We start from the raw sequence: 115,067 nt of genomic DNA on the forward strand, positions 1-115,067 counted from the left end.
GGGAGCCGCCACGCCGGCGTTGAGCGCACCGTGCAGGTGCGAGTGCAACTGGCGGTCCTGGCCCGCCGCCGCGCACGCCGCCACGATGCAGACCTCGCGGCGCGCGAGATCGAGGCCGGGACGACTGAGCACCTTGCCGTACCCCTCGACGATCATCCATTCGTCCAGCGCGGGATGCAGTTGCCGGATGTTCTCGCGCAGCCGGGCGTAGAACCCGCCATAGACCACCGCGCACGTTTCCTCTCCCGCCACGCGCCATGCCGCCGGGTCGCCATCGGCCGGCGGCGCCGCCGGCTCGGCGTGCACCCGGCGCCATTCGCGCATCGCATTGAGCGTGCGCGGGAACCCCGCGAAGAGATAGGACTGCAGCAGAAGTTCCTCCACCCAGAGCGCGGGCACGTCGTCGAGCACCGCGGCGATCCCGGCACGTTGTTCGGACTCGGTGCCCGCGGTGACCACGGCCGACAGCCGGACGAGGCGCGCGGTGGCGTCGTCCAGCGCCTGGAGCGTAACCGGAGGGCGGGCGGCGGGCGTCATGATTGCGATGCCTGGCGGATCAATCGGGCGCCGATCACGCGATGAGGCGCACGTCGCCCACGATCTCGCCGCGCGTGTTCCGGATGGGACGGCGGGCGATCTCCTCGAGCCGCGGCGGTAGCGTGGCCGGCAGCACGTCGAGCAACTGCAACGCGCGAAGCAGCGCCGGATACTGGGCGCGTGCCGCGCCGTCCTCCACCTTGATCGCCACCCCGATCCCGCGGTCCAGGCTGAGCGCCGAGTGCACGCCCTCGGCGCCGACCTTGGACACCACGCGGCCCGCCGTCTCCTCGATGAGAATGGTGTCGAAGCGGTCGGTGCCGCCGATCAGGAAGGGTCGCGTCTGCATCGCGTGCAGGATGCGCGCCGCCGCCGGGTGTCCGTCGAGCGACGCCCTCGCTAGGCGCGCGTACGCCGTGGCCATGTGCGTGAGCGGGAGCGCGAACTCCACCACGCCGCAGCCGTCCACGGCGCGCCCGATGGCCTCCGGCGCGAGCGCCGACCAGTGGCTCACCGAGGCCAGACACCCCTGCTGCACCGCGTGATCCGGGCGCTCGTACCCCAGGGTGGGCCAGCCCGCCGTCTTGGCACGGGCCAGCATCGCCGCGTGCTTGCCCGAGCAATTGTTGTGGAGCCGCGTGGGGCGCTGCCCTGCGTCGCGGAGCAGCTTCGCGCCGCGCGCCGTGAGCGGCTCGTGCGGGCCGCAGGCGAGGTCGCCCGCCTCGAGCCCGAGGTCGTCGAGCATGCGCTGCACGATCGCCACGTGCTCGGGCTCTCCGCCGTGCGACGCGCAGGCGAGCGCCAGCTGGTCGTCGCCCCAGCCCAGGGCGTCGAATCCGCCGGACTCGAGCAGCGGCATGACCTGGAAGGGCTTGCCGCACGAGCGCCAGTGCGTGGTCAACGTCGCATCGCGGGCATGCGCGAGCAACGCGCATGCCGGATCGACCACGGCCGCGTGCACGTGATGCAGCGATTCCACGCTGTCGCCACGCGTGACGACGACATCCAGTTGCAACTCGGTCATGCGGGGGTCCGGAGGTGGGCTGGCGCCGGGCGCCAACCATTGAAACATAACGAGGCGCGAGGCGCGCTCGGCGGCCTATCGCGCCGCTCGGCTGGCCCGGGCGATCCCGTACAGGACCAGCGCCCCGCCCGCCACCGTCCCCCAGTTGGGCAACTCGCGGATGCCGGGCAGCAGGGCCGCAAGGATCGTGGCGCCGATTGGCTCGCAGAGCAGCGCCAGATTGACCACGTACGCCGGCACGTAGCGGAGCGCGTAGTTGAACCCCGTGTGCCCAAGCAGCATCGGCCCCAGCGCCAGCGCCGCGAAGATCGCCAATTCATGCGGCGGCTGCGGAAGCAGCGCCACGTGGGTGGCTTGCGCGGCCAGCACCAGCACCGCGAAGCAGGCGCCGTACACGACGGCGACATACGGCCACAGGTCGAGCGTGGCCCGCAGCTTGCGCCCGGCCACGAAGTAGCAGGCGCCGGCGATGGCGCCCGTGAACGCCAGCCCGTCGCCGAGCAACGCGCGGCTGCCCTGCCCCGCCCCTTCGCGCAGCAGGTCCGGCAGCGCCACCACCACCGCCCCGGCCATGGCGATCATGATCCCGCCCCACTGGCGGCGGGTCGGGTTCTCGTGCAGCCACACCACCGACAGCAATCCCACCACCGCCGGCTGCATGTCCACCAGCACCACCGAGGCGGACACCGTGGTGAGGCTCAGCGACGCGTTCCATGACCAGAAATGGATGGCGAGCATGGCGCCGGCGCCGAGCGCCACCATGAGGTCGCGCGCCTTCAGCACGCGGAGTTGCCGCCAACTGCCCGTGGCAACGAGCGCGACGGCCACCACGATCAGCGAAAACCCCAGCCGCCCCGCCGCCACCGTGAGCGCCGGCGCCCCCGACAGCCTGGTGAGTGGGCCACCCAGCGAGATGCCGAGGATGGCGAACGCGATGGCGACGGTGGGCGACATTCGCCAAAGGCTGCCATCGGCGGGGCGCCCTGTCCAGGGGGCCCGCGCACATCGCGACCGCGGCGGCGGGTGGATCGCGCGCGCGGATCGTTGACCGCGCATCCCGCTTGCGGGTAGCTTCCCTGCCCATGCCCCTGTCCATCAGCCGCACCCGTCTCACCGCGCTGCTCGACGCCGCCGCCCAGCAGCAGGTGGCCGTGGTCGGCGACGCGATGCTCGATGTGTATCTGATCGGCGACGTCGAGCGCATCTCGCCCGAAGCGCCGGTGCCGGTGGTGCGGGTGCGCGAGCGCCGCTACGCGCTGGGCGGCGCCGCGAACGTGGCCCAGAACGTGTGCGCGATGGGCGCCCGCTGCCGGCTGGTGGGCGCGGTGGGGACCGACGCCGGCGGATCCACGCTGCGCACGATGCTGGAGCAGATGTCGGTCTACGCCGATCACCTGGTGGAGGTGGAGCGACCCACCACCACCAAGACGCGAGTGGTGGCGCGGGCCCAGCAGATGGTCCGGGTGGACGAGGAGGACGACTCCGACCTCGCGCCGAGCGAGATCGCGCGCCTGCTCGACGCGGTGCAATCCGCCATCGAATCGTCGGACGCGCTGGTGCTCGAGGACTACAACAAGGGCGTCCTCGTGCCGGAGGTGATCGCCCGCGCCATTGCCTGGGCGCAAGCGCGCCGGATCCCGATCGTCGTCGACCCCAAGTACCGCAACTTCTTCGCGTATCGCGGCGCGACGGTGTTCAAGCCCAACCGGCGCGAGCTCGAAGCCGCGCTCGGGGCGGCAATCAATCTCGACGACCCGCACGCGCTCCCCGAGACCTTCGCCCGCCTCGGCGTGGACCATCTGCTGCTCACCCTCGGCGAGCGCGGCATGGCCCTGCTCTCCCCGGATGGCGCCGTGCTCCGGATCCCGACCATGGCGCGCGAGGTGTACGACGTGGTGGGCGCCGGCGACACGGTCACCGCGTATCTCGGGGCGATGCTGGCCGCCGGCGCCACGGCCGCCGAAGCGGCGGTGATCGCGAACTATGCCGCCGGCGTGGAGGTGGGCAAGCTGGGCGCCGCCACCGTGACGCCGGCCGAGGTGCTGGCGTCGTACGACGGATTCATGGAGCGGCAGGAGCAACAAGCGCGGACGTCCTGACCGTGCCGGGCGTCGCTTGCGTGGCGCCGGGACCTCCGATAACTAGAAGGCGCGGGACGCGGGGCCTTAGCTCAGCTGGTTAGAGCAGTGGACTCATAATCCAACGGTCGCAGGTTCGATCCCTGCAGGCCCCATGCGAACGCCGGACGCGCGAAGGACTACCATCGCCGTTCCCGGCTCGTTAGGTTTTTCGGACTGCATGCGCCGTGCGCGGCGCGTGGCTTGGTCGCGTAGCTCAGCTGGTTAGAGCGCTGGTCTCACATACCAGAGGTCCGGGGTTCGAGTCCCTGCGCGACCATTGAACAGGGGGGCCCGATCGGGCCCCCCTGTTCGTTCGTCCCCGCGGCGCCGAGGTCTCAGACCGGTTCGACGGTCGCGCCGGCACGCCGCAGCCGGCCCGCCAGCGCCTCATCCACGCGGGCCCGCACGACCAGACGGTCGCCGTCCGCCCGCTGATCGAGCACCTCGCCGTGGCGGTGGATGTCCGACAGCAGCTTCCCGTCGGCCGGCGACATGCGGATTTCCGAGAGCGGCCGGCGCGCGCGCACCGCGGCCAGCAACGCCCGGCGCAGCGGCTCCAACCCACCCTCGGCGACCGCGGACACGAAGATCGCGCCCGGCGACGCCGTGGACATCCGCGCCTGCAGCGCCAGCAGCGCGTCGTCGGACAGCGCGTCGATCTTGTTGAACACGAGCAGCGTGGCCTGGTCCTGCAACCCCAACTCCTCGAGCACCTGCTCCACCACCTGGCGCTGGTCCTCCCACGCCGGATGGCTGGCGTCGATCACATGGAGCAGCAGATCGGAATCGCGCGTCTCCTCGAGCGTGGCGCGGAACGACGCCACCAGGTGGTGCGGCAGCTTGCGGATGAAGCCGACCGTGTCGGTGACCAGGGCGCGCGAATTCTCGCCCAGCTCCACGTCGCGCGTGAGCGGGTCGAGGGTGGCGAACAGGCGGTCCTCCACGAACACGTCGGGCGCGGAGGCGAGCCCACGGAGGATCGAGGACTTGCCGGCATTGGTGTAGCCCACGAGCGACGCCCTGAAACTGCCCTGCCGCGACTGGCGCTGGACCGCGCGCGACTTGATCACGTCCTGCAGCCGCTCCCGGAGCAGCTTGATGCGGTGGTTAATCAGCCGCCGGTCGGTTTCCAGCTGCGTTTCTCCGGGGCCGCGCACGCCGATGCCGCCGCGGAACTTCTCCAGGTGCGTCCACATCCGGGTGAGCCTCGGCAGCATGTATTCCAGCTGGGCGAGTTCCACCTGCATCTTGGCTTCGCTGCTCCGCGCCCGCGTGGCGAAGATGTCGAGGATCAATTCGGCGCGGTCCACCACGCGCTGCCCGATCGCATCCTCGATGTTCTTGCCCTGCGACGGCGACAGCTCGTCGTCGAAGATCACCAGCGTGGCCCCGGTCTCAAGCACCTTGAGCCGCAGCTCGTCGAGCTTGCCCGAGCCCAGATACGTGCCGGCATGCGGCCGGTCGATCTGCTGCGTGAGTTCGCCCACCACGTGGGCGCCGGCGGTGTCGGCCAGGCGCTGGAGCTCGCGCAGATGCTCGTCCATCGCTTGCCGGGCGCCGGCGCGCTTGCGCGGGGCGCCCACCAGGAGGGCCCGATCAACGGGCGGCGTGACGGTGATCAATTCGCGTGCGATACGAGCCTCCGCTCAGCGCAATTTTGAATTCAGGGTGGAGAACCGGCCCCTGGACGTGAACGGGAACGTCCGCGTGCCGATCGGCGAGCCCACGGTCACGTCGCCGACGATCTGATAGTCCACGGCGCCCGTCTGCATGAGCTCGCGCCCGGCCGCGTTCACCCCGTTGTACGAGAACTGCACCGGGATGTGCACGATCGTAGAGTCGCCGCTCCGGAACGCCTGGCGATCGGTGAGCGTGCCGTCGGCCACGGCTACGGTATCGACGAACAGCTGGTAGCGCAGCTGCGTGGCGTCGAGCTGGTAGTCGTTGGGATTGTACACGCTGACCACCACGTCGAGGTTACCGCCGAACACGCCGAGCCCCACGAGTCGAACGTCCCGCAGCGTGACCACGGGCTGCTTGAACAGCTGGCGCCCGAGGAACGAACAGCCGCCGATCGCCACCAGAGCCACAACGCCGATCAGGAATCGCTTCATGCGCATTCTCCGCTCCTCATTCGGCCGCGCTTGATTCGCCGGCCTTGCGTTTGAGATCCGCCCACCAGGCCAGGCGCTTGGCGATTTCCTTCTCGAAGCCGAACGGGCCCGGTGTGAAGAACGCGGTGCCGAGCAGGCGTTCCGGCAAGTACTCCTGCGGAATGTACGCCTCCGGCACCGCGTGTGCGTACTGATACCCTTCCCCGTAGCCCAGTTCCTTCATCAGGCCGGTGGGCGCATTGCGAATGTGGAGGGGCACCGGCTCGGCCGGCGTGTCGCGCGCCGCGGCCAGCGCCGCATCGAGGGCGCGCTTGGTGCTGTTGGACTTTGGCGCCGTCGCGAGGTACACGGTCATCTCGGCCAGCGGCAGGTAGCCTTCGGGCGCGCCGAGCATGTGGAAGGCATCGCGCGCCGCCACGGCCAGCTTCAACGCGTCGGGATCGGCGAGCCCGATGTCCTCGGCCGCCATCGCGATCGCGCGCCGGAACAGGACCATGGGATCGGCGCCGCCCTCGATCATGCGTGCCATCCAGTAGAGCGCGCCCTGCGGATCGCTGCCGCGCAGGCTCTTGTGGTAGGCGCTGAGCATGTTGTACGCCTCCTCGCCGCCCTTGTCGAAGCGCGCGAACCGTAGCTGCAGCGCCTCGCGCACCTGGGCCGCGTCCAGGTGGCCGGCCTTGCCCACGTGCCCCGCCGCCGCCTCGAGCACCGTGAGGGCGCGCCGGGCGTCACCGTCAGCCTCCGTGGCCAGCAGCGCGATCGCCGCATCGTCCACGGTCAGGGTCCATGTGCCCAGCCCACGCTCGGCGTCCGACAGGGCACGCCGCAACACGATCGCCAGGTCCTCCGCCGCCAGCGGACGCAGCACGAACACGCGCAGCCGCGACAGCAGGGCCCCGTTGATCTCGAACGAGGGATTCTCGGTGGTGGCGCCGATGAGCGTGATCGTCCCCGATTCCACGTGCGGCAGGAACGCATCCTGCTGGGCCTTGTTGAACCGGTGGATCTCGTCGGCGAACAGAATCGTGCCCCGCCCCATGGCGCGGCGCGACTCCGCCTCGGCCACGATCTCCCGCACGCGCGGCACGCCTTCGGTGACCGCCGAGAACGACACGAACTCGCGCTCGGTGTGCCGCGCGATGAGGCGCGCGAGCGTCGTCTTGCCGGTGCCGGGAGGCCCCCAGAATACCATCGACCCCACCGTCCCCGATTCGATGGCCGTGCGCAACGGCTTGCCCGGCGCGAGCAGGTGCTCCTGGCCCACGAACTCCTCGAGCGTGCGCGGGCGCATGCGCGCCGCCAGCGGCGCGTCGTCGGGGCGCGCCCAGAGCGAGTCGCCGCCGGGCGCGCGGCCGCGTCCGCGGTCCCGGCCGGCCGGCGTCACGGGGCTCCCGGGCCCGACCGCAGCTCCGCCGCGCGCGCGAGCAGCGCCGTCGGGGTGTTGCGCCGGGGATCGTCCAGCACCCAGTCGAGGAGCGCCTGGAGCAGTTGGCCCATGCCGGGCCCCACGGGCATCCCGGCGCGCCGCAGATCGTCGCCGTCCACCGCGAGATCGCGCAGGTCCACGGGATCGCGGAAGGCCGCGCGCAGCACGCGGCGGTACAACCCGTGGATCCGATCGGCTGCGGGCGCGACGGCGCCGCGGTCGCGCTGCGCCGCCCAACGAGCGCTGGCCATGCGGAAGAACCCCGGAAGGTGCAGGCGCCCGATCGCGGCCACCCAGCGCCTGACCTGCGCGTCGGAGATCTCGTCGCCCGCCGCGACGCCCTGGCCGATCGGCGGGCCGAGCGTCTGCCAACGCTCGACCAGCGCCTGGATCCAGTTCATCTCGAGCTTGGAGCAGCGCAACGCGGTGAGCGCGGCGCCGATCCTGGCCGCCGGCACGTCGCTGAACAACGTCGCCAGCCGATGCAGGCGTCGATTGGGCCGCCGCGCCGGGCCCGGCACGGCCAGGCAATCGAGCGCGCGGAACGTCTCCTCCGCGGTGTCGGCCAGCGCGGGCACGAGCACCGGCAGCGCGCCGGCCTCGCGCCACAAGCGCAGCGCCGCACTCGGCTGCGCCACCTGCTGCATGGTCTTTTCCAGTTCCTGCTTCACCCGCTCCGGCGACAGGCGCGACAGGTGTGGCGCGCTCGCGACCATCGCCTCCCAGGTGGCCGGATCGATGGTGAATCCGAACCGCGCCGCGAACCGGATGGCGCGCAGGGCGCGCAGGCGGTCCTCGCGCATCCGCGCGTCGGCGTCCCCGACGGCGCGCACGACGCGCCGCGCGAGGTCGGCGCGCCCCGCGAACGGGTCGTGGAGCCGCTCGTGGCGCGGCGAATAGGCGATGGCATTGATCGTGAAGTCGCGGCGCGCCAGATCGTCGTCCAGCGATACGCCGAATTCCACTTCGGCGTGTCGGCCGTCGGTGCGCACGTCGCGCCGGAAGGTCGTGACCTCGTGCATCGTCTTCTCGTGGTCAAGCACGCCCACGGTGCCGAACTCGATGCCCACCGGAATCGTGCGCCGGTGCCCGAACAGCCCGCGCACCTGTTCCGGCGTGGCGGCCGTGGCGAGATCCCAGTCGAGATGCGCATGGCCCAGCAGCGCGTCGCGCACCGCGCCGCCCACGCACCAGGTTTCGAAGCCGGCGCGCTCGAGCCGGTCGGCGATGTCCAGCACCGCCGGCGGCGGGCGAAGTTTGAGCAGTTCGTCGCGCTCAGCCATCGAACACGCGGCGCACGTCCACCCCGGCGCCCAGCGCGAGCATGAGATCGATACGGGCCTGCTGCGGACGCCGGCTGCCCGCGAACAGGGCGCCGGCCTCGAACAGCCGCCGCCCGCCGCCCACGTAGCCGTACGTATGGCCCACGCGCCCGCGCAGGGCGCGCGACGCGATGACCACCGGCTTGCCGTCGGCGATCCAGCGGTCGATGCCCTCGGCCATCGGCGGCGGGACGTTGCCGCGCCCCATCGCCGCCACCACCACCCCGAGCGCTTCGACGCGCGAGGCATCGAGCAGCCGCGCATCGGCGCCCTGCCAGGCGTACACGATGTCCACCGGCTGCGCGGGCGCGTCGGGCATGAGCGGCGGCAGCCCGAACGGCGCCGTGCGCCGAACGATCACCCGGCCATCGTCCACCACGCCGAGCGGGCCGAGTCCCGGACTCTCGAAGGCGTCGGGCATGTGGGTGTGGACCTTGGTCACGTCGAGGGCGCTGAAGATGCGGTCGCCCATCACGACGAGCACGCCGAGTCCCACCGCCACGGCGCTGGCCGCGGTGGCCACCGCGGCCCCGAGATTGGCGGGGCCGTCCCAGCCCAGGTCGCTGGACGTGCGCATGGCGCCGGTGAACACCACGGGCTTCTCGGAGTCGAGCGACCGCGCCATCAGGTACGCGGATTCCTCCAGCGAGTCGGTGCCGTGCGTGACCACCACCCCCTGGACGTCGGGGCGCGCCAGGTGCCGCGCGATGCGCGCGCGCAATGCCCACACGCGGTCCACGGTCATGTGCGGCCCGGGGAAGGCGCCGAAGTCGTCCACCTCGAGATCGGCGATGCGGTCGATGCCCGGGGCGAGCGCCAGGATGTCGCGTCCTGCGAGGGCCGGCACGGCGCCCCCCGCCACGGGATCGTGGCGCATGGAGATCGTGCCGCCCGTGAAGAGGAGGACGATCATCCGCAGAGCACGCTGCCGCCGTTGACGTTCATGATCTCTCCGGTGATGTGCCGCGCGAGCGACGAGCAGAGGAAGACGATGGGGCCGGCAATGTCGCGCGCATCGGCCACGCGTCCCAGCGGAATGGTGGCGGCGATGCGTTCCTTGCCGCCGTCGGCGTACGGGATGTCGCACATCTCCGTGTCCACCCACCCCGGGGCCACGCTGTTCACGGTGATGTCGCGGCCGGCCAGCTCCGGCGCCAGCGACTTCACGAACGCGATCATCGCGCCCTTCGACGCCCCGTAATCGGAATGGTACGCCTCGCCGCGCTGCCCCGCCGTGCTGGCCACGAGGACGATGCGCCCGTGGTCACGCAGCACGCGAGCCGCGGCGCGCGTGGTGTAGAACATCGAATCCACGTTCTGGGCCATCGTGCGCCGCCACCGGGCGTCGGAGATGGCGGTCACGTCCTCCACGTCCACGGGCCAGATGCCGGCGTTGCCCACGAACAGGTCGAGGGCGCCGAGTTCTCGCACCGCCGCGGCGACGAGCCCGTCGGCGCCTTCGGAAGTCGCGATGTCCGACGCCACGGCGGCCGATCGCACGCCCCACCGCCGCGCTTCAGCGGCCACGCGCTCGGCGTCATCGCGCCGCGAGTGGTAGCCCAGCACCACGTCGGCGCCGCTCTCGGCGAGCAACCGCACCGTGGCCGCGCCGATCCCGCGCGAGCCCCCCGTCACCAGCGCGCACTTGCCTCTGAGATCGATCACAGGTCTCGCTCCACGAGGTCACAGATGATGTGTTCGATGCACAGGTGCAGCTCCTGCGCGCGATCGGTGCGGTCGGTGGGTACGATCACGCAGTGATCGGCCACCGTGCGGAGGGCGCCCCCGTCGCGCGCCGAGAACGCCAGCACCTTCACGCTCCGCGCGCGGGCCGCTTCCGCCGCCCGCAGCACGTTGGGGGAATTCCCGCTCGTCGAATGGATGATCAGCAGATCGCCGGGCCGGGCGAGAGCCTCGACCTGCCGCGCGAACACCTGGTCGAACCCCAGGTCGTTGCCCGCCGCGGTGAGCAGCGACGTGTCGGTGGTGAGCGCGATGGCCGGGTAGGCCCGTCGATTGCGCATGTACCGCACCACGTATTCGGTGGCCATGTGTTGCGCGTCGGCGGCGCTCCCGCCGTTGCCGCAGAAGAACAGCGTGCCGCCCGCGGCCACCGTCTCCCGCACGAGGCGCAGCGCCTCGTCGAGCGCCGGTCCCATCGTCTCGGCCACGCGCGTGGCCGTCGCCGCCAACTCGCGTAACGCGTCCTCGAACCGCCCCGCCGATTGCTGGGTCACCGTGTGAGTCTCCGCGCCGTCTCTCAGTTGTGCGCCGCGCCGCCGGGCCGCGACCGCCCCAGCACGAGCTCGCGCAGATGGGCCAGCATCCCGCGCCGCATCACCAGCGGCGGGACCTCCTGCATCGGTTCGTTGGCCAGCAGCCGCCGCGCATTGTCGCGCGTCAGCAGATCGGCGTGCTCGGGCGACCCCCACTCGAGCAACCACGCGCGGACCGCCACGAGCGACCGCGCGTCGCCATGCGTATCGCTGGCCGCCACGTCGGCGCAGCCGTGCGCCAGGAGGTCCTGGGCCAGGCGGGCCATGTGCCCGGTGCCGAGCAGCGCCGCGCCGTCCATCTGGATGGCCGTTCCCACCTTTCGCCACTCCATCACCTGCGCCACCGTGCACCCCGCGTACCGCTCCGGGTGTGCGAGCACGGGGATGACGCCGCTCATCCGCAGGCGGAACAGCTCGTCCGCGGCATTGGGGGGAATCGTCATCCGCGGAAATTCCACGAGCACGGCCTTGGATCCGCCCAGCGCCAGCTGCGGATGGCGCAGATCGGCGCCCGGCACGTCGAGCATGATCTCCCACCCGAGCTTGAGCTCCGGCACGGCGGGCGCCGCCGCGCGCAGCGCGGCCAGAATCTGCGCGTGATGATTGTACGGCGCGCTCGCCGCGCGCGAGGCCATCAGGTGCGGCGTGCACACCACCACCTCCACCCCGCCGGCGGCGAACCGCTCCAGCACCGGCACCGACACCTCGATCGACGGCGACCCGTCGTCGACGCCGGGCAGCAGATGCGTATGGAGGTCGATCATCGCCCGCGCCGCCCGTGGGACATCACGCGACCTCCGCGGCCGCGTGGCCCCGCGTGCCGATGTCCGCGATGCGCTGCATCGCCCGCGCGGCACGCACGTCGAGCGTCTCGCCCTGCTCCGCCGCATGCTCGAACGCGTACGTGACGAGCGCATCCACCGCCAGCAGATCGAGCGCCGACTCCCGCCCCGTTTCCCGCCGGGCCAGCAGCGCCGCGAGCATCTCCTCCGCGGCGGCTTCGCACGCGGCGTGCGTCTCGGCGGCATCGCGCGCCAGCCGGTCCCCGAGGGCCAGCCGGACGCGGGCCGCCAGCGCGTCGGGCGCCCGCGGCGTGCGCCCGTCCAGCCATGCGCCAACCGTCATGCGCCACGCTCGATCAGCGCCTGCGCCAGCGCCGGCGCCTGCGCCAGCGCATGGTCGAGCTGCGACGCGTCGGGGATCCCGGCCTGCGCCATGTGCGGCTTGCCGCCGCCGCGTCCGCCAGCCAGCGCCGCCAGCTCCTTGACCAACGCACCCGCGCTCACGCCCCGCTTGACCAGATCGTCGGTGGCCACCACGAGCAGCGTCGTCTTGCCGTCGCCGAACGTGGCGGCGAGTACGCCGACGCCCGAGCGCAGCTGCTCGCGCAACGCGTCGCCGAGCCCCTGGAGCTCCTTGAGGTCCGCGGCCTGCACCACCCGACCGACGAACCGCGCGCCCGTCCCGTCGAGCTCCCGCGCGCCGGCCAACCACTGCTGCAACTGGTCGCCGCCGCCGCGCACCGCTTCGTCCACCCGCTTCTCGAGCGCGCGCCTCTCGTCGAGCAGCCCCTGGATGCGCTTCTCCACGCCGTCCACCGACACCTTGAGCAACTCGGCGGCGCGCCCCAGCGACTGCGCGCGATCGTGGAGGAGCGCGTAGGCGCCCGGTCCGGTCATCGCTTCGATGCGCCGCACGCCCGATGCCACCCCGGTCTCGTGCACGATCTGGAACAGGCCGATCTCCGCCGTGTTCCGCACGTGCGTTCCGCCGCACAGTTCCATCGAGAAGCCGGGGACGGTCACCACGCGCACCACGTCACCGTACTTCTCGCCGAACAGCGCCATCGCGCCCGCCGCGCGGGCCTCGGGATACGCCATCTCCCGCGTCTCCACCGGCATCGCCTGCCAGACGCGCTCGTTGACGATCTGCTGGATCTCCTCTAGGCGGGCGGCGCTCACCGGGCCGTGATGCGTGAAATCGAACCGCAGCCGGTCGGGCGCGACCAGCGAGCCCGCCTGGTGCACGGCATCGCCCAGCACCTGGCGCAGGGCCGCATGCAGCAGGTGCGTGGCGGTGTGATTCCGTTCGGTGTCCTTGCGCCGCAGCGTCGGCACGCGCGCCGTCACCCGCCCGAACGCGAACTCCCCGCTCAACCGCCCCACCGCCGCCGGCCGCCCGTCCACCTTGCGCACGTCCTCCACGTCCACCCGCCAGCCGTCGCCCACGATCTCCCCATGGTCCGAGATCTGACCGCCCGACTCGGCGTAGAACGGAGACTCGCGGAGCAGCACCGCGGCCCGGCCCTCGCCCAGATGGCGCACCGCCGTCACCTGCGTCTCGATCGCCACGCGGTCGTAGCCCACGAACGACACGTCGGCCACGCGCGCGCCCGGCGCCAGCACCCACTCCACGCCGTCGCCCAGCGCGCCCGACTGCACGCTCAGGCGTCGCGACTTGCGCTCCTCCTTGGAGCGGTTCCGCTGCTCCTCGAGCGCCGCCCCGAACCCGGCGATGTCCACCGTATAGCCGCGTTCGCGCGCCATCAATTCCGTGAGATCGATCGGGAACCCGAACGTGTCGTACAGCCGGAACGCGTCGTCCCCGCTGATCGTGCCGCGAATCACGTCGCCCAGCCGAGGGCCGCTCTCCGGCGCCAGCTGCTCGAACCGCGCCAGCCCGCCCTCGATGGTGGCCAGGAACGCCTCCTCCTCCACCCGCGTCGTCTTGAGCAGATGGGCCGCTCGGGTGTGCAGCTCGGGATAGACGTCGCCCATGGTGTGGATCACCGCCTGCACCACATGGACGAGCGTGGGCTCCGTGCGCCCCAGCAGCCAGGCGTGGCGCACGGCGCGGCGGAGGATGCGGCGCAGCACGTAGCCCCGCCCGTCGTTGGACGGGAAGACCCCATCGGCGAGCAGGAACGCCACCGCCCGCGCGTGGTCGGCAATCACCCGGAACGACGCCGGGTCCACCAGCACGCTGCGGCCACGCACGGCCATCGCGCTCGGCGCCCGGTCCGCGCGGCCGCGATACGGCAGCCCGACGGCCTCCTCCACGGCGCCGATCATCGGCGCGAACAGATCGGTGTGATAGTTGTTCGTCACCCGCTGCAGGACGGCCGCGATGCGCTCCAATCCGGCGCCGGTGTCCACCGACGGACGCGGCAGCGGCACCAGCGTGCCGTCGGCCTGCCGGTCGAACTGCATGAATACGAGATTCCAGATCTCGAGGAACCTCCCCGCCTCGGCGCCCTCGACGAACGCCTCGGTGGAGAAGTCCACGCGATCGCGCTCGGTCCACTCGCCCGACGCGCCGTCGGGGAACCGCCAGTCGTCGGTGAGGTGCGCCAGATCGACGTAGAGCTCCGAGCAAGGCCCGCACGGTCCCGTGTCGGCCATCTGCCAGAAATTGTCCTTCTCGCTCAGGCCGTAGATGCGTGACTCGGGCAGCCCGGCCACGTCGCGCCACAGCGTCCGCGCCTCGTCGTCATCGCGGAACACCGACACGCGCACGTGGGCCGGATCGATCCCCAGATTCCCGTCCTCCCGGCGTCCGGTCACGAACTCCCACCCGAACCGGATGGCGTCGCGCTTGAAATAGTCGCCGAACGAGAAGTTCCCGAGCATCTCGAAGAACGTGTGGTGCCGCGCCGTGTGCCCCACCTGCTCCAGATCGTTGTGCTTGCCGCCGGCCCGCACGCACTTCTGCGCCGTCGTCGCCCGGCGTTTGCCGTCCGGCGGATCGTCCATGCCCAGAAACACCTTCTTGAACTGGACCATCCCGGCGTTCGTGAACAGCAGCGTGGGGTCGTCCTCGGGGACGAGCGACGAGCTGGCACGGCGAACGTGACCCTGGCGCTCGAAGTAGCGCAGGAATCGTTCGCGGATTTCGGCGGCGGAAAGCGGCGGAGGGGCGCGGTCGGGCATACGCGCGGAATATACCAAATCGCGACGCACTATGCCCTTCAGTCCGTGGGCTCGACGCCGTCCTCGCCGAGGTCGCGCAACACCCGGCTGATATCGTCGTGCTCGAACCCGCGGCGCGCCAGGAACGCGTACAATCGCCGGCGGCGCGTGGGCGCATCGAGACGGATCAGGCTCCGGAGCTTCTTGCGCGCCAACCGCGCCACGGCTTCGCCCTCCCCCACCCCCTCGTCCGCGAATACGTCGGCCAGCGCGGCTTCGGCCAGTTCGCGTGAGATGCCGCGCTTGGCCAGCTCCTGCTGCACACGGCGCCGCGACATGCCCCGCCCCAAGGCCTTGCTGCGGGCAAACTGCCGCGCATAATCGGCGTCGTCCAGATATCCGGCGCGTTCCAGACGGTCGAGCGCGGCGTCCACAGGGCCCGCGGCCTCGCCCTTGAGCAGGAGCTGCCGGCGCAATTCCGCGCGCGACCGCGCGCGGGCGGCCAGCAGCCTCGTGGCGCGATCCCACGTGGCAACGAGCGCCAGCTCGGCGGCAAACGCGGGCCGCACCGGGTCGAACGCCACGCCGACGCCGAGCCGCAACCGCTCGATGGCCTCCACGGACACCGCGCCCTCCGGCTGTCCGTCCACGAAGACCTCGAACCGTCCCGGTTTCTTGACGTGCGCCGTGATGGCCGTGATCACGGGCATGGCCGCTCCGACGGCAAAGTGCCGGGGATCCGTACCCTGTAGCGTTGGGAGTTTCCGGGTCCCGTCGCGTTCAGGCTACGTCTCCCCGGCACGTTGACGTGTCCGGTGGTCTGGTGGTGCGCGTTACTCCTCGACGGCATCCTCGGACGGGCCGGCGATCACGGGGGCCACGCCCAGGATGGCCTTCACCTTCTCCTCGATCTCGGCGAGCATCGCCGGATTGTCCTTGAGGTAGAGCTTGGCGTTCTCACGACCCTGCCCGATCTTCTGCCCCTTGTAGCTGTACCAGGCGCCCGACTTCTCGATGATGTTGGCCTCGGCACCGATGTCCACGAGCAGCGACGTGTGACTGATGCCCTCGGCGTACATGATGTCGAATTCGGCCTGGCGGAACGGAGCCGCCACCTTGTTCTTGACCACCTTCACGCGGACGTGCGAGCCCACCACGTCCTCCTTCTCCTTCACCGCCCCGATGCGGCGGATGTCCAGCCGCAGCGACGCGTAGAACTTGAGCGCCTTGCCGCCGGTGGTGGTCTCCGGATTGCCGAACATCACGCCGATCTTCTCGCGCAACTGGTTGATGAAGATCACCGACGTCCGCGAGCGCGCGATCGCGCCGGTGAGCTTGCGCAGCGCCTGGCTCATGAGCCGCGCCTGGAGGCCGACGTGCGAGTCGCCCATGTCGCCCTCGATTTCGGCCTTGGGCACCAGCGCCGCCACCGAGTCGATGACGATCACGTCCACGGCGCCCGAGCGCACGAGAATCTCGCAGATCTCCAGCGCCTGCTCGCCCGTATCCGGCTGAGAGATGAGCAGCGCGTCGATGTCCACGCCGAGCTTGCGCGCGTAATCCACGTCGAGCGCGTGCTCGGCGTCGATGAACGCCGCCACGCCGCCCGTGCGCTGCGCATTGGCCACCACGTGCAGACAGAGCGTGGTCTTGCCGCTCGACTCCGGTCCGTAGATCTCGGTGACGCGGCCGCGCGGAATGCCGCCCACGCCGATCGCCGCATCGAGATTGATGGCGCCGGTGGGGATCGCCTCCACACGAATCCGATTGTCCGCGCCGAGGCGCATGATCGAACCCTTGCCGCAGTTCTTCTCGATCTGCGCGATGGCCAGGTTCAATGCCTTCTTCTTGTCGTCCTGCATCGTGGAGACGGCCATGGTTGGCATTCCCTTTGTTGAGCGTGATCCCCTGGCCACGCAGGCTAATCGTAACCCGGCGGGCGTTCCTATCGTTACCCCGAAGAAAATACGAAGCTCCTCCGAGGAATCAAGGGACAGAACGCACTTCGAACGCATTCTCCACGTGCCGCACCCGCACCCGCCGCCCCTGGACCAGGATCCCCACGACGTCGAACCGGTACGACTCGTCGGAACGGCCGTGGCGGGTGATCCAGGTCCTGGCGGAACGCTCTAACTCTTTGCGCTTACGCCAGTTAACTGCTTCCACCGGATCTCCGAACCGATCGCCGGACCGAGCTTTCACCTCGACGAACGCGACCGTTCCGTCGCGCTCCACTACGAGGTCGATGTCCCGATGCCCCGACCGGTACCGGCGGTGCACCACCCGCCAGCCACGCTGAGCCAACCACCGTTCCGCGATGCGCTCTCCGAGCTCCCCGAACGCCTGCGTTGCCGCTGACATGGGGCCAACCTACGGCTCCCGGCCCACCGAGCATCACCCGATCGCGCGCGTCCGGATCGGAACGCCGCAGCCTACCGCCGGGACACGAGCCGCTCGACCAGGACCGAGTTGGGCATGCCCGGGATGTCCTGCCGGGTCTGGACCACGACGGGGTCGGATTCGGCCACCCACATTCGCCGGACCCCCAGGGCGGTGTTGAGCGTCACCACCCAACAGTGCGTGCGCCCCAGCCCCGTGGTCACGTCCTGCTCGCCATCCACGGAGAGGGTGGCCGGGAGGATCCGGCTGGAGCCCAGATCGATCACCAGCACCGACACCGAATCGACGCGCCCCACGCTCAGCGGCATCTGCTGCAGCGCCAGCTCGGTCATCGGCGCCCCGGCGAGCAGGTCGCCGCGGTTGGCCATCATGATCGTGTGGTCGCCGCTCGGTCCGCTCGTACCGCCATAGATGGAATCCGGCGTGAACTCGAGCGCCAGGCGGCTCAGCCCCTGCGTGGACGACCAGTGCAGCGGCCGCAGGTCGGTGTACGACGCGTAGAGCGTGTCCACCGACGCCACGGCGCCGCTCCGCGTCTCGACGATGCGCCACGCCGGGAACGCCCCGTACGTGCTCAACTGCGCATCCACGTCGCGCATGCCCACCACGTGGGTGCTGTCGGGAGACACCACCGTCATCTCGTAGCGCTCGTGCTGGGCCCGCAGCAGCAGCCCGTTCACGGGCAGCGAGGGACGCGCCGTGGAGTCGGTGTCGGCGGCGGCCGGAGGGGCGACCTGCTTCCGCGTCGTATCCTGGGCCCGTGCCCTGGGCGTCGCGCTCAGCGACACCGCGACGAGCGCCGCGGCAGCGCACGCCAGCCGCCGCATCAGACGCGCGGCCCGCAGATGCGGTCCAGGTCCTCGAGCCCGGCGAGCACGTCGCGCGGCTTGCTCGAGCCGGGTTCGGCGCGACCGAGGACCCCGGCCAACTCCAACTGGTCGATGATGCGGGCCGCCCGCCCGTAGCCGATCTTGAGCCGGCGCTGCAGCAGCGACGTGGATCCGCCCTGGTTCTGGATCACCGCCTCGGCGGCTTCGCGGAACAGCTTGTCGCGATCGCCCGCCTCGGCGTCCGGCTCCTCGGGCTTCGCCGACTCGGCGGCTTCGCGGGCCCGCACCGCCTCGAGAATGTCTTCCTCGGTGGCCTCGTCGAGCCCCAGTCCCTGAGCCAGCCGCGCCTTGCGCCGGGCCTCGTTGCGGCCCTCGTACCAGTGCATGAGCCGCTCGGTGTCCTCGCTCGAGATGAACGCGCCCTGCAGCCGCGCCGGTTCCGACTTGCCCGGCGGAATGAACAGCATGTCGCCGTTGCCGAGCAGCGCCTCGGCGCCGGCGCCGTCGATGATCGTGCGGCTGTCCACCTGCGACGCCACGCGGAATGCGATGCGGCTGGGAAAGTTGGCCTTGATCAACCCGGTGATCACGTTGACGCTCGGGCGCTGCGTGGCCAGCAGCAGGTGAATGCCGATGGCACGCGCCTTCTGCGCCAGCATCGCGATCGGCGTCTCCACCTCGCTCTGCACGGTCATCATGAGATCCGCCATCTCGTCGATCACGATCACGATATACGGCAGTACATCGCCGGTGTACGTGAGTTCCTCGAACGCGGCGTCCGGCTGCTTGGGGTGCTTGAGGGGCGCGCCGTCCTGCACGCGCTTGTTGAACTCCTGGATGTTCCGGCAGCCGTTGGCGGCGAGGAGCTTGTAGCGGTCCTCCATCTCGTGCTTGGCCCAGTGCAGCACCGACGCCGCGTCGCGGTTGTCGGTGACCACCTTGTGCCGCAGGTGCGGCAGCGTGTTGTACACCGACAGCTCGACCATCTTGGGGTCGACCATCAACAATCGCAGCGTGCGCGGCGTGTGGCGGTAGATGAGGCTGGTGATGATCGTGTTCACGCACACCGACTTGCCCGACCCGGTGGCGCCGGCGATCAGCAGGTGCGGCATCTTGGCGAGGTCGGCGATCACGGGCCGTCCCTCGAGGTCCTTGCCGAGCGCGATCGGGAGCGCGGCGCGCGCATTCTGGAAGTCCCGCGTCTCGATGAGTTCGCGGAACGCCACGATCTCGGACTGCGGATTGGGCACTTCCACGCCCACCGCGCCGCGCCCGGGGATCGGCGCCACGATGCGGATGCTCTGGGCCCGCATGGCGAGCGCCAGGTCGTTGGCCAGGTTCGCGAACTGCCGCACCTTCACGCCGGGCGCCGGCTCGATCTCGAACTGCGTGACCACGGGGCCGGTGGTCCGGCCCACGAGGTCGCCGTCCACCTTGAAGGTGCGCAGCGCGGCGATGAGCTTCTCCCCCATCAGGTCGAGGTCGCGCTTGCCCCCATCGCCCACGCGCGGCGGCGGCGGGGTGAGCAGTTCGGGGCCCGGGAGTTCGTCGGCCAGCGCCTCGCCCAGCGGCGCCGACGCATTGATCTCCGCCGCGATCTCCTCGTCGCGCTCCGCCGCCGCCTCGGCCTTGGTGCGCTTGCGGGAGCGCTTCTTTGGCGGCTCCGCCTCGTCGGCGTCGGCACCCGCCGCCTCCAGCGCGAGTTCGATGCCCGGCATCTCCTCGGGCGGCGGTTCGAGCGCCAGGGCGCGATCGCTTCCGCGCCGGACGGCGCTGCCGGCGTCGCCCAACGCCGCGTGACGCGCGCCGATGATCGCGCGAATCGGATTCCAGGCGAGGGTGGCGGCCATCAGCGCCGACAGCGCCAGCGCCACCACCACCCAGGCCCCGAGCCCGCCGAACCAGGCGCGCCAGTATTCGCCCACGAGCGCCCCCCAGAGGCCCGACGCGGCCGCGGCGTCGTCTCCCAGGCGCAGTCCGCCGGCCAGCGCGAGCGCCACCGGCAGCAGCACCACCAGCCCCGCCACGAAGATGATCCACGACCGATCGGTGTCCGACTCGAGACGGCCGAACAGACGCAGCGCGTGCACCGCGGGCACGAGCGGCGTGAGGATGGCCCCCGGCCAGCCGAGCAGCGCCACCAGCGGACGGGCGAGGTACGCGCCCACCCATCCGACGTTGGCGCGCACGTCCACGCCGCCGCTCAGTTGCGCCATCCCGAGCACGACGAATGAGCCGGCAAGGAAGATCGCGAACAGCAGGAGTGCGATGGCCGCGAGTTCGCGCTTGAGGGCGTCGCGCATCGTCAGGCCTCCGCGGGCGCGGCGAGCCGGACGATCTGCCGGTCCTGGTACACGGGCACGACCAGGTGCGCGTCGAGCGTCGCGCAGGCCACGAGGTCGGCGGCGAACCCTGCGTTGGCCAGGGCTTGCCCGTGATTCGCCGTCTCGAACAGGCGCCACAGGTCGTCGCCGAACTTGCGGTCCAGCTGCACGGCAGCGAGCGCCGCGTCGTTGAGCGTGGCGCCGGCCACCCGGCGCGTGGCGTGTCGCACGAAGCGCCCCACGCACGCCGCGTCCTCGAGCGCGAACTGTCCCTCATGACCGGCGCAGATGAACGCGAGGTCGGCGCCGCGCCGGGCCGCGGCGCGCAGCACGGCGGCCACGGGCGAGAAGTTCACGTACGCGCCCACGAGCACTTCCTTCGCCCCCTGCGTCGCCGCGATCGCGCCCGTGCCGTTGGTGGTCGTCATCAGCACGGTGTGTCCCTCCACCGCGTCGCGCGTGAACTCGAGGGGCGAATTGCCGAGGTCGAACCCGTCGATCATCCGCATCCGCCGCTCGCCGGCCAGCCGCACCTCGCGCCGATCGAAGGCCTTGGACAGGGCCACGATCGCCTCCGAACTCTCCCCGGGGACCACGGCGCGGGCGCCGTGGGCCAGAGCCGTCGCGATCGACGACGAGGCCCGCAGGACGTCCACCACCGCCACCACCCGCCCGGCGACGTCTCCCGGCCCGACCTCGCGCGCCGTGAAGAAGACGTCCACGCGCACCTAGGTGGGCTCCTTCATCAGATCCGGTTCACGCTCGAGGAACTTGGTATCCACCTCGCCGGCCTGGAATCGCGGGTTCTGCATCACGCGGGCAAGGAACGGGATGGTCGTCGTCACGCCTTCGATGACGAATCCCTCCAGCGCCACCCGCACGCGCACGATCGCCTCGGCACGGTCGCGGCCCTGGCAGACGAGCTTGCCGAGCAGCGAGTCGTAGTACGGCGGCACCGCATAGCCCGCGTATACGTGCGAGTCCAGGCGCACCCCGGGGCCGCCCGGTGGATGGAAGGTCGTGATCGTGCCCGGCGACGGCTGGAAGTTGCGCGCCGGATCCTCGGCGTTCACGCGGACTTCGATCACGTGCCCGCGCAACGGGGGCATTTCGGTGATCGAGAGCGGCTCGCCGGCCGCCACGCGGATCTGCTCCTTCACGAGGTCCACGCCGGTGAGCATCTCGGTGACCGGATGCTCCACCTGGATGCGCGTGTTCATCTCCATGAAGTAGAACGACCCGTCGGTGTCGAGCAGCATCTCGATCGTGCCCGCGCCCACGTAGTTGATGGCCTTGGCGCCGGCCACGGCCGCGGCCCCCATGCGCGCGCGAAGCTCCGGCGTGACGGCGGGGCTCGGCGCCTCCTCGATCAGCTTCTGATGGCGGCGCTGCACGGAACAGTCGCGCTCGCCCAGATGGATCACGTGGCCGTGCCGGTCGCCGAGGATCTGGAACTCGATGTGCCGCGGCCGGGCCAGGTACTTCTCGACGTACACGTCCCCGTTGCCGAACGCGCTCAGCGCCTCGGAGCGGGCGAGCTGGAACGACCGCGCGAAGTCGTCGGCGTCCTTGGCCACGCGCATGCCCTTGCCCCCGCCGCCGGCCGCCGCCTTGATGATCACCGGAAAGCCGATCTGCCGGGCGAACCCGAGCGCCTCGTCCACGTCCTCCACCGGGCCCGGGGTGCCGGGAATGATCGGCACCCCCACCTCGGTCATCGCCTTGCGAGCCGCCGCCTTGTCGCCCATCACGCGGATCTGCTCGGCGGTGGGCCCGATGAACGCGATGTTGGACGCGACGCAGGTCTCCGCGAACTCGGCGTTCTCGGCCAGGAACCCGTAGCCGGGGTGGATGGCGTCGGCCCCGGTGATCTCGGCGGCCGCGATCAGGCGCGGGATGCGCAGGTAGGAGTCGCGCGCCGGCGGCGGTCCGATGCACACGTCGTCGTCGGCGAATCGCACGTGGAGCGACTCGCGATCGGCTTCGGAGTACACGGCGACCGTCTCGACGCCCAGCTCCTTGCAGGCGCGGATGACGCGGAGCGCGATCTCCCCGCGATTGGCGATGAGTACCTTCTTAAACACCGGATTCTCGAGTCGAGGCCCGTCGGCTGCTGGGGGCGTCCGTGATCATGCGACGCGCGGCGGTCAGCTCGCCGTCTCGCCCTCGAAGGGCGACCAGCTGGTATCGCTCGTTCCCGCCACACCCTGCACCCGCAGCGCGAATTCGCTCGGACTCGTGGCGTAGAACAGCGCGCTCTCGTAGGACACGATGCCGCGCGTGTAGTGCTGCATCAGCGACTGGTCGAAGGTCTGCATGCCGTACTGGACGGTGCCGTCCTTGATCAGCTCGGGGATGTTGAGAAGCTTGGTCATGTCGCGGATCTGATCGCGCACCGTGCCCGTGTTGATCAGCACCTCCGCCGCCGGGATGCGGCCCGGCTTGTCGGCCCGGGGGACCAGCCGCAGCGACACCACGGCCTGCAGCGCGCTGGCCAGCGAGAACCGCACCTCGGCCTGCTGGTGCGGCGGATAGAACGACAGCACGCGGCTGATCGTCTGGGTCGCGTCGGTGGTGTGCAGCGTGGAGAACACCAGATGCCCCGTGTCGGCCGCCTGGAGCGCCGTGTCGAGCGTGTCGAGATCGCGGATCTCGCCGATCAGGATCACGTCCGGATCCTGCCGCAACACGCGCCGCAACGCTTGCGAGAACGTGGTCGTGTCGGTGCCCACTTCCCGCTGATTGATGTGGCAGTTGATGTCGCGATGCAGGAACTCGATCGGGTCCTCGATCGTGATGATGTTCGCCTTGCGATTCTCATTGACGTGCTGGAGCATCGCCGCCAGCGCCGTCGACTTCCCCGACCCCGTGATGCCCGTGACGAGCACGAGCCCGCGCGGCTTGAGCGCGATCTCCTTGAGCACCATCGGCAGGTTCAACTCCTCGATCGTGCGCGCCTGGTACGGAATGGCGCGCATCGCGAAGCACAGCGAACCGCGCTGCTGATACACGTTCACGCGGAACCGCCCGATGCCCGGCACGCCCACCGCGAAGTCGCACTCCTTCTCTTCTGCGAACTGCTTCACCTGGCGCACGGTCATCAACTGCTCGGCCAGGGCCTTGAGGTCCTCGGGCCGCATCGGGGAGAGCTCGAGCGGCTCGAGATCGCCGTTCACGCGCAGCGTGGGCGGCCGCCCCACCTTGAGGTGCAGGTCGGAGGCCCCGCGCCGGACCAGCTGCTCGAGGACGCCCTTGAAGTTGAACGTCGACGGCGCCGCCGCGCCCGCGCCCGGATTGACGGACGACGCGGCGCTATCCATTGGGGTCGATACGGAAGAGCACCTGGCCGTACTCCACCGGCTGGGCATCCTGCATCAGCACTTCCTTCACGACCCCCGCATACTCGGACTCGATCTCGTTCATGATCTTCATCGCCTCGATGATGCAGAGAATCTGCCCCTTGGCCACCCGCGAGCCCACCGAGACGTAGGGTTTCGCCCCCGGCTCCGGCGCGTGGTAGAAGGTGCCCACCATCGGCGACTTCACCTCGAGGCCGGCCGGCGCGGGCGCGGTCTTGGGCGCGCCTTCCCCCTCGCCCAGCATCGCCGCGAACCCCTGCGACGGGGTCGTCCGGCCTTCGACGGCCGGACCCTGGATCATCGGCGGCATCTGCACCGGGGCCGTCATCTGCACGGTCCCGCGCTGCGATGGGGTCTTCGAAATCCGGATCTTCAGTCCCTTGTCGGACGAGATCTCGATCGAATCCACCGTCGAGCCATCTATGATGTCGATGAGTTTCTTTACGTAGCGAAGGTCGATCATAAGGGTCGTTGAAATGGCGCGGACTGCCGCGTCACACCAGCTCGACTAACTCCCGGGGAATATCCGTCAGGACGCGCGGTCCGTGCGCACCCAGCCAAACGTCATCTTCGATTCTCACCCCGCCCCACCCGGGCCGGTACACGCCCGGCTCGATGGTCACCACTGCTCCCTGCGGGAGCACCTGCTCGGCCGTCCGGGCCAGGCGGGGCGCTTCGTGCACCTCCAGCCCGATCCCGTGCCCCAGGCTGTGCCCGAACAGCTCCCCCAGCCCGTGCCGCTCAATGTAGCTCCGCGCGACCGCGTCGGCATCCCGCCCGGTCATCCCGGCGTGCACCGCCGCCGAGGCCAACCGGTTCGCCTCGCGGACGACTTCGTACACCTCCCGCTGCTCCGCGCTGGCGCGCCCCACCACCACGGTCCGCGTGACGTCGGAAACATACCCGTCCACCGAGGCCCCGAAGTCGAACAGCAGGAAGTCCCCCACCGCCACCCGGTGCCCCGTGGGCTGCGCGTGCGGCAGCGCCGAACGTGCCCCCGCCGCAACGATCGACGGGAACGCGAACCCCTCGCTCCCCTCGTCCCGTAGCGCGTGCTCCAGCAGCCCGGCCACGGCCAGCTCGGTCATCCCGGCACGCACTGCGGGCAACGTGCGCGCGAGTGCCCGGCCCGCCACGTCCACGGCCCGCTGGATGCACGCCACCTCGCCCTCGTCCTTCCGCTCCCGCAGGCGCTCCACCAGGTCCGACGTCGCCCGCCACTGCCAGCGGCTGCCCGCCTCGAGGAGCCGCTGGAAATCCCGATGCACGATGTGCGGCGACTCGAAACCCACCACCTTCACGCCGCCCATCGCCCCCAGGTGCTCCCACAGGCCGCTCCAGAGGCTCACCGGCTCGATCACGACGCGCGCCAGCGCGCCCACCTCGTCCACCACCTGCGTCTGGTAGCGGAAATCGGTGATCAGTAGCGTGTCGCGCGGCGTGACCACCACCAACGCGCTCGACCCGGAGAATCCGGTCAGATACCGGATGTTCGCCAGGCCCGTCACCAGCAGCGCGTCCAACTGCGCCGCCGTGACGGCATCGGACAGCGCGGCCAGTCGCCGCGGACGTGCGTCAGCCACGGGGCGCCAGGTGGGCCGCCAGCCCGCGCAGAGCCAGTTCGTAGCCGAACACGCCCAGTCCATACACGACGCCGATCGCGGCCGGCGCGAGCATCGACCGCTGGCGCTCCGGCTCGCGGGCGTAGACGTTGGTGATGTGCACCTCGACGAACGGAATCGCGACCGCCGAAAGCGCATCGCGGATCGCCAGACTGGTGTGGCTGTACGCCCCGGCGTTGACCACCGCGCCGTGCACCCGCGACCGCCATTCCTGGATGACGTCCACCAGGGCGCCCTCTCCGTTCCGCTGCGCGAATTCGATCTCGAAGTTCAGCGCGCGCGCCACGTCGCCCAGCTTCCGCTCCACGTCGGCCAGCGAGTCGTGCCCATACAGCGCCGGCTCGCGTGTGCCGAGGAGATTCAGGTTTGGGCCGTTCAGGACGGCGATTCTCACCGCTTCTTCAACCCGTCGAGCCACGAATTGAACTGCTCGATGTCCTCGGCCGCCGATTCCGACGGCTGCCCCTGCGCCGGAGTCTCGTTCACCGCCGCCCCCCGCGCAGGCGTTCCGCCCGCGAAGAACCGGTCGAACGAGAATCCGGCCGGTGCCGGCGACGGCGGCGGCAACGGCTCGCGAAACACCGAGTCGAGCGAGAGTTCGGTGGTCGCGCGCCGAGCCGGCGCGCCGGACATCGGCGGCGTCGGCGTGGCCGAATCGTCCACCACGACGCCGAACGCGCCCGCCAGCGTGGCCGCCGCACCCTGATCCTCGGCGGTCCCGCCCCCCCCACCGAACAGCGCGTCGATCGTCCCACCGCGCTCCGCGGGTACCGTCGGGCCCGCGTCCGGCGCGCCGGCAGCGAACACCTCCACGCTTTCCTCGGTGAACGTCACCGACTGCTCCTCCACCACCACCGCCTCGGCGATCGGGTCGGTCTCCGTCACGGCGGCACCGGACCGCGGCACCCATCGCGCCAGCCCGCCCAGGAATTCGCGGATGGACGGTCCGGCGTCCGCCATCGGCTCCGGCGGCACTTCCACCGGCGCCTCAGGCGCCTCAGGCACCACGGCCGCATCCGCCACCGGGGCCACGGGGGCCTCCGGCGCAGGAATGGCCGCCATCGGAATGGCCGGCGTCGGCGCCGTCATTGCCTCCACCCGATCGATCTTGGCCTGCAACCCCGGGTCTCCAGGCCGCGCGTCCAGTATCTGCCTGTACACACGCAGCGCGTCGCCATAGTGGCCCTGCGACAAGTACAACTCGGCCATCGTCTCGGTGGCGAACGGGTCGCTTGGCTTCTCGGCCTCGGCGACCACCGGGGCCCCGGGGGCGTCGGGAGCCTCGAATGCCAGGTTCGGCAACTCGTCCACGGCCGGTGTCGGTGCTGCCGAGGCGAGTGGGGGTTCTGGGGACGCCGCCGGCTCCATGTCGCCCGGAATCTCCATCTCAGCGTCGATGCCCTCGATCGCGGCAATCGCCTCGGCCGAACCGGCGGCCGGCTCGTCCCCCCGGTCATCCACCGTCTCGATGCGTTCTGGCTCGGTGGTGAACATCTCGTCGTCGGCCCGTTCGAATTCCATGCCGAGGGACTGCAGCGACGCACGGGGTGTGCTCACGCGTGGCACCACGGCCGTCTCGGCCACGATCCGCAGGTCGTCCAGATCCAGCAGCTCCTCGGCCGGCGGCGCAGCGCCCCGCGGCGGCTCCGGTGGAGCCTCGGCCACACGCTCCGAGGTCGCAGGCTCCGGTTCCGCCGCGACGGGCTCCGGCTCCGGCGCGGGCATGGCCGGCTCGATCTCGAGCGCGGCAGACTCGACGACCGGCGGCTCCGCGGCGGCCGTGGCCTCCCCGGCCGCGGGGGGCTGGACCGGCTCCAGCCCCGGCAGGGAGATCTCCCCGATGATGAGCATGCCGGACGGCCCGGGCTCGGCCGCCTGGGCGCCCTCTGGTGCCGCGTCCGGAGGAGCCGCCGGTGCCGGCGCGGCCTCGGCCAGCGACGTGAGGACGGCGGCGATCTCGTCGTTCCGCGGATCGGCGTCGAGCACGCGCTGGTACCACGCCCGCGCGGAGTCGACGTCGCCCAGCCCTCGAGAGATGTCCCCCAGGTAGCGGAGCGCGATCAGATTCTCGGGGTCGAGGCTGAGCGCCATGTCGAACACCGACTTCGCCTCTTCGAACTGCTGGGCGTCGAACAGCGCCTGCCCGTACACGATGTGTCCACTCATGTGTCCGGGCTGCTGCGGCAAGAACTCCCGGCAGATGGCGATCGCCTGGTCGGGATCGCCTGCCTTGCGGTACTCATTCGCCAATGGGGCGAAATAGCGCCGGGGGTTCTCGTCGAATTTCTTTTTCAGTTCATCGATGCGAGCTGAACTCGCCATGGGGGGCCTCGATCAGGCGGCAGGCGGTGGGAGTCGGAACAATACTTATTGCAGACAGTCCAAGTCAATCAGAAGTCACACTCCGACTTGATTTTAGGCCCGTCCACCGGATACCTTTTTCTGCTCTGCTTTTCGGTCGCAACCATCGTTCGCATCAGGAGTAACGCCGCGTGCTGCACACCATGCGGAGTTGGGCCAGGTACATCTGGGTCTTCGTCATCGCGGGCCCATTCGTCATCGGCTTCCTTCTCTACCAGACATCCGGCCTAGGCACCACGGCCGCCGTGACCCCGAGTACAGCCGTGGCCAAGGTGGACGGCCATGAAATCCTGTACACGGCGTACGAGCAGACCGTGCAGAACCAGGTGCAGTCCGAGCAGCAGTCGGCCGGCCGCACGCTGACCCAGGACGAAGAGCAGCAGATCGAGAATTCCGTCTTCGATCAGATGGTCACGCAGATCCTGCTCGATCAAGAATACAAGCGGCGCGGCATCTCGGTGACCGCCGACGAGATTCGCGAATACGCCAAGTACGCGCCCCCGTCCTGGATCCAGCAGAGCCCCGATCTCCAGACGGACGGCAAGTTCGACATGGCCAAGTACCAGCGCCTGCTGCAGAGTCCGGCGGCGCGCGAGAGCGGGCTGCTCGTGCAACTCGAGACCTACTACCGCACCGAGATCCCGAAGCAGAAGCTGTTCGAGCAGATCACGAGCGGCGTGTACGTGACCGACGCCGAGCTCTGGCGCGCCTGGCAGGACGCGCACGACAGTGCCTCGGTGAGCTACGTCGCGTGGAGCAACGTGCCCGACTCGTCCGACCTGAAGTCGGCGACCGACGCCGAGATGCACGCGTATTACGATGCGCACCATGACGAATTCACCCGGCCAGGCGTGGCCGTGCTCTCCGTGGTCGAGATTCCGCGCGTCACCACGGCCGCCGATAGCGCCGCCGTGCGCAACCACCTGCTGGCGCTCCGGGCCGAGATCACCTCCGGCAAGTCCACGTTCGCCGACGTCGCCAAGCGCGAGTCCACGGACACGGCGTCGGCCCCCAACGGCGGCGAGCTGGGCAAGGCCGTGAAGGGGAAGTTCGTGCCGGCGTTCGACAGCGTGGCGTGGAAGCTCAAGCCGGGAGAGATCTCGGGTCCGGTGCTCACGCCCTTCGGCTACCATCTCATCGAGGTGGATTCGCGCAAGGGCGACACGATCTCGGTGCGGCACATCCTGCTCCCGATCCAGCCCAGCGACTCGAGCACCGCGCGCACCGACCGCGAGGCCGACGATCTGGCCAAGATCGCCGCGAATTCCGAAGACCCCACCAAGCTCGACAGCGCCGCGGCCCAGCTCAAGCTGACCATCTACAAGATCACGGCGTCCGAAGGCCAGCCGGCCACGCTCAACGGCGTCCAGGTGCCGAGCGTGAGCGCGTGGGCGTTCACGGGCACCAAGAAGGGCGAGGTGAGCGATCTCTACGACAGCGACAACGGCTACTTCCTGGCGCGGCTCGACACGCTCACGCCGGGTGGCCTGCGGAGTTTCGACGCCGTGCAGGACGAACTCCGTTCCGCGGTCGCGGCGCAACACCACCTTGATCGGATGATGGCGCCGGCCACGGCATTCGCCACCGCCGCCGCGTCGTCAACCCTCGAAGCCGCGGCGCAGAAGATGAACCTCCACGTCCAGAAGACGGCGGTGATGTTCACGCGCACGGCGTTCGTGCCGGGTCTCGGGGGCCAGTACACGCGCGCCATCGGCGCCGCGTTCGGGCTTCCCCTGGGCGCGGTCAGCCAACCGGTGCGCGGCGAAACACAGATCACGGTCCTTCGCGTGGATCGCCGCGTGAGTGCCGACAGCGCCGCGTGGGCCAAGCAGAAGGACGTGCAGCGTCAGCAGCGGCTCAACCAGCTGCAGCAGGCGCGCCTGCAGATGTTCCTCCAGGACCTGCACGACTCGGCCAAGATCGACGACCGTCGCAAGCAGATCGACGCGGCCACGCGGCACGCCGCGAGCTGAGTCCGGCCCCGAATGCTCAAACGGCGCCCCGGCCAGAAGCCGGGGCGCCGTTTTGTCTGCGCGAGCCGCGCGTTGGTTCAGATCAACCGCTTGGGTTCGCGCACCGGCTCGTCCGCGGCATTGGCCCGCGCCACCGGCTCGCCCGGCGCCATCCGGTCGATGCGGCGCTCCTCTTCGGGCTCCGTCACCTGCCGCTGCACGTCGTTGATGCTGCGCTTGAATTCGCGAATGCCCTTGCCCAGCGAGGCCCCGATCTCGGGCACGCGCTTGGCGCCGAACAGCACGAGCACGATCGCCAGGACAACGAGCCACTCCATGACGCCGAAGTTACCGAAATTCATATCGTCTCCTAGAAGAGCGATCGTGCGATGAGGTAGGCAACGAGCACCCCGACCAGACTGAGCAGCGAGACGTCGAGGGCCACCGGGCCTACACTGAACTTGATGATGATGAGGTCGATGGGCAACGGCCCGATCGATGGCGTGACCCCCGTGGTCAGGAATTCCTTCACCGCGCCGGCCGGCAGCCAGAGCCTCGCGATCTGCGTGAACGCGCCGCCGACGATGAACCCGATGGCGAGCACCAGCGCGTGGAAGCCTGGGCGATGTCTGGACGATCCGCGCGGCGGCATCACCAGCGCCGGTCGGTGACGTACGCGATCGCGTCGACGAGGGCGGCGCGCGCGGGAGACGGCGGCACCGCGGCCAGCGCATCTTCGGCCTCGATCGCGAACTGCTCGCCGCGGCGCCGCGCGGCGTCGATCCCGCCGGCCTCGGCCACGATGCCCATCACGTCCTGGATCGCCTCGTCCGACGGTTGGTCGTCGGAGAACAGCTGGTCCACGCGGCGGCGCGCCGCCGCCGACAACGCCGGCAGCACCGCGATGAGGGGCAGCGTGACCTTGTGTTCCCGCAGATCGTTGCCCGACGGCTTGCCGGTGACCGACTCGTCCTCGGTATAATCGAGGATGTCGTCGATGATCTGGAACGCCATGCCCAGCCGGTCGCCGTAGCGGGCCAGCGCGTCGCGGAACCGCGGCGCGCCGCACAGCGCGCCGCTCTCGCACGCCGCCGAGAGCAGCGACGCCGTCTTGGCGCGGATGAGCAGAAAGTACTCGTCCTCGCCGAAGCTCAGCGCATCGATGGCCGCCAATTGCCGCATCTCGCCCATGCTCAGCTCGCTCGACACGTCGGTGATCACGCGCAGGACGTCGAAGTCACGCACCGTGACCAGCGCCCGCAGGGCCCGGGAATAGAGGAAGTCCCCCATGATCACCGACACCTGATGACTGAACATCGAGTTGACGGTGGGCAGGCCGCGGCGCGTGGCCGAGTGATCCACCGAGTCGTCGTGCACGAGGGTGGCCAGATGCATGAGCTCGATGACCGCGGCGAGCGTGACGGCGCGCGGCTCGGGCTTGCCTTCGAGGTCGCTGGCCAGCAGCAGGAGCGTGGGCCGGAACATCTTGCCGCGCATGCCCAGGAGGTGGGCGCTCACCTGCTCCACCATCGCGAGGTCGGAGGTGATCATGCGATGCATCTCTTCGACCACGCGCTCGAGCCGGTCCATGACCGGGGCCTGGATGCCGCGGAGCGCGTCGGTCATCGGCGACCGCGGGCGGGCGATGACGCCGCTCACCGGCCGGCCTTCTCGAGGGCGTTCATCCGCTCCCCGACGTCACGGAACTGGATGTCGACGACGAAGATGCGCTGATAGTAGGTGATGGCGTCGGCGGGCCTGCCCAGTTCTTCGCAGGCGCGGCCCAGCAGGTACAGCACGCCGACGAGTTGATCGTCGCTCATGCCCTTCTCGAGGAGCGCGCGGCCCAGCAGCGTGGCCGCCATCTGGTACTGCGCCTTTTCCATGAAGCACTGGCCGATGGACTCGTACGTGCGCACGCGCTTGTCGGCGCCACGCAGGGCCTTCTGGAATTCGGAGATCGCCTCGTCGAGCAGTCCCATCTCCTTGTACGCGATGCCCAGGTCGTAGTGGCTCTGGTAGTCCTCTTCCTCGACGTTCTCGGCCACGCCCTGCTTGAACTTCTTGAGCATGTCCGCGAAGTCGGCCTCCTCGTCGCCGGTCGGCTCTTCCTCGGCCACGACCATGCGCGTGTCCTTGGCCGGCTCCTCCTCCCGCATGAGATCGCCCAGATTGACGAACGATCCGCCATCGCGCGGCGTCTCCACGGGACGCGACTTGCGCTCGCCCGCGGGCGCGCCGTGCCCCTGCGCCGCGTCGGCCGCCGGGACTTCGGGCAACGCGCTGAGGGCCGCCTGGGCCCGCAGGTCGTTGGGCGAGAGATCCAGCACACGCCGGTAGATCACGCGCGCCTTGTCGGCCTGGTCGCCGCGGAACAGCGCGTCGGCCAACTCCAGATACGCGTCGACCAGGCGCCGCTTGTCGTTGGACCGGAACGCGTATTCCACGCGCTTCTGGTAGTGCTTCACGGAACCCGGATCGGCGCGCACGATCTCGTCGGCCATCGAGGCGGCGGCGTCGAGATTGCCGTCGCGCTCGTAGCCGCGCATGGCCGTCTCGAACGCGTGGAGACCACCCTCGCGGTCGCCCGCCTCGAGCATCGCTTCGCCCAACTCGCGGTGCGCATCCCAGTCCTCCGGCGCGCCCTCCACCACGGCGTGCAGCATCTCCACCGAATGCGCCGCGAGCAGGGTCGAGGCCCGGCCGACGTCCGAGATCCGGCCCGCGGTCATGCCCTCGCTCGGCGTCGCCTCCATCTCGGCGGCCCGCACTTCGCCGGAGGGGCGCCCGGGCTCCTCGAAGTCCATGAGGGGCAGCCCGGCCGTGGGGGACGCGGATGCCGGCGTGGCGCTCGACCGCGGCGTCGGCATCGGCAGGGTGGGCGCCGCATCATCCGGCAGGATCAACTCGAGCGCCGGGCCCTCGATGTCCGCGTCCACCTCGGTTTCGGCTTCGACGGCGGCTTCGGCTTCCGCGGGCAGCTCCGGCTCGGGCTCGAACAGCGAAGTCGGCTCCAGGTCGACCAGCGACGCGGGGAAGGCGCCCGTGGCGCGGGCGTCGAAAGACGTCGCCTCCAGTCCGGCGAGGGGCGCCGCGTCCTGCGCCGCGCCGGCATCGGTGCCGGCCGCGAGGTCGGTCGCTCGCGTCACCCCATCGAGCGCCGCTGCGTCGGCCTCATGGGCGGTGACCGCACCGGCCACGTGCGTGGGCTCCACGATCGATGGGGCCACGGGCGGCGTCGCGCGCGGGGCCGCCGGAGGAGGCGGCGCGGCAGGCGACGGTGCGCCCATCTGCGTGCTCATGCGCGCCGGACGCGGCGCTTCGTTCAGATCCAGGAAGACCAGATCCTGCGCCTTGGTCTCGAGCGGCGTGTCGCCGGCGCGCACTTCGGCGTCGGGATCGATGGAGCGAATGCGCTCGGCCGTGGCTTCCGCTTCGGACTTGCGATCCTCCGCCATGTAGCGCTGGTAGAGGAGCTGCAACTGCTGCACCGCCTCGGGCGCCTTGCCCACCTTCTGCAGCTGGTCGGCGAGCATCAGGCGGATGTCGTCCTGATCCGGGCAGAGATCGGCGAACTCCTTGAGCGCGCGGAAGGCCTCGTCGAGCTTGCCGGCCTTCTGCATGCGATCGGCGAATTCGAGGAAGTTCCGCTTGGCGTCGGCCGTGAACCCCTTCTGGGCGCTGATCTTGCCGAGCTTGTAGTAGACGCTCGTGCGCCCCGGAGACTGGCGGAGGATCTTGTTGCAGAGCGCGATGGCGTTGTTGAAGAAGCCACCCTCGCTGTAGTGGTCGACGGCCTTTTCGTAGTAGTCGACCGCGTCGGCCACATTCCCCTGTTTGAGGAGCAGGTCGCCCACCCGATTGAACAGGGCGACGTCCATCTCCTCGGGGCTGGCCTCGTACTCCGTCAGCAGCTCGATATACGCGGAGAGCGCCTTGTCCGGCTGCCGCTTGAGCTCGAATTCGGCCGCCTTCTTTTTGAGCTTGGCGATGTTCGACATCAGCGCCCGGAAGGCTTCAGGAGAAGGGCCGACGGTGATCCTCGTCGGGGGGAGACGAACGTAATAACCTACCGCTAAGTGCTACCAGTCACAAGGTTTGCCCCGCACCCAGGACCGCCGGTACAGCTGCGCGCCAAACCAGTATGGGAGTTCACGATAGTCCTCGGCGTCGAACAGCGCGAGGTCGGCCGAGAATCCTGGGGCAATCTGCCCCACCGACCCGGCCAGGCCGAGCGCGGCCGCGCCGTTCACGGTGGCCGCCACCAGGGCCTCGGCGGCGCTCAACCGCAGTTGGCTCACGGCCAGCGTGAGCACGGTGGGAAAGTGGAGAGTGGGCGACGTGCCAGGATTGAAATCGGTGGCGAGGGCCACGGGGACGCCGGCCTCGATCAACCGGCGCGCCGGCGCCTGGGCCGGCCGGCCGAGGAAGGTCATCGTGGCCGGCAGGAGGGTGGCCACGGTGTGGGCGCCGGCCAGGGCGGCGATCCCGGCATCCGATATCGCGGCCAGGTGGTCGGCCGACGTGGCATCGAGGGCCGCCGCGAGCTCGGCGCCGCCGGAGGGACTCAGTTCGTCGGCGTGCAGCTTGAGTTCGAGTCCGGCACCGCGCGCCGCCTCGAGGATCTCGCGCGATTCGGCCGCCGTGTACACGTGGGTCTCGCAGAACACGTCCGCGAACACGGCCAGGCGCTCGGCGGCGACCCGCGGAATGAGTTCGTGGATGAGCAGATCGATATAGGCGCGGCGCGACCGGGGCGACCCACGGTGCTCGAGCGGCACCTCATGGGCGCCGAGGAACGTGGGCACGATCCGGAGCGGCAGGTCGGCGGCGAGCCGGCGAATGACGCGCAGCATCTTGAGCTCGTCGTCCACGGTGAGCCCGTACCCCGACTTCACCTCGACCGTCGTCACGCCGCTCCGGGCGAGTTGGCGCAGGCGGGCCGCGGCCAGCGTGTAGAGGTCGGTCTCGTCGCGCGCGCGGAGATCGCGCACCGAGGCGTGAATCCCGCCGCCGCGGCGCGCGATCTCCATGTAGTCCAGGCCGGCGGCGCGCATCTCGTGCTCGGCGTACCGTCCGCGGCCGAAGATCGCGTGGGTGTGCGAATCGACGAATCCCGGGGTGAGGAGGCCGCGCTCGCAGTCGATGAGTTCGGCATCGGGATAGGCGCGGCGCACGGCATCCTCCGGGCCCACGGCGTCGACGAGGCCGTTGCGCACCGCCACCGCGTGGCCGCTGCGCGGCGCGGCATCGGCCATCGCCGCACCACGGCGCGCCTCGGCGGGACCGGCGCACGTGAGCACCTGTGTCGCGTTGACGAGCAGGAATTCCGTCATACCGCCCCTCCGGCGCGCGTCGAGCCCATCACATCCTGCACCCGCGACCATTCCAGCGGGGCCTGCGCCTCGCCCCGGCACGCATAATAGCAGGCATTGCACTTGATGGGTTGATAGCGTCGGAAGTCACGCCAGTGGAAATCGGTGGGAAAATCGGGGCACCGCTTGACGTGTCCCACCGGATCCACGTGGATGGTGCGAATGCCCGACCGGCAGGGCTCGCGCAGCGCGCCGCGCACGTAGCGTGGGATCTGCCGCAGGTAGTAGTCGGAACTGGTGATCACGCCGCGATGCCGGCGCTTGAACGCGAGCAGCGCGGCGACCAGTTCGTCGAGCTCGCGGCCGTGCGCGTCGCCCAGCCGGTAGGCGTCGTTGCCGTTCTTGGCGTCGGTGTACACGCTGAGATTGACGCCGGCGCCGATCTCCCACGCCCGCTCCACGATCGGGAGGATCTGGTCGAGGTTGTCGTTCTTGATCACCGTATTGAACCGGATGTTGTCGACCCCCAGGGCCAGCATGCCGGGCACGGCGGCGAAGATCCGGTCGGTGAGCCCGGGAATGCCGCGGGCCGAGTCGTGACGCCCGTCCAGATAATCGAGCGAGATGTTGAACTGGTGCACGCCGGCATCCCAGAGCGAGCGGGCGCGCGCCGGCGTGAGCATGGCGCCGTGGGTGATGAGGGCCACGTACTTGAGGCGCACGGCGGCCGACACCGCGCTCACGATGGACTCCAGATCGCGCCGCATGAGCGGTTCGCCGCCGGTGAACGTGACCATCATCGGATTGAAGAACCGGGCCGCGTCGGCGAAGCTCGCCAGCTCCTGGTCGCGGGCGCTGGGATGGGTCTTCCAGTAGTCGCAGAAGCCGCAGCGCGCATTGCAGCGCAGCGTGACTTCGAAGTGCACGAGGACCGGCATCCGGCGCATCGTGAGCCAGGCGTACTTGCCGATGAACAGCGGAACGTGCCAGGGCCTGAAGCGCGAAGAGAGCATGGACTCGGATGAATGCGGGGGATGGCGCAACGGGCGGGCGGCGGCGTGCGATTCGGGGCCCCGCGCCGACGGCCCGCTGCCGACTGCCTGCTGCGGCGGCTATCCGATCATCGGCAGCGTGATCCCCTCGCGCCGGGCCGTGACCACCGCCTCTTCGTACCCCGCGTCGGCGTGGCGCGCCACGCCGATGCCGGGGTCGTTGGTGAGCACGCGCTCCAGCCGTACCCGCATCTCCGGCGTGCCGTCGGCCACGATCACCTGGCCGGCGTGCAGGGAGTTGCCGATGCCCACGCCGCCGCCGTGATGGAACGACACCCACGACGCGCCGCTGGCCACGTTGAGCATCGCGTTCAGGATCGGCCAGTCGGCCACGGCGTCGCTGCCGTCCAGCATCTTCTCGGTCTCGCGGAACGGCGACGCCACGCTCCCGGTGTCGAGGTGGTCGCGTCCGATGACGATCGGCGCCGAGAGCTCGCCGCGGGCCACGAGGTCGTTGAGCGCGATGCCGAACCGGGCGCGTTCTCCCTGCCCCAGCCAGCAGATCCGTGCCGGGAGCCCCTGGAACTGCACGCGCTCCTGGGCCAGCGTGATCCACCGCCGCAGCTGTTCGTCGTGCGGGAACAGTTCGAGGATCAGCGCGTCGGTGCGACGCAGGTCCTCGGGGTCGCCGGACAACGCCACCCAGCGGAACGGCCCCTTCCCTTCGCAGAACAGCGGCCGCACGTACTCGGGAATGAACCCCGGGATGTCGAACGCGCGGGCCACGCCGCGATCGAACGCCACGGTCCGGATGTTGTTCCCGTAGTCGAACGCCACGGCGCCGCGCGCCTGCAGGGCGAGCATCGCGCGCACGTGCGCGGCGATGGACTGCTCGGCCAGTTCCACGTAGCGCGCCGGATCGGCGCGCCGCAGTTCCGCGGCTTCGGCGAGCGTGTGGCCGGCGGGCACGTAGCCGTTGAGCGTATCGTGGGCGCTGGTCTGGTCGGTGACCGCGTCGGGCACCACGCCACGGGCGACGAGCTCGGGCAGCAGTTCCGCCGCGTTGCCCACGAGGCCCACCGAGAGCGCGCGCTTGGCCGCCCGCGCGTCGTCGATGAGGGCCAGGGCGGCGTCGAGCGTGTGCGCCTTGCGGTCGCAGTAGCCCGTGGCGATCCGCTTGTCGATGCGGGCCTCGTCGACTTCGACGCCGAGGATCGCCGCGCCGTGCATCGTCGCCGCGAGCGGCTGGGCGCCCCCCATGCCGCCCAGCCCGGCGGTGAGCACGAACCGTCCCGCCAGGGTGCCGCCGAAGTGCCGGCGCGCCATGGCGCCGAACGTCTCGTAGGTGCCCTGGAGAATGCCCTGCGACCCGATGTAGATCCACGACCCGGCGGTCATCTGGCCGAACATCGTCAGCCCGGCGCGCTCGAGTTCGCGGAAGTGCTCCCAGGTGGCCCAACGCCCCACGAGATTGGCGTTGGCGATGAGCACGCGGGGCGCCCCGGCGTGGGTGCGGAATACCGCCACCGGCTTGCCGCTCTGCACGAGCAGCGTCTCGTCGTGCTCGAGCGCGCGCAGCGACCGCACGATCGCGTCGAACGCCTCCCAGCTCCGCGCCGCGCGCCCCGTGCCGCCATAGACCACGAGATCGTCGGGGCGTTCGGCCACCTCGGGATCGAGGTTGTTCATCAGCATGCGGAGCGCGGCCTCCTGCTGCCAGCCCTTGCACGAGATCGTGCTGCCGCGCGGCGCGCGCACCGGCCGGGCGCCGGCGCGGGGTACGAGGGCGTCCGTCATCGTCCGCTCGGCGCGGGGGCGAAATGATCGCCGGCGATCGCGTCGGCGAGCCGCGTGATATCGCCGGAGAGCACGCGATCATCCTCGAGCGTGGCGACTATCGCGCGCACGGCGCGATGCGCCCGGGCGACGCCGCGTCCCGGCGCCAGCGGCGCCCGGTAGTCCAGGCCCTGCGCGGCGCACATGAGCTCGATGGCCAGCACATAACGCACGTTCTGGACGACGCGCCGGAGCTTCCACGCCGCGGCCATCGCCATCGGCACCACGTCTTCCTTGTTCCCGTCGGTGGGGATGGTGTCCACGCTCGCCGGATGCGCGAGCACCTTGCACTCGCTGGCGATGGACGCCGCCGTCACCTGCGCCATCATGAAGCCGGAGTTCACGCCGGCGTCGCGGGCCAGGAAGGGCGGCAGCCCCTGATTGAGATCGGGGTGCACCAGGCGATCGATCCGGCGTTCCGACATCGTGGCCAGATTGGTGAGCGCGATCGCCAGCACGTCGAGCGCCAGCGCCACGGCCTGGCCGTGGAAGTTGCCGCCGCTGAGGAGCGTGCCGTCTTCAAACACGAGCGGATTGTCGGTGGCCGCATTGAGCTCGCGCGACACGAGACCCGTGGCGAACTCCATCGCGTCGAGCACCGGACCGTGCACCTGCGGCATGCACCGCAACGAGTAGGCGTCCTGCACCCGCGGATCGCCCACCCGGTGCGACTCGCGAATCTCGCTGCCCTCGAGCAGGTCGCGCAGCAGCGCCGCCGACGTGATCTGCCCCGCCTGGCCGCGCACCGCTTGGATGCGGGCATCGAACGCCACCGGCGTCCCGAGCAGCGCTTCCAGCGTCATCGCGCCCGCCACGTGCGCCACATGCCAGAGCTGCCGGGCGTCCGTCAGGGCCAGGGCGGCGATGCCGGTGTGGGCCTGCGTGCCGTTGATCAGCGTGAGCCCCTCCTTGGGGCCCAGGACGACCGGCGCCAGCGCGGCCGCGCGCAACATCTCGGTGGCGGGGCCCCGCGCGTCGCCGCGGAACAGATCCCCCTCGCCGATCATCGACAGGGCGAGATGAGCCAGGGGGGCGAGGTCTCCGCTCGCCCCCACGCTCCCCTGCTCCGGCACCGGCGGGTAGAGACCCGCGTTCAGCATGCCGATCAACAGCTCGGGGAGTTCCGGCCGCGCGCCCGAATGGCCTTTGCTGATCACGTTGGCGCGCAGCAACATCATCGCCCGCACCTCGCGCTCGGGGAGCAGCGCCCCCACGCCCGCCGAGTGGCTGCGCACGAGGCTCACCTGCAGTTCGGCCAGCCGGTGGTGCGGAATGGCGACGTCGGACAGCTTGCCGAAGCCGGTGGTCACGCCGTACACGACGGCGTTGCGCTCCACCAGCTGCGCGACCACGGCCTGGGTGCGCCGGATGCGCTCCCGCGCCGCGGGGGCGAGGGTCACCGGCGCGCGGTCCGCGGCCACCGCCGCCACGTCCTCGATGGCGAGCGAATTGCCGTCCAATACCACGGGCCGTGTCATGGGCCGGAATGTCTCCGTCGACGCGCGACAATTCAAGGGAGGCGCGCAGCCGGCGCGCTACGGCAACGCCTGCGTGCGGTACGTGCCCCGGTTGTAGTCGAACTTGAGGTCGGGCTCCGCCTTGAGCGCGATCTGGAACGAGAAGGCGAAGTTGCCGTTGGGCGACTGGGTGAACGAGAAGATGGCCCGCCAGTCGTGGAGGTCGCGCACCAGTTGCACATCCTGGCTGGCGAATTGGTGCTGGACGAAGTTGTACGTGGTTCGCCACGCCGCCGACCACTTTTCCGTGAGCGGGAACTCGATGCTGCTGCCCACCGACGACGTGGGCGGATTGACGTAGGTGGGCCCGCCGGCCGACGTATTGCTGATCGGCTGATCGAGCGTGGGCGCCGTGCTCTGCTGTTGGACACAGAGGTCGTACGCCGCCGGATTGTACGACGAACTCGCGGGATCCCGGAACGGTTGACAGTAGATCGTGGGATCGGTGTTGATCACCGTGCCGCCCACCGGCGGGCGCTGGCGCGCCGCACTGAAGTTGAACGAGGCCGACCACGACCGCGAGACCGGGGCCAGATAGAGCGTGTTCCGCGAGCCCATTCCCGCCACCGGCTGGGCCGCCACCTGCTGCGCGAACTGCTGATCGGGGCCCATCCCGGGGGCGGCCGCGCCCGCCGGCGCGGCCGTCGAGTCGTGCGAGATGCCCAGCATCCGGAAGATGAACCCGAACGGATTCTGCTCCTTGCTGATGCTGAAGCTGGCGGACACCGAATTCCGGAACGGCTTGAACTGCGCCGTATCGCTGAGCGGATTGCCCTGGAACAGCGAGTACCCGACATTGAGCGACAGCCCGGGTACGAGGTCCGAGTTCACGCTGTACGAGAAGGCGTCCGAGGAGATGCCGGACAGGGCGCGGTGCGTGGCGGCGGCGCGTTCGAAGTCATAGGTCAGCGACGAGAAGTTGATCGACAGCAGCTTGAGCTTCTTCTCCTCGGCCGGCTGTCCGCCGGTGGTCGTGTCCTGCTTGGCCTTCAGCTTCCCCTCGAAGTTCTGCGTGAGCCGCAACGTCACGGCCTTCTGCGCCAGCGAGCCCAGGTATCCCACGCGCGTGCGGCCCGTGGCCGCGAGGTACGCGTCGCTCACCCCGGCCGCCGGCGCATAACTGAAACTGATCTCGGGGCTGATCGTGTGCCGGAATCGTGAGAACGGTCCGATTCCGGGGATCAGCCCGTAGATCGTGGGCGCGATCCCCAGCCCGAAGGTGGGGCGCTTGGACTGATGCACGAACTGGCCGCCCGTGCGCTCGGTGCGCACCCAGTACGCCCCCGGATCCACGTTCTGGAATCCGAGGCTGGGCGCCATGTGCAGGATGTTGCCCTGCCCCATGGCCGGCAGCGAGAACGTCGGCGTCCAATCGACGTCGGTGCGGAACGTGCTCGCGAACACGCGCTGCTGGTGCACCGACGTGTCGTTCGGGTTCGGGTACACCAGATACTGCTGCGGAAAGATGTTCTGCTGGTCGTTGACCGTGAACGCGTTCTTCAGGTTGAAACCGAAGATCTGGATCGGCGTGTCGAACGAGATCGATCGCTGGTAGCTGCTGCGCTTGACGGTGGTCGAGTCGAGCGCCCCCGACGCGTTGACGCTGTATCGCTGGCTGAACAACCCCGGCTGATCGATGTGCAGGCTCTGGTTGTCGGAGAAGTTGAATCCCGGCGTCCAACTGAGCCACGAGGCCAGGCTGATCGGGCTCGAGGCGACGCTGATCGTCGGGAAGTTCATGTCCACCTGCTGACGGCCCGGATATTGCTTGCGCGTGCCGCCGATGCTGATGTTGGCCGGCCCCACCTTCTGCTGATAGTTGATGGACGACGAGATCGTGGCCAGCGCCGCGTACGGATTGAAGGTATTCTGGCGCTGCAGCGTGGTGCTCGTGACGTAGTTCATGTTCGCCGTGAGCCGGCTGTTGCGCGAGAACTGCTGGCTGTGCGTCCAGCTCAACGCCAGGTTGGTCTGTCCGTCGCGCTGCGCCGTGTACGACGAGGCGATCTGGCCGGTGAGGAACCGGTCGCGCCAGCCGTACCGCCACTGGCCGTTGAACCGGGCCCAGCCGGGATCGCCCAGCGCCGAGCCGCCGGTGCTGCTCCGCCAGTCGAGCCAGAGCGACGCATCCATGTAGTTATTGAGCGCCCAATACCACCCGATGTTCTCGATGTCGCGGCGGTAGCTGGGGCTGTTGCGGATGATGTCGGCGACGCCGAATCGCGGCGTCAGCATGCCGCTCTTGCGCCCGGTGCGCGTGTCCTGGAAGAAGAACGGAAGCCACATCACGGGCACGTCGGCGATGTACAGCACCGCCGGTCGCCCCACCATCATGTTCTTGGAGCGTTTGATCTCGCCGATCTCAAAGTGGTAGTCGGGCGCCAGGCTGTCGTCGCACGACGTGAGGCTGGCCGAGGCGCCGTACAGCCGCGGGGCGATGCCCTTGGTGGAGTCCCCCGCCTCGATCTTGACCACCTCCGGCGCCACGTACCAGGTCTGCCCGCCGTTCTCCACGGCCACCCGGGCGTCGTTGATGCGCCCCGAGCGCTCGCTCAGGTTGTACGTGGCCGTCGTGCGGCCGGCAATGGGCGCCTGCCCGCCGCCGGGCACGATGACGTACCCGGCGCCCGCCGTATCACGGCTGGTCACCGTGATGCCGCGCGTGTCGCTGTTGTAGCGGATGGTCGAATCGGTGATCACGGTCTGGTCGCCACGCTGCACCACCGCCTGCCGGGCCTGGCCCGCGGCGAGCGCGATCGCCTGCGTGAGTGCGTCGAACGCCACCGTGCCGCCCTCGTAGCGCGTGACGGTATAGCCCTTGCGGGCCATCAGCGCCTGCATCACCGAGTCGGGCGCCGACCATTTGACCGTGCCCAGTGAATCGCGGCCCGTGGTGTCGCGGCGCACGCGGTTCGTGTCGCCCGGCGCCCGCTGGACCGGCGGGCGCCGCGGGATGCCCTGCGCCGGGAGCACCGACGGCAGGGCGATCAGCGCCGCCAGCACCAGCCACCGCTTCATGCCGCGCCCTCGTCCTCGGCCAGCTGGGCGTGCCGTCGCTCGCGACGCTTGTAGACGATGTACGACAGCACGACGCTGATCTCGAACAGCAGGTACAGCGGAATGGCGAGGGCGAACGTCGTGCCCAGGAAGTCGCCGGGCGTGATGATCGCCGACACCGCCCAGCAGGCCACGATCGCGTGCCGGCGGTACTTGGTCAGGAACTGCGGCTTGACGATGCCCAGCGCCGTGAGCCCGACGATCGCCAGGGGCAGCTCGAACACGGCCCCGAACGCCACGCAGAGCGTGGTCACGAAGCCGAAGTACTCCGACGCCGTGATCATCGGCGTCAACGCGTCGGACTCCAGATGCATCAGGTAGTCCAGCGCCAGCGGCAGCACGAAGTAGTACGCCAGCGCCACCCCGCACGCGAACAGCAGCACGCCGGTGAAGATGATCGGAATGGCCACCCGCTTCTCGCGCCTATACAGCGCGGGCGACAGGAACGACCAGAGTTGGTAGCCGATCATCGGCAGCGCGATGATGCCGCCGATGACCAGCGACGCCGACATCAGGATCGAGAACGTGTCACCCGGATGGGTGTACACCAGCTTCCGTCCCTCGAGATAGGGCAGGATCGGCTTCTCGAGAAACAGGATCGCGTGGAAGCGGACGACGATGAAGACGCCGATGGCCAGCCCCACGGCGAGCGCCCCGATCGACCACACGAGGCGCCACCGCAGTTCCTCGAGATGATCGAGGAAGGGCATTTCATCCGACTTCTTGGCGACCATCAAACCCTCGACGTCCGATTAGGGGTTCGGAAGCGTGCGCAGCCGGTCCGTCGCCAGCGGAGCGGCATCGCTGTTTGGATACTCGGAGACCACGCGCTGCAGCACCTTCCGCGCGTCCGCCGTCTGGTGTTGCGCGATCAGCCACAGCCCGTGCTTGTACAGCGCCGACGGGGCCTGCGGGCTCTGGGGGAATTTGGCCACCAGTGCCTGGTACACGGAATCCGCGGCCCCCGCGTTGGCCTCGCCTTCGTACGTCTGCGCAATGTAGTTCATGGCCTGCGGCGCCCGGATCGAGTCGGGATACTGCTGGAGCATCTGCGTGAACGCCATCCGCGCCGTACCGTAGGCCCCGTTGTCGTACTGGTCCCGCCCCATCGCGAACAGCCGCGCCGGTCCCGGCCCCTGCGCCTGCGGCTTGGCTGCGCCGCCGCCGGTCGTCGAGTCGGGGCTCATCCGCTCGTGTTGTGCCTCGAGCTGCGCCGCCAGGTCCTGGATCTGACGCTGGCTGATGCCGGCTCGGTTCTGGAGCGTGATCAACTGCTGCCCGACGTCGTACAACGCCTGGCTCGTGTTCGCCTGGAAGGTCATCGTCCGCTGGCCGATCGCCCGGACCGAATCGTTGATCACGGTGAGCGAGGCGATGGCCGAATCGAGCCGCAACCGGAGGATCGAATCGGAACGCGCCCGGGCCTTGGCCTGGGCCTGCGCCTGCTGCGCCTGCTGCGCACCGAGCGAGGCCATGTCATCCTGCAGCAGACGGATGTCTCCCTTGGAGGCGAGACATCCGCTGAGCAGCAGCGCCGCGGCCGGCGCCAAAACTGCACGGGCGCGCATCAGGACCCGGGCTTGTTCAGCATGCCGGCGCCGCCGGCCGTGATCGTGAATTCATCGCGGCGGTTCTGCGACCAGCACGACTCGTCGTGGTCGGTGCACACCGGGCGCTCTTCCCCGTAACTCACGGTCTCGATCCGGCTCTCGGCCACGCCGTGCTCGGTCAGATACCGCTTGGCCGTCGCGGCGCGACGCTGGCCCAGCGCCAGGTTGTACTCGGTGGAACCACGCTCGTCGGTGTTGCCGGCCACCTGGATCGTGAGCCCCGGATTGGCGAGGAGGATCGGAAGCTTCGCGTCGAGCGTCGCCTGATCCTCGGGCCGCAGGTCGAACTTGTTGAAGTCGAAATGGATCGGCTTGGTGAGCGCGGCGCGCATCGAGGCCTGCGTCGCGGCTTCGGCCTCGGCCTTGGCGATGCTGTCGGCCCGGGCCTTCGCGGCCGCCGCAGCCTCCGCCGCCTCGCGCGCGCGGTCGGCCGCGGCGGTCGAGTCGGCGATGTGCTGCTTGATGGCGGTGCTGTCGATCGGCACCGGCATCGGGGCGGGTGCGACCTCGGGCTTCTTGTGGCAAGCCGAGAGCGCGGTAGCCGCGACCAGGAGCGTCGCGGGCAGGATACGTGAAGCGTGCATGGGTCTGGTCTCCTTGACTCGGGGTTGAACAGCGTGCGATCCAGCGTGATCCGGCACGCGCCGTCGGAGGTTCGGCACGTTCTATGGCGCCAGATGCGGCGACCACGCGGCCAACCGCGACGTACCCGCGGAGTGCGTGAGCTGCCGAATCCGGCCCGACTGCGTGTCAATCACCCACAACTCCTTGACTCCGCTGCGCGTGGACGTGAACACGAGGTGGCGCCCATCCGGCGCCCAGCTCGGATCCTCATTCTCGCCGTCGCTCGTCAACTGCTTGGGCGTCCGGTCGCGCAACGACATCGTGAACACCTGGAAGTTCCCCGAGGCGTCGGGATAGTACGCCTGATACGCGATGTTCAGCCCATCAGGCGACCAATCGGGATTGGAGCGGTAGTTCCTGGAACCGAAACTGTACGTGGTGAACATATCCGCATTCGTCCCGTCGGCGTCCATAATATAAATCTCCGGCGGGCCGGCCCGGTCCGAAGTGAATGCGATCCGGCGTCCGTCGGGGCTGTAGCTCGGGGTCCCGCTGTCGGTGCCACCGCTCACCGAGACCCGCTGGGGCGTGCCGCCCGTCACCGGGACGCTGTACAGATCGGATCCGTTCTCCCCGGCGAGCGTGTAAAGAATCGTTGATCCGTCGGGGCTGAAGATGGGCGTGCTGACGTTGGTGTTGCGCCGGCTGCTGAACGCCCGGGACTGCCCCGACCGCACGTCATACACGACGACCCGCGAATTGTCGCCAAACGTGGCGTAGGCCAGCGATCGGCTATCGGGGCTCCAGGCCGGCGACAGCCCATCGCCGACCATCGGGATCGTGACGTCGTCGGCCCCGTCGCTATCCACGACGTGCACGGCGTGCGAGCGCACGTAGGCGATCCGCGTCGCCGCGACGCCCTGGACGCCCGTGATCCACCGTTCCAGCTCGTCCGAGACGCGGTGCACGGCCATGCGCCATGGCCTGGTCGCGGCGCCGGGCGGCAGGGCGAATTCATTCACGTCGATCACCCGCGAATGGACCACGTCGTGCAGCGCCACGTGGAGCCCGCGATCGGTGTTCGTGACCCGCACCACGGCCAGCGCCCCGAGGGTCTTGAACACGCCGTAGTTCATCCCGACGGGGTTGCCCGCCGAATCGAATCCGCTCCGGATGGCGGCGGCCATCGAATCCGGGATCACGATGACGTTCACGCGGTCGCCGTAGTCGAGATCGCGCTGGATGATCGCCTGGATCGAATCGCCGTTGGCGCCGGCCACCGGGAGCACCACCACGCCGGGCCGCACCCCGGCGTCATACGAGAGCGTGATGCGGACCCCTTTCGTCGTCGTGTCCTGGGCAAGCAGCGGCCCTGCCCCGCAGAGGAGGGCAAGGGCGAGGCGTACGGGGCCGTTCATCAGTGAATGATCCGGGGATCGAAGGAGAAGATCACGGGCAAGACGTCATCGGGATACGCGGACGGCAGCGGACCGAACGCGTGCGCCGTTCCCGCCGCGTCCACCGCCCCCTGCGCGGCAAGATCGAACGCGAACGAACCGGACCGCTTCTGGAATCGGAAGTTGGTCACGCTCCCATCGCGATGGATGAGAAACGCCACCTCGGCCGTGAGGGCGCCGCTGCTGCCGGGACTGAAGCGCAACGCGATTTGCCGCAAGATGTTCTGAAGATAACCTGGAAATGGAAAATCGATCCCTGCGGTGCTCACGTTCGCCACGTCCGCGCCCTTGCCCCCTTCGGCCCCGCCGCCCGCCGCCTGCGTCTTCCTCGTCACGGGCGAGGTCTTGGCCTCGGGCGGGACGGGGGTCGCTTCGCGCTTGGCCGGAGCGGGCTTCTCGCGCTTCCGGGTCGGGGGGGCCGGCATCGCCTTGGGGACCGCCTTCGCGCGGGGAGGAGGCACCGGTCTGGGCCGCTCCGCGGCCGGCGCCGGCGTCGCCTGCACGACGCCCACCGCGCGCGGGCCCGGCGGCGCCGCCACCAGATTCACGCGGTACACCGGCGGCATGGCCGGCGGCGCCGCCGGCCGGAACACGAACAACGCCGCGATCACCGCGGCGTGCAGGAGGACGGACGCCCCGATCGGCAGCGTGAGCGACGGCGGCCCCTGCCGGACGCTCATCTCAGGGCACCTGCTCCTGATCGGTGATCAACCCGACGTCGCGCACCCCGGCCGCCTGGATCACCGCCAGCACCTGCGCCACGAGCCCATAGTCCACGCGCGAATCGGCGCGCAGATACAGCCCCTGCTGGGCGCGGTCCCTGGCCAGCGTCTGGAACGCCGCCCGGAACTCGGCATAGGTCATCGGCGTCCCGTCGTCCACCAGGATGCTGCCGTCGCGCGTGACGGTGACCGTCATCCCGCTCTTCGACGTGATCGGACGCGCTTCGGCCCTGGGCAGGGCGATGTCCACCCCGCCCTGCATCATCGGCGCCGTGATCATGAAGATCACGAGCAGCAACAGCATCACGTCGATCAGACTCACGACGTTGATGTCGGCGTTGAGTTCGAACCGGCGATGGCGGCGGCGCGACATCCTAGATGTGCCCCTCGCGCGCCAGCAACGCGATCACGGAGGTGCTGAAGTTCTCCATCATCCCGTCGAACCGGTTCAGCTTGTTGGCGAAGATGTTGTACCCGAAGGTCGCCGGGATCGCCACCGCCAGCGCGGCGGCCGTGGCGATCAGCGCCTCGGCCACGCCCGGCGCCACGGCACCGAGATTGCCGGAACCCTTGCTGGCGATCCCGAGAAATGCCTCGATCACCCCGAGCACCGTGCCGAACAGTCCGATGAGCGGGCTCGCCGACCCCGTGGTCGCGAGAAACGGGAGATAGCGCCCCAGACGGTCGCGCTCCGCCGATGCCTCGGCATCGAGCACCAGCCGCAGCGTCTCGATCTGCGTGGCGGAGAGCGCGTGCGTCGCACCGGCCATCGGCGTCGGCGCCTCACCCGACAGCTCCCGCCACTGCTGGTTGCGCACCCGGGCCTCGGACACGAAGTGCATCGCCCGCAGGAACAACCGCGGCAGCGCGCCGGGTTTGGCGCGCTTGACCAGGGCTCCCGCTTCATCCAGCCGCGGCACGTGCTCGAACTCGCGCTGGAACTCGCCCGCCGCGCGCTCCGCCTTGTTCAGCTGCCGCCAGGCGCTGAACATCACGGTCCAGCTGAGCAGCGAGAGCACGGCGAGGATGCTCAGCACGATCTTGGTGCTGAGTGAAGCGCTGACGATGAGGTCGATGGCGCCGTTCGGCGTGGCCCCGCCGATCTGCGGCACTCCGGCCATCTGCAGAAACCCGAGGATCATGCGCGTGAATCGCTGGAGGTGAGCGCCCGCTGGGCGAACCACGCGTAGGTCTCCGCGAGGCCCTGCGACAGCGAGACGGAAGGACGCCAGCCGAGTTCGGCTGCCGCCTTGTCGATCGCGAGGTACGACTGCTGCTGTTCACCCGGCCGCGCCGGCGCGAACTCCACGGGCACGTTCCGCCCCGTGGTGTGCATGAGCGCCGAGGCGAGTTCGACCACGGAGGTCGGGATGCCCGTCCCGATATTGAACGCCCGGGCGTTCATCCCGGCACGCCGCGGCGGCGCGTACGCCGCCGCGCGCACCACCGCGTCCGCCACGTCCGCCACGTACACGTAGTCGCGCGTCTGGTTCCCGTCGCCGAACACCGTGAGCGGCCGGCCGTCGAGCAGCCGGCCGCAGAAGATCGCCACCACGCCGGCTTCGCCGTGCGGATCCTGGCGCGGTCCGTACACGTTGGCAAAGCGCAGCGACACCGCGCCCAGCCCGTGGAGGCGCGCGTAGTACGACAGGTACTGCTCCACGCTGTGCTTGGCGATCGCGTACGGCGAGTCCGGCTCCTTGTGGACCCCTTCGGCGCTGGGCGGCGTGGCGGCATCGCCGTAGATCGCGCCGCCGGTCGAGGCGAAGACCACCCGCGTGCTCCCCATCCGGCCCGCCGCGCGCACCGCTTCGAGCAGGTTGAGCGTTCCGACGATGTTGATCTGCGCGTCGCGCACCGGATCCTCCACGCTCTTGCGCACGTCCATCTGGGCGGCGAAGTGGGCGATCACGTCGAATCCGCCCGCGCGCACGAGGGCCGCCGCTTCGGGCGACCGGACGTCGAGCGCGTGGAACTCCGCCCTCGGCGGCACGTTCTCGCGCCGGCCGTTGGAGAGATCGTCGATCACCGACACCGCGTGCCCGGCGGCCACGAACCGATCCGCCGCATGCGATCCGATGAACCCCGCCCCACCCGTAACGAGCACCCGCATCAGGTCTCTCCCGCATCGTGTGAGTCATCGCCGCGCGCGGCGCGCTCGGCGCCCGCCCCCTCGGCGTCCAGCGCGAACAGGTAGCGCATCGCGTCCACGATGCCCAGCCCCCGGCCGTTGGACGCCGCGGCGCGCAGGCGCACGCTCGGCTCGTGCATGAACTTGTTCATGAGTGAGCGGGACAGATGTTCCACCGCCGTCCGCTGCTCGGGCGTGAGGTCGCGCAGCCGGCGCAGCGCCGCGTCCAGCTCCGTCTCCCGCACCGCGTCCATGCGCGTCCGGAAGCTGCGCAGCACCGGCACCGCCTCGAGCCCCGCCAACCACTGCCAGTACCGCTCCACCTCGCCCGCGATCAGATGCTCGGCCGCCGGCAGCTCGCCGCGCCGCCGGTCGAGATTCGACTGGATCACCTGCTGCAGCCGGTCGAGGTCGTAGAGAAAAACGTTGCCCAGCCCGCCCACTTCCGGTTCGACGTCGCGCGGCACGGCGATGTCCAGGATGCACAACGGGCGGTCGCCGCGCTGCGCGATCGCGTCGCGCACGCGCTCCACCGTCATCACCGGCACCGGCGACGCCGTGGACGACAGCACGAGGTCCACCTCGTGCAACTCGCGCCAGCAATCGTCCAGGCGCAGCGCGCGGGCGCCGTGCCGCGCGGCCAGCTCCACGGCCCGGTCGTGCGTCCGGTTGGCGACGATCGCCGTGAGCACGCCTTCATCCATGAGACACTCGAGCGCGAGCTCCGCCATCTCGCCGGCCCCGAGGACCATTGCCCGGCGCCCACGCAGCGTGCCGAAGATCTGCTTGGCCAACTGCACCGCCGCCGAGCTCACGGACGCCGCGCCCCGCGCCACCGCCGTCTCCTCCCGGACCCGCCCCGACACGAGCAGGGCCGTCTGGAACAGTCGATTGAGCACCGTGCCGGAGTGCGCGCGGCAGGTCTCCCACGCGTCGCGTACCTGGCCGTGGATCTGGGCCTCGCCCAGCACCATCGAGTCCAGCCCCGCGGCCACGCGGAAGAGGTGTGCCACGGCGTCGCGGTCGCGCCGCACGTAGCCGTGCGGCGTGGCGTCGGCGCCCAGGCGCCCGCCGAGCACCTCCCACACCGCCGGCGCCGCGTCCTGCTCCCCCTCCACCACGTAGACCTCGGTGCGATTGCACGTGGAGAGCATCACGCTCTCGGGCGCCCCGGCGGCGCTCCGGACCCGATCGAGGACCGCACCCATGTCCGACGCGCGGAAGGTGAGACACTCGCGCACGTCGAGCGCCGCCGTCCGGTGGCTGAGGCCCACCACGGTCAACGACACGCCGTCCCTTGGCGCGCGACGATCAGCCCACGGGCGCTCAATGGAACTTCCCCGCGACCGGGCCGAGGACCCGGAGCGCCACGTACAGGAGCACGACGGCCGTGAACGACACGCTCGACCAGATGGCTGCGCGATGCGCCTGCCACCCGCGCACGAACCGCCCCAGCGCCACGCCGCTCACCGCGACCCACGCCGCCACGCCCCACGCCAGCTGCTCCGGCCGCATCCCGCCGTATTGCAGCGAGTAGGCGATCGCGAGCACGACCCCCACCGTGAGGCCCAGCCAACCGGCCAGCGCCGCGAGATGGTTCACCCGGTCGAGTGTGGCCAACGGCGGGAAGAGCCGGAACATGGCGTCGAACCGGCCGGACTTGAGTTCGCGCCGTTCGAACAGGTACATGACACCCGCCACCGCGGCCGTCCCGAATGCGGCGATGCCCGCGAAGCTCAGCGCGATGTGCGCGACCAGCCACACCCCCTGCACGCCGCTCGGCTCCACGGCGTGCTTGAACCCGATGAGATTCGCGCACACGGTGGGAACGGCGGCCAGCGGGGCCGCAACCAGCGTGAGACTGATGTCGCGCGCCAGCAACTCCACCACCAGCAGCGTCGCGGCGAGCACGAATCCGGCGAGCGACAGCGAGGGGCCCAAGCCGGCCACGTAGACGTGGCCCGCCTGAACGGCCATCGCCACCAGCGCGCCCAGATGCACGACGACCCCGGCCGCCAGCAGTCCGAACACGCTCCGGACCGGGGCGTTCATCGGACGCGCGAACGGGGTCGCGGCCAGGGCCGCCGCGGCCACGTACAGGGTGATGGCAATGAAATGGGCGATCGCTATCATGGCGCTCGCCCAAATCTAATCCCGGGAAGCCGTTACGGCATCATCCGGGATTCTCCGTTACGGCATCTTGGCAGAGTTGCGGACCATCATCCCGGTATTGATCGCCGGCTGCTGCTGCGCCGTCACGATCGCGGTCGTCCCGAACGGCGTGACCTTGATCACCTGCGCCTTCCCGATCGGGATCTCCGGCTCGGCGAGGCCGCCCACCCTCCGGGACACCTGCCGCGTGCGGAACACTTCGAACTCGTCGCCCGGCCTGATCCCGTCGCCCGCCGTCACGTCCAGCACGACGTAGCTCTGCAACGTGGGAAGCACCGGCTCGGCCATCACCCACTTGATCGTCGCCCAGCGGCCATCCTTGAGCGGCTTCGGGCGAGCCGTCGACGATACCCCGGCCGTGTCGAGCGGCACGAGCACCTGCCCCGGATTCATCTCGCCGAACAGTTGCACCACCTGGCCGATGCCTGCGGTTCCCGCCTCCGGCGTCCGCGTGACCTCGACGATGCCTGTGGGAATCACCACCTGCCCCACGCCGTACACGTTCGGCCCCATGGCCAGCGCCACGTACCGGGCACCCTTGGCCGTGGACACGCCCGCCGGCGCCTGGATCAGCACGTCATCGTATGCCTTGAAGATCGTGGTCGGTTCGATGTCGCCGTTCGCATCGAGATCGGCCGACCGCAGCACGCGCCCCACTCCCGACATCGCGCCCGGCCGCACGACGTACGGGGCGCGCTCATACTGCCCCAACAGCACGGTGGGAAACTGCTCCACCGCCTGGGCCGCGTCTGGCGACTGCGAGACCGCGACGTCGCGCTTGAACACCGTCGGCGCGTCCATCGTCTGCACCGTCTGCGCCACCACCGCCCTGCGCACGGTGTCGGCGGCGCCGGCCGGAGGCTGGATCGTCACCTCGACGCTCGTCACCGCGCCGGGCAGCTTCAGCACCTGGCCTGGATAGATCCAGTGCGGGTCGGCGATCGCGTCCTTGTTGAGCCGGTAGATCTCCGGCCAGAGATGGGAATCCTGGAGATACTTCTGGGCCAGGGTCCACAGCGTCTCGCCCTGCTGCACGGTGTGCGTCTGCGGGACGGCCTGTCCGCCCGTGGCCTGCTGGGCCGCGAGCGTGATGGGGGCGAGCAAGGCCGCGGTCGCCAGCGCGCGAAGAGTCCGATTTCGCATGATGCCGAAGAGAGGCTCCCTGTCCGAACGACGACCATCCATGCGGACAGCTTCAGGGAAGTGATGCGCCGGACCGCCCAGGGAAGGAAGCCCGACGCCACGTGCCGGCGATGCGAGGGCACCGCCGCGGGAGGATGACGACTTGGCGCCACATTTGGAAACGGCAAGGGCGCCGCCCCCTGCCCATGGCGGGGAACGGCGCCCTCGACCGGGATCCGGCCCCTCAGAACGGCAGGTCGTCGTCCTGGTCCTGAAGCCCCTCGGGGAAGTCCTCGAAGCCCTCCCCTCCACCGGGTGCGGCCTTGGCCTTGGGGGCCGCCGGCGCCCGGCTGGCCCGCGGGGCCGCCTCGCCTTCGAAATCCCCACCACCGCGCGGCGCGCTGAGCATGATCAGCTCCCGCACGTTGATCTCGGTGCTGTACCGGGTCTGGCCTTCCTTGTCCTGCCACTGCCGGTACTCGATGCGCCCCTCGACATACAGCTTGTCGCCCTTGTGGACGTACTTCTCCACGATGTCCGCCAGTTGCGACGACTTGCTGTTCCAGACCACGCACCGGTGCCACTCGGTCTTTTCCTGGCGGTCCCCCGCGGCACCGCTCCAGGTGCGGCTGGTGGCCAGGGAAAACGTCGCGACACGATTGCCGCCGGTGGTGGATCGCACCTCTGGGTCGCTGCCCAGGTTCCCGATCAGCGTGACCTTGTTCAAGCTTCGGCTCACAATTCCTCCTGGCGAGAAAGGGTTCCACACTCGCCGCGCATGATGTCCAATCCGGTAGAACAGAGCATAACCAAATGACTACACTACAGACACTTCCATTTCAGCCATGAGACATTACTTGAGCCCAGGCCCAACAAGCCGGCGAAGGATCAACGCATCCTCCACCGGTCGCTGATAATACCCGCGACGGCGCCCCACCTCCTTGAATCCACGCGCGCCGTAGAGATGCCGCGCGGCCGAGTTCGACTCTCTCACTTCGAGGTAGAGGGCGTTGGCCCCCCGCTCCTTCGCGTGCCGCAGCGCCGCGTCCAGCAGCCCGGCGCCGATCCCCCGGCCCCGCGCATCGCTCGCCACCGCCAGATTGGCGATCTCGCCCTCGTCGGCGGCGAAGATCGCCACAACATAACCGACCACCCCCCCGGCGGCACCCACCTTCGCCGAGTCCGCCCCGGCCCCATTGGCCGGCGCCTTGGCGCAAGCGAAGTACACGCGCGGGTCGCCGGGCAGCGACCGGAAGGAGTTGGCCGACCACGGGTCGGCGAACACGGATTCCTCGATCGCCGACACCTCATTGGCGTCCGCGAGCGTGGCCGGCGCGATCGAGATGCTCACGACGCGGGCAACGGCCGCCCATGCGCCGCCTCCCATTTCACCTGGGCCTCCGCCAGGCGTCCATACCGCGGCTCCCAGCTGGCGAGATCCGCCGGCTGGAGCGCCGCTTCGAGCCGGACGACGCCGCGCGCGTGCGGCGCCAGGTCCAGCGCCGATCGGGCGCCCTCGCGCGGAACCCCGGGCAGCAGGTCGAGCACGGCCGCGGGCCCCACCACCCGGGCGCCCTCCGCTTCCGCCATACGGGCCACCGCATCCACCGGGCCGAGCGCGCCCTCGTGCTCGGGGACCACGTCCCCGCCCGGTTCTACGGCGAGCCGCTGGAAATACACGTCGCCCCGCAACGCGTCGAGCACGGCCACGTATGGGCCTGGCGCCAGCGCCGGCGAGCCGGCCGGGACGAGCGCCAGCGACGACACCCGCATCAATACCGCCCCCGTGCCCGTGGCCAGGCCCTTGGCGATCGAGGCCGCGATGCGGAGACTGGTGAAGCTCCCCGGCCCGTCGCCGCACACCACCCGTTCCACCTGCGCCGCCGTCACGCCCGCGGCATCGAGCGCCGCCGCCACGGCCGGCATCAGGCGCTCGATGTCGCGCCCCCGCATCGCCGTCTCCCCCTCGGCAATCACGCGCCCGTCGCGGATCACCGCGACCGTGCCGACGTAGGTGGATGCGTCGAGCGCGAGCGTGATCACGGCGTCACCACGCGGAGCGACCGCCGGCCGGGGTCGCCTGGGATGTGCGCGAGCTGAACGCGCACCGCGGTTGGTGGAAGGCGCCCACCGGCGCGCTCGGGCCACTCGACGACCACCAGGGCCCGCTCGTTCATGATCTCGTCCCATCCGATGTTGGTGAGGTCGCGCGGGCCCTCGAGCCGGTAGAGGTCGAGGTGATACACCGGCCCGCGGGGAGCGTCGTATTCGTGCACGAGCGCGAAGGTGGGGCTCGTAATCTCGCCCGCCACGCCGAACCCCCGGCAGATGGCGCGCGCGAGGGTGGTCTTTCCCGCGCCCAGATCGCCCTCGAGCGCGACGACGCGCGGGAGGATCGCTTCGCGGCCGAACCGTTCGCCCCACGCGGCGAGATCGGCTTCGGTCAGCTGCAGGGTGGCGGGGGTGCTGGTGGCGCCGGACATGATCGGGAGCGCTCAGCCCGCGGCGCGGCGCGTGGCCGACGATGCGGGCTGACGGGGACGGCGGGCGCGCAGTTCGAACAGTTGATCGCGGAGCTGGGCCGCGAGCTCGAAATCCATCTCCTTGGCCGCCGTCTGCATCTGCTCGTTCAGCATCTGCTCGAGCACCGCCGGATCCATCGCGTCGTATCCGCTGTCGGGCTCGGCCACCTTGCGGTCGCTCTCGCGCTCCGTGCGCGCGTCGGCGACCCGCGTGCTGAACCGGACCTGGTCCACGCTCTTGACCACCGACCGCGGCGTGATCCCGTGCGCAACGTTGTGGGCGAGTTGAATCTCCCGGCGGCGCGACGTCTCGTCGAGGCAGCGCTGCATGGATCCGGTCACCCGATCGGCATAGAAGATCGCCGTTCCCGACACGTGGCGCGCCGCGCGCCCCACCGTCTGGATGAGCGACCGGTCGCTGCGCAGGAAGCCCTCCTGGTCGGCGTCGAGGATCGCCACCAGGGACACCTCCGGCAGATCCAGCCCTTCGCGGAGCAGGTTGATGCCCACCAGCACGTCGAACTCACCCAGCCGCAGGCCGCGCACGATCTCCATCCGCTCGATGGCGTCGATGTCGGAGTGCATGTAGCGCACCCGGACCCCGACCTGTTGCAGATAGTCCGTGAGATCCTCCGCCATGCGCTTGGTGAGCGTGGTGACGAGCACGCGCTCGCCGCGCCGTTCGCGGATGCGGATCTCGTTGAGCAGGTCGTCCACCTGCCCGCGCACGGGACGGATCTCGATCATCGGGTCCACCAGCCCGGTCGGCCGGATGATCTGCTCGACGACCACCCCTTCCGACAGCCGGAGCTCCAGCTCGCCCGGCGTGGCCGACACGAAGATCGCCTTCGGCGTGAGGGAGAGGAATTCGTCGAACATCAGCGGCCGGTTGTCGAGCGCGCTGGGCAGTCGGAACCCGTATTCCACGAGCGTCAACTTGCGCGCCCGGTCGCCGTTGAACATGCCGCCGATCTGCGGCAGCGAGACGTGCGACTCGTCGACGACGACGAGGAAGTCCTCGGGGAAATAGTCGAACAGGCACGCCGGGCGCTCGCCCTCGGCGCGGGCCGCGAGATGCCGCGAGTAGTTCTCGATCCCGGCGCAGGTGCCGATCTCGAGCATCATCTCGATGTCGAAGTTCGTGCGGGACTCGAGGCGCTGCGCCTCGAGGAGCTTGCCCGCCTCGCGGAGCACCGCGAGGCGCTGGGCCAACTCCTCGCGGATCCGCTGCACGGCGCGCTCCAGCATCGGACGCTGGGTCACGAAGTGCTTGGCCGGATAGATCGCGGCGCGATCCAGCAGCGCGATCGTCTCGCCGGTGAGGGTGTCGATCTTCGAGACGCGCTCGATCTCGTCGCCCCACATCTCGATCCGCACCCCCTGCTCCTCGTACGCCGGCAGGATCTCCACCGTATCGCCGCGCACGCGGAAGGTGCCGCGCTCGAACGCGACGTCGTTGCGGTTGTACTGGATCTTCACGAGCGCGCGCAGGATGTCGTCGCGGGCGATGCGCTGGCCCGCCGTGAGCGTCACCATCTGCTCGCGATACTGCACCGGATCGCCGAGGCCGTAGATCGCCGACACCGTGGCGACGATGATCACGTCCTCCCGCTCCATCAGGCTCGACGTCGCCCGCAGGCGCAGGCGGTCGATGTCCTCGTTGATCGACGCGTCCTTCTCGATGTACGTGTCGGTGGTCGGCACGTACGCTTCGGGCTGGTAGTAGTCGTAGTACGAGATGAAGTATTCGACGGCGTTGTGGGGGAAGAAGCTCTTCAACTCGCCGTAGAGCTGCGCCGCCAGCGTCTTGTTGTGCGACAGCACGAGCGTGGGGCGGCCGAGGGCGCGGATCACGTGGGCCACCGTCATCGTCTTGCCGGAGCCGGTCACCCCGAGCAGCGTCTGGAACCGGTCACCGCGGACCAGCCCGGCCGACAGCTCGGCGATCGCGTTGGGCTGATCGCCGGCGGGCTCGAACGGGGCCTGGAGGTCGAAGACGGCGGACATGCCCCCCAATGTAGCGACTTCGGGATCTGTTCGGTATCGCCGTGGTCGCGCTTCGGACCCGGCGCTCAGTCGTCCGCCGGGAGCCGCTCCCGCCGCGCCACCTCGGTGATGCCCTTCACCCGGCGCATCGCCTTCACGATCTTCTGCAGGTGGGTGAGGTTCTCCACCTCGACCACCACGGACCCGCTCACCCGTCCGTCGGTGGTGCGCAGGTCGAGGCTGCGGATGTCGGTCCCCGTGGACGTCACGGAGGAGGTGAGATCCGCGTACATCCCGCGCCGGTCCAGTCCGTCGAGGGCCAGGCGCACCACGAACCGCTCGCCCTCGGCCTCCTGCCAGTCGATCTCCAGACGCCGCTCGGGCTCGTGCGCCAGCAGGAGCAGATTGGGGCAGTCACCGCGGTGGATGCTCACACCGCGCCCGCGCGTCACGTAGCCCACGACGGGGTCGCCCGGCACGGGTTGGCAGCATTGCGCGTAACGCACCATGATGCCGTCCACGCCCTGGATGCGGACGCCCTTGGGGCCGCGCATGCGGTCCACCAGGCGCTCGATGGCGCTGGGTTTGGTGGCCTCGGTGCCCTCGAGCTCGGGGTAGATCTGCTTGAGCGCCGCCGCGATCTGCACGTCCCCCTGCCCGATCGAGGCCAGGAGATGGGTCTCGTCGCTGAGGCTGAGCGCCTTGAACGCCCGCGCGAGCTGGTCGCTGGACGGCCGCGGCAGGCGGCGCCGCTTGATCTCCCGATCGAGGATGTCCTGCCCGAGCCGGGTGGCCGATTGCTGGGCCTCGCGCTTGAGGACCTGGCGAATCTTGTGGCGCGCGCGTCCCGTGCGCACGTGGGCCAGCCAGTCGCGGGTGGGCCTGGCGGCGGTGGCGGTGATGATCTCGACGGTCTCGGAGTTGCGCAGCGGCCTGGAGAGCGGCGCGATGCGGCCGTTGACGCGAGCCCCGGAGCAGTGGAGCCCGATCTCGGTATGCACGGCGAACGCGAAGTCGATCGGCGTGGCGCCCTTGGGCAGCTGGATCACGTGCCCGGTGGGCGTGAACACGAAGATCTCGTCCTGGTACAGATCGAGCTTGAGGAATTCCAGGAATTCGTCGGGCGTCTTGGCGTCGAGCTGCAACTCGAGGATCTGGCGGAACCAGGTGAGGTGCCGGTCGAGCTCGTCGGCGCTCTTGGCGTCTTCCTTGTACAGCCAGTGCGCGGCGATGCCGAAGTCGGCGGTGCGGTGCATGTCGCGCGTGCGGATCTGCACCTCGTACAATTGGCGCCCCGGCCCGAACACCGTGGTATGGAGCGACTGATAGCCGTTGGACTTGGGCTGGGCGATGTAGTCCTTGATGCGTTCCTGCACGGGCGTCCAGCCGTCGTGGATGATGCCCAGCGCGTGGTAGCACTCGGGCACCGAGTTCACGAGCACGCGGATGGCCAGCAGGTCGTAGATCTCCTCGTACGGCTTCTGCCGCTGGCTCATCTTCTTGTAGATCGACCACAGGTGCTTGGGCCGGCCCGTGACGTCGGCATGGGCGATCCCCGCCCGCTCCAGCGCCCCTTCGAGCGGCTCCTTGAACTGATTGATGAGTTGCTCGCGCTCGCCGCGCTTCTGCGCCACCTGCTTGGCCAGCGACTTGTAGGCCTCGGGTTCGAGATGCTTGAACGCCAGGTCCTCGAGCTCCCACCGCATCTTCGCCATACCGAACCGATGGGCGAGCGGCGCGTACAGATCGCGCGTCTCCTGGGCGATGCGCCGCCGCTTCTCGGGCGGCAGCCACTCCAGCGTGCGCATGTTGTGCAGCCGGTCGGCGAGCTTGATGATGATCACCCGCGCGTCCTTGGCGATCGACAGCAGCAGTTTGCGGTAGTTCTCGACCTGCCGCTCCTGCGACGAGGTGCCGGTGGGCAGCTTGGCGATCTTGGTCATCCCGTCGACGATGCCCGCCACCTCGGGCCCGAATTCCCGCTCGACGTCGGCCACCGTCATCTTGGTGTCCTCGACGACGTCGTGGATCAGGCCGCTCGCCACGGTCACCGAATCGAGCTGCAGGTCGGCGAGGATCTTGGCCACCTCCACGCAGTGCGTGACGTAGGGCTCGCCGGAATTGCGCACCTGCCCGGCGTGCGCCTCGGCGCTGAACTGGTAGGCGCGCGCCAGCAGGTCGCGGTCCAGGCGATCGTTGGACGGCAGATCGTCGCCCGGCCACCCGGGGATCACTTCGCGCAGCGCGGTCGCCGTCACAGGAGCCCCGCCTCGGCGAAGCTGGTGTAGCGGCCGCGGCCGATGATCACGTGGTCGTGCACCGGGATGTCGAGCAGCCGGCCCGCGGCCACCAGCTGGTCGGTCACGACGCGGTCGTCGGGCGACGGCATCGGGTCGCCGCTCGGGTGGTTGTGGACGAGGATGACCGACGCGGCGCGCTCCGCGATTGCCTCGCGGAACACCTCGCGCGGGTGCACGAGCGACGAATTGAGAATGCCGCGCGTGATCGTCACGTCTCGCTCCAGCCGATGCTGTGAATCCAGTACCGCCACGTGAAACTCCTCGACCGGCAGGTCTTCCAACCGCGGAGCGAACAATGCCACGACGTCGCGGGGCGATCGCACGGGCGCCCCATCGTCTCTGGACTCGGCCGCCATCCGCCGCCCCAGCTCGAGCGCGGCGTGGATCGTCACCGCGCGCACCAGCCCCACCCCATCCACGCCGCGGAGCGCCGCCACCGGCTGCATGCCGATGCGCCGCAACGATCCGCCGGCCGCGGCCAGCACGTCCTGCCCCAGCCGCAACGCCGAACGCCTGGCCCCGCCGGCCCCGATCACGATCGCGAGCAGTTCCGCCGACGACAGGGCGTGAACGCCCAACGCGACGAGCCGCTCCCGCGGTCGTTCCGACCGAGGCAACTCATGAATAGTAAGCGCGCATGCAGCGGGGTGGCTAGCCATGGGACGGTGTCTCCATCGTTGGGGCAACGGAATTCGTTGCCGCACGGGAGGATGGGGCCATCCGCCCCGGACCGTACCATCGAAATTCCGCACCGGTGCGCGGAAGCGGACGCGGGCCGCCGGGTGCCGGATCAGGAGGGGCGGCGCGTGGCCGCCCCGCCCGTCACGCCGTCGCGCCGTGGCATTTCTTGAACTTCTTGCCGGAGCCACACGGGCAGGGATCGTTGCGGCCGACGTTGACCCAGTCGGCGTCGCCGGGGGCCGCCTGGGAGAGCGGCCTGGTCTTGCCGGCGCCGATGATCACGGGATCGCGGCGCACCGCAGCGCCGGCCGACGGCGGTTGCGTGGGTCCGACATCGAGCGCCTCGCCGGCCCCATCGTCGAGCGCCTCGGCCGGCACGTTCTCGAGGACGCCGAGCGCGTTGTACCGCCGCTTCGGGGCGGCAGCCGGCGGGCGTCCGGCGGGCGCCGCGGCCGGGGCGCCGGCCGGCGATTCGAACGCGAGCTGCACCTTGAGGAAGCGTTCGGCGAACGTCGTATAGATGTCCGCCATCAGGTCCACGAACATCGAGTACGCCTCTTCCTTGTACTCGACGAGCGGATCCTTCTGGCCCCAGGACCGATAGTGGATCGAATTCCGCAACTGGTCCAGGTCGTAGAGGTGGTCCTTCCACTTCTCGTCGAGGACGTTGAGCATGACGATGGAGAGGAGGCGGCCGGAGAACCCGCCCTGCTCGTCCTTGTACTGGTCGAGGCTCTCGAGCTTGGCGGTGAACGCGGCGCGGGCGGCCGACACGGCGGCGGCGGCGGCGGCGGACACCGTCACCGGGCGCAGGTCCGGATTGTCCAGCTCGGGCACCGTGAGCAGGTAGTGCATGAGCAGGTCCTGCTGCACGAGCGGGATGTCCCAGTCTTCGGCGCGCTCGTAGTCGGCCAGCGCGGTCTCGATCCGCGAATTCAGGGCGCGCTCCACCATGCGCAGCGCCTCGCCCCGCAGTTCCTCGCCGCCGTCGAGCGCGAACGATCGCAGCGAGTAGATGACCTCCCGCTGCTGATTCATCACGTCGTCGTATTCGAGGAGCCGTTTGCGGGACTGGAAGTGCTGGAGTTCGACGCGCTTCTGCGCCTGCTCGATGGACCGCGTGATGAGCGGGTGCGTGAGCACCTCGCCGTCCTTGGCGCCCAGACGGTCCATGAGCTTGGCGATGCGGTCGGAGCCGAACAGGCGCATCAGGTCGTCTTCGAGCGACAGGAAGAACTGCGACGCCCCTGGATCGCCCTGCCGCCCCGAGCGGCCGCGCAGCTGGCGGTCGATGCGGCGCGACTCGTGCCGTTCGGATCCGATGATGTGCAGGCCGCCCATCTCCATCGTGTCCACGTCGTTGCCGTCGAGGTCCTTGATCGTGGACGGCTTGGCGTCGGTCACGCCGGGTCCGAGTTTGATGTCGGTGCCGCGGCCGGCCATGTTGGTGGCGATCGTCACGGCGCCGGGCTGGCCGGCGCCGGCCACGATCTCGGCCTCGCGCTGGTGGTACTTGGCGTTGAGCACGTTGTGCGCGATGCCGCCGCGCTGGAACAGCTTGGCCAGCGTTTCCGAGGCATCGACGCTCGTCGTGCCGATCAGCACCGGGAAGCCGAGGTCGTGCAGCCGCCGGGTCTCCTCGACGATCGCGTTGTACTTCTCGCGCCGCGTCTTGTAGACCAGGTCCTGGCGGTCCTCGCGGATCACCGGCCGGTTGGTGGCCACCACCGACACGTCGAGCTTGTAGATCTCGAAGAACTCGCGCTCCTCGGTCTCGGCGGTTCCGGTCATGCCGGCCAGCTTCTCGTACATGCGGAAGTAATTCTGGATCGTGATCGTGGCGAGGGTCTGCGTCTCCCCCTTCACGTGCACGTTCTCCTTGGCTTCCACGGCCTGGTGCAGGCCTTCCGACCACCGGCGACCGGGCATCGTGCGGCCGGTGAATTCGTCGACGATGAGCACCTCGCCGTCCTGGACCACGTAGTTCACGTCGCGCTCGTACAGCGCGTGCGCCCGCAGGAGCTGGTGGATGATGTTCAGCTTCTCGCTCTTGGCCGCGAACTCGATCTCCATCTCCCGGCGCCGCGCCAGCCGCTCCTCGGGCGACAGCGACATGTCGTGGTCCACCCGGTGGGTGTCCTCGGAGATGTCGGGGAGGATGAAGGCTTCATGGTCGTTGGGCGACATGAAGTCGACGCCGCGATCGGTGAGATGGACCGAATGGCCCTTCTCGTCGAGCACGAACAGCAGGTCCTCCTCGAGTTCGCGATACTGCTGCTTGGACGGCGGCAGGCGGCGATCGGCGATGTAGTCGAGTTCCATGCGCTGGAGCAGCGTCTTGTTGCCCGTCTCGCCCAGCACCTTCACGAGCCGCTTGTTCTTGGGGCTGCCGAGCTGGGCCTTGTACAGCTTCATGCCGGCGGCCGTCGTCTCGCCGGCCTCGAGGTCGCGTTCGGCGTCGCCGACGAGCGTGTTGACCAGCTCCGTCTGCTTGCGCACGAGGCGTCCGACGGCGGCATTGTGGTCGAAGTACCGGCCGTCGTTGTCGTTGCCCACGGGCCCGGAGATGATGAGCGGCGTCCGGGCCTCGTCGATGAGCACCGAGTCCACCTCGTCGACGATGGCGAACACGTGTGGGCGCTGCACGCGCTGATCGAGCTGCACGACCATGTTGTCGCGCAGGTAGTCGAAGCCGAACTCGTTGTTCGTGCCGTACGTGATGTCGGACAGGTAGACCGCCCGCCGCTCGGGGGTGCCGGGCTCGGTGTCGTCCAGGCAGCCCACGGTGAGGCCGAGGTACGCATACACGTGCCCCATCCATTGCGCATCGCGGCGGGCGAGGTACGAGTTGACGGTCACGAGGTGGGCGCCCTTGCCGGGCAGCGCGTTGAGGTACAGCGGCAGCGTGGCGACGAGCGTCTTGCCCTCGCCGGTGGCCATCTCCGCGATCTTGCCCAGATGGAGCTCGATGCCGCCCGCGAGCTGCACGTCGTACGGCACCATGTTCCATTCGATCTCGTGGCCGGTGACCATGACCTTGGTGCCGATCAGGCGCCGGCAGGCGACGCGCACGGTGGCGAACGCCTCGGGCAGGAGTTCGTCGAGCACCTCGGCGGTGGTCTGCCGAAGCGTCCCCTCCACGCCGCCGCGGCCGTCCGCCCCGCTCAGCAGGTTGTCGATCCGCTCGCGCTCGGCGCCGTCGGTCACCCGGTGCTTGCGCTCCCGGAGTTCGGCCGCCTCGGCCTCGAGCGCGTGCGTGCGCTCACGGATGATGGCGCGGAACTTCTCCGTCTGGGCGCGCAACTCGGCCTCGGGCACGCCCTGCAGGCGCGCGTCGTGCTCGTTGATCGCGTCGACGATCGGCTGGATTCGTTTGCGCTCGCGGTCGTGGCGACTGCCCAGCACCGCGCTCATCACTCGCTTGATCATGCAGTCCTCTATCGGTACAACCCGGCCGTGGCGATGTAATCCGCCACGGCATCCGTGACAAACCCGCGGAGCGGCGCCCGGCGCCGGACCCGCTCGCGGATCTCGGTGGACGACAGGTCCACCCGACGCGTGTGCAGCCTGACGACCGACGCCGGATCGAGGCCGGCGGGCGGCGCCACCGGCGCGTCGCCCAGGCGCTCCATGACCGCCAGTCGCGCGAGGGCGACGATTCCCGCCGGATCGCGCCACTGCGCGAACGACGCGAATGCATCGGCCCCGACCAGGAAGAACCGCTCCGCGTCCGGATACCGGCCCGCGAACGCGGTCAATGTATCAACCGTGTAAGATAACCCCTCGCGTTCGATTTCGACCGGGGACACCGAAAACCGGGGGTCGCCGTCCACCGTCAGGTGGACCATGGCCAGCCGCTGCTCGGGCGACGCCAGGACGGCGCCCTGCTTGAGCGGCTGCGCCGCCGCCGGTACCCAGACGAGTTGGTCGAGCCGCAGTTCCTCGCACGCATCGCTCGCCGCCAGCAGGTGCCCCACGTGCGGGGGGTCGAAGCTGCCCCCGAGGATGCCGAGGCGCATCGCCTAGCGCGGAGGCGGGGCCGGCGGCGTGGGCGGCGGCCCGCTCGTGGTGTCCGAGGGCGCCTTCACGCCGCGACAGTCCTTCGCGACATCCGAGTCCTTGGGATACAGCGACCGCATCTGCTTGCAGATGTCGGCCAGGTCGTCCTTGTAGTTGATCACCCGGTACGACTCGGCCAGGCGCAGCATCGACAGGCGGGCGTGCCGCGTCTCCGGCCATTGGGCGATGACGTCCTTGAAATACAGGATCCCCGAATCCCACGCCTTGTTCTTGAAGTAGAACAGCCCGGTCTCGTAGTCCTTGGTCGCGAACCACTCGTTGAGGGTGGCGATCTCCTGCTTCGCGGTGTCGGCGACGGCCGGGTTGGTCTGCGCGTAGAGCTGGATGAGCGTCGTGTACGTCTGCATCGCCGTGAGCCCGTACGTCTCGTCGAGCGACGGATTGCGCCAGAGGCGCTGGTACGACCGGCCGGACTCGAGCGCGGCGCGCGGCCCGAGCGAGTCGTCGGGGAACGACTCGACGAGGCGCGAGAACGCTTCGGCGGCGAGCAGGTCCTCGCCCTGCTTCTCGTGGGCCCGGCCCAGATACCAGTAGGAGCGCACGAGCAGCGTGTCGCGCACGCCGAGATCGAGGGTCAGCTTGTCGAAACCGGAGACGGCGTTCTCCCAGTGCCCCTTCTGGAATTCGGCCAGCGACGCGCGATACAGCGCCTCGTTGGTGGGGAACTTCGTGACGACGAATGCCGGCCGGCACGCCGTGGCGGCGAGCGCCAGCGCGAGCGCCGCGACGAGTTCACGGGTCGGTCGATTCATAAGTCCTGAAAGATAACGGGCGGGCGGCCCGCGGCGCGCCCTCACGCGACGGACTTCCCCGCCGGACGCGGCGCGCGGGGGGCCATGCGCGACGTCCCGAGGAGCGTGCGGAAGAATTCGATGGTGCGCTGCAGCCCCTCGCGCAGGGGCACCTGGGGCTCCCAGCCCAGCAGTTCGCGGGCCCGCGTGATGTCGGGCTGCCGCAGCCGGGGGTCGTCCTGCGGGAGGGGCCGATGCTCGATCGGCGCCGGGCTTCCCGTGAGCTCCTTGATCAACTCGGCCAGTTGCGTGACCGTGTGCTCCGTGGGATTCCCGATGTTCGTGGGCTGGTGGTCGCCCCGCATGAACAGCCGGTAGATCCCGTCCACCTCATCGGACACGTAGCAGAAGCTGCGCGTCTGGCGCCCTTCGCCGTAGATCGTGATCGGCTCCCCGTTGAGCGCCTGAACGATGAAGTTCGACACCACGCGTCCGTCCCGCGGACGCATCCGCGGGCCGTAGGTGTTGAAGATGCGCACGATCCGCGTGTCGAGTCCGTGATAGGTGTGATAGGCCATCGTCATCGCTTCGGCGAACCGCTTCGCTTCATCATAGACACCGCGGGGCCCCACCGGGTTCACGTTTCCCCAGTACGTCTCCTTCTGCGGATGCTCCAGGGGGTCGCCGTACACCTCGGAGGTGGAGGCGAGCAGGAACCGCGCCCCCTTGGCCTTGGCCACTCCCAGCGCGTTGTGCGTGCCCAGCGATCCCACCTTGAGGGTCTGGATCGGCAGTTCGAGATAGTCGATCGGGCTGGCCGGCGACGCGAAGTGCAGCACGCCGTCCACGGGCCCGGCCACGTATGTAAACGTGGAAACGTCGTGGCGGATGAACTCGAACGCCGTGTCGCCCATCAGGTGCGCGATGTTGTCGGGATGGCCGGTGACGAGGTTGTCGATGCCCACCACGGTGTGCCCTTCGGCGAGAAACCGGTCGCACAGGTGCGACCCCAGGAATCCCGCGGCTCCGGTGATGACGATCCTCACGCGCTTCCCCCCCGGCCGATGGACACGTACTGGAAGCCGAGGGTCCGCATCTTGGCCGGATCGTAGAGATTCCGCCCGTCGATGACGATCGGCTGCTTGAGGCTCCGCTTGATGCGCGCGAAGTCGGGGTGCCGGTACTCGTTCCAGTCGGTCACCACGACCAGCGCATCGGCGCCGTCCAGCGCGGCATACCCCGTGTCGGCGAAGGTGATCCGGTCGCCGAGCTTGCGCCGGGTCTCGGGCATGGCCGCCGGATCGTGGGCCGCCACCGACGCCCCGGCGGCGAGCAGCGCCTCGATGAGCACGAGCGACGGCGCTTCGCGCATGTCGTCGGTGTTCGGCTTGAACGCCAGCCCCCACACCGCCACGCGCGCGCCCCGCAGCCGGTCGCCGAGCACGCCCCGGAGCTTCTCGAACAGCCGGAGCTTCTGGCGGTCGTTCACCGCCTCGACCGCCGCCAGCACCGCCAGCGGCGCCTCGTACTCGTGGCCGGTGCGCACCAGCGCCTTGACGTCCTTGGGAAAGCACGAGCCCCCGTACCCGGGCCCCGGGAACAGGAACGCCGGGCCGATGCGGTCGTCGCTCCCCACGCCCTTGCGCACGAGGTCCACGTTGGCGCCCACGCGCTCGCACAGATTCGCGATCTCGTTCATGAACGAGATCCGCGTGGCGAGCATCGCGTTGGCCGCGTACTTCGTCATCTCGGCCGACGGGATGTCCATGAAGATGATCGGTCGCCCGGTGCGCACGAACGGCGCGTACAACTCCGCCATCACGCTGCGCGCGTGATCCGTCTCGACGCCGATCACGACGCGGTCGGGCTTCATGAAGTCGTCCACGGCGGCGCCTTCCTTCAGGAACTCCGGATTGCTGCACACGTGGTACGAATGCTGGGCGTGCGCGCCGATCGCCGCCGCCACCTTGGCCGCCGTGCCCACGGGCACGGTGGACTTGGTGACCACCACGAGTTCGCGCCGCATGTGCTTCCCGATCTCACCGGCCACGGCGAGCACGTGGCGGAGGTCCGCCGAGCCGTCCTCGTCGGGCGGCGTGCCGACGGCGATGAACACGACCTCCGCCGAGCCGATGGCCGACGCCACGTCGGTGGTGAACCGCAGCCGGCCGTCGCGCTGATTGCGCTCCACATAGGCGTCGAGCCCCGGCTCGTAGATCGGCAACACGTTGCGCGTGAGCCCGTCGATCTTCCCCTCGTCGACATCGGCACAGACCACGGCGTTGCCGGTCTCCGCCAGACAGGCGCCCACGACGAGCCCCACGTATCCCGTCCCGACCACCGTGATGTTCATACGATCCTTGTGATGAAGGGGCGCCCTGGCCCGCGGTCAGACATCGGCGCGCGCCGGTTCATCGGGCTCGCGGGCCGTGGCCAGCGACAGCACCCGCGCCCGCGACGGCCGCGTGCGCACGGTGGCGTTGCGGCTGTCGACCACGAGGTCGGCATGGTCCACCACGCGCTGGTAATCGACGGACGAGTGATCGGTGACGATGACCACGGCGTCCGCCGCCTCGAGTTCGGCGTCGGTGAGCGCCACGCCGAACTTCTCGTGGCCGTCCTCACGCACCATGGCGATGTATGGATCGTGGAACGCCACGTCGGCGCCGTGCGCCTCGAGCAGCCGCATGACGTCCAGCGCCGGACTCTCGCGCACGTCGTCGATGTCCTTCTTGTACGCCACGCCGAGCACGAGCACGCGACTCCCGTTCACCGCCTTGCGGCGCTCGTTCAGCCCCTGCGTCACCTTCTCCACGACGTAGGACGGCATCTGACTGTTGATCTCGCTGGCCAGATCGATGAACCGCGTCTTGTAGTTCAAGGTGCGCATCTTCCACGCCAGGTAGTGCGGATCGAGCGGAATGCAGTGCCCGCCGATGCCCGGCCCGGGCGTGAATTTCATGAAGCCGAACGGCTTCGTGGCCGCGGCGTCGATCACTTCCCACACATCCACGCCGAGCTTGTCGCACACGATCGCCATCTCGTTGGCGAGCCCGATGTTGACCGAGCGGAAGGTGTTCTCGAGCAGCTTGGTCAACTCCGCCGTCTCGGCGCTCGATACCTCGACCACGGTCTCGATGCACACCCGATAGAGCGCCGCGGCAACCTCCGTGCACGACGGGGTGATGCCGCCCACCACTTTGGGCGTGTTGCCGGTGTGGTACCGCGGATTGCCCGGATCCACGCGCTCGGGACTGAAGGCCAGGAACACGTCGCGACCCACGGTCAGGCCGGCGCGCTCCAGCACCGGCTGCAGCAGCTCGCGCGTGGTGCCCGGATACGTCGTGCTCTCCAGCACCACGAGCTGGCCGGCCCGCGCATGACGCCCCACCGTCTCGGCGGCGGAGATCACGTAGCTCATGTCCGGGTCGCGCGTCTTGGCCAGCGGCGTGGGCACGGCGATCGAGATCGCGTCCACCTCGCCCAACCGCGACTCGTCAGCCGTGGCCTCGAACATCCCCGATTTCACGAACGCCGCCACATCCGCCGCCGCCACATCCTGGATGTGCGACTCCCCGCGGTTGAGCAGCGCCACCACCCGCTCGCTGATGTCGTATCCCACCACGCGCAGGCCCGCCCTGGCGAACTCCATGGCGAGCGGCAGCCCCACGTACCCGAGGCCGATCACCCCGACCACGGCCCGGCGCCGCTCGATCTTGTCCAGCAGTCCGCGCTTGTCCATGGAGATCAGCGACCGTAAAAGGATTTCACGCCCGCCACGACTTCATCCAGCTGGGCGACCGTCAGTTCGGGATAGATGGGCAGCGAGAGCACTTCACGGGCCGCCCGCTCCGACTCCGGACATGCGCCGGCCTGGTAGCCCAGGTACGCGAAGCACGGCTGGAGGTGCAGCGGCAGCGGGTAATAGATCGACGTGCCGATCCCCTTGCCCTTGAGGTGCGCCTGCAACTCATCGCGCCGGTCGGCCCGGATCGTGTACTGATTGAAGATCGACTCGTTGCTGGGGTCGATCGCTGGCGTCGCCAGCCCGGCGATCCCGTACAGCGCCTTGGAATAGTACGCGGCGTTCTCGCGCCGCTTGGCGCTCCACGCCGCGAGGTGCGGGAGCTTGGCCGAGAGCACGGTGGCCTGCAGGGCGTCGAGCCGGCTGTTGAACCCCACCTCGTCATGGAAATACTGGCGCGACCCACCGTGCATCCGCAGCCGCTTGAGGCGCTCGGCGAGCTTGGGATCCTGGGTGACCATCATCCCGCCGTCGCCGTACCCGCCCAGATTCTTGGACGGGAAGAAGCTGAACGTGCCGATCGTGGCCACCTCGCCCGCCATCCGCGACTCCCCGTCGATCATCCGGCGCGCGCCGATGGACTGCGCCGCATCCTCGATCACCGGAATGCCCCGGGCCACCGCCTGGATGCGCTCGATGGGCGCCATCTGCCCGAACAGGTCCACGGGCACGATGGCCTTGGTCTTGGGCGTGATGGCGGCCGCGATCGCGTCGACCGAGATGTTGTACGTGTCGGGCGCGATGTCCACGAACACCGGGGTGGCGCCCACGTTGTGGATCGTGCCGGCCGTGGCGAAGAAGGTGAACGGGGTCGTGATCACCTCGTCTCCGGGGCCGATGTCCAGCGCCCGGAGGGCGAGCAGCAGGGCGTCGGTCCCGCTGGCGCAACCCACGGCGTACGCCGTGTGCGACAGCTGGGCCACTTCTCGCTCGAGGCGCTCCACGGGAGCGCCGAGGATGAACAGTTGGGCATCGACCAGATCCAGCACCGACTTCACGACCTCGTCCTTGATCGTGGCGTGCTGCGCACGGAGATCCAGCAGGGGGACAGGCATGGTCAATTGGGAAAAGCCCGGCAGGCGGGCGTTGGAATCCGGATGTTGAAAGGCGGCGCAAGTCCAACCGCCATCGAAAGTTCGCCGGGTGGTGGGCCGGCGTCAATTCGAGGTCATGAGCCCACGCGCAGGGGGATCGGGATGCTCTGCCCCGTCTTGGCCGACTCATAGATGGCCAGGATCAGTTCGAGCGACTTGCGGCCCGCCCGGCCGTCGGTGTCGGGCTTGGCCTCGCCGCGGAGCACGGCCAGCACGTTGCGGTAGTACCCTTGATGGCCGAATCCGTACACGTTGGGCGGATTGGTGTTCACGGCGTCCACCAGCTTGTCGTCGTCGTCATACTCGGCGAACGCCCAGTGTTCCACCTTGTTCACGGCCGTCCCGCCGATCTTCACCGACCCCTTCTCGCCGAGGATCGTGAGCGACCCCTCGAGGTTCCGGGGGTACGTGAGGACATTGACCTCGATCACCCCGAGCGCGCCGGACCGGAACCTGAGCACGGCGGCCCCGGAATCCTCGGCCTCGATGCGCCGCGCCTGCGTGGCGGTTTTGGCGACGACGCTGTCCACGGGGCCCACCAGCCACTGCATGAGGTCCACGTAATGCGAGGCCTGGTTCATGATCGCGCCGCCGTCGAACTCCCAGGTGCCGCGCCAGGGGGCCGCGTCGTAGTACTCCTGCGGGCGCTGCCAGCGCACCGTGACGTTGGCCATGTAGATCCGCCCGAACCGCCCCTTGTCGACCGCGCGCCGCAGTAGCTGGATGGGCGGGTTGAGGCGATTCTGCTTGACCACGAACAGCTGGACGCCGGCGCGATCGCACGCCTCGACGAGGTCATCCGCCGCGCCGAGCGACGTGGCCATGGGCTTCTCGCTCAGGACGTGCCGGCCGGCCCGGGCCGCCAGGATCCCCTGCGGCGCGTGCACGCCCGACGGGGTGCACAGGGCGACGATGTCGCACGGCTGCACGCGCAGCAGCTCTTCGAGCGAGGTGAACCAGGGCACCCCCTGCTCCTCGCCCGCGGCCCGGGCCCGAGCCTCTTCGACGTCCGCCACCCCCACCAGTCGCAGCCCGTCGGTCTGGGCAATGGCGTCGAAGTGGTTCTTGCTGATGCGCCCGCAGCCGACGAGCGCGATGTCGAAGGTTCGGTGGGTCATGGCCGGAGGGTCAGGAGGCGCGCGGCGCGACGGGGCGGATGCCCTCGCCGTGGCGCTCGTAGGTGGTACCGCAGGCCGCGCAGGTGCCGGCGCCGGCGGCGGGCAGCCGCTCGCCGCACTGGCACATCCAGCCGATGCGGCGCGCGGGCACGCCGGCCATCAGGGCATAGGCGGGCACGTCGCGCGTGACGACGGCGCCCGCCCCGATGAACGCGAATTCCCCGAGCGTGGTCCCGCACACGATCGTGGCGTTGGCGCCGATCGACGCCCCGCGCTTGACGTGCGTGGTGCGGTACTCGTGCTTGCGCGACACGTGGCTGCGCGGGTTCATGACGTTCGTGAACACCATCGACGGTCCGCAGAACACGTCGTCGTCGAGCACCACGCCCTCGTAGATCGAGACGTTGTTCTGGATCTTCACGTTGTTCCCGATCCGCACGCTGTTCATGACGACGACGTTCTGGCCCAGGCTGCACCGCTCGCCGATCACGGCGCCGCCCATGACGTGGCAGAAGTGCCAGATGCGCGTGCCGGCGCCGATCGCGGCGCCGTCGTCGACGTAGGCCGACTCGTGGATGAAGGTGGCGTCGCTCATGCGTTCACCCCGAGTTCGGCTTGCCATTCCTGGAGCGATTTCACGGTGGCCCGCCGCGAGCGCAGCGCGAGGATCGCGTCGCCGGCGGCGCTCGCGGCCGACATCGTGGTGGTGTACGCCACGTGATGGCGGATGGCCGCCTGGCGCAGCGTGTAGTCGTCCACCTGCGCGTGCTTGCCGAGCGGCGTATTGACCAGGAGCTGGACCTCGCCGTTGAGGATCAGGTCGTGGCAGTTGGGCCGGCCCTCGTGCACCTTGAACACGGAATCCGTGGGGATGCCGCGCTGGCGCAGGTAGCGCGCCGTGCCCGTGGTCCCGATCAGCCGGAATCCCATCTCCTGGAAGCGCCGCGCGATCGGCGTGACCGTGGCCTTGTCGGAGTCGGTGACGGTGACGAGGATCGCGCCTTCCAGCGGCAGGCCGTTGCCGGCCGCGAGCTGGGCTTTGGCGAAGCTGGTGCCGAACGAGTCGGAGATGCCCATCACCTCGCCCGTGGAGCGCATCTCGGGCCCGAGCACGGGATCGGTGCCCGGGAATTTGCTGAACGGGAACACCGCCTCCTTCACCGACACGTATGCCGGCGCCACCTCTTCGGTGAAGCCGATCGCATCGAGCGTCTCGCCCATCATCACGCGTGCCGCCAGGGACGCCAGCGGCACACCGATCGCCTTGGACACGAACGGGATCGTCCGGCTCGCCCGCGGGTTCACTTCGAGCACGTACACCACCCCGTTCTTGATCGCGTACTGCACGTTCATGAGCCCCACCACGCCGAGCGCGCGGGCCATGGCCACGGTCTGCTCGCGCATCACTTCCATGTCGGCTTCGCCGATCAGATACGGCGGCAGCACGCACGCCGAATCGCCGGAGTGGATGCCGGCGTCCTCGATGTGCTGCATGATGCCGCCGATCACGACGCGGGTGCCGTCGGAGATGGCATCGACGTCCACCTCGAACGCATCCTCGAGGAACCGGTCGATGAGCACCGGCCGCTCCTCCGACACGCCCTGCGCCGTGGCGAAGTACTGCTCCAGCGACGGCGGGTCGTACACGATCTGCATCGCCCGTCCGCCGAGCACGTACGACGGCCGCACGAGCACGGGGTACCCGATCCGCTCGGCGGCAGCGAGCGCCTCGTCGACGTTCGTCGCGGTGCCGTTGGGCGGCTGCGTGAGCCCCACCTCGCGCGCGATCTTCTCGAATCGCCGCCGGTCCTCGGCCATGTCGATCGCGTCAGGGGAGGTGCCGAGAATGTGCACCCCCGCCGCCTCGAGGGGCCGCGTGAGCTTGAGCGGGGTCTGACCGCCCAGTTGGACGATCACCCCCTCCGGCTGCTCGCGCTGCACGATCTCGAGCACGTCCTCCAGGGTCAGCGGCTCGAAGTACAGTTTGTCCGAGGTGTCGAAGTCGGTGGAGACGGTCTCGGGGTTCGAGTTGATCATGATCGTCTCGTACCCCTGCTCGCGCAGCGCCATCACGGCGCGCACGCAGCAGTAGTCGAACTCCACGCCCTGGCCGATGCGGTTGGGCCCGCTGCCCAGGATCACCACCGAACGGCGCCCGCTGCGCGGCGCTTCGGTCTCCTCGTCGTAGCTGCTGTACAGGTACGGCGTGGACGACGGGAATTCGCCGGCGCAGGTATCCACCATCTTGTACGACGGCCGGATGCCGAGGGCCCACCGCCGCGCCCGCACGTCGCTCTCGGTCTCGCCGCGCAACGCCCCGAGCTGACGGTCGGAGAAGCCCATGCGCTTCATGCGCCGCAGTTCGAACGCGCCCGGCGCCGCGAGGCCCGTGTACCAGCGTTCCGCCTCGACCAGCTCGTGCATCTGGTGGAGGAACCAGGGATCGATCGCCGTGAGTTCGGCCACGTCGGCCACCGACATGCCGCGCAGGAAGGCGCGCTTCACCTGGAAGACGCGCTCCGGCGTCGGCTGGCGCAGCGCCCCCGCGAGCGCGGCGTCGCTCTCGTCGGCCAGGCGGTCGTCCACCGGCCGCGCCCCGACCGTCCACCCGGGGCGCCCCGTCTCGAGCGCCCGCAGCCCCTTCTGGAACGCCTCCTTGAACGTGCGCCCGATCGCCATCGCTTCGCCCACCGACTTCATCTGCGTGGTGAGATACGGATTGGCGGCCGGGAACTTCTCGAAGGCGAACCGCGGGATCTTCACCACGACGTAGTCCAGCACCGGCTCGAACGATGCCGGCGTCGTCTTGGTGATATCGTTGGGGATCTCCTCCAGCCGGTAGCCCACGGCGAGCTTGGCGCCGATGCGCGCGATCGGGAATCCCGTGGCCTTCGACGCCAGCGCCGACGAACGCGACACGCGCGGATTCATCTCGATGACCAGCATCTCGCCGTCGCGCGGATTCACCGCGAACTGGATGTTGCACCCGCCCGCCTCGACGCCCACCTCGCGGATGATCGCCACGGCCGCGTCGCGCATCACCTGATACTCGCGATCGGTGAGCGTCATCGCCGGCGCCACGGTGATCGAGTCGCCGGTGTGGACGCCCATCGGGTCGATGTTCTCGATCGAACACACGATCACCACGCTGTCGGCGTGATCGCGCATCACCTCGAGTTCGAACTCCTTCCAGCCGATCACGCTCCGCTCGATGAGCACCTGCGTATAGGGCGATTCGTCGAGCCCGCGGCGCACGATGTCCTCGAACTCGTCGCGGTTGTAGGCGATGCCGCCCCCAGTGCCGCCGAGGGTGAACGACGGCCGGATGATCGCCGGGAAGCCGGTGGCCTCGACGAGCGCCAGCGCTTCGTCGAGCGTGGTCGCGATTCCGCCCGGGGCCACGGCGAGCCCGATCCGCGCCATCGCCTCGCCGAACAGCTTGCGGTCCTCGGCGATCGCAATCGCGCGCTGCTTGGCGCCGATCAGCTCCACGCCGTGCTTGGCGAGCACGCCCGACTCGGCGAGGGCCATCGCCACGTTGAGCGCGGTCTGCCCACCCATCGTCGGCAGGAGCGCGTCGGGCTTCTCGCGCTCGATGATCATCTCCACGAACTCCGGCGTCACCGGCTCGATGTACGTGCGATCGGCGACCTCGGGGTCGGTCATGATCGTGGCCGGATTGGAGTTCACGAGGATGACCTCGTACCCCTCTTCCTTCAGCGCCTTGGCGGCCTGCGTGCCGGAGTAGTCGAACTCGGCTCCCTGCCCGATGACGATCGGGCCGGAACCAATGACGAGGATGCGGTGGAGATCAGAGCGTCGCGGCATGGAGGAGGTCGTCGATGATGTCGTCGCGCGTGCGGTGGGGACGCCAGCCGGTGGCCCGCGTGAGCTTGTCCGGGTTGCCCACCAGGGCCGGCACGTCGCCCGAGCGCTGCAGCGAGGGATCGCTGGAAATCTCGGCGCTCACGCCGGCCCGATCCAGCACCCGTTCGGCCAACGCGCGCACCCGGGTCCCCTCCCCGCTGCACACGTTGTACGCTTCGCCCGGCGTCCCGCGGTCGAGCAGCCCCAGATAGGCGTCCACCACATCGGTCACGTGAAGATAGTCACGAATCGTCTCCCCGTTGCCGATGTGGATCGCGGCGCGCTCGCCCCGCCGGATGGCCAGGGCCCGGCGCACGAGGGCCGGCAACAGGAAGTGCTCGTCGTGCCCCACGCCCGAATGATTGAAGCTGCGGGTGGCGATCACACGCACGCCGTCGGCCCGGAACGCCTGCAGGGCCGCCACCTCCTGGGCCGCCTTGGACGCCGCGTACACGGTGAGCGGCCGCTGTTCGGCCTGCTCTCCCAGCGGGAGCTCGGCGGCGTCGTGGCGGCCGTACTGCTGGGCGCTCCCGGCCACCAGCACCCGGGGGTCGAGGCCGCCGCTCCGGAGGCGCCGCGCGACCTCGGACAGCAGCGTCACAGCGCCCACGACGTTGACCGTATACGCTTCGGCGGGCGCGTCGGCCGCGCTGGGGAGGTAACTGATGCCGGCCAGATGGACGATCGCGTCGGGCTGGCTGAGGTCCAGCGCCGCCGCCACGTCCTGCCGCGACCGGATGTCCATCGTGATCCACTGGATCCGGGCCCGCTCGGCGGCGTCGAGGATCCGCGACGCCGGAGCGCCGACGCCGGCGGAATGGACCTCCCAGCCCTGAGCCAGCATCGCCCGGGCGATCCATTGGCCGACGAACCCGCCGCCCCCCGTGACGAGCGCGCGCCTGGTCACTTCCGCCCGGGAGGCGCGTGCCGGTCCATGTCGGCCCGGACCATCATCTCGATCAGTTCCTCGAAGCCCACGCGCGGCTCCCAGCCCAGGTCGCGTCGCGCCTTGTCCGGATCGGCGACCAGGAGATCCACCTCCGCCGGGCGGAAGAACCGTTCGTCCTGCACCACGTAGTCGCGGTAGTCGAGGTCCACGCAGCGGAACGCCGTCTCGCAGAGCTGCCGCACCGACCAGGTGTGCCCGGTGCCGATCACGTAGTCCTCGGGCGTGTCCCGCTGGAGCATGCGCCACATGGCGTCCACGTAGTCGCCGGCGTAGCCCCAGTCGCGGCGCGACTCGAGGTTGCCCAACCGCAGCTCCTTGGCCGCGCCGAGCTTGATGCGCACCGCGCCGTCGGTGACCTTGCGGGTCACGAACTCGAGGCCGCGCCGCGGACTCTCGTGGTTGAACAGGATGCCCGAGACGGCGAACAGGTTGTAGCTCTCGCGGTAGTTCACCGTGATCCAGTGGCCGTACACCTTGGCCACGCCGTAGGGGCTGCGCGGATAGAACGGCGTGGTCTCGGTCTGCGGCGACTCCACGACCTTGCCGAACATCTCGCTGGAGCTGGCCTGGTAGAACCGGGCCTTGGGGGCGGCTTTCTTGACCGCCTCGAGCATGCGCGTGACGCCGAGGGCCGTGAACTCGCCGGTGAGCACGGGCTGGGTCCATGACGTCTGGACGAAGCTCTGGGCGGCGAGGTTGTACACCTCGTCCGGCTGGGAGTCGCCCACGACGTCGGTGAGCGAGCTCTGGTCGAGGAGGTCGGCGGAGACGAGCTCGACGCGGTCGATCAGGTGCGCGATGCGCTCATAGGGCGTGGTGGAGCTGCGGCGGACGATCCCGAGGACGCGGTAGCCCTTGTCGAGCAGGAACTCGGCGAGGTAGGAGCCATCCTGTCCGGTGATGCCGGAAATCAGCGCGGTAGGCATGGGCGAAGCGGGCCAGTCGTGGAAGGAAGTTCAGGGATGAAGAAAAAAGGGGGAGCCGCGGTGCGCTCCCCCCTCATCGCAGCGTGCGACACCACGCGTCAGGCGGCCCGACCGCGCGGGGCCCGCTTGAGCTTGCCCGCATGCAGGCAGCGCGTGCAGACCTTGACCTTGATGATCTTGCCCTCGGGCCCGACGATGCGCATGACCTGGAGGTTGGGCTTCCAGGTACGGCGCGTCTTGTTGTTGGCGTGGGACACGTTATTTCCGAACGCCACGCCCTTGTCGCAGCTGTAGCAGCGATGTCTCGCGATAGCCATGGGATCAGCCCTCCATCAGCTCGATGCGCGCCATCTCGGCGCCGTCACCCTTGCGGTGGCCGGTCTTGAGAATGCGCGTGTACCCGCCGGGACGCTTGGCGAACCGCGGTCCCAGTTCCTGGAACAGCTTGTCCGCCGCCGCCCGCTTGTGAATGTCACGGCCGGCCAGGCGGCGCGCGTGGAGCGTGCCGGTCTTGGCCTTGGTGATCAGCTTCTCGACGAAGGGCCGCAGTTCCTTGGCCTTCGCTTCGGTCGTTTCGATCGCGCCCTGCTCGATGAGCGAGGTCGCGAGATTCCGCATCAGGGAGAGCTTCTGCTCGCTGGTTCTGCGCAGCGCGCGCCCCGCCTTGGCATGCCGCATTGCCTACTCCTCCATGTCGTCGGGCGCCGCCGCGGCGGCCCGGCTCGGTGGCGTGCCCCAATCGAGCACCCGCACCCCTTCGCCGTTCTCTTCAAACCGCATCCCGAAATTCAGTCCTTCACGCTCGAGCAGATCGGCGATCTCCTGGAGCGACTTCTTGCCGAAGTTCTTCACCTGCAGAATCTGACTCTCGGTCTGGCGCACGAGGTCGCCGAGCGAGCGAATGCTGGAATTCTTGAGCGAGTTCACCGAGCGCACCGACAACTCGAGGTCGTCGATGGGCGTCTTGAGCAGCTGGGCCATGCGCGTGGCGTCGCCGTCGCTGGACTCGGAACTCTCTCCCAACGGGGCCGACGTGTGCGAGCCGAAGTCCACGAAGTACTGGAAGTGCGACTGCGCGAGCGCGGCCGCGTAGCTCACCGCCTCGGCGGGGGAGATCGTGCCGTTGGTCTCCACCGTCAGCGTGAGCCGATCGTAGTCGGTGCGCTGGCCCACGCGGGTCTCGGCCACCGAGAAGTTGGCCCGGCGGACGGGGTTGTAGATCGCGTCGATGCGCACCAGATCCACCGGACGGCCGCGGTCCAGCGGATGCTGGTCGGCCTCGAGGTAGCCACGACCCTTGTTGACGTACAGATCCATCGTCAGGTCGCGGTCATCCTGCAGCGTGAGGATGTGGTGCGACTGGTCGATGACCCGCACGCCGCTGGCCGACTGGATGTCGGCCGCCGTGACCACGCCCGCCTTGGACTTGGCGATGTGCACCACGGCCTCTTCGACGTCCTCGTCGAGCACCAGCGTGAGCGTCTTGAGGTTGCCGATGATCTGGTGGACGTCCTCGACCACGCCCGAGATGGTCTGATGTTCGTGCACGACGCCGTCGATGCGGAACGCCCAGACGGCGGAGCCGCGCAGGGAGGACAGCAGCATGCGCCGCATGGCGTTGCCGAGGGTGTGCCCGAAGCCGCGCTCGAGCGGCTGCAGACGGAACTCGGCAACGTTGGGATTATCATCGCGCGTCGTCGATTCGACGAGCTGCGGGCGGACGAGTCCGCGAAGATCGATCGTGTTGGCCATTATCGTGTGTGTCCTTGGTCCGACCGGGTGACCCCGGTGTCGCCCTGCCCCGCCCCTAACGCGCGGCAAGCTCGAATGGGAGTTAGGGTCCCGACCCATTGCACTGCACCACACCGCACCGCCCCTCTCCTCCCCACCCACCGCACCGCCCCGTAGGAGGGTAGGAGGGTAGGAGAGTAGGAGGGTGAGACAGCAACCGTTGGGCAGTTATTCAGTCCTACTGTCCTACACCCCTACTGTCCGACCGCGTTACTTGGAGTACAACTCGACCACGAGCTGCTCCTGCGCCGCGATCGGGATGTTCGGCCGGGTGGGACGCTCGAGCATCCGGCCGCTGAACGTGCCCTTGTCCACGGCGAGCCAGGACAGCGCGCCGCCGCGGCCCGACTGCTCCAACGCCGCCTGCACGGCGACGATCTCGCGCGACTTCTCGCGGACGCGGATCTCTTCGCCAGGCTGGGCCACGTAGCTGGCCACGTCCACCGTGCGGCCGTTGACCTCGATGTGGCGATGCCGGATGAGTTGGCGCGCCGCCTTGCGGCTGGGCGCGAACCCCATCCGATACACGAGGTTGTCCAACCGGCTCTCGAGGTTGGCCAGCAGGTTGTGTCCGGTCACGCCGGGAAGGCTCGACACCCTCTCGAAGATGTTCCGGAACTGCTGCTCGCCCAGCCCGTACATGCGCTTGATCTTCTGCTTCTCGCGCAGCTGCTTGGCGTATTCCGACGCCTTGCGCCGGCGCGCCGTGCTCTGCCCGTGCTGGCCGGGCGCATACGGGCGCCGCTCGACGGGGCACTTCTCGGTGAAGCACTTGGTGCCCTTGAGGAAGAGTTTGGTCCCCTCCCGCCGGCACAGCTTGCAGCTCGCTCCCAGATACCGACTCATGGCTCAGACTCTCCGGCGCTTTGGCGGACGGCAGCCGTTGTGCGGAATCGGCGTCACGTCCTTGATCGACTTGACCTGCAGGCCCGCCGACGCCAGCGCCTGGATGGCGGACTCGCGCCCGCTCCCCGGTCCCTGCACGCGCACGTGCACCCGCTTGACGCCGAGGCTGAGGGCCTCGCGCGCGCACTGCTCGGACGCGACGGTCGCCGCGAACGGCGTGCTCTTCTTGGAGCCCTTGAACCCGGCCTTGCCCGACGAGCCCCAGGACACCGCGTTCCCGTGCATGTCGGTGATGGTGACCATCGTATTGTTGAACGTCGCGTTCACGTGGGCGATGCCTTCCGCCTCCACGACGCGCTTGGACTTCTTGCCAGTGGCCATAGGATTACTTGGTTACCTTCTTCTTGCCGGCGATCGCGCGGCGGGGGCCCTTCTTGGTGCGGGCATTGGTGTGCGTCCGCTGACCACGCACCGGCAGACCGCGGCGATGACGCACGCCCCGATAGGAGCCGATGTCCATCAATCGCTTGATGTTCATGGCCACCTCGGTCCGCAGCGCGCCTTCCACCTTGTAGTCGCGCTCGATCACCTGGCGCAGCTTGTTGACGTCGGCGTCCGACAGATCGCGAATGCGCAGCGATCCGTCCACGCCTGCCTTCTGGATGATCTCGGCCGCGTGCTTCCGCCCGATGCCGTAGATGTAGCTCAAGCCGATCTCGACCTTCTTGTCGCGAGGGAGATCGACGCCACTGATGCGCGCCATGGATTAGCCTTGCCGCTGCTTATGCTTAGGGTTGCGCTTGCAGATGATGCGGATCACGCCATTCCGCTTGACCACCTTGCAGTGCTCGCAGATCGGCTTCACGCTGCTGCGTACTTTCACGAAAGCTCCGGTCCCGACAGAAACAGATTCTAAAGGAATTCCAGCCAGACCTTAACAGTAACCGGGGCCTCAACTTGACGCAAGCCGGACACGCACCGTAAATGCGCGTCCCCATCCGCCCGCAACAGGCTCACGACGCGCCCACGCTCCGGAGCTCGGCGAGCACCCGTTCCAGGGCCCCCCGGCGGTCGGCCGCGGCCGTCACGGTACGCCCCAGAACCACGTACGACGCGCCGGCCCGAGCCGCCTCAGCCGGCGTCACCACGCGCGCCTGATCCTGCGCCCCGGCCCCCGCCAGCCGGACCCCCGGCACCAGCGTGGCCAGGCTTCCCCCGAACCGCGCGCGCACCGCCGCGGCCTCGGGGCCGCCGCACACCACGCCGTGCAGCCCGGCGCCCGCCGCATCGCCGGCGAGCCGCAGCACCTCCGCCAGCACGTCGAGCGGCGCCGGTCCGTCCGCCCGCCCCCAGGCCGCCGCGAGCGCAGGCGCATCGAGCGAGGTCAGCACGGTGACGGCCAGGAGTTCGCAGTGCGCACCCGAATCGCCGGCCCCCCGCTGCGCCGCCTCCAGCATCGCCCGCCCACCCGACGCGTGTACCGTGACGAGGCGAACGCCATGGGCCGCCGCCCGCTCCACCGCGCCGCGCACGGTGTTGGGAATGTCGTGCAGCTTGAGATCGAGAAACACGTCGGCGCCGCGATCGAGCAGCGTCCGGACCACCCGCGGCCCCTCGGCAGTGAACAGCTCCAGCCCCACCTTGTAGAAGCCGCACAGCCCGTCGAGTTCGTCGGCCAGCGCCAACGCGGCCGCCAGCGTCGGCACGTCGAGGGCGACGATGGGCGTGGTCACGCCGGCCATATGAGGCTCCCGCGAATGGTTGCCAGATCGCGCACCGCGTGCGCAGCGCACCACCGCGCCAGGTCGCGCACCACGCGCTCCGGCTGCCGTGGATCGCGCAGCGCCGCCGTGCCCATGCCGACGAGCGATGCGCCGGCCATGAGGTACTGCAGCGCGTCGCCGGCCGTCCGCACGCCACCCAACCCGATCACCGGCACGGACACGGCCCGGGTCACCTTCCACGTGGCGAGCACGCCCACCGGCAGGATGGCGCTCCCGCTCACGCCGCCCGTGCCGAACCCGAGCGCCGGACGCCTGGCCTCGACGTCCACGACGAGCCCCGGGATGGTGTTCACCACGGTGATCCCATCGGCGCCGGCGTCCACGGCCACCCGCGCCGTGCGCGCGATGTCGGGCAGCGCGGGCGAGAGCTTGGCGAATACGGGCCGTGCGGTGGCGCGGCGCACGCCCGCGACCACCGCCCGGAGCGCCGCGTCGTCGGCGCCGAATTCCATGCCGCCGGCCTTGGTGTTCGGGCAGCTCACGTTGAGTTCGTAGCCGTCGATCGCGCCCGCGGCCGGCTCGCAGTCCTCCAATCGTCGCACGACGTCGGCGAATTCGTCGACGTCGAATCCGACCACGTTCACGAGCTTGCGCGTGGCCGGCAGCGACGCCGCGAGCCATGGCAGGTGCGCGCGGCACACCTCGTCCACCCCGGGATTGGCGAGCCCCACGGCGTTGATCATCCCGCCGTCGAACTCGGCCACGCGCGGCGGTGGCGCTCCCTCGCGCGGCGCGCGGCTCACGGCCTTGGTCACGAGCCCGCCCAGTGCGGCAAGATCCATCACGCCGGCCAATTCATGGCCGTAGCCGGCCGTGCCGGCGGCGAGAAGGATGGGATTCTGGAAATCGAGTCCGGCAACGCGAACGCGGAGCGCGGACGCCGAGGTCATGGATTGCCGCCGTTCACGCGGTTGGCCACGCCTCGCACACTGCCCCAGTACGCGTTGAGGTAGTCCACGGCGGCGTCCGCGATCGAGTCGGCGATCTCGGACTGCTTGGACGGATCGCTGATGAACGCGGCGTCCTGGCGATTGGTGCCGAAACCGATCTCGACGAGGACGGCCGGCATGTACGCCGTCACGAGCACCATGAACCCGGCCTGCTTCACACCGCGGCTCGGACCGGGCTCGACGCCGCCGAGGTGCGCCTGGACGGAATCGGCCAGCTTCATGGACTCGCGGAGGTGCTCGTTCTGCTGCATGTCGCTGAGGATGAAGCTGAGCGGGTCGTCCCTGGAGACCGCAGGCCCGGTCTCGAAGCGCACCGACGCGTTTTCCATCTTTTCCACGCGGCGGGCGTCCTCGGTCTTGGCCTCGGACAGGAAATACGTCTCGTATCCGCGGGCCGCGCCCGGATCCTTCCAGTTGGGATTGGCGGCGTTGACGTGGATCGAGATGAACAGGTCGCCGCCCGCCTGGTTGGCGATCCGGCCGCGGTCGCCGAGGGCGATGAGGGTGTCGGTGGTGCGGGTGTACACCACGTGCACGCCGCGCGCCTTGAGCGCGGCGCCGAGCTTGAGCGCCACCTGCAGCGTGATGTTCTTCTCGTAGATCTTGTGGACGGCGCCCACCGGACCGCTCATGCCGTTGTCGGGCCCGCCGTGGCCGGCGTCCACGACCACGGTGCGCCGGACGTCGCCCTCCAGGCGCGGATGCGCGCCGACCTCCACGACGTGGCCCGCCAGTGCGTGCCGGGGTCGGGCCGGCACGTCGCGCACCGGCGCCGCGGCCGCCATCTGGAAGGCCGCGAACGCGAGGGCGATCATCGTCCCCGCCCCACGCGGGCCATCTCGCGCTCGGCGTCCCGCGTGCGCTCGGTATCCCGCTTGTCGTGCACCTTCTTTCCCTTGCCCAGAGCCATCGTCACTTTCGCCACTCCGTTCTTGAAATACAGATCGAGCGGGACGAGCGTGAGACCCTCGCGCTCCACCGCCCCGATCAAACGACGGATTTGACGCTTGTGGAGCAACAGCTTGCGCGTTCGGGTGGGCTCGTGGTTGTTGTAACTGCCCTGTTTATAGGGCGAAATATGCAGGTTGAGGAGATAGACCTCGCCGTCCTTGACGATCCCGTAGGCGTCGGTGATCTGGGCCTTCCCGTCGCGCAGGGACTTGACTTCGGTGCCGGTCAGCACGAGCCCCGCCTCCCACGTCTCGAGGATGTGGTAGTCGTAGCGCGCGCGCTTGTTTCGCGCGATCGGGATGGTGTCGTTGGCTTCGTTCGTTGACTTCATGTTCAGCCGTCAATAATATCCGCGTTCACGCCGAAGTGGTGGAACTGGTAGACGCGCTGGCTTCAGGAGCCAGTGGGTGCAAGCCCGTGCGGGTTCGAGTCCCGCCTTCGGCACTCCAGGATCGCGAGGGGGCTGTTCCTTCCGGAACAGCCCCCTCGTGCCGTCTGGTGGGTCAGCGGCGGTCGATCGCCGACGGCGGCACGTGTTCGGGCAGGGTGGCGGTGCCGAATTGCTCCCGCAGCGACGCGTTGGCCGCGGCGAGATCACGCGCCAGGAGGTCGCCCGCCCGTTCCACGTTGGCGTCGATCTCGCGAAACGAACCGCCCGAGAATGCGAGCAGGGTGCGCCCGAGGCGGGCGGGCGTGGCCGCGTTCACGCGGGCACCGACGGCGTCGCGGTAGGCGCTCAACCGCGCGTTGAACTGGCGCTGGGAGAGTTCCAGGCGATCGCGGTCGATGCCCCGATCGCGCGCGAACGCCGCGGCCATGGCATGCGCCACGACAGCGCCGGTCCGGTCGTCCAGCGCGTCACGCTGGGCGCTCACCAGGCCGAGCGCGCGGCGCGCGTAGCGGAGTTCCCAGGCCGCGTGATCCCGGTCGCCGCGGGTGGCGCACTCGGCCAACCACGAGACATCGGCGTCGTCGGGTTCGACGAGTAGCCCGGCCACGAACCGTTCCGCGCGCTCGTGCAGTTTTCGCTCGGCTCGCCACCGTCCGAAGATCGGCATGGACCGAACGCGCGGCGCGAACGCGCTCAGAAGCTCTGGAGAACGGGCAGGCCGCGACCGATCTCGGCCTCGATGACGGGGCCGAGTCCCACGCGGATGCGCACCTCGCCTTCCTCGTGGAGCAGATCGGACAACCGCACGCCCTCGAGCACCTCGTCGATCTTCTGCTGCAGCATGAGCCACACGGGGCGGATGCTGCACTCGTGCGACGCGGAACAGCGCGCCTCCTCCACCGGATGCGACACGCAGTGGAGGTCGAAGGTGGTGAGTTCCGAGGCGGCGATCACGTCGCGCACGGTAATCTCCTCCGGCGGGTGGGCCAGCGCATACCCGCCGCGTGCCCCGCGCGTGCTCTTCACGATGTCGGCCCGCCTGAGCCGCAGCAGGATCTGCTCCACATAGTCCACCGGCAGCCGTTCGGTGGCCGCGATCTCGCGACCCGTGACCGGCCCATCATCGCTGCGCTTTGCCAGGTGGAGCGCGCAGATCACGCCGTATTCGGCCAAGGTGGTTATACGCATAAATGGAGCTTAATGCGGGGGCATGGAGGGGGAAAGAGGGAATCCGGCCCGGGGGGCGGTCACGCCCCCCCGTGCTTGCCGCCTGGAACGCCGATTTCGGTCATCTTGCGCATGTCGAGCGCTTCGGCGATCGCCTCGGGCGGCAGGACCTTCTCGCGCTCGACGAGGGCCCGGATGAGCACGTTCTCCTTGACCGACCGCTTGCTGATCTCGGCGGCCTTGGCATATCCGATCTGCGGCGCCAGAGCGGTGGCGAGCGCGGCCGAGCGCTCGAGCCAGTACTCGCACTGCGCGCGGTTGGCCTCGATGCCGATGACGCACCGCTCGGTGAGCACCGTGGCGGCGTTGGTGAGGATGATCATCGAGAACATCAGGTTGTGCGCGATCACCGGCATCATGACGTTGAGTTCGAGCTGGCCGTGCTCGGCGGCCGCGGCCACGCAGGCGTCGTTGCCCACCACCTGGAAGCACACCTGATTGACCATCTCGGCCACCGAGGGATTGATCTTCCCGGGCATGATCGAGGAACCGGGCTGCACGGCCGGGAGCACGATCTCGTCGAGGCCGGTGCGCGGACCGCTCACCATGAGGCGCAGGTCGCTGGCGATCTTGCTGAGGTCGAGCGCCAGCACCTTGATGGCCGCGGAGAACGCGGCGGCGTCGCCCATGCTCTGCATGAGCTGGATGCGATCCGCGCCCACGCGCAGGTCGAGCCCCGTCACCTGCTCGAGGTACGTGTGCATGAGCGCCGGATACTCCGGCTCCACGTTCACGCCGGTGCCCACGGCGCTGCCGCCGATGCCGAGGTCGCGCAGGTAGTCCGCCGACTGACGGACGCGCGCCAGATTGCGCTCGATGGTCCCGGCATACGCCGCGAACTCCTGCCCGAGGCGGATCGGCATCGCGTCCTGGAGATGGGTGCGCCCCGACTTGAGCACGTCGTCGAACTCACGGCCCTTGGCGGCGAGGGCGTCGCGCAGCGCGCCGAACGCGCGATCGAGCGGTTGCAGCAGGTCGAGCCCGCCGAGACGGATTGCCGTGGGGATCACGTCGTTGGTGGACTGCGCCATGTTGACGTGATCGTTGGGATGCACGGGCTTGTACTCGCCCCGCTTGCCGCCCAGGAGCTCGTTGGCCCGATTGGCCAGCACCTCGTTGCAATTCATGTTGTGCGACGTGCCGGCGCCGGCCTGGTACACGTCGACCACGAAGTGCGCGTCGTGCGCGCCGGCCAGCACCTCATCGGCGGCGGCGACGATCGCGTCGGCGAGCCTGGCGTCGAGCCGCCCGGTCTGCTTGTGCGTGAGCGCGGCGGCCTTCTTGATCCAGATCACGGCGCGGACGAACTCGCGCAGCGGCTTGAGGCCGCTGATCGGGAAGTTCTGCAGGGCGCGCTGCGTCTGCACGCCATAGTAGGCATCGGCCGGCACATCGAGCGGGCCGAGCGGATCCTTTTCGGAACGAGTCGCGGAAGTCATGGGAGGAGTCGCGAGCGGATGAGAGGAATGAACACGAGGATGAGCGGCGCGGTCACGGCGCCGAATGCAGGTCGCGCACGGCGACGCCAAGCACGACGGCAGCGGACACCATGGCGATGCCGAGCAGCACCACGCTCAGCGCGTGCAACTGGCCGAACGCGATGCGCAGCGGGTCGGTGACGGCGAGCGCATCGACGGGACCGTGGATGCGAACGCGCACGCGCGCGATCCACGAATCGACGACGAGCTGGGCGATCATGCACGACGCGCCGCCGAGGGCGGCGGCGAGGATGCGCGGCTTGAGCCGCGACCGCGCGTCGGCGCGCACGCCGAGCAGCACGACCGCGGCGAACAGCGCCATGCCCGACCAGAACACCACGGGGAGGACACGGCCCACGAGGTCGCCCGCCAGCGTGCGGGTGGGGAGCGCCGCGAACGCGGCCGGCGCCACCGCGGCCGCGAACAGCACCGTGGCCCCCAGCCAGAGGGAGGTCAACACCACCTGCCAGAGCCCGGCGCCACGGCGCGTGAGGGTCATCGGCGCACCGGCATCGCCGTCCCGTTGAGGAACGGATTGGTCTCGAGCTCTTCGGCGATGGTGGTGGCCGGCCCATGGCCGGGATGCACGATGGTTCCGGCCGGCAGCGCGCTCACGCGGGCGAGCGATGCTTCCATGTCGGGCGCGCTGCTGAACGGCAGGTCGGTGCGCCCCACGGACCCGCGGAACAGCAGGTCGCCGCCGAGGATGACGCCGTGTCCGTGGAAGATCACGTGGCCGGGCGCATGGCCCGGCGTGTGCAACACCTCGAACCGGAGCGCCCCCACCGTCATCACCGCGCCGTCGGCCAACTCGCGGTCGGGGGGATCGGGCTGTTCGAACGGGATCCCGTACAGCACCGCGATCTCGGCGGCCCGATCGTAGAGCGGACGGTCGAGCGGATGCAGGTACACCGGCACCGGATGCGCCCGGCGCACGCCGTTGATGGCCCCCACGTGGTCGAGGTGGGCGTGCGTGAGCCAGATCGCATCGAGCCGGGCGCCCGAGCGGGCGATCAACTCGAGCAGCCGGAGCGGTTCGTCGCCGGGGTCGATGAGGACGGCGCGCCCGGCCTCCTCGTCCACCACGAGGTAGCTGTTCTCCTGGAACGGGCCGACCGTCTCGGCACTGATCTTCATGGCCGCCCCGCGGCGTTCACGCGGCGCCGACTGGCTTGGCCACGTCGGCGCGCGCCTTGAGGTACTTCTCGGCCGCGATGGCAGCCGTGGTCGCGTCGCCCACCGCGGTCGTGACCTGGCGCGTGAGCTGCACGCGCACATCACCGGCCGCAAACAGTCCCGGAATGGACGTCTGCATATTCCAGTCGGTGCGCAGGTAGCCCATCTCGTCATGGTCCACGTGATCGGCGATGACGCCGGTGTTGGGCCGGAAGCCGACGAAGATGAAGAGCCCGGTGACCGCGAGGTCCCGGCGCTCGCCGGTGATCAGGTCGCGCAGCGCGAGGTGATGGAGCAACCCCTGGTCGTCGCCCACTGCTCGCTCGACCACGGTGTTCCAGATGAATTCGATTTTCGGGTTCTCGAACGCGCGCTCCTGGAGGAGCTTGGAGGCGCGCAGTTCGGCGCGGCGATGCACCAGATACACCTTCTCGGCGTAACGGGTGAGATAATCGGCCTCCTCCACCGCCGCATCGCCGCCACCGACCACGGCGATGGTGTGCCCGCGGAAGAAGGCGCCGTCGCACACCGCGCAATACGACACGCCCTTGCCGGCGTATTCCAGTTCGCCGGGGACGCCGAGTCGCACCGGCGTTCCGCCGGCCGTGACGATGACGGTGGGCGAGACGTAGACGTCGCCGCCCTCGGTGGTGGTGTCGAACAGGCCGTCCTCACGCTTCTTGATGGACGTGACGACGACACCGGTCTGGATATCGGCGCCGAACTTGGTGGCGTGATCGGCGAATTTCTGCGCGAGCTCGTGCCCGAGGATGTGCTCGAAACCCGGATAGTCCTCGATCATTTCCGTGTTGAGCAACTCTCCGCCCGGCGCGCCGCGCTCGAGCACCACCGCTTTCAGCATGCCGCGGCCGGCGTACATTCCGGCGCACATGCCCGCGGGGCCGGCGCCGATGATCACGACCTCATACTCGTGGGTCTGTGCCACAGCGATCCCTCTCTTTATTTAGGCGCGCGTGACCGCGCGCGATGTTTCGCTGCCTTGGAATCTCGCCAGAAGCACGGGCGTTGGGAACCGTGCGCACAGGCCCCGGCCGCTCCGATCAGCCGTTCGCCGCATCCGGCGTCGGGGCGATCACCACGCGGCTGAGCGCGCCGTGGCAATGCGAGACCGTGCCCACGAGCGCATCCACCGGGCGGTTCCCCGCCCCGGCGTCGCGCACGGCCCGGTCGGCCGCGAGCACGTCCCGCACGTCGATCATCCCGACGCCGTACGCGCGGTGCGTGCACCGGAACAGGAACGGTCCGAGCACGGGACGGCCGGCCGCGCGCTCCGCGTCGGCGTAGTCGCGGATGGCCGGCGCCAGACTCCAGTCGCGCGGTCCCCGGGTGTGGGGACACACGGCCGGCTCGATGCAGTTGATCGGACAGGTCCAGGTGGCGAAGCTCACGTAGTGCGTGCCATCGGGCGCCGCGCGCTCCCACGGCACGGCCGGCGGACCATGGAGCGCCGCCACGCGCGCGGGACGCGCGGGCCATCGGAGGCGCGCCGCGTCCACCAGCCAGTCGCGCAGCAGGTGCGGCATCAGCGGCGACGGCACGATCGCATCGTCCTGCGACTCGCCGGCATCGCCGGCCGCGCCCAGGTGCCGGGCAAGGAAGTCCCGCCACTCCGCCACCGTCACCCGCACGAGCGGATCGCCGGGCGCGAGATCGCGCGCCACGGCGCAGTCGGCATCGCGGTCCACCACCACCACCTCGCGGCAAAACACCGCGCCCGCGTCCACGGCGCGACGCAGTTGGCGCACGTAGTAGCCGCCGTAGCAGCCGCCGCCGACAACGACGATCGTGCCGAAGCGCTGCGGCGGCGCGAACCGCGGATTAGTGGCGGACACGCCGGCCGCCATCGACGACGATCGTCTCGCCGGTGACGAAGTCCGCCTGCAACAGGTAGAGCACGGCCTGGACCACGTCGTCCGGCGTGCCATGCCGCTGGAGGGGCGTGGTGGCCCGCAGCGCCTCGCCCTCGGGCGCCGTCCACCCTTCGGGCAGGAGCACCGTTCCGGGCGCGACCGCGTTGACGCGCACCGCGGGGGCCATGACGCGGGCCAGCGACCGGGTCATGTGCACAACGGCGCCCTTGCTCAGGCCGTGCGGGATATAGTCGGGCCACGTCTCGAAAGCCGCGAGATCGGCGATGTTCACGATCGCGCCGCCGCCCTGGGCGCCCGCGAGATGCGGCGCCGCCGCCTGGCACAGGAAGAACGGCGCGCGCAGGTTGAGCGCGAAGATCCGCTCCCACTGCGCCACGGAGATGGCGCCGAACGGCGTGCGCTCCATGACGGCAGCGGAGTTCACGAGCACATCGAGCCCGCCCAGCGCGGCCACGGCCTGCGACACGAGCGCCGGCGCGGCGTCGGGATCGCCGAGGTCGGCGCGCAGCGCATGGGCGGTGCCGCCCGCCGCTTCGATCAGCCGGACGGTCTCGTCGGCCCCGTCCGCGGATCCGTGATAGTGCGCGGCCACGTGCATGCCGCGCGCGCCGAGGGCCACGGCGATCGCCTGCCCCACCCGCCGACCGGCGCCGGTGACGAGCACCGTCCGTCCGTGCAGCTCCATCGTCGCTCCAGCGTCCGGAGTGGTGCTACAATCCGCTCGGCACGGCCAACTGCGCCACCCGCGCTTCCTGCAGGGCCAGCCATTCCTCCGGCACCCGCATCGACCCGAGGGTCCGCGCGCCGTCGCTGGCGCCGTGCCAGTCGGACCCGCCACTGGGGATTAACCCCAGAAAGTCGGCCAGCGTTCGCAGGCGCGCGATGTCTTCGGCGCTGTGGCTGGGGTGGAGCACCTCGACGCCGTCCAGTCCCTGGGCAGCCAGCGTCTCGAGGCGTTCACGCGTGCCGGCGTGGCCGGGATGGGCGACGACGGCCACGCCGCCGGCGCGATGGATCATCGCGATCGCGTCCACCATCGACAGCCGGTCCTTGGCCACGAATGCGGGACGCCCATTGCCGAGGTATCGATCGAAGGCGTCGCGGACGTCGGTGGCCCACCCTTCCTGCACCAGGGCGCGGGCCACGTGCGGGCGCCCGATCGCGCCGCCGGCCGCCTGGTCGAGCACCGCCGGTACCCCGATCCGCACGCCCAGCTCGTTGAGCCGCGCCACCATGCGCTCGGCGCGCACGCGCCGCATATCGCGCAGCGCGGAGAGCCCGTCTTCGATTTCGGAGAGCCGCGAGAGGTGCAGCCCGAGCAGGTGCGTTTCGGTATCGCCCTCGACGGCGCTCAGCTCCACGCCGGGGATCAGGCGCACGCCGAGGGCCTCGGCGGCCTCGGCGGCCTCGGCGATTCCGGCGACGGTGTCATGATCGGTGAGGGCGATGGCGGCGAGGCCGGCCGCGCGCGCGGCGGCCATCACGTCGGCGGGAGGACGGGAGCCGTCCGACGCGGTGGAGTGCGAATGCAGATCGATGAACGCCGGACGATGCGGCGCGTCCGCGGCGCCGATCGGCGCCGTCACGCGGAGTAGTCGGCTTCGGGCGACGTGAAGCTGGGCTGGGAGTAGCCGAACAGTTGCTGGAGCTCGGCGTCGCTCAACTCGGCCAGGGCCTGCTCGCGCGAGCGGGCGCCGTGCGGCGAGTAGCGGGTGACGCGGACCTCGCGATCGTCGCCGGCGCCGGCGATGAAGAGCAGCGCGAATTCGTCGTGGTCGGACTGCGTGACGCGGCCGGAGGGCACGATGCGCCAGGTCTTGCCGTGCGCGGACAGGGTGCGGGTGGGCATCTAGGGGAGCTCCACTTCAATGTAGATGCGGCCGGCATCGAGAATCGGGTCGGGCGCGCCGGCGTGGGCGCGGGTCAACGTCTCGACATCGGGCGCTTCGAAGAATTCGAGGAATGCCCCAGGCAGCGCCTCTTCCTCGAACGCCCAGAAGTGGCAGTTGGCCTTGGCGTAGTACTCTTTGCGCCGCGCGAGGCGGTCGGCGTAGCGCTTGCGATCCTGCGGAGGAATGAGCGTGCGCTGGACGGTCAGGGCGCGCCGCATGCTCAGAGTGCCGTGTCGGGAAACGATTCGATCGTGCGCTTGATATGACCGAGGAACTGATCGGCCACGGCGCCGTCGATGATGCGGTGGTCGAACGACAGCGACAGATACGAGCAGGTGCGGATGGCGATCACGTCCTCGCCGTCGGCCCCGGTGAGCACCTTGGGCCGCTTCTCGATCGCGCCGATGCAGAGGATCGCCACCTGCGGCTGGTTGATGATCGGCGTGCCGGTGAGCGACCCGAAGACGCCCGGGTTGGTGATCGTGAACGTGCCGTCCTGCACCTCGCGCGGATCAAGCCGCTTGGCGCGGGCGCGGGCGGCGAGGTCGTTGAGCGCCCTGGTCAGGCCGCTCAGCGACAGGTCGCCGGCGTTCCGGATCACGGGGACGATCAGCCCCCATTCGAGCGCCACCGCGACGCCGATGTTCATCGCCTTGCGGTAGATGACGTTGGTGCCGGCCACGGAGGAATTCACCACCGGGAACGCCTTCAACGCATCCACCGTGGCCTTGATGATGAACGGCATGTAGGAGAGCTTCTGGCCGGTAGCCGCCTCGAACTCCGCCCGGCGCGCCGCACGGATGCGCGCCACGCGCGTGAAGTCCATTTCCATGATCGACGTCACGTGGGCGGACGTGTGGCGCGAGACCACCATGTGCTCGCTGATCAGGGCGCGCATCTTGCTCATCGGCTCGACCACGTCGCCGGCCCATGGCTCGGGCATCGGGGCCGCGGCGAGGCCGGCGCCGCCCGGGGCGGGCATCGCCGCGCGAGCCGCGGGCTGGACGGCGCCCGAGTCCATGAACTGCACGATGTCGCGCTTGGTGACGCGGCCGGCGATCCCGGAGCCCTGCATGGCGGCGAGCTCGATGCCGTGCTCCGCCGCGATCTTGCGGACGAGGGGCGACGACTTGGTGCGCAGCCGCTCCTCGAGCGAGTGGCCGTTGCCGGCCGCGAACGCCGGCGCCGGTGCCGGTGCCGGTGCCGGTGCCGCCGGAACGGGAGCCGGCGCAGGGGTCGGCGCGCTCGGAGCCGCGGGGACCGCCGCGGGAGCAGCGACCACGGGAGCCAGCGCCGACGGCGCGGCGGCGATGGCCGCGCCCTTTTCCGTTTCGAGACGCGCCACCACCGCCTGCACGGGGACCGTCTGTCCCTCGGTGACGATGATCTCGGCCAGCACGCCGGCCGCGGGCGCCGGGATCTCGGCGTCCACCTTGTCCGTGGAGATTTCGAAGATCGGCTCGTCGCGTTTGACCTCGTCGCCGACCTTCTTCAACCATTTGGAGAGCGTGCCCTCGGCGATCGATTCGCCCATCTGGGGCATGATGATGTCTATGCGTGCCACGGGATCATCCTCGGTCCGATTTCGCCGCCGCGAGCCGGCCGCGGCGGAGCTTGAAGAAGACGATCGCCGGAAGCAGGACTCCGCCGGCGAGCGCCCCGATGAGCCAGAATTTCCCCCAATCGCAGGGGGCTCCGGTGTTGGCGTCGGCGACACAGTGGCGCGCCGCGCCGTAGATCTTGGCCGCCATCACGCCGAGCATCCCGCCGCCGAACAGGCCACCGGAGAGCGTGATGCACCCTATGCCAACATACTGCCATGCGCGGCCGGATTCGAGCGGGGGCCCTTCCGGCGCCGTCATGCGGCCACCCGGTGCGGCGCGCGGCGCGGTGTGGGCGCGCCTCCCCTAGTAGGCCGCTTCAAGAACGTGCCGTGGGTCTTCGGTGCGATGCAGCGACACGAAGAATCGCTTCACGTTGCGATCGAGCCGGCTCTCGCCCATCTGGTCGGTCTCGACCTCGACGAACGTGTAGTGGCCGCCCTCGGGCTTGACGGTGAGACGCAGCGCGCCGAGGGGGCCGCTGAACGTGCGCGCCCGGGCGGGGGCGGCGGTGTTCTGCAGCCCGCGCTCGGGGAAGAAACGATCCGCGGCCGTGAGGACGTCCGCCGGAACCAGGTGACTGCGGTAGAAGTGTCGCATCAGGGAGTGGAGTCCGCCCGTTCGTTGAACACGTCCTGCATCCAGTCCACGCGCTCGAGCGGATGCAGGGAATCGCGCCGGAATTGGATCGCCATGGCCCACTGGCCGGCGACCACGAAATTCAGCTTGCCGTAATACGTTCCCACCTGCGGGCCGTTCTCGAAGCCGTCCCACGTACTGGCCCCATCGCGGGTGTTGGCGAAGATCCGCCCCTCGCCGTTGTCGATGGGCTGCTGGGTCTTGCGGTCGAGGACGGTGACCTTGTAGGTGATGCTCTCGCGCGCGTGGGGCGGAATATCCGAGGGCTCGATGGTGAAGTCGTAGCTCTTGGACGGCAGGTGCAGCACCGGCCGGCGCGGCTCGCCACATGCGGCGGCCGTGACGGCGAACCCGAGGAGCAGCGCGCGCGCGATTCGCATCACTATCGATAGTACTCCAGGCCGAGGTGCGTGATCTGCTCCTCGCCCATGAGGTGGCGGAGCGTGTTCTTCAGCTTGGTCTGCTGGATGAACAGATCATGTTCGGGCTGCAGGCCGGCCGCCGCCATCGGCGACTTGTAATAGAAGCTCAGCCATTCCTGGATGCCCTTCATGCCGGCGCGGCTGGCGAAGTCGGAGAACAGCGCGAGATCGAGCACGATCGGCGCGGCGAGGATCGAATCGCGGCAGAGGAAGTTCACCTTGATCTGCATCGGGTAGCCCATCCACCCGAAGATGTCGATGTTGTCCCAGCCTTCCTTGTTGTCGCCGCGCGGCGGGTAGTAATTGATGCGCACGACGTGCGAGAAGTCCTTGTACAGATCGGGGTACTGCTCGGGCTGCAGGATCGTGTGCAGCACGCTGAGCTTGGACTCTTCCTTGGTCTTGAACGACTGCGGGTCGTCGAGCACCTCGCCGTCGCGATTGCCGAGGATGTTGGTGGAATACCAGCCGGCAAGGCCGAGCATCCGCGCCTTGATGGCCGGCGCGATGACGGTCTTGAGCCACGTCTGGCCGGTCTTGAAGTCCTTGCCCGAGATCGGGACGCCACGCTCATTGGCGAGCTGGATCAGGGCCGGCGTGTCGACGGCCAGATTGGGCGCGCCGTTGGCGTACGGGATGCCCTCCATGATCGCCGCGTAGGCGTAGAGCATGGCCGGCGAGATGGCCTCGTCGTTGCGCTCCATGGCCTTCTCGAACTGCTCCACGGTGGCGTGCTGCGGGCCGGGCCGGATGAAGATCTCCGTGGACGCGCACCACACGATCACGAGCCGATCGAGGTTGTGCTTGGCCTTGAAGTCGCGCATGTCCTGGCGGAGCTGCTCGGCCAGGTCGCGCTTGGTCTTGCCCGTCTTGACGTTGGCGCCGGTGATGCGCGTGACGTAGTGGTTGTCGAACACCGCGGGCATCGGCTTGATGGCTTTGAGGAAATCGGCCACCCGTTCGAGATCAGCGGATTCGAGCACGCCGGCCTTCTTGGCCGCGGTGTACGCGTCGTCGGGGATCGGATCCCAGGCGCCGAACACCAGATCGTCCAGCGAGGCGAGCGGCGCGAAGTCCTTGATCAGCGGCGCGCGATTGTCGGTGCGCTTGCCGAGGCGGATCGTCGCCATCTGGGTGAGCGAGCCGATGGGTTTCGAGTAACCGCGTCGGATGCTCTCGACGCCGGCCATGAACGTGGTCGCCACCGCCCCGAGACCGGGCGTGAGCACGCCCAGCTTGCCGGTGGCCGGACGTGGCGGTGTGCGCGTGTCGGATGACGAACCCTGCACGACGTTATTCTCCTTTGAGCAAGGGACGCGGCTCGAACGGGTGCGACGGCAGCGTGTGCTGCCCTTCGCTCTCGGGGGAGGACTTGGCGTCCGTGGGCGTCGTGGCGTGATACACGCACGCCACGCGCTGGTAAACGGTGATCCACGCCGTGACGGTGAGGATCACGATGATGACGGCGAGTACCACGCCGTGAAGCGTGAGGCCGAAGAACGCCTGCGGGACCGACAACAGCACCACGCGCTCGGGACGCTGCAGGATCCCGACCTTCGCGTCAATGCCCAACGCCTCGGCCCGGGCCCTGGTGTACGACGTCAGGAACGCCCCGATGAGGCCCAGCAGGCACACCACGACCATCGGCACGCTCGCCCAGGAATGGTGCGCCTGGTTGAGCGCATAGAACACCGCCAGGCCGCCGAGCACGAACCCGTCGGCCAGCCGGTCGAGCGTGGAATCGAGAAACGCGCCGAACGTGGACGTCCTGCCCGACCGCCGAGCCACCGTTCCGTCGAGCACGTCGAACAGCGCGGTGAGCCCCAGAAAGAATCCGCCCCAGCTGATGTGCCCCGTCCCGTAGATCACGCCACCGGCCACGGTACAGACCGTGCCGATCACCGTGATCGTGTTGGGATGCACATCGTGCCGCACACACCAGTCCGCGACGGGATCGATGAGGCGCAGGTATCCGTTCTTGAGCCAGTCCGGCAGGATCTTCATTCGGCTCCGAGACGCAGCACTCGGCGAACGCCTCGCCGCACGAAACGCAGGCGGGGGCGGGGGCGAAAAGCAAAACGGCCGGAGCGACGCCCCGGCCGCTAAAAGTATCCCGTCCACAGACTTGTAGCAACCGCGCCGGCACCGCTTCCCAGGGCCGCGCGGGCGCGTATTCTTGGAGCATGACGAGTGCCCGAATGCAGAGTCTGCTGGTCGCCATTCTCACCCTCGCGATCGCCGCCCCACGGCCCGCCGCCGCCCAGGCGCCACGCCCCGAAGCCAGCGCGCGCGCGGCGCTCGCCCACGCCCTGGCCGACACCCTCCGTAACGTCCTCGACTCGGCCGTGCGGGAGCGCGCCTTCCCGGGCGCGTTCGCCGCGGTGGGCGATCACACGGGCATCCTTGCCGAGTACGGCGCCGGCCATCTGGACTGGGATCCGTCGCCGCGCCCCGACGAGCACACGATGTGGGACCTGGCCTCGCTCACCAAGGTGGTGGGAATGACGTCGGCGATGATGCAGTTGGTCGAGGAAGGCAAGGTGGTGTTGGACGCCCCGGTGCAGCGCTACCTGCCCGAGTGGCAGGGCCCTCACAAAGCCGACGTGACGGTGCGCAACCTGCTCACCCACACGTCGGGGCTGCCGGCGTTTCGCGCGTACGACAAGATCACCACCAACGCCGACAGCATCGCCGCGCTGATGATGGCCGAGCCGCTCGAGGCGCTCCCGGGCACCCGATTCGTGTACAGCGACATCGGCGCCTACCTGGCCGGCAAGGTCGTCGAACGCGTGTCGGGCGAGCGGCTGGACCGCTACCTGGCGCGGCATGTGTTCGGCCCGCTGGGCATGGACGAAACGATGTACAACCCGCCCGACTCCCTGCGGCCACGCATCGCGCCCACCGAGGTCGATCCGCTGCGCGGCGGCAAGCTCCGCGGCAAGGTGCACGACGAGCGCGCATACTACCTGGGCGGCATCTCGGCGCACGCCGGACTATTCAGCAGCGGCCGCGACCTGGCCCGGTTCGCGGAGATGTACCTGAACGGCGGTGCGCTGGGCGCCGTTCGGATGTTCACGCCGGAGACCGAGCGCGAATTCACCGCGATCCAGGACCGCGCGCTCTCCAACCGCGCCATCGGGTGGGAGAAGCCGAACGGCACCAATTCGGCGGGGCACTTCATGTCGCCCTCGGCGTTCGGGCACACCGGCTTCACGGGGACGTCCATCTGGATCGATCCCGCCCGCGACCTGTTTGTGGTGCTGCTCACCAACCGGGTGGACCCGACGCGGGCGAACACCCGCATCGGCGGCGTGCGGATCAGGGTCTCGGACGCCGTGGAGACCGTGGTGGCGCGCGAGGCGGCCGACGAGCGGCGGCGGGGGATCGGGGGCCGGCCATAGCGTAGCGGCCGGCGTGCCAGGCCCAGCTTGAAGCGCCACCTGGGGGCCCCTATATTTTACTGGTAGCAAAGGGCGGGAGCACAAGCCGCCCAACGACTTGGAGGCATTGATGAGCACCACCCAGCAGCCCGATGTCCTGGTAACCGTCACCGACGTTGCCGGCACCGAGGTGAGGAAGTTCATGGATCAGGAAGGGGTCGATCCCACCGTGGGCGGCCTCCGGGTGAGCGTACAGCCCGGCGGATGCAGCGGATTCAAGTACGGCCTGCTGATCGAAGACGCGGCCGCCGAAGACGACTTCGTGGTGGATCAGGGCGGTTGGCGCGTCCTCGTCGATCCATTCTCGGCGCAGTACATCAATGGCGTCACGATCGACTACGTGTCGTCGATGCAGGGATCGGGCTTCACGTTCAAGAACCCGAACGCTACGGGCGGGTGCGGGTGCGGTAGCTCCTTCACGGCTTGAGTAGCGGATTCACCGGTCTCGACGCCGTCGTCCTCGTCGCGTATCTCGCGGGGACGACGGCGTTCGGCATTCGACTGGGCCGCCGGCAGAAGGACGCCCGGGACTACTTCGTGGCCGGCCGCAACATCCCCTGGCTGGCGGTCCTGTTCTCGGTGGTGGCCACCGAAACCAGCGCGCTGACGTTCATCAGCATTCCCGGGCTGGCCTATATCGGCAACCTCGGATTCCTGCAGGTGGTGGTGGGATATCTCCTGGGCCGCATCGCGCTGGCCTTCACCCTCCTGCCCCGCTACTACCAGGGCGAGATCGTGACCGCGTACGCCATGCTCGAGCAGCGATTCGGGCTCGCCACGCGGCGGTTCACCTCGATCGTCTTCATGGGCACGCGAGCCATGGCCGACTCGGTGCGCGTGTTCGCGACCGCGATCCCGGTGGCGATGATCCTCAGCGGCACGGGCACCGTGCCGCCGCGCTACATGATGCCGGCGGCGATTCTCATCCTGGGCGCGCTCACGGTCCTGTACACCTACAAGGGCGGGATGCGCGCCGTGGTGTGGACGGAGCTCATCCAGGCCGGCGTGTACCTCGTGGGCGGGATCGCCGCGATCGTCCTGCTCGGGCGCGGCACGGCGGGAGGATGGCACGCCATCCTCGACTCGGCGGGGGCCGCCGGCAAGCTGCGCGTGCTGGACTTCTCCACGCGACTCGACCGGCCGTTCACCGTGCTCGCGGGGTTGCTGGGCGGGGCGTTCCTGTCGATGGCGTCGCACGGGGCCGACCAGCTGATCGTGCAGCGGCTGTTGTCGGCGCGTTCGCTGCGCGACGCGCAGAAGGCGGTGATCGGGAGTGGCGTCGCGATCATCGCCCAGATGGCGCTGTTCCTGTTCATCGGCATCGGACTGTGGGCGCACTTCGGCGGCCGCGCGTTCGCCTCACCCGACGACGTCTTCCCGACGTACATCCTCGAGGCGATGCCGCCGGGACTGCTGGGGCTGGTGGTGGCGGCGATCGTGGCAGCCACGATGAGCACGCATTCGGCGGCGATCAACGCGCTGGCGGCGTCGGCCACGCACGACATCTACCTGCCGCTCACCGGTCGTTCGGCCGACGACCCGCGCGCCCTGCGCGTGGGCAAGATGTTCGCGCTGTTCTGGGGCGTGGCGCTCACCGCGGGCGCGTTGATGTTCCGCCAACAGGGCACGCCGGTGGTGGTGATCGCGCTGTCGATCGCGTCGTTCACCTACGGCGGGTTGCTGGGAGGGTTCTTCCTGGCGCTATTCGTCTCGCGCGCCGTGCAGCGCGACGCGATCCTGGGCATGTCGGTGGGCATCGTCGCGATGTCGTTCGTGGTGTTCGCGAAACCGCTCGCGACCGCGTATCCTTCACTCGCCGCGACGCTCGGGCCGCTGGGCGCGATCGCGTGGCCCTGGTACGTGCTGATCGGCACGACCATCACCCTCCTCACCGGATCCCTGTCGTCGCTCACGCACGCGCGTGAGCGGGCGGCGCAAGTCTGACATGACGGCACTCGTAATCGGCGTAGACGGCGGCGGCAGCAAGACCACGGCACTGGTCGCGGACGAACAGGGCACCCCGATTGCCGAAGCGACGGGCGCCCCCAGCGCCGTGCGCGCGGGCTACGTGGACGACAGCGCGGACGCGATCTGCGCCGTGGTTCGCGATGCCCTGGCGCAGGCCAACGCGGGCGACGAGACGCCACGCGTGGTGTGCGTGGGCGTGGCGGGCGTGGGGCGCGAAGCGCTCCGGCTGCAACTCTGGGAGGCGTTGACGAGCCGCGCGCTGGCGGAGGAGGTGGTGGTACACACCGATTTCGCGGTGGCGTTCGACGATGCGTTCGGCCAGGGGGCCGGCATCCTGGTGCTCGCCGGCACGGGGTCGGTGGCGATCGGGCGCGCCCCGACGGGCGCGACGGCGCGATGCGGCGGCTGGGGACCGGAGTTCGGCGACGAGGGCGGCGGCGCATGGATCGGGCGGCATGCCCTGTCGGTCGTGGCCGCCGCTTCGGACGGCCGTGAACCGGAGACGGCGCTCACCGGGGCCATCCTCACGGCGACCGAATCCAAGGAAGTGGCCGACCTCGTGTCGTGGGCCGCCGACGCGACGCCGGCCACGCTGGCGACGCTGGCGCCGGTGGTGTTCCAGGTGGCCGACGCGGGCGATCTACGGGCCAATTCCCTGCTCGACCTCGCCACGGAGGAGTTGGCCCTGCACGCGCGCGCGTTGGCCCGGCAACTGTTCAGCGACGAGCGCGCCGCGATCTCGATTGCCCTGAGCGGCGGGCTGCTCGGCCGCGGCGCCGCGATGCGCAAGCGGCTGGAGCACCGGCTCAAGAGCGCCGTGCCGGGCGCGCAGGTGGGCCATGAGGAGGTCGTCGCCGCGCGCGGCGCGGTGCGATCGGCGCTGCACTTCCTGGGCGACGCCGTGTAGGTGCGCTACGCCGCCCGCTCCAGCGGCGCGGCCGCCGGCAGTTCGCCTTCGATGCGCGCCATGACCACCGTGGCGAGGCAGTTGCCCAGCAGGTTGATCGACGTGCGCGCCATGTCCATGAACGCGTCCACGCCGAGGATCACGGCCACGCCCTCGAGCGGCAGATTGAATTGCGTGAGGGCGCCGGAGAGGATGACCAGCGCCGCGCGGGGCACGGCGGCCACGCCCTTGCTGGTGAGCATGAGCGTGAGCATCATCACGATCTGCGTGGAGAGGGGCATGTCGATGCCGGCCGCCTGGGCCACGAACACCGAGGCGAGCGCCAGGTAGAGCGTGCTGCCGTCGAGGTTGAACGAGTAGCCGGTGGGCAGCACGAAGGCGACGATGCGTTTGGGGACGCCCATCTCCTCGAGGCGTTCCATGGCCAGCGGCAACGCGGCCTCGGACGACGCGGTGGTGAAGGCGATCAGCCAGGGCTCCTTCACGGCGCGCACGAACCGCCGGATGGGAATCCTGAATGCCAGCGCGATGGGAAGGAGCACGCCGAGGGCGAACACGACGAGCGCCCCGTACAGCGTGAGCACGAGCACGCCGAGCTTCTGCAGCACCATGAGGCCGCTGGTGCCCACGGTCACGGCGATCGCGGCGCCGATGCCGATCGGCGCGAACTTCATCACGATACCCGTGAACTTGAACATCACCTGCGACAGCCCCTCGCAGAACGCCAGCATCGTCTCCTTGGGCCGCCCGGCGGGCAGCTGGGAGAGCGCCACCGCGAACAGGATGGCGAAGAACACGACCTGCAGCACTTCGTTGCTCGCCGCGGCCTCGAAGAAGCTCTGGGGCACGGTGTGCTCGAGCACGCCGCTGAACGTGGCGTGGGTGCTGGCCAGTTGCGCCCCGGTGGTCGGCGTGGCGGCACCGAGCGACACGCCGCGGCCCGGCTTGACCAGGTTCACCGCCGCCAGCCCGACGACGAGCGCCATGGTGGTGACGAGCTCGAAGTACACGATCGACCGCACGGCCAGCCGTCCCACGCGCTTCATGTCGTCGCCGTGGCCGGCGATGCCCACGACGAGAGTGCCGAAGATGAGCGGGACGATCAGCGACTTGATCATGCGGAGGAAGATCGTGGCCCAGATCTTCAGATCGGGGGCCGCCCATCCGTGCTGGGCCCGGGCGCTTTCGGGGAACGCCCAGCCGATGAACACGCCGACGATCATCGCAACGATGATCCACTGCGAGAGCGTGATCCGGCCCAGGAACCCGCGGCGCGGGGGCGGCGCCGACGCGGGGCCGGTGGCGGGGACGGGGCTCACGCCGACCGGGCCCGCGCGTCGGCCCGGCGACGCAGCGTGGAATGCGTGTAGCCGTACGTGAAGTAGAGCACGAGGCCGATCACGAGCCACACGCCGAACCGGATCCACGTCACGGTGGGCAGCTGCCACATGAGGTAGAAGCAGGCCACGATCGAGATCAGCGGGGTGAGTGGGACCCAGGGCACGCGGAACGGGCGGGGACGGTCGGGCTCCAGGCGCCGGAGGAAGATCACGCCCGCCGAGACGAGGACGAACGCGAACAGCGTGCCGATGTTGGTGAGGTCCACCACCTCGGCGATGTTGGCGAAGGCGGCGAAGGTGGCGACGAAGATGCCGGTGAGAATGGTCCCCACGTAGGGGGTCCGGTACTTGGGGTGGAGCCTGGCGAGGATGGGCGGGAGGAGGCCGTCGCGCGCCATGGAGAAGAAGATGCGCGGCTGCCCGAGCTGGAAGACGAGCAGCACGCTGCCCATGGCGATCACGGCGCCCAGCGAGATGATGAACCGCGACGCGTTGAGCAGCGCCGGCGGTCCCGAGGCGAACTGCAGGGCGGTGATCATGGGCTCCGCCGTGCCGAGCGACTTCCACGGCGCCATGCCGGTCATGACGATGGAGATCGCGATGTACAGCACGGTGCAGACGAGCAGGCTCATGATGATGCCGAACGGCATGTCCCGGGGCGGATCCCTGGTTTCCTCGGCCGCCGTGGACACCGCATCGAAGCCGATGTAGCTGAAGAAAATGATGGCCGCCGCGGCGCTGATGCCCCGGAAGCCATTGGGGTTGAAGCCGCCCGTGGCCGGATTGGTCCAGTTGTGCGGCTTGATGAGGAAGATGCCGACGGCGATGAAGAACAGGATGATGGCGACCTTGAGGAGCACCATCGCGTTGTTCGCGTCGGCCGATTCCTTGATCCCGATGACGAGGATCACCGTGATCAGCGCCACGACGGCCACGGCCGGGATGTTGATGATCAGCGGGATGCGGAAGATATGCGGCGCCGCCGTCCAAGCCGACGCCAGGTACCTGGTGGTGGGGTCCACGCCCGCGGCGCCGGCGGCCGTGAGTTGATTGAAGGCGTCGTGCGCCGATCGGTAGTCGGTGGCCGTCCACGCCGGGAGGTTGATGCCGAAGTGGCCGACGAGTTCACGGAAGTAGCCGGCCCACCCGATGGCGACGCCGATGTTGCCCACCGCGTACTCGATGATCAGGTCCCAGCCGATGATCCAGGCCACGAACTCGCCGATCGACGCGTAGGCGTACGTGTACGCCGAGCCCGAGACCGGAACCATGGCCGCGAACTCGGCGTAGCAGAGCGCCGCGAACCCACAGGCCACGGCGGTGAGAAGGAACGAGAAGATAATCGCCGGCCCGGCGCCGGGGCGAGCGGCATCGCCCACGATCGCCGTGCCGGTGGTCGCGAAGATGCCGGCGCCGATCGTCGCGCCGACGCCGAGTGCGGTGAGGTGCCACTTGCCGAGCGAGCGTTTGAGCCCGCCGTGCTGAGCGACGTCGGCCTCGAAATCGGCGACCGACTTCCTCGCGAACAGTGAATTCATATCAGCAAACGCCTCCGAGCCCGCGCGGGCGGCTCACGCCGGCTCCGCCTCGATCCGCATGCGGTAGAACGAACGCCAGATGAAGATCAGGGCGACGGCGAAGAACGCCGCGGCCAGGCTCCGGGTGAACATCGCGCCGCGCTGCGCCGTCATCGACACCGCGAGTTCCACGGCGAGGAGGCCGAACAGCGTGGTGAACTTGATGATCGGATTGAGCGCCACCGACGAGGTGTCCTTGAATGGATCGCCCACCGTGTCGCCGACCACCGTGGCGTTGTGCAGTTCCGTGCCTTTCTGCTTGAGCGTGACCTCGACGATCTTCTTGGCGTTGTCCCAGGCGCCGCCGGCGTTGGCCATGAAGATGGCCTGATACAGCCCGAACACCGCGATCGAGATCAGGTAGCCGATGAAGTAGTACGGCTCGAGGAACGCGAAGGCAAGCGTGGCGAAGAAGACGGCGAGGAAGATGTTCCACATGCCCTTCTGCGCGTACTTGGTGCAGATCTCCACCACCGCCTTGCTGTCCTTGACCGAGGCCTTCTCGGCGCTCTCGAGATTGATGTTGGCCTTGATGTACTCCACGGCGCGGTAGGCGCCGGTGGTCACGGCCTGGATGGACGCGCCCGTGAACCAGTAGATGATCGCCCCGCCCGTGATCAGCCCGAGCAGGAACGGCGGGTGGAGCATGGACAGTTTGTCGAGGTTCTGCGTGAGCCCGGCGGTGAGCGCCACGATGATCGAGAAGATCATCGTCGTGGCCCCGACCACCGCCGTGCCGATGAGCACCGGCTTGGCCGTGGCCTTGAAGGTGTTGCCGGCGCCGTCGTTCTCCTCGAGCAGGTGCTTGGCGCGCTCGAAGTTCACGTCGAAGCCGTACGTGCTCTTGAGTTGGGCCGCGATGTTGGGGATCTGCTCGATGGTCGAGAGTTCGAACACCGACTGCGCGTTGTCGGTCACGGGGCCGTACGAGTCCACGGCGATCGTCACCGGGCCCATGCCCAGGAAGCCGAACGCGACGAGGCCGAAGGCGAACACGGCCGGCGCCAGCATCAGCATGTCGAACCCGTGGCGGCTCACCACGTAGCCCGAGCCCATCAGGCCCACCATCGTGATGCCCAGCCAGAAGGCGCTGAAGTTGCCGGCCACGAGGCCGGACAGGATGTTGAGCGACGCCCCGCCCTGCTTGGACGATTCCACCACTTCGGCCACGTGCTTGGAGCTGACCGAGGTGAACACCTTCACGAACTCGGGGATGATCGCGCCGGCCAGCGTGCCGCAGGTGATCACCGCCGACAGCTTCCACCAGAAGGTGGGGTTGCCGCTGAGCGTCGGGATGACGAGGTACGAGACGAGGAAGGTCAGCGCCACCGAGATGATCGACGTGAGCCACACCAGCGAGGTGAGCGGCGCCTCGTAGTCCATGTCGTCGGCGTGCTGGTACTTGGCCTTGGCGAACGCTTCGTTGATCAGGTACGAGAAGCCGCTGGCGAGGATCATCACGATGCGCATCACGAAGATCCACACCAGCAGCTGGATCTTGACGGTCGGATCCTTGACCGCGAGCAGGATGAACGTGATCAGCGCGACGCCGGTCACGCCGTACGTCTCGAACCCGTCGGCGCTCGGGCCCACGGAATCGCCGGCGTTGTCGCCGGTGCAGTCGGCGATCACGCCGGGGTTGCGGGCGTCGTCTTCCTTGATGTTGAAGACGATCTTCATGAGGTCGGATCCGATGTCGGCGATCTTCGTGAAGATGCCGCCGGCGATGCGGAGCGCCGAGGCGCCCAGCGACTCACCGATCGCGAAGCCGATGAAGCAGGGGCCGGCGTAGTCACCGGGCACGAACAGCAGGATGAACAGCATCATCGTCAGCTCGACGCTGATGAGCAGCATGCCGATGCTCATGCCGGCGCGGAGCGGGATGGAGTAGCAGGGGTACGGCTTGCCCTTGAGCGAGGCGAACGCCGTGCGCGAATTGGCGAACGTGTTCACGCGGATGCCGAACCAGGCCACGCCGTAGCTGCCGGCGATGCCGAGCACGCTGAACGCGAGAATGATCGCCACCCGCGCCGGCTCCATGTGCTGGAGCACGCCGAAGTACAGGATCATGACGAGGCCGATGAAGACCTCGAGGATCATCAGGAACTTGCCCTGCGTGAACAGGTAGGTCTTGCAGGTTTCATAGATCAGCTCGGAGATCTCGCGCATCGACTCGTGCACGGGGAGCCGCTTGAGCTGCCGGTAGATCGTGATGCCGAACATGAAGCCGAGGGCGCAGATTATGAGCCCGTACATCAGCAGCGTATGCCCCGGCACCCCGAGGAAGCTCACGGTGGCGAGGTCGGGAATCTTGAGATTCGCCTCGCCGCCCGCTTCCTGCGGGGCGGCCGTCGCCGGCGCGACTGCCGCCGGCGCCGCGCCCATGGAACTCGCGGTCTGTGCGTGTGCGGCCGGCGCCATCAGGGTACCGGCGACTGCGGCCAACAGCAACACGAACAGCAGGGGGAGGGCACGGCGAAACACGGTGTCCATCCGATGCATGGTTGTCGTTCTCCAGGGTGACGGGCAGACGCCGGACGCGGCGGGGCGCCACGCGGTCGTCGGTCGAACGGAAGGCGCCGTCCGCCGAGGCGGACGCCGCAATCCGGTGCAGCGCGCGGCGTTCAAGCGGCTGGTTTCTCCACCGCGCGCCAGAGGAAGTACACGGGAATGCCGATGGCCACGATCACCAGGCCCGAAACGGCTTCGGTCCTGGAAGGCGGCGACATCAGAATAAGAATCATAACCCCCGCCGCCATCGCGAGGTACAGGGCCGGGACGAACGGGTAGCCCACCACCCGGTACGGCCGTTCGGCGTCGGGTCGCCGGGCCCGCAGGATGAACAGCCCGGCCGTGGTGAGCACGTAGAACACGAGATTGGCGAAGATCACATAGTTGAGCAGTTGCCCGTAGGTGCCGCTGAGGCAGAGCAGTGCCGTCCAGACCGACTGCAGCACGAGCCCCACGGCGGGCACCCCGCGGCCGCTCAGCGTGCCCGCGGCCTTGAAGAACAGTCCGTCCCGGGCCATCGCGTAGTACACGCGGGCGCCGGCCAGAATGAGGCCGTTCATGCAGCCGAACGTCGAGATCAGAATCCCGATCGCCATCATCGTGCTTCCCGACGCGCCGAACATCTGTTCCATGGCCGCCGTGGCCACGCGGTCCTGCGTGGCCGCCGTGATGCCGCGGGCCATGACCGTGGCGCCGTGCGGGTCGCCGGCGAACGGCAGGACGTTCAGGTACGCCACGTTGGTGAGGAAATACAACACCGTGACCAGCCCGGTGCCGAGCATCAACGCGAGCGGCAGGTTGCGCTGCGGATTCTTCACCTCCGCCGCCGCGAACGTGACGTTGTTCCAGGCATCGCTGGAGAACAGCGAGCCCACGAACGCCGCGCCGAAGGCCACGACCCACGCGCCGGTGATGTCCACGTGGCCCCAGAAGTGGCCGCTGCCGAAGTTGGCCGCGATCGCCTGCGCATTGCGCCCCACCGTGAGGCCCAGGCCCATGAGCAGGAAGAGCGCGCCGGTCTTGATGATCGTGAGCGACGTCTGGACGAACTTGCCTTCGCGCACGCCGCGCAGGTTGATCCAGGTGAGCAGGGCGATGGCGAGCAGGGCCACCACGCGCTGCGCGGAGAGCCCGAACTGGATGGCGCTCGACGGATCGGTGCAGCCGAGCCACGCCGTGCACACGTCGACGTGGGGGAACCAGGCGTAGCGATCGGGGGAGACGCCGGGCGCGAGCACGCCCAGGAACTTGCCGAACGCCACGCCCACGGCGGCGATCGTCCCCGTCTGGATCACGGCGAACAGGGTCCATCCGTACAAAAAGCCCACGAGCGGGCTCATGGACTCTCTGAGGAAGATGTACTGGCCGCCGGCTCGGGGGAACATCGCGGCCAGCTCGCCGTAGCTGAGGGCGCCGAAGAGGGTCATCACCCCGGTCAGCAGCCAGGCCACGAGCAGCCAGCCGGGCGATCCCACCGACCGCCCCATGTCGGCCGAGACGATGAAGATGCCGGATCCGATCATGGCGCCGGCCACGAGCATCGTCGCATCGGTGAGCGTGATGGCCTTGACGAATCCGGATGGTGCCTGAGTCGATGACGCGTCGGATTTGGCGGTCACGTTCGACATGCAACTCCCAAGTAGTGCGCGTGGGAATCATCCGGCGGGCGGGGCGCGCCGGGGGGCAGGAAGCCGCGCAATAATAGCGCGAGGCGCAGCCCCGGGGCCAGGGGAAGTCCGCGAAGAATTTCGTGGCGTGCCGACGACGGGCCACCGCGCGCGACGGGGGCGGCCTCGTGGGTCAGTACAGATCGACGACGATCTGCGCCTTCATGCGCAGCGGCGTGCCGTCCGGCATCGTGCCGGGCCGAAACTTGAACGACCGGAATACGTCGCCCAGCCGCCGGTTATAGCCCCCGTTGGGGGTGGGGGTGAAGTCCATGCTCAGCACGCGGCCCGTGGAATCGACGTCGAACTCGGCGACCAGGTGAAAGCCCTTCACGTTGCCCGGAATGGGGTACGGCGGGAGAAAGACCTCGATCGGCTGCGGCGGATAGTTGGCCTGCGTCCCGCCGCCGGTGCCGGGCCCGGTGCCCGATCCCCGTCCCGTGCCGACGCCCGACCCCACGCCCCCGCCCCGGCCCGGCCCGTTGCCGGCACTGCCATCGCGCCCGCTGCCGCCCCCCGTGCCGATCGTGGATGCCACCTCGAGGGGTTTGGCGGCCGGGGCCGCGGTCGTGGGCACCGCGGTGATCAGCTCGGCCGTGGGCGGCGGCTTCTTGACCACGGGCGGCGGTGGCACGGCAACGGGCTTGGGCTTGGGTGGCTGGACTGCCGGCGCTTTGGGTTTTGGCGCCGGAGCCATGCTGACGAAATCGAGATGCTCGGTTTCGGCGCGCGTCTGACCGCCCGTGCCGCCGCGTCCGCCCCCTCCACCACCAGCGGGCCCCTTACCCCCGGCGCCCTGCAGGATCTCGACGATCGGGCCGTGGGCCACGAACGGCGCGATGAGGAGCAGGAGGATGAGGACATGCACGAGCACCGACACGATGGCGCCGAAGCGGCGGTTCTCGCGCCCCTTGGGGATACCCAGCGGGGGGCGGTAGGCTGGCCGGCTGGCGGGCAGAGTGGGGTCGGGATGCACGGACGTCCGGAAGTGAAGCGTAGGCGGGGCGCGGCGGGGGCCACCCCCGAAAGTAATACGACGGACGAGCCCCGAAGGGTTCGTCCGTCGTATCCCCGCGATATGGGCGGGATCAGCTCTTACACGATCCGCCGGCGGAGCCCGGCGTGTCCTTGGGCGGCACGCCGATGACCTTGACGCCGGCGCCGCGGGAGATATCCATGGCGTCGATGACGTCCTGGACCTTCACCTTGGGATCGCCCTTGATGAAGATGATCTTGTCCGGGCGCGGATCGTAGATATCGCGCAGTTCCTGGGCCAGCTGGTCGTGCGTGACGATCTTGGTGTTGATCGCGTAGCAGCCGTTGGGGCCCACTTCGAGCACGATCTGATCCGACTTCGCGTTGGCCGGGGCGACGCTCGGATTGGGATCGGGAAGCTGGAGATCGATGGCCTTCCGCATGGACGGCAGCGCCGCCATGAAGATGATCAACAGCACGAGCAGCACGTCGATCATGGGCGTCACGTTGATCTCGTTGCTGAGACCCGCCGAGCCGCCACCTGCTGACATGGCCATTAGGGCTTCCCTCCCGTGGGTTCCTTCATGTCCCCCGGCACCGTGGAGACGGTGCCCGGCTTCTGATCGCCGATCATCGCCACCACGCGGACGCCGTTCTTGGCCGCGATGTCCATGGCATCGAGCACCTTCTCGTACGGCAGGTTCTTGTCCGCCTTGAGGTACAGGATGTAGTCGTCGCGATCGGGCTGCGTGTAGATCGCCTTGAGGGTGCTCGCGATGTCCGCGTACTGGATGGGCCGCTTGTTGAAGTAGTAGTTGCCGTCGACGTCGATGCCGAGCACCTGATCGGTATTCGAGTCTTCCGGGTGGTCCTTGATGTTCTGGGCTACGGGGGGCGTCGCGTTGAATCCCGCGAGCAGCGCGGGAGTGACCACCATGAAGATGATCAGCAGCACCAGCATGACGTCGATCATCGGCGTCACATTGGGCGTGCTCTGCACGCTGCCCCCACCACCCGCTGACATGGCCATACGCCAGACTCCTAGGTCGAAGGGACGGGCCTACTGCTTGATCGGAGCGCCGGCGCTGGTCGACGCATTGAACTCACGCGTGAACCGCGAGCGGCCGAATTCGCCCGACACGCCCTTGATCAGGTAGTCGATCATTTCCTTCGACACGTACGTCATCTCGGCGGTCAGGTTGTCGATCTTGGTCGTGAAGTAGGTGTACGCCCACACGGCCGGGATGGCGACAAGCAGACCGAACGCCGTGGTGATCAGGGCTTCGGCGATACCGCCGCCGATGGCGGCCAGGCCGCCGGACCCGGACACGGCCATGCCCGTGAACGCGTTCACGATACCCATCGTGGTGCCGAGCAGTCCGACGAACGGCGCCGTGGCGCCCACGGTGGCGAGCACGGCGAGGCCGCGCTTGAGGTTGGTGATCTCGAGGAGCATGTTGCGCTCCACCGCGCGTTCGGCCGAGTTGATGTCGGCCACGGTCACGGAGCCGTCCTGGATGAGCGGCTTGACCTCACCCAGCGCGCCGCCGAGCACGAGCGCGACGTGCGACCGCTTGTAGCTCTCGGCGAGGTTGATCGCTTCGGTGAGATTGTCCTCTTCGAGGAACTGCGAGAACTCGGGGGCGAACTTGATGGTTTCCTTCTGCGCCTTGCGCAGGTTCCACCACTTCGAAACCATGACGGTCAGCGAGTAGATGGACATGGCGGCCAGGACGAAGACGATGCCCTTGGCGAAATTGCCCATCTGGTGCCAGAGACCAAGCAGTGAGACATCCATAAGACGTTGAACTCCGAATGAGGGATGCGAGGTTGAACGACCGCCGCGAGCGTGGCCGTCGAGGGACTACCGACCGCTGAGGCTGAACTGGAACGGCTGCTGCACGAGCTGTTTCACCTTGCGGCCACCGATCTCCGCCGGGTAGAACCGATAATTCTGCAACGCATTCTTGACGGCCTGCGAGAACAGTTCATGGGTGGTCTTGATGACCTTGAACGTGCTCATGTCGGCCCGGCCGTTGGTGTCGACCACGAACGAGGCGATCACTTCGCCCTCGATGTTGGCCGACCGGAGCATGTCGGGATAGTGCGGCGGTGCGTTGCCGGGCGCCATGTCGACCTGCTTCTCCACCTGGAAGGCGAAGAACGTGTTGCTCTCGTTCGGCGGCGCGGTGCCACCGACGACACCCTTGGCGATACCGCCCGCCACACCCTTGCCGGTGAAGTCGTTCTCGTTGGTGACGCTCTTGGAGAGGTCGATCTTCGGCAGCACGTCGGGAATCTTGATCGGTGCGGTGAGCACCTGGAAGCCCTTGGGCGGCGGTGGGGCTGCGACCACATCGGGCGGCGGCGGCGCCTTCTTCTCCGGCGGCGGCGCCTCCTTCTTCTCGACCTTGACGAAATCGACCTTCTCGGCCTTGGGCTTGTCGAACTTCTGCCCGGCCTGCAGCGTACCGTAGACCGCGGCCGAGATGAGCACGGTGTGCACCACCAGGCTCATGAACATGCCGCCAGCCGTCTTCTGCCTCTTGGCCTTCGACTCGATGAGGTTGTTGAACATATCCTCGATGATCCTGCCTGAGGGGAGGACAACACACGGGGAACGCAGGGAGTAAGCTACGATCACCGCGGATGATCGGAATACCGCGCAGATTAAGATACGATGAAGCGACTATTAGAAAGTCATGGCAACGGCGTCACGCCTCTTGCGCCTCGCCCGGCGGCGCGTCGGCGCCCTCGTCGGCGAGCATCGGCAGCAGCACCGTGAACACGCTCCCGCGCCCGAGGCGCGACTGCACGGTGAGCGTGCCGCCGTGCGCCTGGACGATCCACTGCGCGATGGCCAGCCCGAGCCCGAACCCGCCCCGCTCCGACGCCCGCGAGCGCACGCGGTCGGCCCGCCAGAACCGCTCGAACACATAGGGGAGATCGGCCGCCGAGATCCCCAGCCCGGAGTCGCGGACGGCGAACGCCACGGCGTTGTTGTTCCGGTGGCTCAACGTCATCTCCACCTTGCCGCCCCGCGGCGTGTACTTGATGGCGTTGGTGACGAGGTTCAGGAACAGCTGGCGCAGGCGCGCGGCGTCGCCCAACACCATGGCATCCTCCACGAGCGGCAGCGACACGGTGAGCCCGGCGCCCTCGCCGAGGATGGTGGCCGTCTCGGTGACATCGCGCACGATGGGCTCGAGGTGGATGGGCCCGCGGTGCAGATCGAAGCGGCCCTCGTCGGCGCGAGCGAGCGTGAGTAGGCTGTCCACGAGGTCGGCCATGCGGGTGATCTCCTGCATCGCCTCCTCGAGGGCGACGAGGCGGTCGGCCTGCGGCGTGCCCGGGTGCATGGCGCGCTCGATGTCGGCCCGCAGCACGGTGAGCGGCGTCTTGAGCTCGTGGCTGGCGTCGGCCGTGAACCGCCGCAGGGCGCCGAACGACGCCTGCAGGCGCGCGATCATCCGGTTGAGCGTTTCGGCCAGGCGGGCCAGTTCGTCGTCGGCGCTGTCGGTGGGCAGCCGGCGGTGGAGGCTGCGGCCGTCGGTGATCGCCTCGACCTCGTTGATGATCACCTCCACCGGCTTGAACGCGCGGGCCGACAGGAAGTACGCGGCGGCGAGCGAGATGATGAGCACGAGCGGCGCCAGCAGCAGCATGGTGCCGATGAGGAGCTGGGGCGCGAGGTCGGCCGTGGACGTGGGCACGCCGGCCACGACGCGCGACACGTTGAGCCCGGTGGCGGTATCGCTCATCGACACCACGAGCAGCCGCGCGTGGAACAGCGTGTCCATGGGCAGCGGCACCACCGCGCCGGCACCGCCGGCGAGGAGCGCCCGCCCCACGTTGTAGACAGTGTCCTGATCGACCTGGGCGAACAGCCGGAGCGTGGTGGACGAGTACAGGATCCGGTCCTGCGGATCGAGCACGATGAAGTACCCGGGCACGTGCGCCAGCAGCTCGTTCATCGCCGGCATGGGCTGGATCACCGGCCCGGTGATCGGGCGGCTCAGGATGGTGGTGAGCTGCTGGCCGCCGGTCTGGGCGGCGACGATGATGTGGAGCACCGTCTGCGCCTGGTCGCGGGCCCGCGCCGACAGCTCGTCGATGGCCGACGCCCGGCGCGCGGCGTACAGCGCGGCGCCGAAGGCGATCATCGTCGCGAACAGGAGGCCGGCGTAGGCCGTGGTGAGCCGGGTGCGGGTGCTGTTCATGGCGCGGGAGCGGCGGGGGCCGCGTCAGGCCTTGATCATGTAGCCGACGCCGCGCACGGTCGTGATCAGCCGCTTCTGCCGCCCGGCGTCGATCTTCTTGCGCAGGTGGTTGATGACGACGTCGACGATGTTGGTGCCGGGATCGAAGTGATAGCCCCACGCATACTCGGTGATGAGCGTGCGGCTCATCACGCGGCCCTGGTGCCGGATGAGGTACTCGAGCACGGTGAATTCCTTGGGCGTGAGCTCGATGAGCCGCGCGCCGCGGCGCACTTCGCGGGTGCCGAGGTCGAGCTGCAGATCGGCCACGCTGAGGATGGGCGACGCGATGGCGCGCGGGCGGCGCAGCAACGCTTCGACGCGGGCGAGCAATTCCTCGAACGCGAACGGCTTGGTCACGTAGTCGTCGGCGCCGGCGCGCAGCGTCGTGACCTTGGCATCCACGGCGTCCTGCGCCGTGAGCACGAGCACCGGCCGGCCGAAGCCGGAGTCGCGCAGCGACCGGAGCACTTCGAGGCCGCTCTTGCCGGGCAGCCGCATGTCGAGGATGATCAGATCGTAGGCTTCGGAGCTGGCGCGACGTTCCCCTTCCTCGCCGTCGGGCACGAGATCCACGGCCCACCGCTGCTCCTCGAGTCCGCGCTTCACATGCTGCCCCACCGTGGGGTCATCCTCGATCACCAGGATGCGCATGGGTCAGGGCCGCCGGGGCCGCTTGAGGCCGTACTCGCGAATCTTGCGATACAGGGTCTTGGGCGAGATGCCGAGGACGTCGGCCGCGTGCCCCTGGTGCCAGCCGGTGTGGGCGAGCACCGATTCGATGTGCCGCCGCTCGAGATCGCTGAGCGACACGCGGCTGCCGGGCAGGCCCGCGGCCAGCTTCACCTGGGTGATGGGCAGGTCGGCCGCCGAGAGCACCGGCCCGCGGTGCAGGAGCAGGGCGCGCTCGATGACGTTGCGCAGCTCGCGGATGTTGCCGGGCCATTCGTAGGCCTGAAGCATCTCCACGGCGTCGGGGGCGAGCGTGGGGGCTCCCTGGCCGCGGAACCGCTGCAGGAAGTGCTCGGCGAGCAGGGGAATGTCCACCACCCGCTCGCGGAGCGGCGGCAGCGCGATCGTCACGGTGTTGATGCGGTACAGCAGATCGCCGCGGAACTTGCCCTCGCCCACCAGCGTATCGAGGTCGCTGTTGGTGGCCGTGATGAGGCGGGTGTGGATCTCCACGCGCTGCATGCCGCCCAACCGGAAGTAGCTGCCGTGTTCGAGGGCGCGGAGCAACCGCCCCTGCATGCGCGATTCGAGTTCGCTCACCTCGTCCAGGTAGAGCGTGCCGTTGGTGGCCATCTCGAGGAAGCCGATCTTGCGCTCGGCGGCGCCGGCGAACGCGCCGCGCTCGTAGCCGAACAGCTCCGTCTCGAGATTCTGGTCGGACAGCATGGCGCAGTTGAGGTCCACGAACGAGCCCGATCGCTCCGAGAGGTGGTGGATGGCCCGCGCCACGAGATCCTTGCCCGTGCCCGACTCGCCGGTGATGAGCACCGGGGCGTCGCTGGGGGCCGCCTTCTCGATCACATCGAGCACCGCCTGCATGGGCGCGTAGCGCGTCTCGACCACGGGCGCGCCGTCGATCCGCGAGAGGCGCTGGTGCAGGAACTGGTTCTCGCGGGCGAGCTGCCGCTTCTCCCACGCCCGCTGCACCAGCACGTCGATCTCGGCCATCCGGTACGGCTTGGTCATGTAGTCGTAGGCGCCGAGCTTCATGGCCGTGATCGCGTTGTCGATGGTGCCGTTGCCGGTGATGATGATGACCTCGGGCGGCGCGGGGTCCTCGCGGATCTGGCGCATGACCTCGAGGCCGTCGAGCTCGGGCATGACGATGTCGAGCAGGGCGACGTCGAACGACTCGGCGCGCATGGCTTCGAGCGCCTGGCGCCCGTCGGACGTGACGCGCACCGAGTGCCCGCGCCCGGCGAGGTACGAGGCCAGGATCTCGGCGAGCTTCTGCTCGTCCTCGGCGATCAGGATGCGAATGCCGTTGTCGTTGCTCATCGCCCGGCCTCCTCGGGAAGCACGATCCTGAACACGGAGCCGTGGCCGAAGGTGCTGCTCACCTCGATGCGGCCACCGTGATCGGACACGATGGAATAGCACACCGACAGCCCCAGACCGGTCCCCCGCCCCACGGGCTTGGTGGTGAAGAACGGCTCGAAGATCCGGGGCAGATCCGCGCGCCGGATGCCCTCGCCCCGGTCCTCCACGTCGATCAGCACCGCCCCCGCCTCGCGGCTGGTGCGCACCTGGATCGTGCCGCGGTCGCGCATCGCGTCCATGGCGTTGAGGAGGAGCGCCATCACCACCTGGATGAGCTGCTCGTCGTTCCCGATCACCGGGGGGAGGTCGGGTTGCAGGGCGACGGCCACCTCGAGCTGCTTGAACCGCGCATGGTGGCCGAGCAGGAACAGCGTGCGCTCGACGATCTCGTTCACCGCCACGCGTTCGCGCTGGGCCGGCTTGGGCCGGCTGAAATCGAGCACGCCGCCGACGATCGTGCTGCACCGATTCACCTCGTGCGCGATGAGGCCGAGCACGGCGTAGAGCTCGGGGACCAGGGCGTCGCCGCCCAGCGCGCCCTCCCGCACCCGCATGTCCAGCGATTCCGACGCGGCGGCGATCGTGGCCAGGGGATTGTTGATCTCGTGCATCACGCCCGCGGCCAGCGTGCCGAGCGCCGCGAGCTTCTCGGCCTGCGCGATGCGCGCCTCGGCCTGTTTCCAGTCGGTGATGTCCTCGCCGATCGTGATCGCGTGGGTGATCTCGCCGCCGCCGGTGCGCATGGGGATCTTGGTGAGGCGGTAGATGCGCGGCTCGCCGGTGGCGTTCGATTCGGTCTGGAACTGCTGGATCTCCCCCGTATCGAAGAGCTGCTGGAACTCGTGGCGGAGCACGTCGGCCGGCTGGCGGTGGAGCACGTCGAAGATCGTGTGGCCGAGGACTTCGGCCCGGGCCACGCCCTGCAGGCCCGTCTCACGCTTGCTGTTCCAGGCGCGCACGCGGAAGTCGCGGTCGATGACGTAGAGCCCCACGGGCAGCGTATCGACGATGCGCTCGAAGAAGGCGCGCTGCTCGTCGATCTCGCGCGTGCCGGCGGCCACCGTTTCCTCGAGGCGATTGGCGCGCTCGGCCTGGGCGAGCATCGGCGCGAGCACGCTGCCCACGTCGTTCAGGAACTTCCGCTGCGCGGCCGTGACGGCGTTCGCCAGGCGGACGACCAGGATGCCGCCGCGGCGTTCGCC

The 115,067-nt window shown here is 69.3% G+C and carries 111 protein-coding genes and 3 tRNA genes (1 of these 114 running past the window's edge); 9 read left to right on the plus strand and 105 right to left on the minus strand.

All coding sequences use genetic code 11. The features are described from left to right. The 3 genes from VNE60_13740 to VNE60_13750 form a co-directional block, all read right to left on the minus strand. On the minus strand, positions 1-537 hold a 537-nt coding region (locus VNE60_13740; protein HVB32584.1), incomplete at its 3' end, for a carboxymuconolactone decarboxylase family protein. Positions 538-571: 34 nt separating this feature from the next. After that, positions 572-1,561, minus strand: coding sequence for an asparaginase (locus tag VNE60_13745; GenBank protein ID HVB32585.1), 990 nt, complete (start codon positions 1,559-1,561; stop codon positions 572-574). A gap of 75 nt (positions 1,562-1,636) precedes the next feature. After that, positions 1,637-2,515 (minus strand): DMT family transporter, encoded by an 879-nt coding sequence (locus tag VNE60_13750; GenBank protein HVB32586.1) that lies wholly within the window; start codon positions 2,513-2,515, stop codon positions 1,637-1,639. A gap of 128 nt (positions 2,516-2,643) precedes the next feature. Between VNE60_13750 and rfaE1 the strand changes: the two genes are divergently transcribed. The 3 genes from rfaE1 (at position 2,644) to VNE60_13765 (ending at position 3,958) form a co-directional block, all read left to right on the plus strand. Continuing rightward, on the plus strand, positions 2,644-3,660 hold the full coding sequence (gene rfaE1, locus VNE60_13755) for a D-glycero-beta-D-manno-heptose-7-phosphate kinase (protein ID HVB32587.1): 1,017 nt from the start codon (positions 2,644-2,646) through the stop codon (positions 3,658-3,660). Positions 3,661-3,720: 60 nt separating this feature from the next. Next, positions 3,721-3,794 (plus strand) — tRNA-Ile (locus VNE60_13760). 90 nt (positions 3,795-3,884) lie between these two features. Next, positions 3,885-3,958 (plus strand) — tRNA-Val (locus VNE60_13765). 58 nt (positions 3,959-4,016) lie between these two features. Here the strand turns inward: VNE60_13765 and hflX are convergent. From hflX to VNE60_13875, 22 genes are all read right to left on the minus strand, one after another. Beyond that, entirely contained in the window at positions 4,017-5,303 is a 1,287-nt protein-coding gene (hflX, locus tag VNE60_13770; protein HVB32588.1) for a GTPase HflX, read from the minus strand. Between the two features lie 24 nt (positions 5,304-5,327). Beyond that, positions 5,328-5,795 carry an LEA type 2 family protein gene (locus VNE60_13775; protein ID HVB32589.1) on the minus strand — a complete coding sequence of 156 codons (468 nt, stop codon included), beginning with the start codon at positions 5,793-5,795 and terminating at the stop codon, positions 5,328-5,330. A 16-nt stretch (positions 5,796-5,811) separates the two neighbouring features. Further along, positions 5,812-7,179, minus strand: coding sequence for a replication-associated recombination protein A (locus VNE60_13780; protein ID HVB32590.1), 1,368 nt, complete (start codon positions 7,177-7,179; stop codon positions 5,812-5,814). Beyond that, the gene (locus VNE60_13785) at positions 7,176-8,504 is read right to left on the minus strand and encodes a CCA tRNA nucleotidyltransferase (GenBank protein ID HVB32591.1); all 1,329 of its coding nucleotides are present in this window, start codon (positions 8,502-8,504) and stop codon (positions 7,176-7,178) included. The genes VNE60_13780 and VNE60_13785 overlap by 4 nt, the downstream gene beginning before the upstream one ends. Then, complete coding sequence (locus tag VNE60_13790; protein ID HVB32592.1) at positions 8,497-9,456, minus strand: asparaginase; 960 nt, start codon at positions 9,454-9,456, stop codon at positions 8,497-8,499. Before VNE60_13790 ends, VNE60_13785 begins: the two co-directional genes overlap by 8 nt. Continuing rightward, positions 9,453-10,208 carry an SDR family oxidoreductase gene (locus VNE60_13795; protein ID HVB32593.1) on the minus strand — a complete coding sequence of 252 codons (756 nt, stop codon included), beginning with the start codon at positions 10,206-10,208 and terminating at the stop codon, positions 9,453-9,455. Before VNE60_13795 ends, VNE60_13790 begins: the two co-directional genes overlap by 4 nt. Beyond that, positions 10,205-10,780 (minus strand): SIS domain-containing protein, encoded by a 576-nt coding sequence (locus VNE60_13800; GenBank protein ID HVB32594.1) that lies wholly within the window; start codon positions 10,778-10,780, stop codon positions 10,205-10,207. Before VNE60_13800 ends, VNE60_13795 begins: the two co-directional genes overlap by 4 nt. A 23-nt stretch (positions 10,781-10,803) precedes the next feature. Beyond that, positions 10,804-11,583: a CpsB/CapC family capsule biosynthesis tyrosine phosphatase gene (locus tag VNE60_13805; GenBank protein HVB32595.1), complete on the minus strand. Its 780-nt coding sequence runs from the start codon at positions 11,581-11,583 to the stop codon at positions 10,804-10,806. 22 nt (positions 11,584-11,605) lie between these two features. After that, positions 11,606-11,944 (minus strand): hypothetical protein, encoded by a 339-nt coding sequence (locus VNE60_13810; protein HVB32596.1) that lies wholly within the window; start codon positions 11,942-11,944, stop codon positions 11,606-11,608. Continuing rightward, positions 11,941-14,748 (minus strand): alanine--tRNA ligase, encoded by a 2,808-nt coding sequence (alaS, locus tag VNE60_13815; protein HVB32597.1) that lies wholly within the window; start codon positions 14,746-14,748, stop codon positions 11,941-11,943. The genes VNE60_13810 and alaS overlap by 4 nt, the downstream gene beginning before the upstream one ends. 38 nt (positions 14,749-14,786) lie before the next feature. After that, entirely contained in the window at positions 14,787-15,437 is a 651-nt protein-coding gene (locus tag VNE60_13820) for a regulatory protein RecX (protein HVB32598.1), read from the minus strand. A 123-nt stretch (positions 15,438-15,560) separates the two neighbouring features. Beyond that, positions 15,561-16,604 carry a recombinase RecA gene (gene recA, locus VNE60_13825; GenBank protein ID HVB32599.1) on the minus strand — a complete coding sequence of 348 codons (1,044 nt, stop codon included), beginning with the start codon at positions 16,602-16,604 and terminating at the stop codon, positions 15,561-15,563. Between the two features lie 109 nt (positions 16,605-16,713). Beyond that, entirely contained in the window at positions 16,714-17,088 is a 375-nt protein-coding gene (locus VNE60_13830) for a YraN family protein (protein ID HVB32600.1), read from the minus strand. A 71-nt stretch (positions 17,089-17,159) separates the two neighbouring features. Further along, positions 17,160-17,954 carry a hypothetical protein gene (locus tag VNE60_13835; protein HVB32601.1) on the minus strand — a complete coding sequence of 265 codons (795 nt, stop codon included), beginning with the start codon at positions 17,952-17,954 and terminating at the stop codon, positions 17,160-17,162. Then, a complete protein-coding gene (locus VNE60_13840) occupies positions 17,954-20,260 on the minus strand; it encodes a DNA translocase FtsK 4TM domain-containing protein (protein ID HVB32602.1) in 2,307 nt (768 codons plus the stop codon). The genes VNE60_13835 and VNE60_13840 overlap by 1 nt, the downstream gene beginning before the upstream one ends. 2 nt (positions 20,261-20,262) lie before the next feature. Continuing rightward, a complete protein-coding gene (locus tag VNE60_13845; protein ID HVB32603.1) occupies positions 20,263-21,009 on the minus strand; it encodes a 2-phosphosulfolactate phosphatase in 747 nt (248 codons plus the stop codon). Beyond that, entirely contained in the window at positions 21,010-22,365 is a 1,356-nt protein-coding gene (accC, locus tag VNE60_13850) for an acetyl-CoA carboxylase biotin carboxylase subunit (GenBank protein HVB32604.1), read from the minus strand. A 63-nt stretch (positions 22,366-22,428) separates the two neighbouring features. Further along, a complete protein-coding gene (locus VNE60_13855; GenBank protein HVB32605.1) occupies positions 22,429-23,601 on the minus strand; it encodes a PilT/PilU family type 4a pilus ATPase in 1,173 nt (390 codons plus the stop codon). After that, complete coding sequence (accB, locus tag VNE60_13860; GenBank protein ID HVB32606.1) at positions 23,594-24,103, minus strand: acetyl-CoA carboxylase biotin carboxyl carrier protein; 510 nt, start codon at positions 24,101-24,103, stop codon at positions 23,594-23,596. Before accB ends, VNE60_13855 begins: the two co-directional genes overlap by 8 nt. Positions 24,104-24,134: 31 nt before the next feature. Further along, positions 24,135-25,223 (minus strand): Xaa-Pro peptidase family protein, encoded by a 1,089-nt coding sequence (locus VNE60_13865; protein HVB32607.1) that lies wholly within the window; start codon positions 25,221-25,223, stop codon positions 24,135-24,137. Further along, entirely contained in the window at positions 25,216-25,656 is a 441-nt protein-coding gene (gene aroQ, locus VNE60_13870) for a type II 3-dehydroquinate dehydratase (GenBank protein HVB32608.1), read from the minus strand. Before aroQ ends, VNE60_13865 begins: the two co-directional genes overlap by 8 nt. Then, positions 25,653-27,584, minus strand: a complete 1,932-nt coding sequence (locus VNE60_13875) for a tetratricopeptide repeat protein (GenBank protein HVB32609.1) — start codon at positions 27,582-27,584, stop codon at positions 25,653-25,655. The genes aroQ and VNE60_13875 overlap by 4 nt, the downstream gene beginning before the upstream one ends. 170 nt (positions 27,585-27,754) lie before the next feature. Between VNE60_13875 and VNE60_13880 the strand changes: the two genes are divergently transcribed. Next, the gene (locus tag VNE60_13880; GenBank protein HVB32610.1) at positions 27,755-29,596 is read left to right on the plus strand and encodes a peptidyl-prolyl cis-trans isomerase; all 1,842 of its coding nucleotides are present in this window, start codon (positions 27,755-27,757) and stop codon (positions 29,594-29,596) included. Positions 29,597-29,673: 77 nt separating this feature from the next. Here VNE60_13880 and VNE60_13885 read toward each other — a convergent pair whose 3' ends face one another. The 50 genes from VNE60_13885 to smpB all read right to left on the minus strand — a co-directional run bounded on the left by VNE60_13885 (position 29,674) and on the right by smpB (position 82,782). After that, a complete protein-coding gene (locus VNE60_13885; GenBank protein HVB32611.1) occupies positions 29,674-29,937 on the minus strand; it encodes a twin-arginine translocase TatA/TatE family subunit in 264 nt (87 codons plus the stop codon). A gap of 8 nt (positions 29,938-29,945) precedes the next feature. Then, entirely contained in the window at positions 29,946-30,227 is a 282-nt protein-coding gene (locus tag VNE60_13890) for a DUF4321 domain-containing protein (GenBank protein ID HVB32612.1), read from the minus strand. Continuing rightward, on the minus strand, positions 30,227-31,234 hold the full coding sequence (locus VNE60_13895; GenBank protein ID HVB32613.1) for a polyprenyl synthetase family protein: 1,008 nt from the start codon (positions 31,232-31,234) through the stop codon (positions 30,227-30,229). The genes VNE60_13890 and VNE60_13895 overlap by 1 nt, the downstream gene beginning before the upstream one ends. Then, on the minus strand, positions 31,231-33,576 hold the full coding sequence (locus tag VNE60_13900; GenBank protein ID HVB32614.1) for a tetratricopeptide repeat protein: 2,346 nt from the start codon (positions 33,574-33,576) through the stop codon (positions 31,231-31,233). The genes VNE60_13895 and VNE60_13900 overlap by 4 nt, the downstream gene beginning before the upstream one ends. Positions 33,577-33,657: 81 nt before the next feature. Beyond that, positions 33,658-34,911 carry an imidazolonepropionase gene (hutI, locus tag VNE60_13905; GenBank protein HVB32615.1) on the minus strand — a complete coding sequence of 418 codons (1,254 nt, stop codon included), beginning with the start codon at positions 34,909-34,911 and terminating at the stop codon, positions 33,658-33,660. After that, entirely contained in the window at positions 34,908-35,903 is a 996-nt protein-coding gene (locus tag VNE60_13910; GenBank protein HVB32616.1) for a radical SAM protein, read from the minus strand. The genes hutI and VNE60_13910 overlap by 4 nt, the downstream gene beginning before the upstream one ends. A 99-nt stretch (positions 35,904-36,002) precedes the next feature. Further along, positions 36,003-37,679, minus strand: coding sequence for a urocanate hydratase (hutU, locus tag VNE60_13915; protein ID HVB32617.1), 1,677 nt, complete (start codon positions 37,677-37,679; stop codon positions 36,003-36,005). Then, positions 37,676-39,196 carry a histidine ammonia-lyase gene (gene hutH, locus VNE60_13920; GenBank protein HVB32618.1) on the minus strand — a complete coding sequence of 507 codons (1,521 nt, stop codon included), beginning with the start codon at positions 39,194-39,196 and terminating at the stop codon, positions 37,676-37,678. The genes hutU and hutH overlap by 4 nt, the downstream gene beginning before the upstream one ends. A gap of 57 nt (positions 39,197-39,253) precedes the next feature. Further along, positions 39,254-42,253, minus strand: coding sequence for a putative LPS assembly protein LptD (locus VNE60_13925; GenBank protein HVB32619.1), 3,000 nt, complete (start codon positions 42,251-42,253; stop codon positions 39,254-39,256). Continuing rightward, the gene (gene tatC / locus VNE60_13930) at positions 42,250-43,002 is read right to left on the minus strand and encodes a twin-arginine translocase subunit TatC (GenBank protein ID HVB32620.1); all 753 of its coding nucleotides are present in this window, start codon (positions 43,000-43,002) and stop codon (positions 42,250-42,252) included. The genes VNE60_13925 and tatC overlap by 4 nt, the downstream gene beginning before the upstream one ends. Before the next feature lie 42 nt (positions 43,003-43,044). Next, positions 43,045-43,860 carry a tetratricopeptide repeat protein gene (locus VNE60_13935; protein ID HVB32621.1) on the minus strand — a complete coding sequence of 272 codons (816 nt, stop codon included), beginning with the start codon at positions 43,858-43,860 and terminating at the stop codon, positions 43,045-43,047. After that, a complete protein-coding gene (gene pal / locus VNE60_13940; protein HVB32622.1) occupies positions 43,860-44,486 on the minus strand; it encodes a peptidoglycan-associated lipoprotein Pal in 627 nt (208 codons plus the stop codon). Before pal ends, VNE60_13935 begins: the two co-directional genes overlap by 1 nt. Positions 44,487-44,567: 81 nt before the next feature. Continuing rightward, positions 44,568-45,884, minus strand: coding sequence for a hypothetical protein (locus VNE60_13945; protein HVB32623.1), 1,317 nt, complete (start codon positions 45,882-45,884; stop codon positions 44,568-44,570). Continuing rightward, complete coding sequence (locus tag VNE60_13950) at positions 45,884-46,603, minus strand: TonB C-terminal domain-containing protein (protein ID HVB32624.1); 720 nt, start codon at positions 46,601-46,603, stop codon at positions 45,884-45,886. Before VNE60_13950 ends, VNE60_13945 begins: the two co-directional genes overlap by 1 nt. 1 nt (position 46,604) lies before the next feature. Further along, positions 46,605-47,018 (minus strand): biopolymer transporter ExbD, encoded by a 414-nt coding sequence (locus VNE60_13955; protein ID HVB32625.1) that lies wholly within the window; start codon positions 47,016-47,018, stop codon positions 46,605-46,607. Between the two features lies 1 nt (position 47,019). Continuing rightward, complete coding sequence (locus tag VNE60_13960; GenBank protein ID HVB32626.1) at positions 47,020-47,787, minus strand: MotA/TolQ/ExbB proton channel family protein; 768 nt, start codon at positions 47,785-47,787, stop codon at positions 47,020-47,022. Next, positions 47,784-48,758, minus strand: a complete 975-nt coding sequence (locus VNE60_13965; GenBank protein HVB32627.1) for an NAD-dependent epimerase/dehydratase family protein — start codon at positions 48,756-48,758, stop codon at positions 47,784-47,786. The genes VNE60_13960 and VNE60_13965 overlap by 4 nt, the downstream gene beginning before the upstream one ends. After that, positions 48,758-50,065, minus strand: coding sequence for a glutamyl-tRNA reductase (gene hemA / locus VNE60_13970; protein HVB32628.1), 1,308 nt, complete (start codon positions 50,063-50,065; stop codon positions 48,758-48,760). Before hemA ends, VNE60_13965 begins: the two co-directional genes overlap by 1 nt. Positions 50,066-50,102: 37 nt before the next feature. Beyond that, positions 50,103-50,909: a cytochrome c biogenesis protein CcsA gene (gene ccsA, locus VNE60_13975; GenBank protein ID HVB32629.1), complete on the minus strand. Its 807-nt coding sequence runs from the start codon at positions 50,907-50,909 to the stop codon at positions 50,103-50,105. A gap of 57 nt (positions 50,910-50,966) precedes the next feature. Then, complete coding sequence (locus tag VNE60_13980; GenBank protein ID HVB32630.1) at positions 50,967-52,091, minus strand: LysM domain-containing protein; 1,125 nt, start codon at positions 52,089-52,091, stop codon at positions 50,967-50,969. 223 nt (positions 52,092-52,314) lie between these two features. Next, entirely contained in the window at positions 52,315-52,809 is a 495-nt protein-coding gene (ssb, locus tag VNE60_13985) for a single-stranded DNA-binding protein (GenBank protein HVB32631.1), read from the minus strand. Between the two features lie 114 nt (positions 52,810-52,923). Then, a complete protein-coding gene (rimI, locus tag VNE60_13990) occupies positions 52,924-53,421 on the minus strand; it encodes a ribosomal protein S18-alanine N-acetyltransferase (protein ID HVB32632.1) in 498 nt (165 codons plus the stop codon). Continuing rightward, positions 53,418-54,113 carry a tRNA (adenosine(37)-N6)-threonylcarbamoyltransferase complex dimerization subunit type 1 TsaB gene (gene tsaB, locus VNE60_13995; protein HVB32633.1) on the minus strand — a complete coding sequence of 232 codons (696 nt, stop codon included), beginning with the start codon at positions 54,111-54,113 and terminating at the stop codon, positions 53,418-53,420. Before tsaB ends, rimI begins: the two co-directional genes overlap by 4 nt. Further along, positions 54,110-54,553 (minus strand): tRNA (adenosine(37)-N6)-threonylcarbamoyltransferase complex ATPase subunit type 1 TsaE, encoded by a 444-nt coding sequence (tsaE, locus tag VNE60_14000; GenBank protein ID HVB32634.1) that lies wholly within the window; start codon positions 54,551-54,553, stop codon positions 54,110-54,112. Before tsaE ends, tsaB begins: the two co-directional genes overlap by 4 nt. Positions 54,554-54,565: 12 nt before the next feature. After that, positions 54,566-56,599 (minus strand): excinuclease ABC subunit UvrB, encoded by a 2,034-nt coding sequence (uvrB, locus tag VNE60_14005; GenBank protein ID HVB32635.1) that lies wholly within the window; start codon positions 56,597-56,599, stop codon positions 54,566-54,568. A gap of 65 nt (positions 56,600-56,664) precedes the next feature. Continuing rightward, positions 56,665-58,836, minus strand: a complete 2,172-nt coding sequence (locus VNE60_14010) for a bifunctional (p)ppGpp synthetase/guanosine-3',5'-bis(diphosphate) 3'-pyrophosphohydrolase (protein ID HVB32636.1) — start codon at positions 58,834-58,836, stop codon at positions 56,665-56,667. Next, entirely contained in the window at positions 58,833-59,537 is a 705-nt protein-coding gene (gene radC, locus VNE60_14015; GenBank protein HVB32637.1) for a DNA repair protein RadC, read from the minus strand. Before radC ends, VNE60_14010 begins: the two co-directional genes overlap by 4 nt. Positions 59,538-59,700: 163 nt before the next feature. Next, entirely contained in the window at positions 59,701-62,988 is a 3,288-nt protein-coding gene (gene secA, locus VNE60_14020; protein ID HVB32638.1) for a preprotein translocase subunit SecA, read from the minus strand. An 8-nt stretch (positions 62,989-62,996) separates the two neighbouring features. Further along, a complete protein-coding gene (nadD, locus tag VNE60_14025; protein HVB32639.1) occupies positions 62,997-63,578 on the minus strand; it encodes a nicotinate-nucleotide adenylyltransferase in 582 nt (193 codons plus the stop codon). A 3-nt stretch (positions 63,579-63,581) separates the two neighbouring features. Beyond that, positions 63,582-64,391, minus strand: coding sequence for an outer membrane protein assembly factor BamD (gene bamD, locus VNE60_14030; protein HVB32640.1), 810 nt, complete (start codon positions 64,389-64,391; stop codon positions 63,582-63,584). Between the two features lie 41 nt (positions 64,392-64,432). Continuing rightward, positions 64,433-65,416: a UDP-glucuronic acid decarboxylase family protein gene (locus VNE60_14035; GenBank protein HVB32641.1), complete on the minus strand. Its 984-nt coding sequence runs from the start codon at positions 65,414-65,416 to the stop codon at positions 64,433-64,435. Then, the gene (locus VNE60_14040; GenBank protein ID HVB32642.1) at positions 65,413-66,723 is read right to left on the minus strand and encodes a UDP-glucose/GDP-mannose dehydrogenase family protein; all 1,311 of its coding nucleotides are present in this window, start codon (positions 66,721-66,723) and stop codon (positions 65,413-65,415) included. The genes VNE60_14035 and VNE60_14040 overlap by 4 nt, the downstream gene beginning before the upstream one ends. A 36-nt stretch (positions 66,724-66,759) precedes the next feature. Then, a complete protein-coding gene (locus tag VNE60_14045) occupies positions 66,760-68,112 on the minus strand; it encodes a nucleotide sugar dehydrogenase (GenBank protein ID HVB32643.1) in 1,353 nt (450 codons plus the stop codon). Positions 68,113-68,117: 5 nt separating this feature from the next. Beyond that, positions 68,118-69,230, minus strand: coding sequence for a DegT/DnrJ/EryC1/StrS family aminotransferase (locus VNE60_14050; protein ID HVB32644.1), 1,113 nt, complete (start codon positions 69,228-69,230; stop codon positions 68,118-68,120). A gap of 113 nt (positions 69,231-69,343) precedes the next feature. Continuing rightward, on the minus strand, positions 69,344-70,387 hold the full coding sequence (locus VNE60_14055; GenBank protein ID HVB32645.1) for a Gfo/Idh/MocA family oxidoreductase: 1,044 nt from the start codon (positions 70,385-70,387) through the stop codon (positions 69,344-69,346). A 10-nt stretch (positions 70,388-70,397) separates the two neighbouring features. Further along, positions 70,398-70,982 (minus strand): acyltransferase, encoded by a 585-nt coding sequence (locus VNE60_14060; protein ID HVB32646.1) that lies wholly within the window; start codon positions 70,980-70,982, stop codon positions 70,398-70,400. Then, entirely contained in the window at positions 70,979-74,215 is a 3,237-nt protein-coding gene (gene carB, locus VNE60_14065; GenBank protein HVB32647.1) for a carbamoyl-phosphate synthase large subunit, read from the minus strand. The genes VNE60_14060 and carB overlap by 4 nt, the downstream gene beginning before the upstream one ends. After that, positions 74,199-75,161, minus strand: a complete 963-nt coding sequence (locus tag VNE60_14070) for an SDR family NAD(P)-dependent oxidoreductase (GenBank protein ID HVB32648.1) — start codon at positions 75,159-75,161, stop codon at positions 74,199-74,201. The genes carB and VNE60_14070 overlap by 17 nt, the downstream gene beginning before the upstream one ends. Further along, on the minus strand, positions 75,158-76,129 hold the full coding sequence (gene gmd / locus VNE60_14075) for a GDP-mannose 4,6-dehydratase (GenBank protein HVB32649.1): 972 nt from the start codon (positions 76,127-76,129) through the stop codon (positions 75,158-75,160). The genes VNE60_14070 and gmd overlap by 4 nt, the downstream gene beginning before the upstream one ends. 98 nt (positions 76,130-76,227) lie before the next feature. Then, on the minus strand, positions 76,228-76,446 hold the full coding sequence (rpmB, locus tag VNE60_14080) for a 50S ribosomal protein L28 (protein ID HVB32650.1): 219 nt from the start codon (positions 76,444-76,446) through the stop codon (positions 76,228-76,230). A 4-nt stretch (positions 76,447-76,450) separates the two neighbouring features. Then, positions 76,451-76,807, minus strand: a complete 357-nt coding sequence (gene rplQ / locus VNE60_14085; GenBank protein HVB32651.1) for a 50S ribosomal protein L17 — start codon at positions 76,805-76,807, stop codon at positions 76,451-76,453. Positions 76,808-76,810: 3 nt separating this feature from the next. Next, positions 76,811-77,881 carry a DNA-directed RNA polymerase subunit alpha gene (locus VNE60_14090; GenBank protein HVB32652.1) on the minus strand — a complete coding sequence of 357 codons (1,071 nt, stop codon included), beginning with the start codon at positions 77,879-77,881 and terminating at the stop codon, positions 76,811-76,813. Positions 77,882-78,130: 249 nt separating this feature from the next. Continuing rightward, positions 78,131-78,766, minus strand: a complete 636-nt coding sequence (gene rpsD / locus VNE60_14095) for a 30S ribosomal protein S4 (protein ID HVB32653.1) — start codon at positions 78,764-78,766, stop codon at positions 78,131-78,133. 3 nt (positions 78,767-78,769) lie between these two features. Beyond that, on the minus strand, positions 78,770-79,147 hold the full coding sequence (gene rpsK / locus VNE60_14100) for a 30S ribosomal protein S11 (GenBank protein HVB32654.1): 378 nt from the start codon (positions 79,145-79,147) through the stop codon (positions 78,770-78,772). A gap of 4 nt (positions 79,148-79,151) precedes the next feature. After that, complete coding sequence (rpsM, locus tag VNE60_14105) at positions 79,152-79,529, minus strand: 30S ribosomal protein S13 (protein HVB32655.1); 378 nt, start codon at positions 79,527-79,529, stop codon at positions 79,152-79,154. Between the two features lie 3 nt (positions 79,530-79,532). Then, on the minus strand, positions 79,533-79,649 hold the full coding sequence (gene rpmJ, locus VNE60_14110) for a 50S ribosomal protein L36 (GenBank protein ID HVB32656.1): 117 nt from the start codon (positions 79,647-79,649) through the stop codon (positions 79,533-79,535). Positions 79,650-79,779: 130 nt separating this feature from the next. Then, positions 79,780-80,508 (minus strand): orotidine-5'-phosphate decarboxylase, encoded by a 729-nt coding sequence (gene pyrF, locus VNE60_14115; protein ID HVB32657.1) that lies wholly within the window; start codon positions 80,506-80,508, stop codon positions 79,780-79,782. Beyond that, positions 80,496-81,440: a dihydroorotate dehydrogenase gene (locus VNE60_14120; protein ID HVB32658.1), complete on the minus strand. Its 945-nt coding sequence runs from the start codon at positions 81,438-81,440 to the stop codon at positions 80,496-80,498. The genes pyrF and VNE60_14120 overlap by 13 nt, the downstream gene beginning before the upstream one ends. Then, positions 81,437-82,315, minus strand: a complete 879-nt coding sequence (locus VNE60_14125; protein ID HVB32659.1) for an N-acetylmuramoyl-L-alanine amidase — start codon at positions 82,313-82,315, stop codon at positions 81,437-81,439. Before VNE60_14125 ends, VNE60_14120 begins: the two co-directional genes overlap by 4 nt. Next, positions 82,312-82,782 carry an SsrA-binding protein SmpB gene (gene smpB / locus VNE60_14130; protein ID HVB32660.1) on the minus strand — a complete coding sequence of 157 codons (471 nt, stop codon included), beginning with the start codon at positions 82,780-82,782 and terminating at the stop codon, positions 82,312-82,314. The genes VNE60_14125 and smpB overlap by 4 nt, the downstream gene beginning before the upstream one ends. Before the next feature lie 29 nt (positions 82,783-82,811). On the opposite strand from smpB, the gene VNE60_14135 reads away from it, so the two are divergent. After that, positions 82,812-82,895 (plus strand) — tRNA-Leu (locus VNE60_14135). Between the two features lie 59 nt (positions 82,896-82,954). Here VNE60_14135 and VNE60_14140 read toward each other — a convergent pair. From VNE60_14140 to VNE60_14220, 17 genes are all read right to left on the minus strand, one after another. Beyond that, positions 82,955-83,509, minus strand: coding sequence for a hypothetical protein (locus VNE60_14140; GenBank protein HVB32661.1), 555 nt, complete (start codon positions 83,507-83,509; stop codon positions 82,955-82,957). A 26-nt stretch (positions 83,510-83,535) separates the two neighbouring features. Then, positions 83,536-84,030, minus strand: a complete 495-nt coding sequence (locus tag VNE60_14145; GenBank protein ID HVB32662.1) for an Rrf2 family transcriptional regulator — start codon at positions 84,028-84,030, stop codon at positions 83,536-83,538. Between the two features lie 59 nt (positions 84,031-84,089). Further along, the gene (locus tag VNE60_14150; protein ID HVB32663.1) at positions 84,090-85,508 is read right to left on the minus strand and encodes an aspartate ammonia-lyase; all 1,419 of its coding nucleotides are present in this window, start codon (positions 85,506-85,508) and stop codon (positions 84,090-84,092) included. 52 nt (positions 85,509-85,560) lie between these two features. Next, entirely contained in the window at positions 85,561-86,046 is a 486-nt protein-coding gene (locus VNE60_14155) for a DUF4149 domain-containing protein (GenBank protein HVB32664.1), read from the minus strand. Continuing rightward, positions 86,043-86,684 carry an MBL fold metallo-hydrolase gene (locus VNE60_14160; GenBank protein HVB32665.1) on the minus strand — a complete coding sequence of 214 codons (642 nt, stop codon included), beginning with the start codon at positions 86,682-86,684 and terminating at the stop codon, positions 86,043-86,045. The genes VNE60_14155 and VNE60_14160 overlap by 4 nt, the downstream gene beginning before the upstream one ends. Before the next feature lie 16 nt (positions 86,685-86,700). Next, the gene (trxB, locus tag VNE60_14165) at positions 86,701-87,669 is read right to left on the minus strand and encodes a thioredoxin-disulfide reductase (protein ID HVB32666.1); all 969 of its coding nucleotides are present in this window, start codon (positions 87,667-87,669) and stop codon (positions 86,701-86,703) included. Between the two features lie 115 nt (positions 87,670-87,784). Next, complete coding sequence (locus VNE60_14170) at positions 87,785-88,576, minus strand: hypothetical protein (GenBank protein ID HVB32667.1); 792 nt, start codon at positions 88,574-88,576, stop codon at positions 87,785-87,787. Continuing rightward, positions 88,563-89,300, minus strand: a complete 738-nt coding sequence (locus tag VNE60_14175) for an SDR family oxidoreductase (GenBank protein HVB32668.1) — start codon at positions 89,298-89,300, stop codon at positions 88,563-88,565. Before VNE60_14175 ends, VNE60_14170 begins: the two co-directional genes overlap by 14 nt. A 25-nt stretch (positions 89,301-89,325) precedes the next feature. Further along, the gene (locus tag VNE60_14180; GenBank protein ID HVB32669.1) at positions 89,326-90,201 is read right to left on the minus strand and encodes a PHP domain-containing protein; all 876 of its coding nucleotides are present in this window, start codon (positions 90,199-90,201) and stop codon (positions 89,326-89,328) included. Next, positions 90,198-90,464: a hypothetical protein gene (locus VNE60_14185; protein HVB32670.1), complete on the minus strand. Its 267-nt coding sequence runs from the start codon at positions 90,462-90,464 to the stop codon at positions 90,198-90,200. Before VNE60_14185 ends, VNE60_14180 begins: the two co-directional genes overlap by 4 nt. Then, complete coding sequence (locus VNE60_14190) at positions 90,465-90,725, minus strand: hypothetical protein (GenBank protein ID HVB32671.1); 261 nt, start codon at positions 90,723-90,725, stop codon at positions 90,465-90,467. Positions 90,726-90,727: 2 nt separating this feature from the next. Further along, the gene (locus VNE60_14195; GenBank protein ID HVB32672.1) at positions 90,728-92,071 is read right to left on the minus strand and encodes a dihydrolipoamide acetyltransferase family protein; all 1,344 of its coding nucleotides are present in this window, start codon (positions 92,069-92,071) and stop codon (positions 90,728-90,730) included. A gap of 4 nt (positions 92,072-92,075) precedes the next feature. Then, complete coding sequence (locus VNE60_14200) at positions 92,076-92,369, minus strand: hypothetical protein (protein HVB32673.1); 294 nt, start codon at positions 92,367-92,369, stop codon at positions 92,076-92,078. Positions 92,370-92,414: 45 nt separating this feature from the next. Continuing rightward, positions 92,415-92,708, minus strand: coding sequence for a hypothetical protein (locus tag VNE60_14205; GenBank protein HVB32674.1), 294 nt, complete (start codon positions 92,706-92,708; stop codon positions 92,415-92,417). Further along, a complete protein-coding gene (locus VNE60_14210; GenBank protein HVB32675.1) occupies positions 92,708-93,127 on the minus strand; it encodes a hypothetical protein in 420 nt (139 codons plus the stop codon). The genes VNE60_14205 and VNE60_14210 overlap by 1 nt, the downstream gene beginning before the upstream one ends. 2 nt (positions 93,128-93,129) lie before the next feature. Next, positions 93,130-94,458, minus strand: a complete 1,329-nt coding sequence (locus VNE60_14215; protein HVB32676.1) for an inositol-3-phosphate synthase — start codon at positions 94,456-94,458, stop codon at positions 93,130-93,132. 4 nt (positions 94,459-94,462) lie between these two features. Continuing rightward, a complete protein-coding gene (locus VNE60_14220) occupies positions 94,463-95,173 on the minus strand; it encodes a CDP-alcohol phosphatidyltransferase family protein (GenBank protein ID HVB32677.1) in 711 nt (236 codons plus the stop codon). A gap of 179 nt (positions 95,174-95,352) precedes the next feature. Between VNE60_14220 and VNE60_14225 the strand changes: the two genes are divergently transcribed. The 4 genes from VNE60_14225 to VNE60_14240 all read left to right on the plus strand — a co-directional run bounded on the left by VNE60_14225 (position 95,353) and on the right by VNE60_14240 (position 99,484). Next, positions 95,353-96,570, plus strand: a complete 1,218-nt coding sequence (locus VNE60_14225; protein ID HVB32678.1) for a serine hydrolase domain-containing protein — start codon at positions 95,353-95,355, stop codon at positions 96,568-96,570. 109 nt (positions 96,571-96,679) lie between these two features. Beyond that, the gene (locus tag VNE60_14230) at positions 96,680-97,036 is read left to right on the plus strand and encodes an iron-sulfur cluster assembly accessory protein (protein HVB32679.1); all 357 of its coding nucleotides are present in this window, start codon (positions 96,680-96,682) and stop codon (positions 97,034-97,036) included. Beyond that, positions 97,033-98,553, plus strand: coding sequence for a sodium:solute symporter (locus VNE60_14235; protein HVB32680.1), 1,521 nt, complete (start codon positions 97,033-97,035; stop codon positions 98,551-98,553). The genes VNE60_14230 and VNE60_14235 overlap by 4 nt, the downstream gene beginning before the upstream one ends. Position 98,554: 1 nt before the next feature. After that, positions 98,555-99,484 carry a BadF/BadG/BcrA/BcrD ATPase family protein gene (locus tag VNE60_14240; GenBank protein ID HVB32681.1) on the plus strand — a complete coding sequence of 310 codons (930 nt, stop codon included), beginning with the start codon at positions 98,555-98,557 and terminating at the stop codon, positions 99,482-99,484. Positions 99,485-99,489: 5 nt separating this feature from the next. On the opposite strand, the gene VNE60_14245 is transcribed toward VNE60_14240, so the two are convergent. From VNE60_14245 to VNE60_14305, 13 genes are all read right to left on the minus strand, one after another. Next, positions 99,490-100,803: a dicarboxylate/amino acid:cation symporter gene (locus VNE60_14245; GenBank protein ID HVB32682.1), complete on the minus strand. Its 1,314-nt coding sequence runs from the start codon at positions 100,801-100,803 to the stop codon at positions 99,490-99,492. Further along, a complete protein-coding gene (locus tag VNE60_14250; GenBank protein HVB32683.1) occupies positions 100,800-102,362 on the minus strand; it encodes an amino acid permease in 1,563 nt (520 codons plus the stop codon). Before VNE60_14250 ends, VNE60_14245 begins: the two co-directional genes overlap by 4 nt. Positions 102,363-102,395: 33 nt before the next feature. Then, complete coding sequence (locus VNE60_14255; protein HVB32684.1) at positions 102,396-104,903, minus strand: sodium-translocating pyrophosphatase; 2,508 nt, start codon at positions 104,901-104,903, stop codon at positions 102,396-102,398. 122 nt (positions 104,904-105,025) lie between these two features. Beyond that, a complete protein-coding gene (locus VNE60_14260; protein HVB32685.1) occupies positions 105,026-106,540 on the minus strand; it encodes an amino acid permease in 1,515 nt (504 codons plus the stop codon). Between the two features lie 172 nt (positions 106,541-106,712). Beyond that, positions 106,713-107,555, minus strand: coding sequence for a hypothetical protein (locus tag VNE60_14265; protein ID HVB32686.1), 843 nt, complete (start codon positions 107,553-107,555; stop codon positions 106,713-106,715). Positions 107,556-107,667: 112 nt separating this feature from the next. Next, the gene (locus VNE60_14270; GenBank protein HVB32687.1) at positions 107,668-108,105 is read right to left on the minus strand and encodes a biopolymer transporter ExbD; all 438 of its coding nucleotides are present in this window, start codon (positions 108,103-108,105) and stop codon (positions 107,668-107,670) included. A 5-nt stretch (positions 108,106-108,110) separates the two neighbouring features. Further along, the gene (locus VNE60_14275) at positions 108,111-108,584 is read right to left on the minus strand and encodes a biopolymer transporter ExbD (GenBank protein ID HVB32688.1); all 474 of its coding nucleotides are present in this window, start codon (positions 108,582-108,584) and stop codon (positions 108,111-108,113) included. A gap of 30 nt (positions 108,585-108,614) precedes the next feature. Continuing rightward, positions 108,615-109,352 (minus strand): MotA/TolQ/ExbB proton channel family protein, encoded by a 738-nt coding sequence (locus VNE60_14280; protein ID HVB32689.1) that lies wholly within the window; start codon positions 109,350-109,352, stop codon positions 108,615-108,617. Positions 109,353-109,418: 66 nt separating this feature from the next. After that, positions 109,419-110,132 carry an energy transducer TonB gene (locus VNE60_14285; protein HVB32690.1) on the minus strand — a complete coding sequence of 238 codons (714 nt, stop codon included), beginning with the start codon at positions 110,130-110,132 and terminating at the stop codon, positions 109,419-109,421. A 136-nt stretch (positions 110,133-110,268) separates the two neighbouring features. Next, positions 110,269-111,774 carry a HAMP domain-containing sensor histidine kinase gene (locus tag VNE60_14290; protein HVB32691.1) on the minus strand — a complete coding sequence of 502 codons (1,506 nt, stop codon included), beginning with the start codon at positions 111,772-111,774 and terminating at the stop codon, positions 110,269-110,271. A gap of 24 nt (positions 111,775-111,798) precedes the next feature. Then, the gene (locus tag VNE60_14295) at positions 111,799-112,467 is read right to left on the minus strand and encodes a response regulator transcription factor (protein ID HVB32692.1); all 669 of its coding nucleotides are present in this window, start codon (positions 112,465-112,467) and stop codon (positions 111,799-111,801) included. A 3-nt stretch (positions 112,468-112,470) separates the two neighbouring features. Beyond that, positions 112,471-113,823, minus strand: coding sequence for a sigma-54 dependent transcriptional regulator (locus VNE60_14300; GenBank protein HVB32693.1), 1,353 nt, complete (start codon positions 113,821-113,823; stop codon positions 112,471-112,473). Next, a protein-coding gene (locus VNE60_14305) for an ATP-binding protein (GenBank protein ID HVB32694.1) crosses the window boundary here: on the minus strand, positions 113,820-115,067 show its 3' portion. 132 nt of this gene lie beyond the right edge of the window; 1,248 of the gene's 1,380 nt are visible here — the last part of the coding sequence; its start codon lies beyond the right edge, outside the window — the gene reads right to left on this strand; its stop codon occupies positions 113,820-113,822. The genes VNE60_14300 and VNE60_14305 overlap by 4 nt, the downstream gene beginning before the upstream one ends.

It is taken from the genome of Gemmatimonadaceae bacterium (genome assembly GCA_035533755.1).
Lineage (GTDB): Bacteria > Gemmatimonadota > Gemmatimonadetes > Gemmatimonadales > Gemmatimonadaceae > JAGWRI01.

What these genes read in the sequence shown, in the direction of transcription:
- VNE60_13745 (HVB32585.1), bottom strand. Translation starts at nt 1,561, where the DNA reads ATGACCGAGTTGCAACTGGATGTCGTCGTCACGCGTGGCGACAGCGTG.
- VNE60_13750 (HVB32586.1), bottom strand. Translation starts at nt 2,515, where the DNA reads ATGTCGCCCACCGTCGCCATCGCGTTCGCCATCCTCGGCATCTCGCTG.
- rfaE1 (HVB32587.1), top strand. Translation starts at nt 2,644, where the DNA reads ATGCCCCTGTCCATCAGCCGCACCCGTCTCACCGCGCTGCTCGACGCC.
- VNE60_13775 (HVB32589.1), bottom strand. Translation starts at nt 5,795, where the DNA reads ATGAAGCGATTCCTGATCGGCGTTGTGGCTCTGGTGGCGATCGGCGGC.
- VNE60_13785 (HVB32591.1), bottom strand. Translation starts at nt 8,504, where the DNA reads ATGGCTGAGCGCGACGAACTGCTCAAACTTCGCCCGCCGCCGGCGGTG.
- VNE60_13790 (HVB32592.1), bottom strand. Translation starts at nt 9,456, where the DNA reads ATGATCGTCCTCCTCTTCACGGGCGGCACGATCTCCATGCGCCACGAT.
- VNE60_13805 (HVB32595.1), bottom strand. Translation starts at nt 11,583, where the DNA reads ATGATCGACCTCCATACGCATCTGCTGCCCGGCGTCGACGACGGGTCG.
- VNE60_13810 (HVB32596.1), bottom strand. Translation starts at nt 11,944, where the DNA reads ATGACGGTTGGCGCATGGCTGGACGGGCGCACGCCGCGGGCGCCCGAC.
- alaS (HVB32597.1), bottom strand. Translation starts at nt 14,748, where the DNA reads ATGCCCGACCGCGCCCCTCCGCCGCTTTCCGCCGCCGAAATCCGCGAA.
- VNE60_13820 (HVB32598.1), bottom strand. Translation starts at nt 15,437, where the DNA reads ATGCCCGTGATCACGGCCATCACGGCGCACGTCAAGAAACCGGGACGG.
- recA (HVB32599.1), bottom strand. Translation starts at nt 16,604, where the DNA reads ATGGCCGTCTCCACGATGCAGGACGACAAGAAGAAGGCATTGAACCTG.
- VNE60_13830 (HVB32600.1), bottom strand. Translation starts at nt 17,088, where the DNA reads ATGTCAGCGGCAACGCAGGCGTTCGGGGAGCTCGGAGAGCGCATCGCG.
- VNE60_13835 (HVB32601.1), bottom strand. Translation starts at nt 17,954, where the DNA reads ATGCGGCGGCTGGCGTGCGCTGCCGCGGCGCTCGTCGCGGTGTCGCTG.
- VNE60_13840 (HVB32602.1), bottom strand. Translation starts at nt 20,260, where the DNA reads ATGCGCGACGCCCTCAAGCGCGAACTCGCGGCCATCGCACTCCTGCTG.
- VNE60_13855 (HVB32605.1), bottom strand. Translation starts at nt 23,601, where the DNA reads ATGGATAGCGCCGCGTCGTCCGTCAATCCGGGCGCGGGCGCGGCGGCG.
- accB (HVB32606.1), bottom strand. Translation starts at nt 24,103, where the DNA reads ATGATCGACCTTCGCTACGTAAAGAAACTCATCGACATCATAGATGGC.
- VNE60_13875 (HVB32609.1), bottom strand. Translation starts at nt 27,584, where the DNA reads ATGGCGAGTTCAGCTCGCATCGATGAACTGAAAAAGAAATTCGACGAG.
- VNE60_13885 (HVB32611.1), bottom strand. Translation starts at nt 29,937, where the DNA reads ATGAATTTCGGTAACTTCGGCGTCATGGAGTGGCTCGTTGTCCTGGCG.
- VNE60_13890 (HVB32612.1), bottom strand. Translation starts at nt 30,227, where the DNA reads ATGCCGCCGCGCGGATCGTCCAGACATCGCCCAGGCTTCCACGCGCTG.
- VNE60_13900 (HVB32614.1), bottom strand. Translation starts at nt 33,576, where the DNA reads ATGTCGAACATCGCCAAGCTCAAAAAGAAGGCGGCCGAATTCGAGCTC.
- hutI (HVB32615.1), bottom strand. Translation starts at nt 34,911, where the DNA reads ATGACGGAATTCCTGCTCGTCAACGCGACACAGGTGCTCACGTGCGCC.
- VNE60_13910 (HVB32616.1), bottom strand. Translation starts at nt 35,903, where the DNA reads ATGCTCTCTTCGCGCTTCAGGCCCTGGCACGTTCCGCTGTTCATCGGC.
- hutU (HVB32617.1), bottom strand. Translation starts at nt 37,679, where the DNA reads ATGACGGACGCCCTCGTACCCCGCGCCGGCGCCCGGCCGGTGCGCGCG.
- hutH (HVB32618.1), bottom strand. Translation starts at nt 39,196, where the DNA reads ATGACACGGCCCGTGGTATTGGACGGCAATTCGCTCGCCATCGAGGAC.
- VNE60_13925 (HVB32619.1), bottom strand. Translation starts at nt 42,253, where the DNA reads ATGAAGCGGTGGCTGGTGCTGGCGGCGCTGATCGCCCTGCCGTCGGTG.
- tatC (HVB32620.1), bottom strand. Translation starts at nt 43,002, where the DNA reads ATGCCCTTCCTCGATCATCTCGAGGAACTGCGGTGGCGCCTCGTGTGG.
- VNE60_13935 (HVB32621.1), bottom strand. Translation starts at nt 43,860, where the DNA reads ATGCGCGCCCGTGCAGTTTTGGCGCCGGCCGCGGCGCTGCTGCTCAGC.
- pal (HVB32622.1), bottom strand. Translation starts at nt 44,486, where the DNA reads ATGCACGCTTCACGTATCCTGCCCGCGACGCTCCTGGTCGCGGCTACC.
- VNE60_13945 (HVB32623.1), bottom strand. Translation starts at nt 45,884, where the DNA reads ATGAACGGCCCCGTACGCCTCGCCCTTGCCCTCCTCTGCGGGGCAGGG.
- VNE60_13950 (HVB32624.1), bottom strand. Translation starts at nt 46,603, where the DNA reads ATGAGCGTCCGGCAGGGGCCGCCGTCGCTCACGCTGCCGATCGGGGCG.
- VNE60_13955 (HVB32625.1), bottom strand. Translation starts at nt 47,018, where the DNA reads ATGTCGCGCCGCCGCCATCGCCGGTTCGAACTCAACGCCGACATCAAC.
- VNE60_13960 (HVB32626.1), bottom strand. Translation starts at nt 47,787, where the DNA reads ATGATCCTCGGGTTTCTGCAGATGGCCGGAGTGCCGCAGATCGGCGGG.
- VNE60_13965 (HVB32627.1), bottom strand. Translation starts at nt 48,758, where the DNA reads ATGCGGGTGCTCGTTACGGGTGGGGCGGGGTTCATCGGATCGCATGCG.
- ccsA (HVB32629.1), bottom strand. Translation starts at nt 50,909, where the DNA reads ATGATAGCGATCGCCCATTTCATTGCCATCACCCTGTACGTGGCCGCG.
- VNE60_13980 (HVB32630.1), bottom strand. Translation starts at nt 52,091, where the DNA reads ATGCGAAATCGGACTCTTCGCGCGCTGGCGACCGCGGCCTTGCTCGCC.
- tsaE (HVB32634.1), bottom strand. Translation starts at nt 54,553, where the DNA reads ATGTCCGGCGCCACCAGCACCCCCGCCACCCTGCAGCTGACCGAAGCC.
- uvrB (HVB32635.1), bottom strand. Translation starts at nt 56,599, where the DNA reads ATGTCCGCCGTCTTCGACCTCCAGGCCCCGTTCGAGCCCGCCGGCGAT.
- radC (HVB32637.1), bottom strand. Translation starts at nt 59,537, where the DNA reads ATGGCTAGCCACCCCGCTGCATGCGCGCTTACTATTCATGAGTTGCCT.
- secA (HVB32638.1), bottom strand. Translation starts at nt 62,988, where the DNA reads ATGATCAAGCGAGTGATGAGCGCGGTGCTGGGCAGTCGCCACGACCGC.
- nadD (HVB32639.1), bottom strand. Translation starts at nt 63,578, where the DNA reads ATGCGCCTCGGCATCCTCGGGGGCAGCTTCGACCCCCCGCACGTGGGG.
- bamD (HVB32640.1), bottom strand. Translation starts at nt 64,391, where the DNA reads ATGAATCGACCGACCCGTGAACTCGTCGCGGCGCTCGCGCTGGCGCTC.
- VNE60_14040 (HVB32642.1), bottom strand. Translation starts at nt 66,723, where the DNA reads ATGAACATCACGGTGGTCGGGACGGGATACGTGGGGCTCGTCGTGGGC.
- VNE60_14045 (HVB32643.1), bottom strand. Translation starts at nt 68,112, where the DNA reads ATGGACAAGCGCGGACTGCTGGACAAGATCGAGCGGCGCCGGGCCGTG.
- VNE60_14050 (HVB32644.1), bottom strand. Translation starts at nt 69,230, where the DNA reads ATGCCTGTCCCCCTGCTGGATCTCCGTGCGCAGCACGCCACGATCAAG.
- VNE60_14055 (HVB32645.1), bottom strand. Translation starts at nt 70,387, where the DNA reads ATGACCCACCGAACCTTCGACATCGCGCTCGTCGGCTGCGGGCGCATC.
- VNE60_14060 (HVB32646.1), bottom strand. Translation starts at nt 70,982, where the DNA reads ATGAGCGACGCCACCTTCATCCACGAGTCGGCCTACGTCGACGACGGC.
- carB (HVB32647.1), bottom strand. Translation starts at nt 74,215, where the DNA reads ATGCCGCGACGCTCTGATCTCCACCGCATCCTCGTCATTGGTTCCGGC.
- gmd (HVB32649.1), bottom strand. Translation starts at nt 76,129, where the DNA reads ATGCCTACCGCGCTGATTTCCGGCATCACCGGACAGGATGGCTCCTAC.
- rpmB (HVB32650.1), bottom strand. Translation starts at nt 76,446, where the DNA reads ATGGCTATCGCGAGACATCGCTGCTACAGCTGCGACAAGGGCGTGGCG.
- rplQ (HVB32651.1), bottom strand. Translation starts at nt 76,807, where the DNA reads ATGCGGCATGCCAAGGCGGGGCGCGCGCTGCGCAGAACCAGCGAGCAG.
- VNE60_14090 (HVB32652.1), bottom strand. Translation starts at nt 77,881, where the DNA reads ATGGCCAACACGATCGATCTTCGCGGACTCGTCCGCCCGCAGCTCGTC.
- rpsD (HVB32653.1), bottom strand. Translation starts at nt 78,766, where the DNA reads ATGAGTCGGTATCTGGGAGCGAGCTGCAAGCTGTGCCGGCGGGAGGGG.
- rpsK (HVB32654.1), bottom strand. Translation starts at nt 79,147, where the DNA reads ATGGCCACTGGCAAGAAGTCCAAGCGCGTCGTGGAGGCGGAAGGCATC.
- rpsM (HVB32655.1), bottom strand. Translation starts at nt 79,529, where the DNA reads ATGGCGCGCATCAGTGGCGTCGATCTCCCTCGCGACAAGAAGGTCGAG.
- pyrF (HVB32657.1), bottom strand. Translation starts at nt 80,508, where the DNA reads ATGGCCGGCGTGACCACGCCCATCGTCGCCCTCGACGTGCCGACGCTG.
- VNE60_14120 (HVB32658.1), bottom strand. Translation starts at nt 81,440, where the DNA reads ATGACCTCGGCGTCCGCGCTCCGCGTTCGCGTTGCCGGACTCGATTTC.
- VNE60_14125 (HVB32659.1), bottom strand. Translation starts at nt 82,315, where the DNA reads ATGATCGCCCTCGCGTTCGCGGCCTTCCAGATGGCGGCCGCGGCGCCG.
- smpB (HVB32660.1), bottom strand. Translation starts at nt 82,782, where the DNA reads ATGAAGTCAACGAACGAAGCCAACGACACCATCCCGATCGCGCGAAAC.
- VNE60_14140 (HVB32661.1), bottom strand. Translation starts at nt 83,509, where the DNA reads ATGCCGATCTTCGGACGGTGGCGAGCCGAGCGAAAACTGCACGAGCGC.
- VNE60_14145 (HVB32662.1), bottom strand. Translation starts at nt 84,030, where the DNA reads ATGCGTATAACCACCTTGGCCGAATACGGCGTGATCTGCGCGCTCCAC.
- VNE60_14150 (HVB32663.1), bottom strand. Translation starts at nt 85,508, where the DNA reads ATGACTTCCGCGACTCGTTCCGAAAAGGATCCGCTCGGCCCGCTCGAT.
- VNE60_14155 (HVB32664.1), bottom strand. Translation starts at nt 86,046, where the DNA reads ATGACCCTCACGCGCCGTGGCGCCGGGCTCTGGCAGGTGGTGTTGACC.
- VNE60_14160 (HVB32665.1), bottom strand. Translation starts at nt 86,684, where the DNA reads ATGAAGATCAGTGCCGAGACGGTCGGCCCGTTCCAGGAGAACAGCTAC.
- VNE60_14175 (HVB32668.1), bottom strand. Translation starts at nt 89,300, where the DNA reads ATGGAGCTGCACGGACGGACGGTGCTCGTCACCGGCGCCGGTCGGCGG.
- VNE60_14185 (HVB32670.1), bottom strand. Translation starts at nt 90,464, where the DNA reads ATGCCCACCCGCACCCTGTCCGCGCACGGCAAGACCTGGCGCATCGTG.
- VNE60_14190 (HVB32671.1), bottom strand. Translation starts at nt 90,725, where the DNA reads ATGCGGCGCGCCCTGACCGTCCAGCGCACGCTCATTCCTCCGCAGGAT.
- VNE60_14200 (HVB32673.1), bottom strand. Translation starts at nt 92,369, where the DNA reads ATGACGGCGCCGGAAGGGCCCCCGCTCGAATCCGGCCGCGCATGGCAG.
- VNE60_14205 (HVB32674.1), bottom strand. Translation starts at nt 92,708, where the DNA reads ATGCGACACTTCTACCGCAGTCACCTGGTTCCGGCGGACGTCCTCACG.
- VNE60_14210 (HVB32675.1), bottom strand. Translation starts at nt 93,127, where the DNA reads ATGCGAATCGCGCGCGCGCTGCTCCTCGGGTTCGCCGTCACGGCCGCC.
- VNE60_14220 (HVB32677.1), bottom strand. Translation starts at nt 95,173, where the DNA reads ATGAAGATCCTGCCGGACTGGCTCAAGAACGGATACCTGCGCCTCATC.
- VNE60_14225 (HVB32678.1), top strand. Translation starts at nt 95,353, where the DNA reads ATGACGAGTGCCCGAATGCAGAGTCTGCTGGTCGCCATTCTCACCCTC.
- VNE60_14230 (HVB32679.1), top strand. Translation starts at nt 96,680, where the DNA reads ATGAGCACCACCCAGCAGCCCGATGTCCTGGTAACCGTCACCGACGTT.
- VNE60_14240 (HVB32681.1), top strand. Translation starts at nt 98,555, where the DNA reads ATGACGGCACTCGTAATCGGCGTAGACGGCGGCGGCAGCAAGACCACG.
- VNE60_14250 (HVB32683.1), bottom strand. Translation starts at nt 102,362, where the DNA reads ATGAATTCACTGTTCGCGAGGAAGTCGGTCGCCGATTTCGAGGCCGAC.
- VNE60_14255 (HVB32684.1), bottom strand. Translation starts at nt 104,903, where the DNA reads ATGCATCGGATGGACACCGTGTTTCGCCGTGCCCTCCCCCTGCTGTTC.
- VNE60_14260 (HVB32685.1), bottom strand. Translation starts at nt 106,540, where the DNA reads ATGTCGAACGTGACCGCCAAATCCGACGCGTCATCGACTCAGGCACCA.
- VNE60_14270 (HVB32687.1), bottom strand. Translation starts at nt 108,105, where the DNA reads ATGTCAGCAGGTGGCGGCTCGGCGGGTCTCAGCAACGAGATCAACGTG.
- VNE60_14275 (HVB32688.1), bottom strand. Translation starts at nt 108,584, where the DNA reads ATGGCCATGTCAGCGGGTGGTGGGGGCAGCGTGCAGAGCACGCCCAAT.
- VNE60_14280 (HVB32689.1), bottom strand. Translation starts at nt 109,352, where the DNA reads ATGGATGTCTCACTGCTTGGTCTCTGGCACCAGATGGGCAATTTCGCC.
- VNE60_14285 (HVB32690.1), bottom strand. Translation starts at nt 110,132, where the DNA reads ATGTTCAACAACCTCATCGAGTCGAAGGCCAAGAGGCAGAAGACGGCT.
- VNE60_14290 (HVB32691.1), bottom strand. Translation starts at nt 111,774, where the DNA reads ATGAACAGCACCCGCACCCGGCTCACCACGGCCTACGCCGGCCTCCTG.
- VNE60_14295 (HVB32692.1), bottom strand. Translation starts at nt 112,467, where the DNA reads ATGCGCATCCTGGTGATCGAGGATGACCCCACGGTGGGGCAGCATGTG.
- VNE60_14300 (HVB32693.1), bottom strand. Translation starts at nt 113,823, where the DNA reads ATGAGCAACGACAACGGCATTCGCATCCTGATCGCCGAGGACGAGCAG.